The sequence below is a fragment of the Paenibacillus ehimensis NBRC 15659 genome (assembly GCF_004000785.1).
Taxonomy (GTDB): Bacteria; Bacillota; Bacilli; order Paenibacillales; family NBRC-103111; genus Paenibacillus_G; species Paenibacillus_G ehimensis.
Genome location: NZ_BILX01000005.1, coordinates 57,672 through 173,014, shown reverse-complemented (window position 1 = coordinate 173,014; position 115,343 = coordinate 57,672). Strand labels below are relative to the sequence as shown.

The window sequence follows — 115,343 nt, the reverse complement described above, 5'->3', positions numbered from 1 at the left end:
GGTTATGTCCTGCCGGTCTACCGGTTGCCGGGGGGAGTCTGTACGATCGGGGGCAACTAACATGGATGCGAAGAAAGCCGCCGGCGAGAAAGCGGCGGAGTACATCAGCGATGGGATGAGAATCGGTCTTGGAACCGGATCCACGGTATATTGGACCATCGTCAGGCTCGGCGAGCGGGTAAAGGAGGGGCTGCGGATCGAGGCTGTACCGACGTCCGTGCAGACCGAAAAGCTGGCGCAAGAGGCGGGTATACCGCTTCTTCCGATTGCCTCGCTGCAAGCTCCGTTGGATTTGACCGTAGACGGCGCGGACGAGGTCAGTCCGAAAGAGGAACTGATCAAGGGCGGGGGAGGAGCTTTGCTGCGGGAGAAAATGATAGCGTCGTTTTCGGCCCGGTTCATTGTTGTTGTCGACCATTCGAAATGTGTGCCCGTCCTAGGCCGGTTTCCGCTTCCCGTTGAAGTGGTGCCGTTCGGGTGGGAGATTACAAGCAAGCAGCTGGGGCAAATGGGCTGCGAGCCGGTTCTGCGGATGAGGGGCGGGGCTCCCTTCGTGACGGATAACGGCAATTTCGTGATAGACTGCCGGTTCGGATCGATTCCGAATCCTGGCGAATTGAGCGTGGAACTGAACAAGCTGCCCGGAGTCGTGGAGAACGGCCTGTTCGTTCATATGGCGGATTTGATCGTCATTGGGCATTCCGACGGGACGGTTCGAACGAAGTCCACATCCTGATTTTTGCGATGAGGGTTGACACGGATCATGAAATGATATATCTTTAATTTAAGATAATTAAATCGAAGATATCTTCGAGGAGGAGTTCGAGGTGTATAAGCGATAGCTGGACGGTGGAACGATTGAGAAGGGCAGAGAGAGCGGCTTGCTTGGAATGAAGGCGAGAACGCGAGAAGGATGATAAGGTTTTAAAGCAAGTGAAGCCTTGAGGGTGACGCCGAAATGCCGTGAAGCTATTCGGCCGCGGGATGGCAAGGAAGTGGTGCAGCTATGTTTACGGTCTGTCAAATATCTTAAAATTAAGAATAACAAATTAAAAATAATGGAGGATGAGGTTTATGTTGGCATTAGGTTTGTTGTTGATTCGGTTAGTGGTGGGGCTGTTGTTTATCGGGCACGGAGCGCAGAAGCTGTTCGGCTGGTTCGGCGGCTACGGTCCGAAGGGGACCGGCGGGTGGATGGAGTCGGTCGGCATCAAGCCGGGCGTCGTCATGGCGGTATTGGCCGGGGTGATGGAATTGCTCGGAGGCGTTCTTTTTGCAGCCGGTCTGCTGACCCCGCTGGCGGCGGCGCTGATTGCCGCGGCCATGCTCGGCGCGATCGTGAAGGTGCACGGACCGAACGGCCTGTGGTCTACCGCCAACGGGTACGAATACCCGCTCGTGCTGTTGGTTATCGCTATCGGCGTGGCTTTGACGGGCGCCGGCGCTTATTCGTTGGATGCGCTTCTTAAATAATTTGGCACGGATCATGAGATGACTAAGGATAGAGGAGGATTTCCCATGACATTACAAACATCCGGTATTCATCATATTACGGCTTTTGCAAGCGATCCGCAGGGCAATGTCGATTTTTACGCAGGCATTCTGGGGCTGCGTCTGGTGAAGAAAACGATCAATTTCGACGCTCCCGAGGTATACCATCTGTACTTCGGCAACGAAGCGGGAAGCCCGGGAACGATCGTGACGTTCTTCCCTTGGCCGAACTCGCGCAAAGGCCGGGTCGGCGGCGGTCAAGTCGGCATAACGACGTATGCCGTCCCTGCAGGCGCTCTCGGGTATTGGGAGGACCGTCTCGCAAGCTTCGGCATTGCGGTGACCAAGGCAAGCCGCTTCTCGGAGACGTCCCTGCAATTCCAGGACAATGAAGGGCTGCGTCTGGAACTGGTCGAACGAGAGGAAGGTCCGAACAGCGGATGGGCGTTCGGCGGGATTCCGGCCGACAAGGCGATCAAGGGCTTCGGAGGCGCCGTGCTATTCAGCACCGACCCGAACAAAACGATGGACGCGCTGGTGCATCTGCTCGGCTTGGAGAAAGTCGCGGAAGACGCCGAGTATGCCCGCTTCCGGTCCACCGGGGAGCTCGGCAACGTGATTGATGTGCCGCTCGCGGCGGTGAGCCGGGGCAGCGAAGGCGCGGGAACCGTTCATCATATCGCCTGGCGCGCGGCGGATTACGAGCAGCATGCCGGGTGGCAGGGCGAAGTGCAAAGCTACGGCTACCGCCCGACCTCCATCATTGACCGCCAATATTTCAACGCGCTCTATTTCCGCGAGGCGGGAGGCATCCTGTTCGAGATCGCGACCGATCCGCCGGGCTTCACCCGTGACGAACCGGCCGAAACGCTGGGCGAGAAGCTAATGCTGCCCGCGTGGTATGAGCCCCATCGCGCCGCGATCGAGGCGAATCTGCTGCCGATTGAAGTGAGAGCATTGGAGGGGAAACGCACATGAAGCATATCTTCGAAAAGGGAAGCCGCGAAGAGGCGCCGACCTTGGTGCTCTTCCATGGGACGGGGGGAACGGAGCGGGACCTGCTTCCGCTGGCAAAGCGCATAGCGCCGGACTCCTCCGTACTCAGCCTTCGGGGCAATGTGCTGGAAAACGGCATGTCCCGCTTCTTCCGCCGGCTCGCCGAAGGCGTGTTCGACGAAGAGGACCTTGTCTTCCGCACGCAGGAAGTCAGCGAGTTTTTGGATCAAGCCGCAAAGCAGTACGGATTCGACCGCAGCCGCCTCGTCGGGGTAGGCTATTCCAACGGAGCCAACATCGCGGGCAGTCTGCTGTTTCATTACCGGGATGCCCTGCAAGGCGCGATTCTTCACCATCCCATGGTTCCGCGAAGAGGCATCGTGCTCCCGGAGCTGTCCGGTCTCCCGGTCTTCATCGGAGCGGGGACGAACGATCCAATCTGTTCGGCCCGCGAAACCGAAGAGCTGGAGGGACTGCTTCGCGGGGCGGGAGCTTCGGTGACGGTCCATTGGGAGCGGTACGGCCATCAGCTTACGCCGATGGAAGCCGATGCGGCCGCAGCTTGGTTCCAAGAGCATTTCGGGTTGTAACTCGTCATCGACGGGACAAAACGCCGGCAGGAAAGGTTTTGCATAAAGCAGACGGGCCTTGGGCCGTTCGGAAGCAGGGATGAACCTTGTTATACGACGGCCGGAGGCCCTTTTTTCATGTACATCTCGATCCTTTACACAGCCGCGGAAGAAAAGACTTGCGGGAACGGAGGAAGTCATGTAATATTGGTATATACCATTAAAACGCTTACACAATTTTGGACTTAGGGGGGATACGGATGAGAAAAATAGCTGTATTGACAAGCGGCGGGGACGCTCCGGGCATGAATGTCGCCATCCGGGCCGTTGTTCGGGAGGGCATCCGTCTAGGCTGCGAGGTATGCGGGGTATACGGAGGCTACGAGGGGCTGATCGAGGGGAAAATCAGAAGGCTGTCGGAGCGCGATGTGGGAGGAATTATTCATCGCGGCGGAACGATGCTGCAGACCAGCCGGTCGGAAAGGTTCCGGACCGCGGAAGGCAGAGCCCAAGCGGTCAGGCAGCTCCAAGCTTCCGGGATCGAAGGGGTCGTCGTGATCGGCGGGAACGGGTCCTTCGAGGGAGCCAAGAAGCTGGAGGCGGAAGGCGTCGCTACCGTCTGCATCCCGGGAACGATCGACAACGACATGCCGGGAACGGAGATGACCCTGGGCTTCGATACGGCCGTCAATACCGTGGTGGAAGCGGCCGACCGGATCCGGGACACCTCGTTCTCTCATGACCGGATCGGCCTGATCGAGGTGATGGGACGCCACAGCGGCAGCATCGCCCTATGGGCCGGGGTCGCCTGCGGCGCGGAATATGTGATCGTGCCGGAGATCGAATTTAGAATCGAGGATCTGATCCGGAAATTGCAGGCTTCGATCCGGGACGGCAAGCGGCACAGCATCATTCTTTCGGCGGAGGGCGTCGGATCGGGCGCGGATATTGCAAGCCGCATCAAAGCGATGGCGGGCTACGACGTCCGGACCACCGTGCTCGGCCACCTTCAACGAGGCGGAAGTCCGACGGCGGCGGACAGGGTGCTGGGAAGCCGCTGGGGCGTGGAGGCCGTTCATCTGCTAACCCGCGGCGAGCGGGGCAGGCTGCTTGGCATCGTAAATAATAGAATCGTGGCGCACCGGTACGACGACCCGATTCGACAAGAGAATCAAAGCGACATATCACTGGCGACGATCCTGCAAAATTTATCGATCTGAACAGGACGAAAAAACGGTTGGTTTGCTTCCTATCGGCCTCTTGGCTGCAAGAGAGCTGAAGCTTCAAATAAATGGTATATACCATATAACGAAAAGGCGGGAGTGAATGCTATGAACAAAACAATTAGCTTGGCCACGACGGTAACCCTGTGCTTGGCGCTGACGATGACGGCTTGCTCCAACTCCAACTCCGATGAAGGCGGCGGCAAGGCGGCCGGCGACGGCAAACAAATTACGCTCAAGGTGCTCCGGTCCTGGCCGCAGCCCGTTTACAGCGGCTATTTCGATGAAGTGATCAAGGAATACGAGCAAAGCCATCCGAACATCAAGATTCAGGCGGAGGCCATTTATGACGAGACGTTGAAGGATAAAATGAAGGTCATTCTGGGAGGCAGCGACGTACCGGATATTTTCTTCTCCTGGGGCAGTGAATATGCCCAAAAATATATTCGGGCCGGTGTGGTCAAGGATGTAAGCTCCTATCTGGAGAACGATCCGGCATGGAAAAACAGCTTCATTCCTTCGGCGTTGAAGTCTTATCAATATGAAGGGAAGACCTACGGGATTCCGCTGCGTCTATTAGGCAAGTTTTTCGTGTACAATAAAGAAATTTTCGCCAAGCATCAATTGCAGGAGCCTAAAACGTACGACGAGTTCATGAAATTATGCGAGACCCTGAAAAACGCGGGCGTAACGCCAATCGCCTACGGCCAGCAAGATATCTGGGCATCGATTCATTACGAGACGGCCTTCAATCTCATGATGGTTAATCCGGAAGTCCGCGCGAAGGATTACAATTACAAGACCGGCGAGTGGACGAATCCCGGCTATGTCGATGCGCTTAAAAAATTCAAGGAGCTGCAAGACAAAGGCTACTTTAACTCGAACGTCAATACGACCCCGGCCGATATGGCGCTCCAATCGTTCCTGGCCGGCAAAAGCGCGATGTACTACTCCTACTCCGAAGAATTCCCGCAAATGGTCGAGGCGATGGGGGATAACTGGGACGTGTTCCCGATGCCGCCGATGGAAGGGGAGGACGGCGATCTGAAGTCCATTGTCGGAGGAGCGGACGGCTTCGTCGTCTCGTCCGAGTCCAAGCATCCGGACGAAGCCATCGATTTCCTGAAATTTTTGACCAGCAAGGCGAATGCGGAAAAAATGGTGAAGATGAACACATGGCAAAGCTCCGTCATCGGCGCGGTCAACAAAGAAACTTCGTTCCCGCAAAACGTTAAAGCCATGCAGCTCCTGTTGGATCGCGGGGTGAACGAATGGCTCGACGTGCAAATTAACTCCAAGCTGGTCGACGAATACTGGACCTCTGCCGCTCCGCTGATGGAAGGCTTCAAGTCGCCTGAGGACATCATGAAGGAAGTCCAGCAGGTCGCCAAGGAAGTCAAAGAGCTTAAATAACCGGAGTCCCCGTCAAGGGGGGCCGAATCGGCAGCCCCTTGATTTTCCCGAAAGGAGAAAAGGCACATGAATGTTTTCCGGAATCGCAGGCTGGCAAGCTTGTACGCCTTACCGGCTTTGGTGTTTGTAAGCGTTTTTGTTCTCGCTCCGTTAGCCTTGAATCTATACTATAGCCTGTTCAGCTTCAATGCCTTTTCCCCGAATAAGACCTATATCGGCTTCGATAACTTTAAAAGGTTGTTCGCCGATCCCGTATTTTACACGGCGATCCGCAACAATACGCTGTATGCCGTCATTTCTTTTGTGTTTCAGGTCGGCGCGGCCCTCGTGATTGCCGCCATCCTGGAGCATAAGCTGTTTCAGAAGATGCAGCCTTTTTTCCGCACCGTATTTTTTATTCCTTCCGTGATCTCGTTCGTGGTGATCGGCTTGCTGTGGCAGTTTATCTATAACCCGGATACGGGCATCATCAACCTGGGCTTAAAGGCACTGGGTCTGCATTCCTTGGCGCAGCCTTGGCTGGGAGACAGCAATCTGGCCATTTATGCGGCGATCTGGGTGTCCCAATGGCAGTATATCGGCTATAACGTGATGCTGTTCTTGATCGCGATGCATAATATCCCGAAGGATTTCTACGAAGCCGCCGATCTGGACGGGGCGGGTCCCGTCCGGAGCTTTTTCGCCGTGACGCTCCCTAGCGTCAAAGAGATGATTCTGGTCGCGTCGATGATCACGGTGCTGGGCGCATACAAGCTGTTCGACGAAATTTACATTTTGACCTCGGGCGGTCCCGGCCGCTCTACGGAGGTCCTGGGCACCATGCTGTACCGCGCGGCCTTCCGGAACGATGAAATGGGCTATGCCGCTTCGATTGCGACGGTCGTCTTCGTGATTACGATGCTCCTGTCCCTATGTCAAATCAAACTATCCGGTACGGCCAAAGACGACTAGGAGGCGAAAGGAACGTGCACAGAACAATAAAAAGCCGTATTTTCTTCTGGTTGCTGCTCGCCTTTTTTGTCCTGTACGCCTTAAGCGTGATATATCCGATTCTGTGGATGATGATGAACGGCTTCAAGAACAATCAGGAGTTTTTTGCCAACAGCTGGATTTTGCCGAAGCAGTGGAAATTCAGCAACTTCCAAGTCGCCTGGGAGTCGGGGGTGGGACGGTATTTTTTCAACAGCGTCTTCGTTACCACGGTGTCCGTCCTGCTGGCCGTGCTGATCAGCACGCTGGCTGCTTACGCGATCTCCCGGTTTCAGTTTAAAGGGAGGCACGTCATCTTTTTGATTATATTAAGCGGACTGATGATGGCTCCCCAAGCAAGCATCGTCTCTTTATATCAAATCTTAAAATTGTTTCATCTGTACAACACGTATTGGGGGCTCATTATTCCATATGCGGCTTTTCAGATTCCTTTCTCCGTCTTCTTGATCCGCTCTTACTTCTTATCGATCCCGCGGGATGTGGAGGAGGCGACCTTTCTGGACGGCGGGAATTCGTGGAAGCTTCTGTGGAGCGTCATTATTCCGATGAGCCGGCCGATTATCATCTCTGCGGCTTTGCTTGCGACGATCGTCATCTGGAATGAATTTATGTTCGCGATCACGTTCCTCGAAAACGGCAACCAATGGACGATTCCGGTCGGCATCCTGAACCTGAAAGGCAGACTGACCGCCGGCTTCGGCATGCAGTTAGCCGCGTTATCGATGGCGGCGCTGCCTATGATTATTGTCTTTATCCTGTTCCAACGGCAATTCGTCCGCGGATTGTCGGCAGGAAGCGTAAAGGGGTGATCGGGCGTGGGAACCGTGACGATGTCTCAAATTGCGCCGATGAATATTCACTATGTGCTGTATCCGCTGGATTACTTTCTCGATAAGCTGGTTTCGCTGGAGCTGCAGGCCGTCGAATTATGGGGCGGCTCGCCGCACGTGCCGATTGAAGACTTGAAGCTGTCCGATGTGAGCCGCCTCCGGCGCGGAATCGAAGCCCGCGGGCTTGCGATCGCTTGCTTCACGCCGGAAACGTGCGTCTATCCGATCAACCTTGCGGCCGAAGACGAGGCTTTGCGCCGGCGCAGCATAGCCTACGCGCTCAAAAGCTTGGATATCGCGTCCGAGCTCGGCACCGGTCTGATGCAAATCGTGGCGGGGAGAGGGTATTACGATAAACCGACGGACGACGCCTGGAAAAGGTCCAGAGACGCTATCGAGCTCATCGCCAGAAAAGCGGAGACGCTTGGGATCCGCCTGACGATGGAGCCGCTGCTGTACCACGAGTCGAACCTCGTTCATAATCTGCACACCGCCCAACGGATGATGCAAGAGATCGGATCGCCGCATTTGGGCTGCAATGTGGATACGGTGCCGATGGTCGTCGCGGGGGACTCGCTGGAAGCTTATTTTACCGAATTGGGGGAACGCGTGAACCATATCCACTTGTGCGACGGCAGTCCGCAGGGGCACGTGCCGCTCGGGTCGGGAAACCTGCCGCTCGCCTCGTTCTTGAAGGAGCTGGGCGAACGGGGATATCAAGGGTACATCGGCCTGGAGACGTGCGGAGCCAAGCATTACTTGGAGCCCGACCGGCATTTGGAGCAATCGATTGACACGATCCGAAGGGCGTTGGGCCTGCAGGGGCCGGAAGGGAGGAAGCCCTGATGGGAACGATTCCGCTGACGCGGTTCGCAGGAATGAACGAGCATTTTCTGCTGTATTCGCTGGATTATTTTCTGGACGCCATGCTCGAGCTCGGATTGGAGCATATCGAGCTGTGGGGAGGATCGCCTCATCTGTATGTGGAGGATGTAACGCTGCGCCAGGTCGGCGGCATTCGAAGAGAAATCGAGCGGAGAGGCTTGAACCTCGTCTGCTTCACGCCCGAGCAGTGCGTGTACCCGGTCAATATCGCCGCCAGGGAGAAGGACATTCGCGACCGCAGTCTCCGCTACTTTACGAAAGCGCTGGATGCCGCGGCGGAGCTTGGGTCGGACCTCTTCCAGATCGTGCCCGGATGGGGATACCGCAACGAGCCGGTCGGAGAGGCGTGGGAGCGCTCGCGCGACTCGCTGCAGCAGCTCTCCCGCAAGGCGGAGGAGCTGGGGATGACGATGGTGCTGGAGCAGCTGGAGCCTTTCGAATCCAATCTGGTGACGAACACGGAGACGCAGGCCCGAATGCTGCGGGAGGTCGGCTCCGACCGGCTGAAGGCGATTGTCGATACCTGTCCGATGCATGCCGCGGGCGAATCGTTCGACGACTGCTTTCAAGTGCTGGGGAACGATCTGCGCCATATCCATTTTATCGATAGCGATCATCTGACTTGGGGGGACGGTCAGCTTCCCCTGCGCGCTTATTTGAATCAGCTCTCGAAGCACGGCTACCAAGGGTACCTGACCCTCGAAATCTGTGCGGAACGGTACCTGCTTGATCCGATCGGGCCTTTAAAAAAGGGGCTGCAGGCGATTCGCGAGGCGCTTGGATAATGAAAACCAATCGTGGAAAAATTCACACACCGGGAGGCAAATCCACATGTTCAATTTCGACAGAGACCGTTATAAGCGAATCCAGGGCGGCGCCGTCGCTTGCCGGGAACCAATCAATCAAGCCATCGAGGAGATCACCGCGCGCGGCTTTACGAACTTGTTTCTGATCGGTTCGGGAGGCGCGGGAATCTTGATGTCGCCCGCCGAATACGTGCTTCGGACTCACTCGACGCTTCCGGTGTATCGGGAAATTGCCGCCGAGTTCGTGACGATGGATCATAAGCATTTGAACGAGCGGTCGCTTGTCGTTCTGGCTTCCTTGTCCGGCACGACCCAGGAAACCGTCGAAGCGGCACAATATTGCAAGGACCGGGGAGCAGTGACAATCAGCTTTACAGGCAAAGCCGGGACTCCGTTAGCCGGGCTGACCGATTACAGCATCGTCAATTTCGCCGAGGACGATACGTCCTGCGAATCTTTTTTCATCCAATTTTATTTGTTGGCTTTCCGGATTATGTATAATAGAGGGGAGTTTCCCGATTATGACCGCTTGGTCGCGGAGTGGGAGCGGCTTCCCGAAGCGCTGCTTGACGTGAAGGAACGAACGGAGGAGCGTGCGAAAGCTTTTGCCGAGCGTTACCGGAACGAAGACTATCATATGATGGTCGGCTCCGGGAACACCTGGGGCGAGGCGTATTACTACGCCATGTGTATTCTGGAGGAAATGCAGTGGATCAAAACAAGACCGGTCCATGCCTCCGATTTCTTTCATGGAGCGCTCGAATTGATCGAGAAGGACATGAGTCTGATCCTGCTCAAAGGCGAGGATGAGACCCGTCCGCTGATGGATCGGGTGGAGCGTTTTGCCAAGAGCTATACGGACGAGCTGACCGTATTCGATACGGCGGACTACGAGCTGGCGGGCATATCGCTAGCCTACCGGAAATATGTGTCGCCGATCGTCGCGGCGGCCTTGCTCGAACGCGTAAGCTGTCATCTGGAACATGTCCGCAACCACCCTTTAACGACCAGAAGGTATTACAGGCGCGTTCAATATTGAGGGTACAACAGACCCGGCAGGAGTGAGCGACTATTATTAAAGCGATTGTATTTGATTTCGACGGTTTAATCGTAGATACGGAATCCGCATGGTTCGACTGCTATGCCGAGGTGCTTGGCGGGCACGGCATTCCCTTTCCAACAGAACTATTCGCGGCTTGCGTCGGCTCTCACGGTGGCCAGATCGAGGCCTATATCCGGCAAATGGCCGAAGGGCGGACGGATATCTCCGAAGTGAGGAAGGCAGCGGCCCAGCTTCATGCCGAGAAGATGGCGACGGTCGCGCTGCGCGACGGGGTCGCGGAATATATCGAAGCGGCGCAGCGGTTGGGGCTGAAGGTGGGGCTGGCTTCCAGCTCGGATCGGGCGTGGGTGGAATCGTTTCTGCGCAGATTCGGCTTGCTTGATTCGTTCGAGGTCATCAAGACCAAAGACGACGTCGCGAACGTGAAGCCGGACCCCGAGCTGTATCTCAAGGCGGTCCAAGCGCTGGGAATCGAGGCGCATGAAGCTCTGGCCTTCGAGGATTCCGCCAACGGAGCCGCCGCCGCGAAAGCGGCCGGGTTATGGTGCGTCATCGTACCGAATCCGGTTACCGAGGGTCTGGCCTTCGGCAGCGTGGACGGCCGTCTTCGTTCCATGACCGACCGGCCATTGAAGGACATCATCGAGGAATTGCAGGCTGCTCCGCTTCCTTGACCGTATTTATGGTCATCTGCTATGCTGGAATTGGCCGTCATTTTTTACGGTAATTCGCTAATCGAGCGCGTGACAGGGGTTCAATATGAATAAAGCAGGAGACCATATCCCGTTTTACCAACAAATTAAAAATTTGTTCATTCAAGAAATCGAAAGCGGGAAATGGAAGCAAGGCGACAAGCTTCCTTCGGAGCGTGAGTTGGCCGCGCAGTATCAGATCAGCCGGATGACCGCCCGTCATGCGATTTCCATTTTGGAGCGGGAGGGCTTCGTGGAACGGGTTGTCGGATCGGGCACGTTCGTGACGAACCGGCGGATTCAATTGGATTTCGTCGAATTCACCAGCTTCTCCAAAAATATATTGAGCAAAGGTCTCCGTCCTTCGACGAATACGATCTACAAACGCAAGGAGCCGGCCAACGGCTTCGTGGCCAAGATGCTCGGGATATCCGAAGAAGAGGAGATCTGGTCGATCAAACGGGTCCGCTATGCCGACGAAATTCCCGTCTCCATCGAGCTTTCGTATATTCCTTACGCTTACTGCCCGGGAATCGAAGCGCACATGAATTTCGAAGACATCTCCTTGTACCAGGTGCTGGAGGAGCATTACGGGATCAAGCTCGTCCGCGCGGACCAGACGATGCGGATCTCCCTTAGCGACGAAGCGGAAAGCAAGCTGCTGCGCATCGGCAACGACAGCCCGTGCATTCTGGTCGAGGCACAGGCTTTCGATAAGAACGACAAATTGATCGAGTTCTCGCAGGCGCTGACTCGCGGGGACATCGTCCGGTTCTTTTCGAAGCTGAACGTGAAAAACAACTAATTTTTTTATCAACAATGGTATATACCAAAAATGGAGGCAAGCCATGAACGTACTGGGCTTAGGCGATAACGTCGTCGATAAATACGTATATAAAAGCATGATGTACCCGGGCGGCAACGCGGTGAATTTCAGCGTGTACGCCAAACAATTGGGGGCGCAGGCGGCGTATCTCGGTATTTTCGGCACCGATGAGGAAGGCCGTCATGTGCATCGGGTGTTGAATGAGCTTGGCGTCGATACGTCCCGCTGCCGTTCGGCGGAGGGCGAGAACGGCTGCTCGCTTATCGAATTGATCGACGGAGACCGGGTGATGGTCGGATGGAACAAAGGCGGCGTCCAGCAGGAGCATCCGCTCGTATTCGATGCGTCGGACTATTCTTACATGAAGCAGTTTCAATGGATTCATACCAGCATCTACAGCGGCATCGAGTCTCAGCTGCCGGAGCTTCGGACGCTAGGCGTCCCCTTGTCCTTCGACTGCTCCGACGAATGGGACGACGACTACTTAAAACGGGTATGTCCGCAGGTCGATCTTTGCTTGCTTTCGTGCGGCGCGATGGAGGAGGACGCCGTCCGGGAGAAGCTGGCGTTCGTCGCCTCGGCGTATGGCTGCACGGGGGTTTTGGGTACGATGGGCAGCCGGGGCGCCCTGCTTTATTACAACGGCGCGTTTTATTTGCAAAAGCCTCATTTCGTGCAGCCGGTGGACACGCTCGGAGCGGGCGATTCGTTCTTTACCGCCTTTGTGCTCGCGCTGTTGACGGAAGGGGAATGGAACAAAGCCCCGGAGGCGTCCGTCCGGAAGGCGCTCGATGCGGGCGCGGCGTTTGCGGCGAAAACCTGCTTGGTCGAAGGAGCTTTCGGCTATGGGAGGCCCTACTAAAAAGCGGACGCAGTTCTGATGGAATGGTATATATCATAATGACGGGAGGAACGGCTATGGCTCATCTTCGGTTCGCGCAGATCGCAGGGATGAACCTGCATTACCGGATGTATTCGTTGGACTATTTCTTCGATTCGATGGACAAGCACGGGGTATCCCAGATCGAGCTGTGGGGAGGCTCGCCGCATCTGTATTCGGACACGGCGACGGACGTGCAGGTGAAGCGGATCCGCCAAGAGCTGAACCGCCGGCGGCTCGGTCTTGTCTGTTATACGCCCGAGCAGATCATGTATCCGTTCAATATCGCGGCCAAAGACGAAACGGCCCGCCGCGCCGGCATCGCTTATTTCGGCAAGAATATCGAGATCGCCTCGGCTCTCGAAGCGAAGTTCATGCTGATCACCTCGGGCTGGGGCTATTATAACGAGCCGCGGGAAGAAGCTTGGAAGCGGTCGTGTGAGGCGCTTCGGGTTCTTGCGGACCAAGCGGAGCGTCAGGGGGTTACGCTGCTGCTGGAGGTATTGCAGCCGATGGAATCGAATCTGGTGACCGATCTCGCTTCGCTGCGTCGTATGCTCAACGAGGTCGGCTCCGGTGCGATGACCGGTCTGATCGATACGGTAGCGATGGCGGTCGCCGGGGAAACGATCGGCGATTACGTCCAAGCGCTGGGCGGCGTTCCGCACGTGCATTTGATCGACGGGACGCCTTCGGGCCATCTCGCGTGGGGGGACGGCAATTTGCCGGTGGAAGCCTACCTCAAGCAGCTGGCCGAGCATCGCTACGCAGGGTATTTGACCTTGGAGCTGGCGGATTCGGCCTATTTGACGGACCCGGATGCCGCCTTCGGCCGGTCGGTCGATAAGCTTCGCCCGCTGCTCTCGCCTTAGTCTTGCAAGGGAGTTCTGGGCGGGGCTGTCTGGTTGTATATGCCTTTCCTTTGAGAAGCCAAGAGCATAAATTCAACAAAAAACGGTTCTTGCCGCATAAATGCGAACAAGAGCCGTTCTCTGTATTACAATCATGGTTTCTTGATAGCATCTAAAATAGCAACAAAAAAGGTCGTAAGAACAGAGTATAATAAAGATTTCGCATAAGCTTGGTTCAGAGAAAATGTTGTATGTTAGTACACAGTTGGCTATGAAAAAAAGAAAGTATTTCAGGAGGATATCCACGTATTTTAGCCGTCCTTTTTAAACGATGAAATAATTAATGCTCCCAAAAACCAAAAAACACCGCCTACGAGACCGGCTCCAATTGAAACGTCTTTTTCCATGAAATAATGCATGACCGTCCAAAAAACCGTAAACGAGAGCCCCCCCGCTGCAGCTTTAAGGATTTTTTGCTTAGTCAAAATACCACATCCTTCATGTTTAATTAAATATTATAACAAACCATCCACAATATAGCATTAATATATTTAAAACAAAGAAAACCGTTCTAAACATCCGAACGGTTTTCTTTGTTAATTAGCGAGGGTTTTTCAAACCATACCGCGCAAGAATATCATCCGGAACCCTTACACCTGTCTGACCATACCATGTATCAATAGGAGTCGAGAAACTTCCATCGTTGTAATGGGTGACCGACTCTACGTACTCGTAATAGTTGTAGTATGTATTAAAGCTAATGCCTACTCTCACTTTAACGTAAACTGTATTTCTAATACCCAATTTGTTGTTGATCCAAGTGGCACCGACACTTGTTGCCCCGCCTCCTGCTACCTGCCATCCTAAAGCTGAAGGCAATACCAAGCCTGAAATCAGGGTACCCAGACTACCATAAATAGCGCTATAGTCATAAGAATTATCATATACCTTTCTTGTCTCGTTCATTAAAGTAAAGCTTCCTCCATCCGTTTCATCCGAGAACGGCTTTATCTTTCCGGAAGGAGCTGCTACAGTGCTAGGAAGATGCGAAAAGCCTGTTAGGCTTGTAACTCCTGCTACAGCTAAAGTCAATAGAGCTGGAACAAATTTTTTCTTCAACACTCTATAAACCTCCTAATATTTGTTTATAACTGGAATATATTACATATATTAATATAACATAAAACTCTTCAAATTCAATAATAAACCAATATATGGTTCTATTGTCCTATGTTGTTCACTCGATAAAAAGAACATTCACTCGCGTAAAATTTAGAGCGTTTGCATTGACAAGAATTGAAAAACAAGCTAGTATTTTATTATTGGTATATACCAATGCGGATGGGGTGAAGTCATATCGTGTCGCACCTCAGTCAAAGTGGTATATACCATTTGGTTCGACAATCGTGTATAGCAAACCTTTAATCAGGAGGAATGAGTCACATGTTAAACTTTGATCGTCAGCGGTTCATCGGCATTACGAAAGGGGCCATCGGTCTCCGAAGCCAGATCGAGCAAGCGGTGGATGAAATTACGAAAAAACAGATCGACAACGTCTTTCTGATCGGCAGCGGCGGCACGATCGCCATTAAATATCCGTTCGAATATATCATCAAAACGCATTCCAGTATTCCCGTTTATGCGGAAATCGCCGCAGAGCTGCTGGTAGAGGGCCACAAGCAGCTGACGGACAAGTCGCTTGTCATCACCTCCTCCTTGTCGGGAACGACGCAGGAAACCGTCGATGCCGCCAAATTTTGCAGAGAGAAGGGCGCGACGGTGATCGGAATCGTCGGCGATGCGACGACGCCGTTGGCGCAAGCGAGCGATTACGTATTCGCCAACGCTGCGGCCAACGATACGCTGGTCGAGTCGTTCCACCTGCAGCTGCTGCTGATCGTACTGAAGTTCCTGAACAACCGGGGAGAATTCGACAAATACGCTTTATTCGCCGATCAATTGGCAACGGTTCCCGAATCGCTTGTGGCGATCAAAGAGAAGGAAGACGCAAGAGCGGAAGCCTTCGCGAAAAAATATAAGGACGAGAAGTATCATATGCTCGTCGGCTCTGGCAACCTGTGGGGCTGGACGTATCTGTATGCCATGTGCGTGCTGGAAGAGATGCAGTGGATTCACGCGAAATCCATCCATGCCGCGGAGTTTTTCCACGGCACGATCGAATTGGTCGAAAAAGATATGAGCATTATACTCTTTAAAGGAGAAGACGCCACTCGTCCGTTGATGGAGCGGGTCGAACGGTTCGTCACCCAATACTCGGATGAAGTCACGATCTTCGACGCGAAGGACTATGCGTTGGATGGCATCCATCCGGAATTCCGCGAGTTTCTGTCGACCGTAACGATTGCAACGGTGATGGAGCGCGTCAGCGCCCATCTTGAAGTGCAGCGGAACCATCCGCTGACGACCCGCCGTTATTACCGCGTCGTCAAGTATTAAGAAGACGAAGAGTGGAGTGAAGCTCCGGCTTCATTCCTTTCTTTCTTGCAACGGATATCCTTAATAACGGGAGTATGGCGATGAAAAACAAGAATACGTACATCTACGCCGGAATACTGGCCACGTTTGTCGCCGTTGCTTTCGGAGCTCCGACGAACCCGGGAACGTACGGGGCCTGGTCCCTGATTCCGCCGGTCGTCATGTTTGCCTTCATTCTGCTGACCCAGAAAGTGCTCGAAGGGTTTGTGTGGGGAGGCTTGCTGGCGGTCTTTATGAAATATAAATGGAGCTTCCTGCTTACTTATAACGAAAAGCTGCTGAAGCAGGTAACGACCGAAGGGAACCTGTGGCTGATCCTGGTCCTGCTGACCATCGGCAGCATCGTGGCGATTCTGGACAAAAGCGGCCTTTCCCGGCAATTCGGTCTATGGGCCGGAAGCAAGGCCAAGAGCGGCAAAATGGCTTTGGTCATCAATTACTTGATGGGCTTCTTTCTATCGTTCGATCTTTACCTGAGCTCATCGACCGTCGGCACCTGCATGACGCCGGTGAATGACAAATACAAGACGCCGAGAGAAAAAACGGCGTACGTTACGCTCTCCACCGCCATTACGTTGACTCATTTGTATCCGATCGGTACGGGCGCGATCTTTATCGCGGGGTTATTGGTGACCAACGGATACGCGGCGGAAGGGGAAGGTATCCAAGCGTTTACCGGTCTGGTGCCGCTGTTGTTTTTCCCACTGGCCTTTTTATTGGTCACGCTTCTGAATGTGATAGGGGTTCTGCCCGATATCGGCTCGATGAAACAAGCTTACGCCAAACGCGATGACGCCGAATTGAAAGCGGCTTCGCACACGACAGAGCACGAACCGGAACAAGCGGAGGGCCAAACGGCCGCAGAGCAGGCTTCCGACAGGAGCCAAGGCGATTCCGCCGGCAAACCGTCTCCTCATCTCATTTATTTTTTCCTTCCCATTGTTATTTTTATCGTATCAACGATTTATTTCAAGTCGAACACTCAATTGGGAGCGTTTATTACGATTCTCGCTACCGGCGTCATTTACGTAGCCAGAGGAATCTTTACCGCTGAGACGTATATTGCAACCGTATTGGACGGGATGAAAAATATGCTGGAGCTCGCCGTAATTATGGCTACGGCTTTCGTGCTGGCGGACTCCATTACCGATATCGGCTTTACCAATTATGTTGTCGGAATTGTATCCGTTTTCGTCATTCCGAAATGGCTGCCGTTTATCATTTTCCTGGTATTCTCGGCTACGGAATTTTTGGTTACGTTGAACTGGAGCCTGTACATTATGGCGATTCCCGTCCTTCTGCAATTATCGGCCTCCGTAGGGGCCAACACGCCTTTAACCTTGGCGGCCTTGCTGTCGGCCGGCATTTGGGGCGCCTCCACATGCATTACGTCCGATATCGGGCTGCTGACGGCGTATTCCACGAAAACGACGGTGTACCGGCATTTTAAAACAAAGCTGCCCTATTCCCTGATGGCCTTTGTTCTTTCTGCAATCGCTTACTTGATCGGCGGTTTATTTTTCTGAGAAAGGCGGAATAACGCTATGTCCACCAGCAACGCTTTATTTACCGGGATTCCGGGGATTTTTGTACCCGTCCGGGATTTGAACCGGTCCGCAGCCTGGTACAGTACGGTATTGGGGCTGCAAGAATTCCAGCGCAGCGACATCACGGTCGAGTTTAAGGTCGGTGAGGGCGGGCCGGTATTGGTGCTGTTCCAAGCGGAGCATGACGTTCCCGTGCGCTTTCCGGGCAACCGGCATATCGACGGCAACTTTTTTATTTTCAAAACGCCCGATGCGGAGGCCGCTCACCGTCTGCTGACCGATCACGGCGTCCCCGTTACCGATATTTTGCTCTACGAGGGCGTGCAGAAATATTTCTTCTTCGAAGATCCGGACGGCAACCGTCTGTCTGTAGAGGATTAATATGGAACTAATGGTATATACCATAACAGCGAAAGGAATGAAGCTTCGGCTTTGTTCCTTTCTTCCCATTTTATTAGGAACGGCTTTTTCGAAAATCGAACGGGAGGTTCTTGTCATATTCGGCGCGGGTGCTATACTTGGTTTTTAGACTTGATTTAGAGAGACATTCATCGAGGAATAGGGGACATGGCGGAAATGGCTTACAAAATCGTATTTTTTGATATCGACGGAACATTGGTCAACGAGAACAAGGAGGTTCCCCTGGATACGGTTGAAGCCGTCCGGGCGCTCAAGGCGAACGGGGTGGAGCCGGTCATCGCCACGGGGCGTGCCCCCTATTTTATTAAACCGTTAGCAGAACAATTGGGGATCGAATCGTTCGTTTGCTTGAACGGCGCTTATGCCGTGTACCGGGGGAAGCCCGTCTACAAACGGGTCATTGCGAAGGAAAGCATCGAGGCTTTGGTTAACGTCGCGGCCGGGCACGGACACTCGCTCGTCTTTGAAGGGGAGCATGCGTATTGCAGCGATCGGGCGGAGCATCCTTTTGTGACGGAAGCGGTCTTGTCTTTGAAAGTCGAGCTTCCCGGACATGACCCGGAGTTTTGGAAAGCGAATGACATCTTCCAGATGTTTCTCCACTGCGAAAGCCATGAGGAACACTTGTATCAAGGGGTTTTGCCGGGGCTCAAGCTGATTCGCTGGCATCCCAAAGCGATGGACGTGCTTCCGGCCGGCGGGTCGAAGGCGCAAGGGATCGCGGCGATGCTGGAGCGGCTCGGAATCACCCCAGCCGAGGCGGTAGCGTTCGGCGACGGGTTGAACGACAAGGAGATGCTGGAATTCGTAGGTCTGGGCATTGCGATGGGGAACTCGCATCAGGAGCTGCTTCCTTATGCCGACTATGTCACCAGTCATGTGGATGAAGGCGGTATCCGCAACGGATTGGCGAAAGCCGGATTGATCGCTTAAAAGAAGGACGTGTGTGGGCGCCATTTTATGGTACAATGGCTTGGAGAATGCGTTATGTTCGACGGGTTCGGGGAGCTTGTTGCGATGGTTCCGTTCGAGGTGTTGAAACGGGGCATCGAAGCGGGAGCAGGGTTCCAATTGCGGCCGCCGTCGAACACCGGATGGAGTACGAGCGGCGAGGCGTCGTGTGGAGGGCCTGGTTGCCGGTCAAGGAATGGGAAAAGAGCGCCGACGCCTTGAAACTGATTTCCAAGACGCCCGCGCCCGCGTTTAATCCTCTGCGCCATATGAGCTTCGTTAGCCGCAGCAGGGTGCTGCCGGGGCTTCTTTAGGTTTGGCTTCCTTAGTGAGAAAGCGACAGCATTTCTTTCATATCGTCTTGAGCGTTGCCGATCAGCTTCAGTCCGAACGTGTCGACAAGCACGTTCATGACGCCCGGATTGATGAATTCCGGCGGCTTCGGGCCGATGCGGATATCTTTGATGCCGAGGCTGAACAGGCCGAGAAGGATCGCGACCGCCTTTTGCTCGAACCAGGAGAGCACGATGCTGACCGGCAGGTCGTTCACGCTGCATCCGAAGGCGTCGGCGAGCGCCAGGGCGATTTTGACCGTGGAGCCGGAGTTGTTGCACTGGCCCAAATCGATATAGCGCGGGATGCCCGTATCGGCCACGGTGCCGTAATCCACGTCGTTGAAGCGGAATTTGCCGCAGGATGTGGTCAGGATCACGGTATCGTTAGGCAGCGAGGTGGCGAGCTCGCGGTAATATTCGCCGCCGCTTCCCGGGGCGTCGCAGCCGGCGATGACGAAGAAGCGTTTGATTTTGCCCGCTTTGACCGCTTGAATGATCTCCGGGGCCAGGCCGATCACGGTCTCGTGATGGTAGCCGGTGATCAGCGTCTGATCCGATTCGATGTGGGCTTCCGGCAGCGACAAGGCTTTTTCGATCAGCGGGGTGAAATCGTCGTTGACGATTTTTGTAACCCCTTCCAGACCCGCGATATCATAGGAGAAGAACCGGTCGGCGTAGGTGCCCTTGATCGGCATGACACAGTTCGTGGTCGCCAGGATGGCGCCCGGGAACTTCTCGAACAGGCGGCGCTGGTCGTACCAGGCTTTACCGATGTTGCCCTTCAAGTGCGAATACTGCTTCAGCTTCGGATAGCCGTGGGCAGGGAGCATCTCGGAGTGCGTGTAAATGTTGATCCCTTTTCCCTCGGTCTGCTTGAGCAGCTCCTCCAAAGCGTACAGGTTATGCCCGGTCACGACGATGGCATGCCCTTCGATGCTGTTCTGCGGCACGGCCACGGGCTGCGGGATGCCGAAGTGGGTCGTATGCGCCCGGTCCAGCACATCCATGATCCGGACGGCCGCCGAGCCGACCTTCATGGCCATGTCGATATGCTCCTGCAGGTTGAAGTTGGAGTTCGTCAGCGTCATGTACAACGCCTCGTGCGTAATCCGGTCGACCTCCGGGTCGGAGTAACCAAGCTGTCTTGCATGCGTGGCATAGGCGGCAATGCCTTTCAAAGCGAAAATCATCGTATCCTGCAAGCTTGCAATCGTTTCATCTTTGCCGCATACGCCGATCACCTTACAGCCGCCTGTCGGGGTCTGTTCACATTGATAACAGAACATCGCGAATCCCTCCGTTACGTTTGATTTGCTATGTAAAAAGCGTAACACGAGGAAGCGCGGCAAAGTGTGATTGGAAGCACATCAATCGTGGCAAAGTCGCAACATCCGAGTCCGCCGCGGGCGGCAACCTTCATTACTTATTGACGTAAAGGAGCGTACGAGCGTGTTTGGCATTCATCATTATTTCTTGTTTGTAGTCGCAGGAATCTTGCTTATCATGACCCCGGGCTCGGATACGATGTACATCATTGCCAGAAGCGTGGCGCAGGGCAGAAGAGCGGGCATTTGGTCCACCATGGGGATTGCGGCGGGTACGCTTATCCACACGCTGCTCGCGGCGCTGGGGTTATCTTTTCTTTTGGCGAAATCGCTATTGCTGTTTACGGTCATCAAAATGATCGGGGTCGCCTATCTGATCTATCTCGGGATTACGATGATTTTGTCGAAGTCCTCCGCCATTGTACCGGACTCCGGATCGGTGGAGCTGATGAGCACGCGCAAAATTTTTGTCCAGGGCATGATTACAAATGTAACGAATCCGAAGGTCGCGTTGTTCTTTATCGCCTTCCTTCCCCAGTTTGTGGACAATCAGGTTCATAGTCCGGTGCCGTTCGCGATTCTTGGCGCGACGTTTATTTTCATCGGCATGCTGTGGAGCAGTCTCCTTTCTTATCTCGCAGCGTTCGCGACGGGAAAGCTAAGGAAGAACCCCAAGATCGGCCTGTGGCTGAACCGGATCACCGGCGGCGTGTTCATCCTGATGGGAGCCAACCTGTTCCGCGCCAAAATCTCCAACTGACCGCATAACGCAAATGTCCATCAAGAATAAAGGATGACTAAAATCAACGCTTGATTTTCACCAACCAACAAAAAGATCGTCTCCGGCCGCAAGGGTTGGCGGAAGACGATCTTTTTCATGGTTAGGGAAAGCGCGATTTTTCGTGCATTGTGGATAAAGTGGATAATATGTGCATAAGTTTGTGCATAACTATTGAAAGGGCCATCAAATAATTCGCGTTATCAACAGCACTTTTAGGGTGTCAATTGGACTAGCTTCTGACGTCGAGCAGCACCTTCCCCGTGCTTTGGCGGCTTTCCACCCATTCGTGGGCTTTGGCGGCTTCGGCCAATGGAAAGCGTGCGCCGATTTTGATCGTCAAACGGCCGTCGGCCAAGTACGGCAGCACCCGCTCGGCGACTCCGCGCAGCAGGTGGGGGCGTTTGCTCCGGGTTGTGCCCAAGCTGAATCCGAGGACGGAGCGGCAGCTCGCATGCAGGTCCGAGGTCTTGATGTTCCCCGCCGGACCGCCCGAATTGCCGAAATGGACCAGACGGCCGTAGGGAGCCAGGCAGAGCAGGCTTTGCTCCGTCACGGTACCCGCTATCGAGTCCAGAACGACGTTGACGCCTTCCCCATTCGTCAGGTCGTTGACCTTCGCGGCAAAATCCCCCTGTGCATATGAGAGCACATGATCCGCGCCCGCCTCCAAAGCGATGCCCGCCTTGCTCTCGCTGCCGACGGTTCCGATCACTTTTCCCGCACCCAGGAGCTTCGCCAGCTGGATGGCCGTCGTGCCGACGCCGCCCGCCGCCGCGTGGATCAGGACGGTCTCGCCCGGCTCCAGTCTGGCAATGTCCGCGAGCAGCTTATACGAAAGGAACGAAACGATCGGACAGGCGGCCGCCGTATCGAAGCTAAGGCTGTCCGGGATAGCGAACGTCAGATTTTCGTCCGCCGCGATATATTCGGCATAAGAGCCATGGTGAGGAAAAGCGATGACGCGCTGTCCAACCTGCAGCCGCCGGACCTCGGACCCGACTTGCTCGATCGTTCCCGCAGCATCCAGTCCCGGAATGAACGGAAGGGTCCCGCCCTTTTTCCCGTATCTCGACTTGATATCGGCGAAGTTGACGCTGGTCGTCTCCACGCGGATCAACACTTGGTTCGGGCCGATGACCGGCATATCGACGTCCGTGTAGCTCATGTGCTCCGGACCGCCGAATTGCGTTACCTGAATGGCTTTCATGGGTTGCTTCCTCCTCTGTGAGCAGATGACAAGGAAGACTTCGCCGGACCGCCGGGAAATTCCTTTATTGGGTGAGGCGAAGGCGATCGGCCGCTACTCCAGAAAATGATCGATAAAGCGGCGGGCGGTTTTGGACAAATAACGGTTATTCAGCCACAGAATGCCGACGTCGGATTGAAAATCGGCATCGGACAGCGGAAGCGTCCGGATCGACGGGAGAGGGAACGCCGTCATGACCGACTTGGGCAGCACCGTCGCCCCGAGGCCGGCCGCGACCATAGCGATGATGACCGCGACGCTGGAGCACTCGCAGATGATGCGCGGCTCGAAGCCGTGACGGCGGCACTCGGTAACCACACGGTCGTGCATGCCGGTCGTCCGGTCCGTTTTGAGCGTCAGAAACGGGAAGTCCGCCAGCTCCTGCATGCGGATCGTCTCCTGTGCCGGGTCCGGCAGCCACTTGCCGGGGATGACGACGACGAACGGATCGGAGGGCAGCGGCCGTACCGCATATGACTGCGACTCGGAGGAAGCCTCGAAAGGGAGCCGGGCGACGATCAGCTCAATGCTGCGCTTCTCCAATTGCTCGCCGAGGAGGAAATGATCGCCCTCCCAGATCCGAAAAGTCACCTCCGGGTACTTCTCCCGGAACGTCTCGATGCGCTGGGGCAGAAGCGAGATGCACGAGACGACCGCGCCGATGGACAGCACGCCTTGGACGCTCTCGTCCAGCTCCTTCACTTCCTGCATCGACTCGTTGAACTGATGCAGCAGGCTTTCCGCCTTCTGCCGCAGCAGCTCCCCGGCGTGCGTCAGCCGCAGCCGTTTGCCGTCCCGGTCGAACAAGGTCACCCCGAGCTCCTCCTCCATCAGCTTGAGCTGCCGGCTGAGCGGGGGCTGCTCCATGTTCAGCGCCTTGGCCGCGCGCGTTATTTGCCCTTCCTTCACAATGGCCAAAAAGTATCTCAGCTGACGCAAGTCCATCCCGGGCCGCTCCCTTCATTCATACCTTATAGGTATCGTTCTCCAATAAAACAGATATTTTCAATATATCGGAAGAACTGATACCATTCAACTAATACGATAAGAATAACCTTTAAAAAGAGGAGATGCGAAGAATGGCTCTTACGATCGAAGTGGAGCTGACTCAGGCCCCAAAACAAAAGCCCGATGTCAGCCGAATCGGATTTGGAACCGTATTCACGGACCACATGTTTATGCTGGATTATGAGGAAGGCCGCGGATGGCATTCTCCCCGTGTCGTGCCGTACCAGTCGATCAGCCTGGACCCGGCGGCGAAAGTGTTTCATTACGGTCAGACGGTATTCGAAGGGCTGAAAGCGTATCGTACGGAGGACGGCCGCATTCTGGTGTTCCGTCCGGATCAAAACTTCAAGCGCTTGAACCATTCGAACGACCGGATGAGCATTCCGCATCTGGACGAGGAGCTGGCGCTGGAAGGTCTGAAGAAGCTGGTCCAAACGGACCGGGACTGGGTACCGAGCGTTGAAGGCACCTCGCTGTATATTCGTCCGTTCGTCATTGCGACAGAACCCGTACTGGGCGTAGCCGCTTCGAAACGGTATATTTTCATGATCATCATGTCGCCGGTCGGAGCGTACTATGCCGAAGGCATCCGCCCGGTCAAAATCCATGTCGAGTCGGAATTCGTCCGCGCCGTCCCTGGCGGAACCGGCAGCGCGAAGACAGCCGGGAACTACGCCGCAAGTCTCAAGGCGCAGGAGGAAGCCGCGCTGGAAGGGTATTCGCAGGTGCTGTGGCTCGACGGCGTGCATAAGAAGTACGTGGAAGAAGTCGGGAGCATGAACGTCTTTTTCAAGGTAGGCGGGAAGGTCATCACTCCGGCGCTGAACGGCAGCATTCTGAAAGGGATCACCCGGGATTCGATGATTCAATTGCTGCAAAGCTGGGGCGTTCCGGTCGAAGAGCGTCCGGTCAGCATCGAGGAGCTGTACGAAGCGCACCGGGCAGGCACGCTCGAAGAGGCGTTCGGTACGGGCACGGCAGCGGTCATCTCCCCGATCGGCGAGCTGAACTGGCGCGGCGAGAAGCTGGTCATCAACGGCGGCGAAACCGGCGAGCTGTCCGCGAAGCTGTACGAGACGCTCACCGGCATCCAGAGCGGGAAGCTCGAAGATAAGCTCGGCTGGATGGTGCAGGTGTAATTTCGGAACGGCTTGAACTGGTCATGGTTCATTTCTCATCGGCGGCATAAAGCCTTTCTCTGAATTTCGTGTATAATATAAAGGTTCGGAATAAAGGTTCGGCGGTTGAGAAAGGATGATACCATGTTCACCATTACCGGTTACAGCGTAGAGCTGGTGAAAGACCCATTCGGCATTTTGTCCGGCAAACGGTACGAGTTTCTGCTGGATATCGAAGTTGAAGAGGATGACGAGCTGTACTCCGAGCAGGGGTTATATGTCCGGGTCATTTACGGCGTGGAAGAAAACCAGGCTGGCATCGTGAAGCACGAAATTTTCGAGCGGACGACGGAGCAGTTGCTTGATTTTGAATTGGAAGACGACGAACTGGAAGTGGTCAAAGCTTTCTGTCAGGAGCATGTCGGGGAATCGGAGTAAGAAATGCAGGGAAAAAAGCGCGCGGCGTAATAACGTCGGCGTTTTTTTTGCGTGACGGTTTCATTCCCGTTGATCCAGTAATTTACAGATGGGACCCGCCGCTTACATCGATCAATTGACCGGTTATCCACCGGCTGTCCGAAGAGGCAAGGAAGGCGGCAACATCCGCCACATCTTCGGGCTCCCCCCACCTGTTAAAAGTGGAAAGACCGGCGGCATATTTCCGTCCATGGGGATCCTGCAGCGTCCGGGAATTCATCTCGGTATTAATAATGCCGGGCTGGATCGCGTTCACCGTAATGTTGCGGCTGCCCAGATGACGGGCCAAGGCGAGTGTGAGGGTATCGACCGCGCCCTTCGATAGGCTATAAGTGAACACGGTAGGAGAGGCCACACGGGTAACAAACGACGAGAGATTGATAACCCGGCCTCCGTCGATCAGACGCGGCAAAGCTTGCTGGATCACAAAAAGCGGCGCTTTCACATTGATGTTCATCACTTCGTCGAACGAGGCTTCCGTCGTCTCTTCAATGGTCAGAATCTGTCCGATTCCGGCGTTATTCACAAGAATATCAAACCGATGGTCGCCCGTGCGTGTCCGAAGGGCTTCATCCAATCTCGTATATAAATCATGAATGCCGTTAAGCGTAGTCAACTCGGCGCCGATCGCAAACGCGGTACCCCCGCTTTGTTCAATCTGATGAACGACATCCTCCGCTTCCTTTTGGCTTTTGCCATAGTGTACCGCGACCAATGCGCCTTCCTGTGCCAGACGCAATGCGATGCCGCGGCCGATTCCCCGGCTCGCACCCGTGACCAAAGCGATTTTGCCTGTCAACTTCTTCATGTCTTCATCTCCTTGTTTGTCTGGAATTCATGATTAGTTATAACATAAGGCGGTATTTGAAATGTTGCTCTGTCATTCGGACTTGGCGTTCCGTCATCTGCGGGGCTGTTTTGGACTTGATGAAAAATTAAGAGTACTAGACGAAAATAAGCCTTTTCACATTGGATTCGGTAAGCTAATATATCTGTAAAAGACAACCAAAAACGACGAACGAAAGATCCGCCTATGAGTCGTTCGTAACCTTAAGAGGAGTGTCCGCCCATGTACCCAAAGTATCAAAAACGTAACACCGCAGCTTTTACCGCAGCTTCTTACTTCGCGCTGGCCGCAGGTATATTCTTATATTGTCTCGGCATCTACAATGCGGATTGGGAATTAAACGTAAAAGGGTACTACCTGTTATGCATGTTCTTAATCATTATCACCAGTATCGCGACCCAAAAGGTCGTCAGGGACAATGCGGAGGACAAGGAGCTAAGAAACGAAAACCCAAAGCACCGCATGCGCAACACTCCCGCTTTTACAGGAATGGCGGTCGCAGGGTTGGTCATCGGATTCGCAATGTTTTTCATCGGTTTGTTTAACGCACCGTTCGAATTGAATGTCAAAGGCTACTACATTGCCGTTATGCTGCTGATCTCTTATAGTGCGATCGGAGTACAAAAAGTAACCCGCGATAACGCTGAAGATAAAGAGATTTTGGATAACCAAAATCTGAATGGATAATTGAATTGCTGTATGTTTAAACCCGTCTGTACATAGGCGGGTTTTTCCAATTTTCGCACAAGGTTAAGCCGGCGGCGGCTTCCCGGGTTTGGGTCACGAAACATGAATCCTTTGGCATTTCCCATCTGAGATGAAAAAATGATAATATGGAATATAGTTCCAAATCATAAGGGGCGAAGGAGGCTGAATGAATCGTGGCACGTATTTTATTTATGAATGGCGGGGCGGAAGGCCATGTGAACCCGACGGTAAGCGTCGTGCAGGAGCTGGTTCAGCGAGGAAACGAGGTTGTTTATTTCACGACGGAGTATTTCCGGGAGCGCTTGGAGAAGGTAGGAGCCGAGGTGCGGGCCTACGATTTTTTCCGTTTCTTCGACGGGTTTTTGAGGCATGACATACACCCGCTCGGCCGAGTCAACGGTATGCTGGAAGGGGCGGATGCTCTTGTTCCTTATGTCCTGGAAGAGGCCAAAGCCAAACCGTTCGATTACATCATACACGACACCATGTTCGGGGGCGGGCGGCTGATGGCTCATTTGCTCCAGCTGCCGGCGATCAACTCCAGCTCGTCTTTTGCGCTGACGGAAGCGCATTTTAAGCATTTTATGGACCATCTGGCTGACGAAGCACCTTCCATCCCGATTGAGCAGGCGCAAGCGGACTTCGACCGGTTGACGGCCAAGCTCCGGCGCGACTACGGCTACGTCGTCCAATCGCCGTATGAGGCGTTCTTCAACCCTGCGCCGCTGACGATCGTCTATACCTCCCGATTGTTCCAGCCCAATGGGGACGATTTTGACGATAGCTACAAATTTGTCGGACCTTCCGTGTCCGCACGTCTGCAGGCTGAGCCCGAGATGCCTGAGCTCGCGGGGAAATCCGTCATTTACATTTCGCTGGGCACGGCGTTCAACAAGGACGATAACTTTTACCGAAATTGCTTCAAAGCGTTCGGCGGTTCCGGCCATACGATCGTAATGTCGGTCGGTCGGGAGACCGAGATCGAGTCGCTCGGCGCCATCCCGGACAATTTTATCGTCCGTCCTTATGTTCCGCAGCTTGAAGTGCTTCAGCATGCCCGTTTATTCGTTACCCACGGGGGCATGAACAGCACGAACGAAGGTTTGTCGCATGGACTGCCGCTGGTGCTGGTCCCGCAGGGGGCCGATCAACCGAGGGTAGCCGGACGAGTCGCCGAGCTCGGAGCGGGCGTCGCGCTTGAGAAAACGGAGCTGACAGTCGAGCTGCTGCGCGATACGGTGAACCGGGTGCTCGAGACGCCTTCCTACCGCGAAGCGGCAGCCCGGATCGGCGAATCGCTGCGTTCAGCAGGCGGCGCCCGGCAAGCGGCGGACGAGATTATCAAGTATGTCTCGCGGGTAAAAGTGGGGTAAGACGTTGGAAGAAAGGGTTACTGCACTCATGCGAAAAGGAGCTTTTCCGTTGTCGTCGGGAAGCTCTTTTTTTACTTTTCCATTACCGTTCCCAGCGGTGAAGGCTCCTTTTAGGATACGGATGAACTCGATTTTCTTATACGGCTAACCTTCTAAACAGCATTGTTTGCGAATCTTGCCCTATACCGTCCTGTTTTGAATTACTGCTCCGATAAAAAATAGACAAATTTCGACAAAAATTGCTTATCCATTTGGTTCCTGGATCATGGATAATTAAGCATTCCGGCCCCTTTCCGAAGAAAGGCCAATCGAAGACAATAATTGTTGTCGTTTTCATACTACGTTTGCACACCCAGGAGGTCATCACGTGAAGAAAAAATTAGTCGTTTCCCTGGTTCTTATCATCTGCCTGCTTGTCCCTATGACAGTATGGGCCGCCAGCACGCAAGTTACGGCGAACTTGGCGTCGCATCTGACATTGCTGGTGAAGGGCCGGGCCATTGATACATCAGCGGACACCCCGCTCATCTACAACGAAAAAACTTACGTGCCGCTGCGTGTTCTCAGCGAAGCGCTCGGCTACGAAGTGAAATGGAACGGCGAAAACAGCACGATCGAATTCGAGCTTCCGAAAGAATCTTACCCGCTTATCCGCAACGAAGAAGTAGATTTGATCTCGGTCGCACCGAATTATGAACTCATTAGCCAATGGGATCAAGAATACCTGGCTGGCATCGAAGTGGATGTAGCCTATACGGTGAAAAAAGATCTGACCCGCGAGCCTGTCGTCGTGCTGGAAATGTTGAGTAAAGATCACGTTGTCATTGCCAGCGGGACTCAATTGCTGAATACCAAGAAGGGCACACACAAGGCGAAGGTGTCTACCTCTAAAATAAGACTTCCTTATGGCCCGGAGGCGGACGTGAAGAAGACGTTCGCCCAAGATTACTACTACCGCGTCTCCATCAAGTAACCTATAAGCTTTAACCGCACAATCCGTATTGTGCCATTCGATACGAAAACCCCTGCACGTCAAAGCATGGCAGCATGCCATAGCTTCGATAGGCAGGGGTTAACTTTTTTTCGAGGTTACAAGGTTGCTAGCGTATTACCGCAGCCTCCGTACGCGTTCTTTGCGCAGCAAATAGACGAAATAGGGTGCGCCGATGATCGCGGTCATGATGCCGACCGGCACTTCCCGCGGAATGACGATAATGCGGCCGAGGCAATCGCCGAGCAGCATCAGATCGGCTCCGATAAGCGCGGCGAGCGGAATGAGCCACTGGTGCCGGCCGCCGACGAGGCTGCGGGCCATATGCGGCGCGATCAGGCCGACGAACCCGATGGCCCCGACCGCCGAGACGGAGATCCCGGCGAGAGCGACCGCCAACAGCAAGAGCCAGAAGCGCTGACGAACGACGTTCAAGCCGAGGGAAGCGCTCGTTTCATCCCCCAATTGAAACACATTCAGCTTCGCGAAGCTCCCCCAGGCGAGCGGCAGGAGCACGGCGATCCAAGGCAGGAGGGAAAATACTTCCCGCCAGCCCCGGCTCCACAGGCTGCCCGACATCCACAGCAGCGCCATGTTGACGTTGGTCGGGTGAGTCACGATCAAGTACTGGATGCCGGCCTGAAAGACGGCGCCGACGGCTACACCGACCAGAGCCAGAGAAGCGGTACTTAACGTCAATCTGCGGCTCAGCAGTGTGAGGATCACAAAGGCCCCCAGCGCTCCGGCGAAAGCCGCCGCTGGAATGACGTACCCCGGCGATTGGGGAAACAGGAAGATGACCGCCGCCGCCGACAATCCGGCTCCTTTCGTAATCCCGATCACGTCGGGACTGGCGAGCGGATTGCGGACCAGGCTTTGGAGGATGACGCCGCTGACCGCAAGCCCGAAGCCTGCCAGAATGCCGACGATCACCCGCGGCAGCCGAACCTCATGAACGATAAAATAAAACGGGCCATTGGCGGACAGCAAGCTCGGTCCGATATCCCGCACGGGGACGGAGACGGCTCCGACCGTGATGGATACCACGGCTAACAGGAGCATGATCAGCAATGCGACGCCAAGAGCGATGCCTTTTCTCATCGATAGGTCCCTCCTTTGCGCCGGGCCAAATACACGAAGAACGGACCGCCGATCACCGCCGTGACAATGCCTACGGGGGATTCGAACGGAAACGCGATCATGCGGCTGAGCAAGTCGGCATAGACGAGCAGCGAGCCGCCAAGCAGCGCGGTGAGCGGTACCAGAACGCCCAGACGGCTGCCGGCCAAGGCGCGGGCGATGTGGGGAACGATCAGGCAGACGAACCCGATCGGCCCGCATACCGCGACCGCCGATCCGGCCATGAGCAGGACGAGCAGCACGGCGATGCCTCGGACGACCGCGACCCGTTGACCCAAACCCGTCGCGACCTCATCGTCGATCAGCAGCAGGCGGAAGGAAGGGAGCATGACGCCGAGCAGCAGCAGGCTGCCGAGGAAGAAGGGCAGGATCATGCGTAACTCCGGCCATCCCGCTTGATTCACCGACCCGACGAGCCAGAAGATCATGCTCTCCGTCGAATACTGATTCAGGATAATGAGACCTTCCGTCAGGGACGCGAGCAGGAAATGAACCGTAATCCCCGCCAAAGCCAAGCGGACATACTGCTTGTGCTCGTTGCCGGTCAACGACCAGACCAGCAGCGCCCCGGCCGCCGCCCCCGCAAAAGCGAACAGCATCGAGCCGAAAATCGACAGCTCCGCGATGGCCAGCAAACCGAACACGACGGCCAAGGACGCCCCGGCGTTAATGCCGAACACATGCGGAGACGCCAGCGGGTTTTTCGTGGCAAGCTGGGTCAGCAGCCCGGCCAACGCCAGCAGCATGCCTATGAGGCATGCCGTAAGCGTGCGGGGCAAGCGCAGCGTTTGGATATAGAGATGGTTTTTGTCCTGGGCTTGATAGGTCAGCGCTTCATAAAGCGTGCGCCACGAGATCTGAGCCTGTCCCCATTTCAAGCTGAACAACAATCCTACAATCAAGATGAGAACCGAAGTGGAAAAAAGGAAGAGCAGAAACCGGGTCCGGCTCTGCTGCTTCATCGATTGGACAATGCGATCCATTCAGGTTATTCTCCCAATTGCTTCACGATATCTTCCGCAATTTTCTCCGATCCGAGCATGCCGCGGGACAGCGACCAGTCGCGCCGTTCCACCGTAAACACTTTGTTGCCCGCGACGGCGTCGATTTTTTTCCATAACGGGTTGCTTTCCCATTGATTCACGATCGTCACTTTATCCGTAGGCATCAGGAACAGCGCTTGCGGGTTCGTTTCGACAAGCTGCTCCAAGGTCAGCTGCGGATAAGCGGCGTCGTTCTTAACGGGATCGGTGAAGCCCAGCATTTTCACAATGGAGCCGGTGTAAGAGTGGTCCGAGTGGGCGAAGAAGCCTTTCGGGTTCACGACAGCCGGGAGCACGGTCAAAGAGGCGCGGCTGATTTGTTTCTTGGCCTGCTCCATTTTCGCCTGATGCTCCTGCAGGCGCTTTTTCCCTTCCGCTTCCTTGCCGACTGCTTTGGCGGCGATCATGTAGTTTTTCAGCATTTGGTCGTAATCGGGTTGAAAATCGTTCAGCACGAGAATCGGCGCAATGGCTTTCAGTTGGGTCAGCGCATTTTTGTGCTTGTTAATATCGACGATAATCAGGTCGGGCTTCAGCGAGCTGATCAATTCGATATTCGGCTCGTAGCGGGACCCGACGGAGGTATATTGCTTCAGCTGGCTTTTGACGGAGTCCATGAACAGCTCGGGCGCACCGTCGTCGGCAATCCCGACCGGCTGCACGCCAAGCGTCACCAGCATATCGGTGAAGCTGAAATCCATCGTCACGACGCGCTCGGGCTTCTTCGGCAGGGTGACGGTTCCGGTCGCGTCCTCCACGGTGATCTTCCCGTCTTGGGGAGCGGAAGATGGTCCGCCGGCTTGGCCCGGTTGGGCTTGATTCGAAGCCGGTTGGCCGCAAGCGGCAAGCGCGAGCACGAAGACGAGCAGCAAGGTGGTGCGGAGTGTGCGGTTGATCCAAAGATGCATGTTGCTATCCCCCATGATAATGATAATTATTCTCACTTATTGTAGTCGCATCTTCGTTCTTAGGCCATGTCCAATTTTATGATGAAGCATGTTATATTTTTAGATTTCTGACCGGTTTCGTTGAAAGGCCGTCGGGGAACAGCCCACTTCCTGCTTGAAAATACGGCTGAAATGAAAATAGTCCGCGAAGCCGACCCGCTGCGCGATTTCTTTGGCGGGCAGACGGGTTTGCAGAAACATCTGCTGCGCCTTCCGGATGCGGAGACGGCGCAAATAGTGGGTCATTGTCGTTCCGGTATGCTTTTTGAACAGCACCGTGTAATGTCCTTCGCTCATTCCGGCCCGCTGGGCGAGCATCGGGAGGGTAAGCTTCAGCATATAGTGCTCGTTGATATAGGAGAGGGATTCCTTGATGGCGAGGTCGGATGACGGCTCCTCTTGTCTCATGTGCGTTTCGTACAGAAAGATAAACAAGATCCGCTCCAGAATGAGACGCTTTCTGAACCGCTGCACGGCTTCCTCGTCTTCGGAGTCGGTGCGGATCTCCTCGGCGGTGCGGATGAGCTCGTCCAGCATGTATTTGATCTTCACTTCGCTGTGCGTGCGAAGCGTGCCGTGCAGCGTCCAAGCGCTGTTCTCCGGGTATACGCGGTAGGTGACCACGGCGTACTCGGCCTCCTTTGTCTTCGGCACCTGGAGGTCGAAAGGGCCGTGCGCCGGATGGCAGGCGAAGCCCTGCGTGACGACGACCGGCTCCTGGCCTTGGGCTGATAAAGTAACGTGCCCGCAGAGGACAATGATGACCAGGTGGATGTCCGGACCGCAATCGATGAGCCGGGAAGCCGTGCCGGATTCGACGGTCTCGAATACCGGAATCATTGCGGTAAGTTGTTGAAAATGCATAAAGGCGCAGCCCTTCTTCCCGTCAAAGTTTCTGTTGCAAAAACCGCCGTCAGCGGACGCTGATCCCGGGTTCCGGGTCATTGGCTACCATTGATATTGACATATTTATACGCGGAGATACAAGAGGGGGAGGATGGAAAGCGGAGCAGCTGGCGGGCGTTCGGAGAGCGGGCAGCGAGAAGGGTTCCGGGAAGGCAATGGCCGTGCGCAAAGAGAATTTATCCGTCAGCTCGCCGGGAATGCGGTTATCTGCTGGATTGGTCTAGGGTAGACAAGACTTGCGTGACGCGAGCTTCCATTCGCTCCAAGGTGGATACGCAGGACCTCTCCGAAGTTCTATGGAAATGCTTGGACAAGATGAGCTAACGGTTAGTCCGGCAAAAACTTATTGAACTGGGTTACAGCGATCGTCATTGCCGGCGGATACAGATGTTAGCCATCGACCGGTTAGCAATGCTTGGCCTTATCGTCCTGAAAGAATAAGACATGTCCGTTCTGCTGTGGCCGTTCATGGCCGATCTAAGGCCGAAAATTTGCAGAAAGGCGTGGCGTGATGATAGTGAACCAAAGATGGATACGTGCAGAAGAGTCGCCGCAGGCGGCTCTTTTTTGTGCCGGGCGATCATTCATACATAAGATGGCAGGGGAGGCGCCAGAGTGGATGATGCTTATACAGAAGAGCAATTTAACCTATGGATATGTATCGTTACAAGCTTCAAAGCCGGATTTTCATGGCTTCACTATGCGAAATTTCAATACGGGTATATCAAAAAGAGATTGCCAAACGACAAGAAGTTACATGGCATGCGACAATTTTTGCACCAGATAATGCCGTTTTTCTGCGGGTTAATACCAAATACACTCAAATAATAACAACAAAGGTATGATATGCATGAAACATAAATTATAGGAGGTTTATGATTATGAAAGTAAAAAATCTTGTTGTGGCTTCCGTATTAGCTATCCCTCTATTATTAGGCTTTCAAGGAGCAGCCACCCAAGCGGCAGCGCAGTCAAATAATGTCGTCCAGAAAAAAATCCCCACCGATCCGTATACTATAAAAGTTGGCAAGACAAAGGAATTGTACTCGGCAAAAGGTTACGATTATGATATTGCCGCAACTGACCCGGAAGCTAGTGCTTGTGCTTCGATCTCTAAGAAGAACGGCAAGTTTTATATTACAGGTGAAGAAGAAGGGACAGCTTTGATGGTTCAGCTAAAGGATGGAAAAACAGTTAAATATTATAACGTTACTTGTGAATAATAATTTAAGGAAAGATTTAAGCACTCCAACCGGGGTGCTTTTTCATTTTGTACGGAAAACCAACTCAACACAACGGGGGATCGAGATGGACATCAGGACGATACCGATAGAACTGATCCACCCTGCCGCATACAACCCGCGCTGCCGGAGGATAAGCTCGGGAATTTCGAGAACGCGAGCTGGATATGGCCGAATTCGACGAGGATCGCTTTAGCTGCAAATGCCCGCGCTGCGGCTTGTTCGATTCTGCAGGTGGGGATGCACCGTGAGACCCGAATGGGATTGGAGCCTTAAAGATCTTGCCTTGGTACCAAAGAATGGCTGAAAGATGTTTAGCTGCTTCTCCTGCGGTGGCGGCTCTGCCATGGGATACAAACTGGCAGGGTACATTATGCTTGGAATGTGGAGGTTGATCCCCAATTATTGAATCGGGTTAAAAATTAGTACGGTGAAGCAATCGAAAATATGCGAATGTTATAAGGATAGGCCGCCATGCTTTGGTTGGTCTTTTTTCCATTTGTCTCAAAGGGAACAGGAAGAAGATTACGCAGCAAAGTTGTTCATTAATATGGTTTATATTCAATATTAGGTATATATAGCAAATAAATTCCAAGCGTGCTACAATGAAATCGAACATCGGAGAACATGGAGGTAATGAAGACAGGGAGGATGAGGAATGAACGCCACGGCTTCAGGAACGTTTCCGCTGACGCAAGCGCAGAAGCGGATCTGGTTCATGCAAAAGATGCATCCCGATTCCGGTTTCATGAACTTTGGTTTGTCCGTTAAATTTTTGACGCGCGTATCTCCCGAGTTGTTGAAGAAAGCCATCGCCCAATTCATTTTGGAAAACGACTCCATCCGGCTCTCAATCACCACCTCAGTTTCGGACGATCCCGGCATGCCCCGACAGTATATCAGCCCCGAGGATCCTCCTGATATTCCGCTGCTTGATTTCCGCAACGAGCAGGCGCCGGACCAGGCCGCACGCCTTTGGATCGACGCCGCAACCAGACAGCCTTACCCGCTTGAAGCTTCCCGGCTCTATGATTTTGCTCTCCTCAGCCTTTCCGAAACCGAACTATGGTTGTACCTCAAATGCCATCATATCCTTGGAGACGGTACCGCCCTCGTACAGGCCGGGGCCGACATCGTTGACCTGTATTTGTGCTTAGCCCGGGGGCAGGCACGGGATGTTCAAAAGAAGCCTTCCTATCTCGAAGCGATCGACCGGGAGCGCGCGTATCTGGAATCGGACCGTTATGCGCAGGACCGCCAATATTGGGACGAAAAGTTCCGGACGCTGCCGGAACCGGTATCTTTGGCCCGGCTCGGGAATCCGACGGGAGGCATGGAAAGCGGCCGCTACGGGCTTGCGATCGAAGGCAGCAGGAGGGAGCGCATCGATGTCTTCTGCCGGGAGTCGGGCGTCACGCCTTCGGTTTTCTTTCTTGCCGTTTTCTACGCCTATTTGTATTGGATGACGGGCCAAAAAGATATTGTCCTCGCCAGTATAACCGGGAATCGGACGAGCCCCCGGGACAAACACACCTTCGGCATGTTCGCGGGTACGGCTGCTCTGCGCTACGAAGTCGATCCGCAGCATGCTTTTACATCTCATTGCCAAGCCCTTGCCAAAGAATATAGGCGCATGCTGCGCCACCAAAAATACCCCTACAACCAACTCGTGGCCCGAACAAGAGAGCGTCATCCGAACGCTGGGCCGCTGTATCATATCGGGACGGAGTTTCAAGTGATGCATTTCCGCAAGGACGACGAGATCCGCGTGGCAAGTGAAATTCATTTCAGCGGCTCGATCGCGGATGAGTTGCTTTTTCACGTTAAGGATCATATGGATTCGGGCGCGTACCGGCTGGATTTCGAATACCAGCGGGCGCTGTTCGGCGAAGACGAAATCGCGGCGCATGGCGAGCGGTATATGAAGCTGCTGGACGATGCGCTGTCCCGTCCGGAACGCACTGTGGCAGACCTGCGTCTTCTATCGGAGACCGAGGCCAGGCGGGTTTTGACCGATTTCAATCGGACGGAGCGGGACTTTGGACCACAGCTCACGTTTGCCGAGCTATTCGCCGGGCAGGTCCGGCGGACGCCCGACGCGGTCGCCATCGAATTCAGGGAAGAACGCTTGACGTATCGCGAGCTGGAACAATGGACGCGCCGGCTGGCGCACGGCTTGCGGAACAGAGGCGTGGCGGCGGAAACCATCGTCGCGGTGATGCTGCCCAAGGGACCGGAGCTTATCGCTGCGATGATCGCGGTTCTCCGCGCGGGCGGAGCGTACTTGCCGGTCGACCCGGATTACCCGGCGGAACGGATCGCTTATATGCTGAACGATTCGCAGGCTCAATTCCTTATGACGAAAGGGGAGATTGGACAAGCCATCACGGGCGGGATAGGTAAGGTCATTCCTGTCGAGCCGAAGGAAGCGCAGGGAGGTGCGGTTGAAGAGCTTCAAGATATTTACTGGCCTTTCCCCGGGGAGGGCGATCTCGCTTATATCATCTATACCTCCGGCTCCACCGGGCAGCCGAAGGGCGTCATGATCGAGCACCGGGGACTCGGCAACCTCATTCATGTGATGAAGGAGAGGCTGGAACTGTCCGGCCGTTCGAGGATCTTGCAGTTTTCGTCGTCCAGCTTCGACGCTTCCGTGGCGGAAATTTTCCCCGTGCTGTGCAGCGGGGGGACGCTGGTGGCCGACACCCGCGAGGCGATGCTGCCGGGCAAGCCGCTGGTCGAGTTGATCGGCCAAAAAGCCGTCAATGTGCTCATGCTACCGGCCTCCGTACTCGCGATGCTGTCAGAAGTCCCGAACAGCGCCGGCGCCTTGCGGACATTGGAGACGGTGATCTCGGGGGGCGAGCCTTGTCCTTCCGAAGTCGCTGCCGCGTGGAGCGTCAAGCGGCGCTTTATCAACGCCTACGGCCCGACGGAAGCGACGGTATGGGCAACCGACAGCACGTTCGACGGCGGCAGGCTGCCGCCGGATATCGGCCGGCCCATTGCCAATACGAAGGTATATGTGCTGGACGAGAACCGGAAGCCGGTTCCTGTCGGCGTCACCGGCGAAATGTATATCGGTGGAACGGGACTGGCCCGCGGGTATTGGAACCGTCCCGGGCTGACGGCTGAGCGGTTTGTCGAGGTGGAGCTTGGCCTGCCTGAGGCGGGAGCCGTCCGCTTGTACCGAACGGGAGACTTGGCCCGCTATTTGCCGGACGGAAGTCTCGAATATATCGGGCGGGCCGACCATCAGGTGAAAATTCGCGGCCACCGTATCGAGCTGGGTGAGATCGAAGCCGTGCTCGGCCTGCACCCGGGAGTCCGGCAAGCCGTGGTGGTCGTTCATGACGACGGAAGCGGCCGGCGGCTGGTTGCTTTCGCGGTCCCGGCTGCGGGCGGGACGGACAAGCCGCAGACAATGGAATTACGCGCTTATTTGCAGGAGCGGCTTCCCGCGTTTATGGTGCCGCATTTCATCCGCGTGGTCGACCGGCTGCCGCTGACGCCGAGCGGCAAAGCGGACCGGGCGGCTCTAAGCAAGCTCGGCCTCGAAGAGCCGGCCGCCATGGAAAGCGCGGCTCCGCTCAATCAAGCGGAAGAGGTGCTGGCGCGGATCTGGAAGGAGGCGCTCGGCTTGTCGCGGGTGGGCGTCCGGGATCACTTTTTCGACTTGGGCGGAGACTCCTTCCGGCTGCTGCGCGTTCATCAGCGCGTCAGGGAAGAGCTGGACGATTCTGTGACCGTTGTCGACCTGTTCCGGTTCCCTACGATTCGTGCGCTAGCCAGTCACCTGAACCGGAGCCGGGGAGCAGCAGGGGAGGATGTGCCCGGAAACGGAAGCGACAGCAGAAGCACAAGCACTCACCGTACGGCGTTCCAGCGGAAGGAAGAAATGGAAAGGCAGAAGCGGCTTAGAATGCAGAGGAGGTAAAAATTATATGGAAGCGATTACAAGAGGCGGGGAACTGCGGGGAATTGCGATTATCGGGATGGCGGGGCGGTTTCCGGGAGCCGGCGATTTGGAGCAGTTTTGGACCAATCTGCGAGACGGGCAGGAATCGATTACCTCCTTCAAGGAGCCGGAGAAGAACCGGGTCCATGCCGCGGGAATTCTGGAGGAAGCGGCCGACTTCGATGCCGTCTTCTTCGGGATGACGCCGCGGGAAGCGGAAATGACGGACCCGCAGCACCGGTTGTTTCTGGAATGCGCCTACGAAGCCTTGGAATCGGCAGGGTATCCTCCGACGAGGTGCCCCGAGCGGGTCGGAGTCTATGCGGGAAGCGGCCACTCGGATTATCTCCAGCATGTGCTCAGCCATGACGAGCTTGCGGAATCGTTCGGACCGTTCCAGATCGGCATCGGCAACCACCCGGACTTTCTCGCCACCCGCGTCTCGTACAAATTCAACCTGAGCGGCCCGAGCGTCGCGGTGCAAACGGCCTGCTCCAGCTCTTTGGTGGCGGTCCACATGGCGTGTCAGGCGCTGCTCACGTATGAGTGCGATATGGCGATAGCCGGCGGCGTGTCGGTCAAAGCGGACCAAAAGGCCGGCTTCGACTATCAGGAAGGGGGCATTCTGTCGCCGGACGGGCGCTGCCGCGCGTTCGACGCCAAGTCCCAAGGGACGGCGGTCGGGAACGGGGCCGGCGCCGTCCTGCTGAAGCGGCTGGAGGAAGCCGTGTCGGACGGGGATACGATTCTGGCCGTGATCCGCGGTTCGGCGGTCAATAACGACGGGGCGCAGAAGGTCGGGTATACCGCCCCGAGCGTGGCGAGGCAAGCCGAGGTCGTCAGGGAAGCGCTGGCCGTCTCGGAGATCGACCCGGCCACGATGACCTATATCGAGGCTCACGGCACCGGCACCGCGCTGGGCGACCCCGTCGAAGTGGCCGCCTTGACGGAGGCGTACCGCGAGGCTGCGGGCCGAAAGCAATACTGCGCCATCGGATCGGTCAAAACGAACATCGGCCATCTCGACAGCGCCGCCGGCATTGCCGGACTGATCAAAACGGTGCTGTGCCTGCAAAATAAAATGCTGCCGCCGAGTTTGCATTATACGGAGCCGAATCCGAAAATCGATTTTGCGAACAGTCCTTTCTATGTGAACGACCGGCTCAGGGAGTGGAAGACGGACGGGCATCCCCGCCGGGCCGGGGTAAGCTCGTTCGGCATAGGCGGCACGAATGCGCATGTCGTGCTGGAGGAAGCGCCCTTGGCGGAAACGGCACGGCATCCGGAGGAAGGGGACGCATTCGCCGATGCGGAGACAGGTACCGGGCCGGGTACGGAGAGGGGAACCACAGGCTGGAACGTTATCGTCTTGTCTGCCAAAACGGATACGGCCCTGCGCCGGAAAACGGAGCGGTTGATCGGCTATTTGCAAGCGAATCGGGACGTTTCTTTATCCGATGTGGCTTATACGCTTGCCGCAGGCAGAGAAACATTCGCTAGGCGGCTCGCGGTGGTCGGCCTCGATTCCATGACGGTCGCGGACGGGTTAAAAGCGAAGCTTGCGGACCTGCCGCCGTCCGGCCGGGGGGCTCAAGAGCCCGCGGGAGGCGGCGAACCGGCGCCGGGCGTGACCTTTATGTTTACCGGACAAGGGGCGCAGCACATCTATATGGGCGCCGAGCTGTACGAATCCGCGCCCGTCTATCGCGAGCAGGCGGACCGGTGCGCCGAACGGCTGCAGCCCCTTCTCGGCCTGGATCTGCGGAATGTGCTGTATCCGCCTCCGTCCCAAGCGGAGGAAGCGGCTTCCCTGCTGCGCCAAACCGCTCTGACGCAGCCTGCGCTGTTCGTCCTCGAATATGCTCTGGCCAAGCAGCTGGAGGCTTGGGGCGTTCGTCCGCAGGCGATGATCGGCCACAGCATCGGCGAGTATGTGGCCGCTTGCTTGGCGGGAGTTATGGCCGTAGACGATGCGCTGACTGCCGTTGCCGCACGCGGAAGTCTGATGCAGGAGATGGACCGGGGGGCGATGCTGGCGACCGCGCTGTCCGAAGCGGAAGTGCGGGAGCTGCTGGCCGCGGTGTCCCCGGAGCTGTCCGTGGCTGCCGTGAACGGTCCGATATCCTGCGTGGTGTCGGGGCCCTTCGAGGCGATCGAACGGCTGGAGCAGGCGCTCGGCCGCAGGAACGCCGTATCGAAGCGGCTCGCGACCTCGCACGCTTATCATTCGGCGATGATGGAGCCGATGCTCGAACGGTTCGCCGGGGTCATGCGGGGGATCGCGCTGCATGCGCCGCAGCTTCCTTACGTCTCGAATGTGACGGGAACGTGGATTACGGCCGGGCAAGCGACGGACCCGATGTATTGGGTCCGGCATTTGCGGGACACCGTCCGCTTCGCAGACGGAATCAGGCTGTTAGCGGAAACGGGGCGGGCGGCTTTTCTGGAGATCGGTCCGGGGCAGTCTTTGACTTCGCTGGCCCGGCAGCAAGTCGCCCGGAGCGCGACGTCCGGAGCGCTGGCGGTCAACACGCTGCCTCCGGCGGCTGCGGGCAAATCCGCGTATGCCAGCGTCCTTCAGGCGCTGGGCGAGTTGTGGTCCGCCGGCGCGGACATCGATTGCGCCGCATGGCATGAAGGCAAGACGTGCCGCCGCGTGCCTTTGCCGACGTATCCGTTCGAGCGCTACCGCTACTATTTGGAGAAGAAGGTTCGCGCCGTCCCCGCCGATGCGGGTGTAGCTGGGGGACAGGAGCGCCGGGCGGACATGGCCGACTGGTTCTACGCTCCGGTATGGAAACAAACGTTTCTGCCTCCGCAGCCCCCGGGCTCCGGGGCCGAAGTGCCGCACAAACGGACGTATCTGCTGTTCCACGACCGGCATGGCCTGGGTGAAGCTTTAAGCGAGAGCTTGAAAAGGAAGGGGCACGATGTCGTCGCCGTGCTCGAAGGCAGCGGATTCCGGCAGGTGGAGGAGGACGTGTTTACAGTCCATCCCGCACAAGGCCGGTCCTATGAGGAGCTGCTGCATGCTTTGGCGGCACAGCAGCGCTTCCCGGATGCCGTTCTTCACCTCTGGAACGTCGTCGAGCCGGAGTCGGAGGGGGAGGCCGTCCCTGTCTCCATTGCACAGCGTTACGCCCGGGCGCAGCAGCTTGGGCTCTACAGCCTGATGCATTTGGCCCAAGCGATCGGCATGCAGGTGACGGCGAAGCCGACGGAGCTGATCGCGCTGACCGGCAGCCTGCAATGGGTCGCCCACGAGCAGGTGCGCAGCCCGGAGCGGGCGACCTTGCTCGGGGCGCTGCGGATCATTCCGCAAGAGTACGCGCAGATTCGGACACGCGCCATCGACGTGAGCCTGGCCGATCTCGCTTCGGCTTCCTTCGGGCGGTTGACCCGGCAGCTGCTTCAGGAGATCGAGCATGGGGGAGAGGAGTTTATCGTGGCGTACCGGGGGATGCAGCGCTTCACGCAAATTTACGAAGCGGTCAAGCTGCCGGAAGCCGGTCCTGCGGACGCCGCTTTCCGCGACGGAGGCGTGTATCTGGTGACGGGAGCCACGAGCGAAATCGGCTTGCAGCTGTGCGAGGAAATCGCCCGGACGGCGAAGGTCTCCTTCGTGCTGATCGGGGATGTGTCGTTCCCGGACGCCGACGAGTGGGAGCATTACTTGCGGCATAACGGGGATTCTGGCGATACGTTTAGGATCATCAAGCGCATTCGCGCGCTGGAGCAAAACGGAACGCCTCTGTTCTACGCCAGCGCGGATCTGACCGATGAAGCCGGGCTGCGGGACATTGTGCGGCAAGCGGAGCGGCGGTTCGGCGCGATTCACGGCGTGCTGTTCGCCCAAGAGCCGTACGGCTCGGGCTTGATCCAGTTGGGCGACCGGGGGCGGTCCGAACGGGTCATTGCGCCTCAGGTGCTCGGGCTGCTCGCCTTGGAATCGCTGCTTCGTTCCCATCCGCTGGAGCTGATGATCGTGTTCTCGCGCACGATCTCGTTCACCGGCGGTGTCGGACTGATGGATCAGTGCGCATCCCATCATTTTGTCGACGCGTTTGCCAGATGGCATGCGGCCGCCGGAGGCCGGACCGTCTCCGTGAATTGGGGCATGTGGCAGGATGACGTCTGGGTCCGGAAGCAGACGCAGCTCCCGGCGGACGTCAAGGAGCATATGCTGCAGATGCAGGCGAAATTCGGCATAACCGGAGCGGAAGGGCTGGAGGCGATCCGGCGCATCGCGGCCAGCGGTCTCTCCCAAGCCGTCGTGTCTACGCAAAGCATTCACGATGCGGCGGGCAGCGGCTGGGTGCATACCGCAGGCCACACTGCCTCAGATAGCCGAAATAGCCGGGCAGATGCGGTTTATCCAGACGGTGAACCGTCTCAAGAACCGCCGCAAACCGAGGCGGAGCACAAGATCGCGGCCATCTGGGAGACGCTGTTCGGGATTCCGGGCATCGGCAGACGGCAAAGCTTCTTTGATCTGGGCGGCAATTCGCTGCTCTCGATCCAGCTTGTCGCCCGGCTGCGCCAAGCGTTTCACGGCGACATTCCGATGGATGTCATTTTCCAGTCGCCGACCATTGCCGAGCTGGCCGAATCGATTGCGCAGACGCAGGTCAAGCCGGAGGAGCTGGACGAAATCGAACGCTTGCTCAGCGAAATCGAGAATATGCCGCAAGACGAACTGATGCAGCTACTAAGCCGCGAGGGGTAAGGAGATGGAGAAAATGAGCGGCATTCACGAGCGGCTCGCGGCGCTGTCGCCCGAGCAGCGGGCGCTGCTGGAGCGGCGCCTCAAGCAGCAGGGGCTCGCGGCGCCGGATACGGCAAGCGGCGCGAAGCCCGGGCAGGGACAGGCTGCGGCGGAAGCGGCTTTTGTCCCGAAGCGCAGGCGCAGTGGGGCGGCCATGGATTTCAGCCTGTTTTTCTTCTCCGGCGACGGCTCGACCACGGACCGCCATAAATACGGTCTGCTGATGGAATGCGCGGCGTTTGCGGACCGGCACGGGTTTAAGGCGGTGTGGACGCCGGAGCGGCATTTCGAGGAGTTCGGCGGGCTGTACCCGAATCCGTCGGTGCTCAGCGCGGCCCTGGCGGCGGTCACCGAGCGGGTCGAGCTGCGAGCGGGAAGCGTGGTGCTCCCGCTGCACCACCCGGTCCGGTTCGTGGAGGAATGGTCGGTCGTGGACAACCTATCGGGCGGCCGCGTGTCGGTCGCTTTTGCCACAGGCTGGCATCCCGCCGATTTTATCCTCGCGCCGGTGCAGCACCCGGACTATTATGTTCACCGCAAGGAAGAGCTGTTCAAGTCCGTCGAGCAGGTTCGGACTCTATGGAGCGGGGAGGCGGTTCCTTTTACGGACGCCAGCGGGGCGGTGCACCGAATCAAGACGCTGCCCCGGCCGATCCAAAGCGAGCTGAACCTGTGGATCGCCACGAACGGCAACGAGGAGACGTACCGTCAAGCCGCCGGGATCGGGGCAGGCATCCTGACCGGCATTCTCGGGAACGGCTTTGCCGAGCTGGAGGGCAAGATCGAGCGGTACCGCGAAGCGCTGCTCCGGCATGGCTACGACCCGCAGACGAAGAAGGTCGCGGTCATGCTCCATACCTGCCTCGGCGAGAACGACGAAGCGGTCCGGGCGAAGGTGGAGCGGCCGCTGAAAGAATACCTCAAGACCTTCTTAAGCCAGCAAAGGCGTATTCTCGAAGACTACGATGGCATGACCGACGCGGACTTCGAGGCGATCGTGTCCCGCGCCTTCGACAAGTACTACCGCGAAAGCTCCCTGCTCGGAACGTCCGAGAAATGCGCGAAGCTGGTGGAGACGCTCCGCGACATCGGCGTCGGGGAGATTGCCTGCCTGATCGATTTTGGCGTGGACCGGGAGACGGTGATGGAAAGCTTGACATTGCTATCCGAATTGCAGCGGAAATTCGCCTATGACAAGGAGCTGATCTCATGAAGAACCTGACCGACCGTATCCAATCGCTGACGCCGGAGCAGCGGGCGCTGTTCGAAAAGCGGCTCAAGCAAAAAAACTTGAATGCGCAGCAACTAAGCCCGAATCCGGCAGCCGCAGCGATCCCCCGGCGGAACCATACGGGCCCGAGCCCGCTCTCCTTCGATCAGGAGCGGCTCTGGTTCTTTAACCGGATGCACCCGGAATCGCATGCGTACAACGTGTACGGGGCCGCCCGTTTGAGAGGAAAGCTGCATCATGGGGCGCTGGAGTACGGCATCAACGAAATCGTCAAACGCCACGAGGCTTGGCGGACCGTTTTCGGACGCGTCGATCCCGTGCAGATCGTGCTGCCCGAGCTCCGCGTCAGCGTCCCCGTCGTGGACCTGCGGGATATCCCCGGGGAAGAGCGGGAAGCCGTCGCCCAGAAGCTGATGCGCGAAGAGGTCCAGCAATTGTTCGATCTGGAAAAAGGGCCGCTCATCCGCTTTAAGCTGTTTACGCTGTCGGATACGGAATCGACGCTCGTCTTGACCATTCATCACATTGTCATCGACCGGCTCACCTTCTCGATCTTCTTCGAGGAGCTGATGGCGCATTACAAGGCGGCGCTCGCAGGCGTCCCCGCTGAACTCCCTGAGCTGCCGATCCAGTACGCGGATTATGCCGAATGGCAGCGGAATTACTTGCAGGGCGAGACCCGGGAGAAGCTGCTCGCCTTCTGGAAGGAGCAGCTGAAGGATTGCGAGTACGTCCTCGACATTCATACGGACTTCCCCCGGCCGCCGGCGATCACTTACCGGGGAGCGCGCGTTTTCCTCCGGTCGTCGAAGGAGATTTTGGACGGGCTGAAAGCGATTGCCAAACGGGAAAACGCTTCGGCCTTCATGATCGTGATGGCGGCGTTCAAGGCGCTGCTCTACCGGTATACCGGGCAGGCCGACATTCTGGTCGGGACTCCGCTTGCCAACCGCAACCGGATTGAGATGGAAAAAGTGATGGGATATTTCCTGACCATGGGCACGCTGCGTTCGCGCATGTCGGAGGAGATGAGCTTTATCGACCTGCTGCGGCAGGTGCGCGACACCGCCAGGGAGGTCTACAAGCATCAGGAGCTGCCGGTCGGTCTGCTGCTGGACGAACTCAGGGTTCCGATCGATCCGAGCCGCAACCCGCTGGTGCAGGCGGTATTCGTGTATGTGGACGTGACGGAGGAAAAGTTCGCGCTCCCCGGGCTGGAAGCGGATATCGAGATGATCGACGGGGAGACGGCCAAGTATGACGTCACCATCGGCTTGACCGAAACGGAAGACGGGCTGGATGGCTTTCTCGAATATTCCCCGGATCTGTTCCGCCGGGAGACGTTCGAGCGCATGAGCCGGCATTGGGAAGCCCTGCTGGACAGTATCGTGCGCAATCCGCATCAATCCCTTCACGAGCTGGCGATGCTGTCGGATGAAGAACGGCAACAGCTCATTGACGAATGGAACGAGACGGCGCAGCCGTTCCCGGACGATGCATGCATTCATCATCTGTTCGAGAGACAGGCCGAGCTTACGCCGGATGATCCGGCCGTCGTGTATGGCGGCCAGTCGATGACGTACCGGGAGCTGAACCGGCGCGCCAATCAGGTCGCCCATGCTTTGCGGAAGCGGGGAGTCGGCAGGGAAACGGCTGTCGGCTTGATGATGGAGCGCTCGTTCGAAACGGTTGTGGGCCTGCTCGGCATTCTGAAAGCGGGGGGCGCGTACGTCGCCATCGATCCGGCTTATCCGGCCGAGCGGGTTCGCACGATGATCGAGGATTCGGGAATCGAAGTCCTGCTGACCCAGCCTAAGCTGGCGGACGCGGATTCGATCCCGGCGGTGCAGCACAGACTCGCGCTTGACGGTACGTGGCAATCGGTTGCGGAGGAGAGCGCGGACAATCCGCGCGTCGAAGCGGACGCGCGCGATCTGGCTTACGTGATGTATACGTCGGGATCGACGGGCAAGCCGAACGCGGTCGCGATCGAGCACCGCAGCGTGTGCAATGCGATCGAAGAGGGCATCGGGCTGTTCGGCTTGTCCAGAGGCAGCCGGATGCTGCAATATGCGTCGACGACGTTCGATGCGTCGGTCTTGGAGATTTTTGCGACGCTCGCCTCGGGCGCGGCGCTCTGCCTCGTCAGCCCGGAAGCGACGGCGGGAGGCGAGGCGCTGCACCGGTTTCTGGAGGAGCAGCGGATGACGGCGATGGTGCTGACGCCGTCCGTCTTGTCCACGCTCACCCCGGCCCGGCTGCCCGATTCGCTGCGTACCGTTGGAATGGGCGGGGAAGCATGCTCGCTCGACATTCAAGCGTGGCTATCGGATTCCAGACGTTTGCTGAATCTGTACGGCCCGACGGAGGCGACGATTTTCGCAACGGCTCACGAATTCGAGGCGGACAGTCTATCCGCTTGCATCGGGCGTCCTGTCGCCAATACGCAAGTTTATATTTTGGACGAGAGCTTGCAGCCCGTGCCGGTCGGCGTGCGCGGGGAAATGTATATCAGCGGGGCGGGGCTGGCCCGGGGCTACCGCAACAATCCGGAGCTGACCGCCGAGCGGTTCGTGGACCATCCGTTCCGGCCCGGCGAGGTCATGTACCGGACGGGCGATTACGGCTGCCGGCTGCCGGACGGAAGCATCGAGTACCTCGGGCGGCGCGACGATCAAGTGAAGCTGAACGGCATCCGGATCGAGACCGGAGAGATCGAAGCCGCGCTGACCGGACATCCGGCGGTCAAAGAAGCCGCTGTTCTGGTCCGGCAGGTCGCGTCTGCATCCGCACCCGCGAAAGTCCTCTGCGCCTATTACGTCGCGGATCGGGAATTGGATGCCGCAGAGCTGCGTGCGCTGCTGTTGAACCGGCTGCCCGCTTACATGATTCCGGCTCATTACGTGAGGCTGGACGCTTTCCCGCTGACGTCCAGCGGCAAGCTGGACCGGAAGCGGCTCCCGGAGCCAACGGCGGCCGGCGGCCCGGCAGCGGAGTTCGTCCCACCGGAAGGCGAGCTGGAAGAGCTGATGGCTTCCGTATGGCAGGAGGTGCTGGGAGGAGAAGCGATTGGGCGCGAAGACAACTTTTTCCATCTAGGTGGCGATTCCATCAAGGCGATCCAGATCGCATCGCGATTGTACCGCAGAGGCTGGGACCTTGAGATGAAGAAGATCTTTTTGACCCCAGTGCTGAAGGAGCTTTGCCTCGATCTCAAGCCCGCCGACGGGCAGATGCAGATCTCACAGGACGCCGTGGAAGGAGCGATTGCGGATACGCCGATTGTCCGGTGGTTTTTTGACCGCGACTTCGCTTCTTCGGCCCATTGGAATTTGGCGGTCATGCTGCACGCGGAGAGCGCTTTGGACGAAACCGCCTTGAAGCGGACGCTGGAAAAACTGGCCGAGCATCATGACGTTCTGCGGTCCGTGGTGAGGGACGAAGGGGGCCGCAAGCTGCTGTATAACCGGGGACCGGCGGACCAGCCGCTGATCGGTTTCGAGGTCGTGGCTCTGGACGGCGGCGATTCGATGGAATCAGCCGTTCAGGCGCACGCCAACCGGCTGCACGAGAGCATCGACCTGGCGAACGGTCCGCTGATGAAGACCGTTTTGTTCCGGACGCCGCAGGGCGATCATTTGCTGCTCGTCACTCACCACTTGGTGATGGATTGGGTGTCGTGGCGAATTGTGCTGGAAGATTTGGAAGCGGCTTACGAGCAGGCGCTGACCAACGAGGAGGACATCGTCATGCCGCCCAAAACGCATTCGTTCCAAGCCTGGGCGGAAGCTGTGCAGCAGTACGCCCGAAGCGGCGAAGTACTGCGCGAGGCCGATTATTGGGCGGCGGTTGAGAGTAAGCCGTGCGTGCCCGTGCCAAGGGACTTCGAGGCGATGGGCAATCTGACGAAGGACGAAGCCCAAGCGATGTTCACACTGCCGCCCGAAGAAACGGAGCGGCTGCTGAAGCAGGTTCACCGCGCTTACAATACGGAAATCAACGATATTTTGCTGACCGCCTTGGGCCTCACGTTGAAGGAATGGATGAACACGAACCGGATCGTGATTCATCTGGAAGGCCACGGCCGGGAGAACGTCGTCAAGAACATGAACATCACCCGTACGGTCGGCTGGTTTACTTCGCAGTTTCCGGTCGTTCTGCCGATGGAGCATACGGACGATTTGGGTTACCAGATCAAATCGGTCAAGGAGCATTTGCGTCAGCTGCCGAATCACGGGATCGGCTACGGCCTGTTGAAATATATCACGCCCCGGGAAAGCGTACCGGGCTTGACGTTCACGCAGCAACCGGACATCTGCTTCAATTACCTCGGACAGATCGATACCGATCTGCGTAAGCGGTGGTTCGGTCCGTCGCCGTGGCCGGTCGGCCGTCTGACAAGCCCGGAAGCCGAGCGAACGGCTTCGCTTTTCATTACGGGCTATGTGCAGGACCGGCGTCTTCACGTCACGATAGACTACAACCGCACGCATCACCGTCACGAGACGATCGAAGCTTTGCTGGACAAGCTCCAAAACCGCCTGCTGGACCTCATCCGCCACTGCGGGGAGCAAAACGCCGCCGAAGCCACGCCCAGCGACCTGGGCTATAACCGGCTGACACTGCAAGAGCTGGATCAGCTCTACGATCTGGTCGATACGATCGAGTAGCCTTTCCGGCTGCGGCGCTACAGGAGGAACTGCCCATGAATTCCAAGGACAAGATCAAAAAAATCTACCCGCTGGCTCCTTCGCAAGAAGGGATGTATTATCTCTGGCTCTCGGATAAGGAGTCCCGGCACTCTTTTGTACAGATCGAGGCGGTGCTGCGGGGAGAGCTCGACGTCTCCCGGCTGGAGCAAAGCATGGATTCCCTCGTGAAGCGCTACGATATTCTGAGAACGGTATTCGTTCACGACAATTTGCCGCGTCCGCTGCAGGTGGTGATGAAGGAGCGGAAATTCCGCCTGCATTTCGAGGACGTGTCGGAGCTGGCGAAGGAACGGCAGGAGGCGCATCTGCGCCAATGGAAGCAGGATAACAAGGCGCGGGGCTTCGACCTCAGTAAAGATCTTCTCGTCCGAATGGCCGTGTTCCGGACAGGTCCGCAGGAGTACCGCTGGATCTGGTGTAACCACCATATTATTTTGGACGGCTGGTCGTTCTCCCGGGTGTTCCAGGAGCTGCTGGACAATTACCGCCTGCTGCAAGACAAGCGGGAGCCCGTGACCGTGGAATCGTCCCCTTACAGCCATTACCAGGAATGGCTGGAGAGACAGGATAAGAAAGCGGGAATTGCTTATTGGCAAAAGACGTTGGCCGGGTTGGAGCGGTCCCGGGGCGGTTTTCCTGTCATCGCGCAGGCCCATTCTTCCGCTTCGGACCCTTCGAGCAAGCCAGCGGTCAAGCCTGTGGTTATGAGCGTCAACGCGGAGCTGGGCCAAGCGCGGATGGACCGGCTTCAGCAGCTCGCCAGAGCCTGTCAGGCGACGATCAATTCGGTGTTTCAGGCGGCATGGGCGATCGTGCTGCGGCAGTACATGCAGAGCGATGACGTCGTATTCGGCTCCATCGTGTCGGGAAGGCCCGCCGAGGTGAAGGGGATCGAGGAGATGGTGGGACTTTTTCTCAATACGATCCCCGTTCGTATCCGGCTGTCCCCCGGACAGCCTTTTGCGGAATGCCTCAAGCAGGTGCAGCGGCAAGCGTTGGAGTCGAAGGCATACGATTTTGTCCCCTTGCAGGAGATGAATCAGGCGACCGATGTGAAGCATCGTCAACTGGATCATCTGATGATCTTCGAAAATTTCCCCTTCGACCGGAGGTACGTGGACAATGTCGAGTCGAAGGACGGCTTAGGCTTCGAGTTCGCGGATATTCGTGCCGAAGAGGAGACGGAGCATTTTAATATCTACGTCTACCCGCAGGATGCCGCCATGAAGTTTAACTTCAACGCGTCGCTGTATGAGCCGTGGCTGATGGAGCAGCTCAAGGACCAATTCATCGGCGTGCTGGATCAGATCATGGCGGACGAAACGGTGCCTGTCGACCGGATCGAGGTGCTGACGGCGGGGGATAAGCGGAAGCTGCTGGGAGGCTTTTTCCAGTCGGTCCGGTACGAGCAGGCGGATCGGACGCTTCATGCCTGCTTCGCGGATCAGGTCCGCAAAACGCCGGATCACCCGGCCTTGATCTGCGGCACTCGCACGCTGACGTACCGCGAACTGCACGAGCGTTCCAATCAACTGGCCCATGTGCTGCGGCGCAGAGGAGTGCAGCCTGACGACCGTATCGGCCTGCACGCGGAACGTTCCGTGGAGATGATCGCAGGCATGCTGGGCATCCTGAAGGCGGGCGCGGCCTTCGTCCCGATCCCGCCGGACTATCCGGCCGACCGGCAAGCCTATATGATCGCCGACAGCGGCATGAAGCTGCTGCTGACGACCTCGCCGCTAGAGGAGATTCCTTTTTCCGGGGAATGCCTCGATCTCAGGGACCCGGAGCTTAACCGCGCCGACCGGGAGGAGTTGTTGTCGCTTTCGGGCAGCCGCCATTTGGCCTACGTCATCTACACCTCCGGGACGACTGGCAAGCCGAAAGGCGTCCTGATCGAGCACCGGGGAGCGGTCAATACGGTTCTGGCCCGCCGGGCGGAATATCCGTTCGACGGGACGGCCCGGGTGCTTCAATTGTACTCGTACGCGTTCGACGCCTTCCTGTCCTGCCTGTTTACTCCGCTGCTATCGGGCTCGACGGTGGTGCTGGCCACGGATGAGGAAGCGCGGAATCCGCTGGCGCTCCGCTATCATATTCGCGACCGGCAGGTGACGCATCTCGACTGCGTGCCCAGCGTGTATACGGCGCTGGTCGAATGTCTCGGCGAGGAGGATGCCCGTTCCCTGCGCGTGGTGACGTTGGGCGGGGAGCGGCTGCCCGCCAAGCTGGTGAAGCGGAGCAGGGAGCAGTTCCCGCATATCGAGCTGGTGGACGAATACGGTCCGACGGAGAATAGCATCGTGACGACGCTGGAGCGGAACGTCGTGCCGGAGCGGCCTTTATCTATCGGGAAGCCGCTGCCGAACACCCGCGTTTATGTATTGAACGACGACCGAGGTTTGGTCCCGGTTGGCGTGACGGGCGAGCTGTGGATCGCGGGCAGGGGGCTGGCGAGAGGCTATCTGAATCTCCCGGAGCGGACGGCCGCGTCGTTCACGGCCGATCCGTTCTATCCCGGGGAGCGCATGTACCGTTCCGGTGACCTGGCCCGCTGGCTGCCGGACGGGCGGCTGGAATATATGGGCAGAAAAGACGAGCAGGTCAAAATCCGGGGCTACCGCATCGAGCTCGGAGAGATCGAAAGCGTGCTTCGGAGCCACGAGCGGCTGAGTGAAGCAGCGGTGACGGCTTGGGACGGGGCGAGCGGCGACACCATGCTGTGCGCCTATTACGTTTGTGCCGCTCCTGTCTCTGTGGAAGAGGTTAAGGCATTTGCCGCGGCACGGCTGCCCGCTTTCATGGTGCCGTCCCACTATACGGAGCTCAGCGAGATGCCGCTATCGTCCAACGGCAAAATCGACCGCCGGGCGCTGCCCCAGCCCGACGTGACGGCTCGTGAAACGGCGGAGGCGGGGGTGCAGGCCATCCCGAGTAATCCGTGGGAGCATCGGCTGGCGGCCGCGTGCAGGGAGATTTTGGAGAGGCCGGAGATCGGCGTCACGGACGATTTCTTCGAAGCGGGCGGCAGCTCGCTCCATGCGATGCTACTCGTGTCGCGGGTCCAGCACGACTACCGGGCAGAGCTTCCGCTGCACGTCATTCTGGAATCGTCCACGATCCGGGGCATGGCCGCCTTCTTGATGGATAACAGCAAGGCGGAGCCTCAGCCTATCGTACGCTTGAATAAAAAGGAGCGGCGCAAAACGCTCTTCTGCTTCCCGCCGATGGGTGGTCTCGGGATCGCGTATTATGAGTTCGCTAAGCAGATGGACGACTGCACGATCTATGCGCTGGATTATATCGATCATCCCGACCGGATGGAGCGCTATGTGAAGCTGATCTCTGCTGTGCAGAGGGAAGGTGATTATACGTTCTTGGGCTACTCCGCCGGAGGGAATCTGGCGTTCGAGGTGACCAAAGCGATGGAGGCGGCCGGGTACCGCGTGTCCGATGTGATCATGCTGGACGCTTATCGTAAGACCGAGCCGGAGCCTGTGACCGACGAAGAGCTGCAAGCGATGTGGGAGAGGTATATTGCTACCCCCGTGATTCGAGAGTTCTATAAAAATTTTCGCATCAACGAACAAGATCTGGATCGCTTGAAGCAATATTCGTTCTATATTTATTTGCTGGATAATATCGGCACGGTCCATGCGGACCTGCATGTCGTTCATTCCACGCAGCCGGAGGACGAGCTTCGTCATCCGGCGAAGGATGAAGCCGATCAACAGTACCGGAATTGGCAAGGGGCCACTTCGGGTCGGGTGACGTATTATCAGGGCGTCGGGGGACATGAACGGATGCTGGACCCCGAGCATATGCAAGCGAATGTGGAGATTATCAAGGGTATTCTGGGATCGGCGGTTGTGCGGTAGAGGCAGGGTTGAAGGCTCGCATCGGGGGTTCGTTCCCGGTGCGGGTTTTCTTTTTTGCGGGTCGCGGGCTACATGAGCCCGTTTTCCCGCAGGCTGAACAGGTGGATGTTTTATAGAACCTCCTCATTCCTTAATTATAATGGGGAAGTAAAGTTTTGTTTGTTTAAGGCTGGCTATATATATTTTTAATTTTTAGTAATTCTTCTAAGGACGGATCCCAAGCAACTAGTTTTGGATTTAAGGGAATGGTCTTAGCGCCAACTTTTAATGCCGGTTTGATCATCCAGCGTGTATTGTAAGGACCTTTGACATCGAATCTAATTGTATGTTCCATTTTTGGTTTTAGGGTTATTTGACTAAAAGTATTCAAAAGTTGATATCCGGAAGGCAAAAGAATGTCGTCTATGACCAAATTTTCATTGGAATCGTTTATAAGGTTTGCCTCATATTGAGTTTGAACGGTATTCTGAAATGGCGTGATAAATAAAGGAAGCCAGCTTGTTGTCCGAACCGTAGTAATAGCTTCGGCTTCTGGGAATATCATTCCATGAAAATTGCCTAGGAGAATTTCATGTTTTTTGTCTTTTTCGGTGAACTCGACTTGAAGTTTTTCATCGGCTAAATTTCCAGGTTGGTCAAAAAAAACATTTAGAAGCATGGAGTAATTCGTGAAATCCTTTTTCTCCTCTTTTTTCAATACTTGATAGGAATCTAGTTTGATTTTATTCGAATTTATTTTTACATTGTAAGTAGATAAATTTCTTTTTTGAAAATCGTAAAACGGAATTTCAATTAGAATTTTCTCATTTGTTTTAGCCACGATGCTATAATTCCATTCATTCAAAAAAAGTAGCTCTTTTGGATATTTGGATTTTTTCTCATTTTCTGCTCTAAATAAAAAAAACAATACTGCGAGAACGGCTATAATCAAAACAATGATCGATTTAATCAGAATAGAAGCTCTCTTAGTAATAACAATCACTCCTTTTTAAGCTAAAACGTAGGGGTTAATTACAAAAATATAGATTACATAGTCCACCTATGTAATCTATATTTTCACTTAGTTTCACGTATTCATAATTCTGGCTTAATTAAGCTCGACAACCCTATAGTCCCAACCTATCCACTGTTTTCCCGTGGCCATCACTTGTTCGGTAAGACGTCCTTGAAACCCATTAGAAGCATTATAAACCCAGTATTCTTGGTTAAAATCTTTTACTGTAAATTTATCTCTAACATCAATCTGCAACGCTTGATTGTCATATTTATATACGGCTGTGTAATTTGTCGTGGAGGTAGATGTTTTACTGATTGTTATGCCAATGTTGGGTTCTATTTTAGGAATAGGTATCTTTAAGGTCCCATTGTAAGTATCGCTCCACGCTAGACTCTTGGAGCAAGATAAAGAATATCCAATATTCCCTCTTCCGGAAGTACAATAATTAAAAGGGCCGTACATTTGATATGGGTCACTCACATAGCCAATTTTCCATTCTGACCAACCAATTGGTTCTAAAGGTTTTGGTTCTGTCTTTTCTGGTTCAGCAGAAACAATAGCTGATGAGAGAAGCGTGGCTGCTAAGGTTGCAGTTAGTGCAAACGAACATTTTTTCAAACTGAAGTGTTTTTTTCTTGGAGAATTAAATTCTTTAGAGTCCATTGTTACTCTCCTCCCTAAAATTGGATTTTGGTTAATGTGCGGTTTCTAAAGTTTGTTAAACCATATACTACCAATTAAAGTATAAAATGTCGATAGGGAAAAGTTACCTATTTTTGAGAAATTTCTAAGACTAATAAAATTGATATTTTGGGATTTCATGTTTTTTGACTACATGAGCCCGTTTTTCCGTAGGCCAAACTGTTTCCCGCCCGCGACGATAATATGGTCCAGCAGCTCGATGCCGAGGATTTCTCCGGCGTTTTTTACCCGTTCTGTCAGCTCCACATCTTCCTTAGACGGCGTCGTGTCCCCGCTCGGATGGGCATGGGCCAGAATAATGCTTGCGCTATTGCTCAATATGGCGGATTTGAATACTTCCCTCGGCGTGACGAGTGCCGCATCGAGGGTTCCGATGGGGACGACTTCGAGCGCGGTTATTGTGTTTCTGATGCTTAAGCAGATGAGCAAGCAGTATTCGCGGTCGACGTCGCTTAAGTACTCGGTCACGAGCTTATACGCATCCTCGGGGCAACGGATCTTGTCGGTTTATAGGGGTATGTCGATTCGCGAACCATTCGTAAGCTGATCACGTTGAGCCGTTTCATCGCGCTTGACCTTGAGTGGTTATGGTGGGTAAATTCATTTCTCTAGGCAACCTTTCCAACGAAAATGTAGTTAGCTGTTGTATTCTATAAAAAGAATTAAGGCGACTGATCCGTTATTGCTCGTAATTACGTCAAGTATGTTAAAGTCTAGCTGGCGCTTATTTCAATGAGTTTGTGACCAAGGCTGTGGTTATGAAGGCCTTCTTTATCGCTATTTCCCTACGCATTAATAAGTCACCCTAGATGTGGTATAATTGGGAGAGAAAAAGACTGCACATTTCCAATTATACTCGTATTTACGAGAAAGTAAATATATTTTTCGTATTTACGAGTTAATTGCTATAAAAGGGTGTACCTATGGAAAAATTCGTGTCCTCAAAAGAAATTGTCGAACGTATTGAATATTTGATTGAAGCCAACAGCATTCCTAAGAGTGATTTTCTGAAGGAAATGGGAATCAGTTCGGGCAACATGGGGGATTGGAAAAGTGAACGGTCCACACCCAATATCCACAAGCTCGTTAGAGTCGCGGAGTATTTTAAAGTCAGCTTGGATTGGCTGGTTACTGGTAAAGACCGACTAGCGAAAGAGGGCGACTTGTTGGGAGAAAAGCTCCAATCGGTCGGCTCGATTCATGAGCTTTCGGAGGATGAAAAGGCGTTTATCCGCGAGTATATTGAATTTACTGCTTATCGGAAGGAAGGTAAAAGATAGTCCAACTCCTTAGGGGTTGGGCTTATTATATCTTTCAAGACTATCTTGGCGGAAGTTTAATCAAAATAGGTATCAACAGACCGTAAGTAAAAGCATCTTTATACTGCTAGAAATCCATGGTTATGTCATGTGTAAGATTTACATGTGCGCTAAGAGAGGAAAAGCACACACTAAGTGCTAAGTGTATCATAAATTAGGTGAAATGAATTAAAATTTCCAAGCTGATTGAGAGGATTTGGTTAAATCATACCGAATTAGTAGAACAATATTGTAGAAAAAGAAGGTACTCTATAAATGGAATTCTCGTTGGTTGCAGATGCTAGATTAGGAGAATCGAAAATACTATTTGATCAAGGCAAATACCATGCATCGATTTATTTAGTCGGTTATGTCTTAGAAATTAAACTCAAGGAATTACAATATAAGAAATACGGTAATTTCACACAAATCCATGGTCTCCGAGAATTGTTTCAGAAAAATGGCATTAATTCTACATTCTATAAATCTGAAAAATGGGAATCCTTATTTGTAGATGCTTGGGATGTTGAAATGAGATACAGGGAAGATGACTTCCTAGATTTTGGAGAAGAGGATATTCAAAAAATATATTTCGGAGCCTGTAGATTGATAGGGAAAATTAAAAGGAAGTTGGTGTGATTCTAATATGCGGGGAAACTACGACTTAAATTCAATAAAAGCCAAACTTCAAGAAAAGTTTAATAAAGCTGAAATAGTGGTTCAACCGAACTCAAGAAGAGGTTTGAACATAAAAATTGTTTCCAATGAATTTATTGGGTTGAGCCCATTGAATCGTAAAAAGAAATTAATTTCGATTATATCAGAAAATGATATTGAATATTATGAATTACTTACTTATGAAGAAAATAATTTATATGGTGTGGACTTAATCGACTTAATCAATGAGGAAATACCTTTCTGGTCGAACGTAGTATCATTAAGTAAGAAAGAAGAACTTAATTTTGTAAGTGAAGAGGATGATATACCGGAAGCGCCGGTAATTATTACTTTTTATTCTATTAAGGGTGGTGTCGGTAGAACAACAGCATTAGCATATACTACCTCTTTATTGGAAAAACGCGGATATCGAGTTGTTACTATCGATATGGACTTAGAAGCACCTGGCTTACCTGAAGTTATTGGTATTAATAATACAAATCTAAAGAAAAATGGATTAGTAGAACTCCTTCATGATCTTAGTAATGATGTAGATGTAGACATAAGAGACTACATGTTGCGAACTGAGGATAAAGAAATATATTGTCTACCTGCCGGAATTGTTGGCAAAGAATATATTCATCAACTGAGTGAGTTGAATTTCCAACAATATTATAGACTTGAAAATAATCCATTGCACAAAGTGTTCGCACTCATTAAAGATACACTTAATCCTGATGTAATCTTAGTTGATTCAAGGACAGGATTTTCTGAAATAAGTGGCCCGTTACTTTTTAATTTATCAGACATGGCGATAATAACCTTTTTCCCACACCCCCAATCAAAAGCAGCCTTTCAATTACTTACAGAAGGTATAATTGCTTCAAAAAATAATAGGGGATATACACCCGAAATGAGATTTCTAATTAGTCCAGTTCCTGCTAGCGATGAGAATGAGAAGTATCGTAGAAAAGGAATAGAATGGATTCAAGAGGTCGGGGATATAATTCGATCTAATATAATAGATGACAATGAAGGAGAAGCTTTTAAGCCAGAAGAGATAACCTCTTTAATAAAATATAATGAGGAGATTGCTTATTCCGATAAAACATTGAATAAGGATGCTATTTTAGAACGCTACTCTGCCATTTCGGACTGGATTGAAAAATTGTTACCGCCAAAGTTTGCTGAAAATAATGTTTTAGCGCAAATCGACCGACCAACAAAAGAATCAATACTAGAAAGCATGAGGATATCTACTGGACAAGCAGAAGAACAAGACAATATAGAAGAAACATTCATAAAAACAAGGGATTACTATAAATTATTAGAACCAAATACAGTTTTAGTGGTTGGTAGGAAGGGAACAGGTAAAACCGCATTATTCAGAATGCTTAGAGAGAAGAAGGATTCAAATGCTCTTAATATCATGTCTCCCTCTAAACTGTATACTGATACACTTTATCTCGATAAAAACGGATTTGAATATTTCGAGAAAGTTTTAAATGAAAGACAATTATCTTGGTCTCAATTCTGGAGTGTTTATATTCTTCTGAGAATACACTTTGATAAACCCGATATTTGTAATGGTGCATTAAAGGATAGCTTGGAGGCGTTGAGACTTAGCCCGTCAAATAGTAAGTTGGTTGAAATGTTGGAAACTTTAATATTAGATCCCAAAAGCTCATTTAAGATTCTAGATGAATTAAGATTAATACTAGACAATAATTCTGAAGGAAACACGTATTTATTATTTGACGGACTTGATACTGGATTTGGCTCTAGACCCGAGGATTTACGAAGAAGAAACCAAGCAATTACTGGATTGTTTGAGTTATGGCACGACTGGGATGGTAGGTTTAAAAATATTAAATTTAAAATATTTCTACGTAAAGATATCTGGGATAAAATAATTTTCCAAAACCAGTCCCATATTTGGGGAAGAGATATTCATTTGTCTTGGGATCAAGTAAATTTTATCAAGACATTAGCTAAGCAAGTTTTAAGAAGTGAGCAATTCACTACCTACTTAAAATCGATTTGGAAGGCATTCCCACAAGGTCCGATAGAAGAGTGGGACTCAGAAGAAGTATGGGCTTTATTAAACATTCTGGTAGGCGAAAGAATGAAAGGTGGCAACACGACTTATACGAGGAATTGGATTTGGAATCGCTTATCAGATGCTAATCAAGCCCATAGCCCTCGATATTTATTTCAACTCGTTAACGTGGCAATAAAATTGGAAATTGATGAAACGAAAGTTGACAAAAACATTTATTTAAGATCTTTAGTTAGACCAAGAATGCTATCAAGTGCTTTACCAGAGGTTTCAACAGAAGCTGTAAGAGCGCTGAGAGAAGAATATCCAGAATTGACCGACTTTATGGCTTTTTTGAAAGGAAAAACTTCACCAATTGTAGAGCAAGAAATCGAGGTTTTTAAGGAAGAAATTGAAACATCAAATGATGCGGGATTACTAAGTAGATATACCAAAGACGAGAGTCAAGTTAGATATGCTGTACCTGACCTCTATCTTAAAGGACTTGGCATGACACGTAAAGGGCAAGCCTAATAGTGATACTGGATTTTCGTTTGATGTTTGATTGATTGACAAATAGACCTCCTACTACTTTTTGTAGTACTGGAGGTCTATTTGTTCGTATTTGGAATAGCCACTTGTAATGGTTATTTTGCTTTTTTGAAAACACAGAACCACTTTAGTGGCATGCGTTATTCTTGAAATATGAGCTTCTAATTTCTTCCCTTCAACGCCAATATTTCAGACTCAGGCAGTCCCGAGGCTTTAGCAATAATGGAAATTTCCACACCATGTGCCAGAAGTTCTTTAGCCATTTCAAGAGCTTTCTTTCGCTCGCCGCGGGCTTCTCCTTCGGCCAATGCTCCTTCGATCATGGAAGCTTCGTCATGAAGGAACTTTTGTCTATCCTCATACAATCGGCGGGCTTCTGCATCCTGACTAAGAAACTCCAATGTATCCATGGCTTTCTTCAATACAGGTTCATTCATCGTCAGCACCTCCCAATTGGATTTATCGGCACCCTTCAGAAATAGCAACCAGTTCACCGGTCCACCGCTTTCTACGGGAATGGCATGGTCGTCTAGTTTTGGCAACTCTAGTAACTGTAATTCAATATTATCCACTAGCGAAATGCCACTGCGCTCTTCTCGAAGATGGAATGCATTACGATATTGCTGGTTGGACTGGAACGAATAATTGAGAATGTTGATAGCAACACATTTTTTCAGCATCTTGCAGGATTGCCCCTCTTGCAATTGCCCACTATATAGCTTACTCCAATAAAACAACGTTCGTTTCTCGGTATCGTACTTATTGAACAACTGCATTTCTACATTGATCAGTTCGCCTTCTGTCGTTTTGCCGCGAATATCCAGAATGGACTGCTTATCCCGGGGGCATCTTTTTCGGTGTAGGGATTAAGCAGAACAATTTCCGTCAGCGGCGGCGGCACACTGTAGCCGAGGATGAATTGATTTTCAGTGCCAATCTGCACATTGTAACCCGGCTTGAACTGACCGTTTCGCATGTGATCCTCTTTCATCCGCATGAACGTGGCGTCTTTGTCGGTTTTACTGTAACTGTTACGATTCCCTAAAATTTCTTCGTGTCTTTCATACTTTTGAAGGCGGGGGGAGCAGGTCGTTTCGAAGGGTGAAAACTGCTTTCTTCGGAGCGAAACCGGTTAATGGTCCGAAAGTCTGGATGTTGTCTGCCCGCGATTCACATAAACATGATGTTCTCGCGGACGGCCTTAGTGATTTGGCGGGAGAGTAAATGCACTGCGTGTTAGGCATAAATGATAATTTTGGTGAGCATTTTCGGATGATAACTATCTCGCCCGCCTCCGGGGTAAGCTGCATCGAAGATGGCGTCGTCGAGCCAATTCCGGCGGCATTCACAACGCGAACGAGGTGATTTTGGGGATGTCCTCCTCTAAGTCCATTGGCAAGCAAAATTGACCCATGGTATATTGAATGTACAAAGAAATCGTCTCCTTTTGTAATGGTTGAATGGTACCTCCATTTTAACAAGGAACGGTTTCTTTTTGCATTCTTTGATACAAAAAAGGGTGTCCCTCAGCCATTTTCATGGGTTTGGGGACACCCTCTTGGTTATTAGAAATCTCGAGAGAACTCAATTGCTTTTGGAACTTTAGCGTACACTTTTTGCTGACTGGTATAGGAGGTATCATACATATAGCTGTCCCCATTATATACATGATAAACATCGGTTTTGTTGACAATCGTTGATCCTAAGTCATATTGAATAGCACCGTAGTAATCACGATGGTTAGGAACAGATTCCGGAGCCGTGTATACTTTTGTTGTTGAATATGTGTATTTGAACGAGCCACTTGCCTCACTTGTCCATGCGATATTAATGACTTTTTGAAGTTCAAAATCAACACTAGATTGGATTTTGAGGTTGGCACTAACCTCAACCGTTTTTGCAATTGTATTAGTACCACCTCTAGGAACACTGCACAAGAATGTATCTTGTTCCCTTGGACCTACATTGAAATTACCGTCTTCAACGGTTTTATACGGCACTGAGTAGGTCGAATATGCATATCTCTCTGTTATATTCCCTTGTGGAGTAATCCTGTCTGAGTCTTTCTTTGCTAATGCCTCATCAATAAATCTTACGGTAGCGTTATCTTGACCTTGGGGTTTGCCTACAACAACCGGTGCAGCTGAGCTTGCAACTTGCGAGCTTATCACAGCTTTCTTTTCGAAAATTGGATGAGCAGCAACAGGTGAAACAGCGAGTGTTAGAACTGCTAAAGAAGTGGCGATAACGGCAGGAATACGCTTAGGAGTCAAGTAGATTACCTCCCTAAAGGAATAATATGGTACAATTAACATAATATCATAAATGACTTAAAAATTTCATAAAATTTTCCTTAGGAGGAATATTATGGTTAATAAAGGTCTTGTATGGAATTTGATTATTTTGTTTTCTATTTTAGCCAGTACGATTATTATTACGGTTAAATTACAAGATAAACCTTACTTTACGGGAAGAAATCTGACTTCTGAAACCGGAACGCAATTGTTAACTCAAGAAGAACTTGTACAATACCTACATGTGACGAATGAAGACATCGAAAAAATAATATCGGAAGACAAATTATCAAGAAAACAAACGGGGCTTAGGGATGCTTATCAGTTCTTACCCTATATTGAACTAAAGGGCAAAAGATTATTTCTAAAGAGCGAGGTTGATAAATGGTTAGAATATCTGTCCAAAAACAGGCCCTCCTAACACTTTGATGGGCATCACACGAAAATTAACGGTTCTTCCAGCAGCTCCCCCCAATGCGAAAAGGATCGAGGCAGCCGATGCGATTTCCAATCGCCAGTATGCCGGCAGTTGCCCTAGGCCTTTTTTCGCCATACGCAGTTACCCTAGCTACATGGAAACTTGGCCCCTCCCGTGACCGGACTTACACTGGCTAGAAGATGTACTTCCGGGCGCGCCAACAAGCAGACTAAAACCATCATCATCAATCATGAGCTCGGATTCCTTGTAGCGATATGATAGGTTATGTATATGATATTTTGCACGGAGTGTAGTAAAGGTATAATTTCCTTAATGCTCTTTACGGTTGTTTCGTGGATTGATTCGTTGGGAAGTCATTTTTAGTTTGGCGATGCGAAGCACCATATACTGACTGGATTTATGTCCTCGCTTAACGAAGCCATTATATACACAACAAAAAGGACACAACTCGTTTCAACGGGCTGTGTCCTTCTTTCTTTTCGATCAAACCATGGATTTTTGCTGCGCGTGCATAAAAAGACGTAAGTCACGCCCTCGAATCGTTGTCATAATATAGTCCCAGATGGTAAGCTCGCATCAGGAGATTCTCAAAAATTTCCGGCCTTGAGTCCAAGGTGTCATATAGTATCTCGACCTGGCTATTAGAGATTCCGCAGTAACTTGCGATTCCGATGTTCAGATGTTGGGAGAGCATCTTATCGTATTGTCGCTTCTCGAAGAGTTCTTTCGGAGCCGCTGCCAGACCCAGCCACAGTACTTTTTTATGATGCAATTTATTGGAGCCGTACGCAAAACCATTATTCCATACCCGGTCGATATACCCCTTGAGCATAGCAGGCAGATTGAACCACCAGATCGGGAAAATATAGGCGAGAGCATCGTACTTCTTCATTCGCTCCATTTCGGCCTCAACCTCAGGCGAATAGATCTTGCGATCGGATGACCAATCGGGTTCATCCGCTTCCCACAACACGGGATTAAAGCCGCTGCGATGCAGATCCAGCATCTCCGTTTCGTGGCCCGCATCAGCGAGTCCCTGCAGAAACCTGTCTGCAACAGAAAAGGTTAAGGAACTCACCCTGGGGTGCGATACAACAGTCAAGACTTTCATCGACTTCACCTTCCATCTCTCAACTTTTTAATCCCAATGAGATATGATGAAATTATCTATTATACTGTGAAAAAAGGGAAGAACGCACTTTTATGTGCTATAAGCACCAAATGGTGATATAGGCACCGAAAAGTAACTATACCCAAGAACCGGCGAGAGGATGGTGATCCCATGGAAAGACAGGCAACACGGACGTTTAACATCCCTGCGGAAGCGACATTGGAGGTTTTAGGGGGGAAATGGAAGCTGCTGATTTTATGCCATTTAAACTGCGGCCCCGGGCCGAAGAGAACGAGCGAATTAAAAAGGTCCATTCCCGAGATTACGCAAAAAATGTTGACTCAGCAGCTTCGGGAGCTGGAGGAAGACGGCATCATCATGAGAACGGTATATAATCAAGTGCCGCCGAAAGTGGTCTATGAACTGAGTGAATTAGGAATCTCGTTGAAGTCTATATTGGACCAATTGAGCGAGTGGGGCGAGCAATATATCCGTCAACGTGAATGGAAGTCCAACTGCCCGGAACGCTCCCAAAATGCTTAAAATGGCGCGGGAGGTAGGGAAACCGTGAAAAGACATGGAGGCCTAAATAGATGAACAACCTTGCTGATTTAGTAGACGCGATTATCAATGAACCTATGCTAAGTGACAAAACGTATACCTATTTAATTTTAGGCACGGAGAATTCGTATACAAGCGGCTACTTTGCCATTTCAGAAAACGAAGTTTCCTATGATGGTCACATCACTGTTGCTCTTTTTGATAAGTATAGGAACGAAATTAAGGAACTCATGCTGGGAAAAGGCATTCTTTGCATCAAAGTCGACGCTGGCAAATTAGTTGAGTATGGCCTTGTGAACGATACGAATCCTGAGCTTTTTGATACGGATGCCTTTGAGTTAATCATTTACCAGAGATATGGTTTGGAACCAGAGGAAGAGGAAAGAAAAGAAATCTTACAGCAATCGTTGAAGGCGGAGAAAATTAAGAATACCTTAGTATTCGCGTGTTATATGAATGACATGGAAAAAATTAAAGAGCTGGTCCCCCACGCGAGCAAATCCGACTTAGACAAAGTTCTTAAATATAGCGGCACTTCCTTGCAGTTTTGCAGTAAACACGATAATTTGGAGGCATTTAGACTAGTGGCCGAGAAGGGGGCAAACGTGGGAAAACGTTCTCTGGCTCAAACCCCTCTGGAAATTGCTTTTAAACATTCCAGCGATATTGTGAATTATATTCGTCTAGAATTTCCGGAGGTTTATCAAAAAGAGGTGAATAAGAAGGGCTTCGGGATTGCTCTTCATTGTAAAGACGAAGCTCTGCTGGAAGATATTTTAAGGTTGGGCTGTGATGTGAACCAAGAAAGGAAGCCATTCCCTCCTCTACATAGCTTTGCGGATTTCAACAACATTGTGGGGATTAAATTTCTGCTCGATCACGGAGCTGATCTTGAAGGTAGAAATGATTGTAAACAAACCGCCTTGCATCGAGCGATTAGGAGAGAAAACGTTGCCGCGATTGAAATGCTATTAGAATATGGCGCGGACATTCATGCTGCAGATCGAGACGGGAAGACAGCTGTGGATTTAGCCAAAGCATGTATAAACAAAGCCATTCTTCATATGATGGGTTAACATGTTGTGAAGGAGCTGCCGCGGCAGGCTCCTTTCGCATTTTTCGCCGATAGACTCGTTAAGCAGATTACAGATAGATCCTTCGGGCTTCCTCGTCGAAGAATTCGACTACATTCTCATACTCTCTAATATCTATACGGTTCTGCCTCATAATCTTCTGAATAAAGATGGCATCCGTAAAGATTTTATTGACGATCGTTTCGCAACATGACGGAGTGCCTTTAAAGTAACCCACCAAATTATTGATTTCGTCAAACTTGAAATAAAGGATATAACAAACATAATTCTGAAGCAGGGTACGGAAACAATGCTCGCGATAAGGGGTAGAGCGGTGGTCAGAGAGAAAGTCTCTCATCATCCCGAATACCATTGTTTTATTCTCGTAGTAACGATGGATTAAATAATCAACGTCGTTGATCAGCCGTAATACATCGTCTAATCCTTCTTCCGGAGGCATGACCAGCTTGGGCGATTTCCCCTCTATCGATCTTAACAGCTCCATCGTGAGATGTTTGCAGGCAGCTATTTCATGCGGAGCGATGAATAATGTATCTCGATACTTGTCGAGATGCTCGCTGTAATAATCGTGGTATACCGTAAAATAATGCTCCATATGGATATTGGTTTTCGTATGAACCAGATCTTGCCCGCGGAATGAAAAGGAGTAGAGGGTCTCCTCATTGACCGGGTGAGTATAAAGATAAAAAAAGAAGAAAAAGTCTCGTAATTGCTGCCTCTGTTCATCATTCAATCTGGCGGCATCCTTCAATTGAGTTAACTGAAAAAAACAATAGTTTTTCATGAAATCATTCATTGCATTGTACGGATTGAGCTTGACGATGTACATCGTCTTGTTGATCGTAAACAACAAATAATAGAGGATCAGTTCGTCATAGACATCCAGATGTTCAAAAAAATCCGAGAGCACAGGCTTCCAGTCCGGGCTTACGGTGTAATTCGGATCTTTCGGCTGTAATTCATCCGCCCACTCGATAAACGGCTCATTCTCGCGGCCGACAAAGAATAATTCTGCGCTATCGTCTTCACAAAGGCCGTATTCAAAGCAGTCCGTTGGAACGGACGGTAATCCCCTGTTGAATTTTAGATTCAGATATTCGTTATATAGCAATTGAAGCTTCATCGGTCATTTCCTCGTTCCTATAGGATTCAACTCGTCTTAACGTATGGGCTGGGAGATTTCTGGCTCCCCACTTTGGAAGCATTCGACATCTGAGCTGGGCATTCCTCCCCGGCCATGGATCGACGAGCGTGCGAGGCGAAAATCGTCCCGATGAGCTGAACCGGTGCACAAATGACGGCTAACTTTCCACGATCGAACTTTACAATTATGCTTGCACCTTACGTAACGTAAGGTTTTATAATGAAGCTACTAGCACAAAGCCGGCGCCAAAGAGTGGAGATGATGAATGAAGAGCTATTGGAAGATCGGAGACCTCGCCAATCTGACGGGGCTTACCGTACGAACCTTGCGTTTTTATGATCAAATCGGGTTGTTCTCTCCGTCGGGACATACGGAATCCGGCCACAGGCTGTACAATGAATCGGACCTGTCGCGTTTGCACCAGATTTTATCGCTTAAGGAGCTGGGGCTGTCTCTCGAGGAGATTAAATCGGTTGTAACCGGCGGGCAAATCAGTCCGCTGGAGATCGTCAACTTGCAGATCGGCCGGATCAAAGAGCAGATCAAGCTGCAGCAGAAGCTATTGGAGCAGCTCGAACATGTATCCAAGCTGATGCAGGGCAAGGCGCAGTTAACGGTGGAAGATTTCACGAGCCTTCTGCAAGCGATGAAGATGTCATTTGAGAAGCTGGTTCTGGAGCGGCAAACGAGTTGGGAGCGAAACCTGGATCTGTTGGGGGACTTTCTTGCCGAGGAGAGAGGAACACCGAAACCTAAGGAGGAAGAAAATCAATGAATAAACGATTTGTTAAGCATGCGACCTTCGTCGTCGAGCGGACTTATCCGGCTTCACCGGAGCGGGTTTACCAAGCCTGGGCTGACCCGGTGGCCAAAGCGAAATGGTTTTCGAAGCCGGAGATCTTCGACTTTCGGGTTGGCGGGCGAGAATACAGCAGCGGCGGGCCGCCGGAAGGGCCGATCTTTACGTTCGACGCCAGTTACCAGGAGATTGTTCCGGAGCAGCGTATTGTCTATACGTACACCTTGGATTCCGGCAGCACACGCGTCTCCGTCTCGAATACAACGGTCGAGCTGATCAAGCTGGAGGGCGGCACGAAGCTCATTTTTACGGAGCAAGGGGCATACTTTGACGGACACGATACGCCGGAAATACGGGAGCACGGTACCCATCTCATGCTGGATGCGCTCGGCAAGGTCTTTGAAGAGGGGAATGATCATGACCATGGGGAAAAATGAACTTATTTCCACACGCGAGTTCGATGTACCGCGGGAGCTTGTATTCCGGGCTTGGACAACCCCTGATTTGCTCGCTCGTTGGTGGGGGCCGCATGGCTTCACGAATACATTTCACGAGTGCGATATCAGGCCAGGCGGCGCGTGGCGATTCACCATGCATGGACCGGATGGTACGGATTACCCGAACCATAACGTCTTTGTTGAGATCGTGCCGTTTGAGCGGATCGTGCTTGACCATCTATCCGGTCACGAATTTCGGGTAATGGGTACTTTCGAGAACCTGGAAGGCCGTACCAAAGTTACTTTCCGTCAGCTTTTCAAGCTAACCGAGGAATTCGAACAAGTCAAGGCATTCTGTATGGAAGCTAATGAACAGAATCTAGACCGGTTAGGCAGGGTGCTGGAAGAAATGACCTCCTAGCTATGCGGGAAGAATTAAAAATATCGCCGTTCACACGCTCTGTCGGGGTTGGACGGCGATATTTTTATACTCTTTCACTCAGCGCCGCTGACTGTTTAACACGACTCTCCTCTTGTTTATTCGCCACATAACTATGCAAAATCATGCCCAGAACAACGACAATCATCCCGCACCAAGATAACGGAGAAGGCAGAGGGATCGACAAAAACAGCAGCTCCCCGGCTAAGGCGAACAGGACTTCCATCGACTGTGTTGCTTCGACCGAGGCCAACTTCCGCATATTTCCCCGCACCATATCCGTTGCTTTGAAGAAGAGGACCGTAGCCACGACGCCGGAGAAAAGGGCGACCAGCAACGCTTGAAAGCTCTGCTCCTTGCTCGGCAAGCCTACGGTAGACAAGCCATACAACGAAAGGACCAGCCAGAAAGGCAGACTGGCAATCGTCATTCCCAATACTCTCTGAAACGTATCCAACCGCCCTTCGCAGAGCTCCATCATTTTCCGGTTGCCCAAAGGATAGGCAAACGAAGCGATCAGCACAGGGATCACTCCAAGCAATAGACTTTCCAAGGGAAGGCTTTTGGCATGTTCGACCTGCATCAGAATAATCCCCAGCAGGATGAGGAGCGACATGATCAGACCTTTTACGGGAATTTTCCCCCGGGTCTGCATAGGTCCTTTGCCGGTAGAGATCGTCTCCCAAAATAACGGCGCAAGTAAAGTGCCTGAAATAATCGTTATTTGCCATGTGCCGGCAATCAGCCAGCCTGGGGAATAAGCGGCTGCAAAGCATAAGGGAGCATAGAATAACCCGAATCCCACCGTACCCCACCATAGCCACATTCCGGGTTGTTTTCGCATTTCCGTGAAGAGCGGACGCAGGTTTTTTCTAGCCAGTACCACGCCCAAGAGAAGCGGAACCATGAAGAGATACCGCAGCGAAGCGCTCCAAATCCAGCTCCCGCCGGACAGCTCCATCGAGGCATTGAGAACAAAAGTAAAAGCAAAAAAGAAGGCCGAACAAATACCGATCAAAATGGGCTTCAACTGGACTCACCTCGGTTCCGGGGATTGGGTTAGCAGCTCGCCGAGACTTAGCCAGTTTTCTTCGACAAGCCGGACAACCTTTTCATACTCCCCATTTCGGCAAGCGGCAATGATGTGATTGTGCTGCTCCACGGAATGTAACCCTTTGAGGGTATTAAATTGGGAAACCTCCAAGCGCTGAATTTTGGGGATGCTGCGTTCCAGCGCCAGTACGATCTCAGGGTTCCCGGCCGCGTCCAAGAACACCTTGTGAAAATGCGTATCCGCCTCGATAGCCTGAATCACGTCGCCTTGTTCAATTGCAAGCTGCAAAGCGTTATTGCTCGCTTCTAACGTTTGAAGATCCGTTTCCTTCAAAATAGGACATGCGAGCCTTGCCGCTAAAGCGTGTAAAACAGCGACGACCGTAAACGCGTGCTTCGCCTCCGTTACATTTAATGGCGCTACGTAAGTGGATGATCCCGGGAGGGATTGGACCAAGCCTTCATCTTCGAGCCTTTTGAGCGCTTCCCTCACCGGCGTGCGGCTAATGCCGAATTTCTCCGCCAATTCCTTGTCGCTCAAGCGTTCTTCGGGATGCAGTTCCAAGGTGATAATCCATTTTTTTAAGGTTTGATAGACTTCGTCTCTAAACGACAGACGTTGAATGGGTTTAATGATATCTTTTCTCATAAAACCAATATATCGGATATTGGATTTTGGGGCAAATGGTTTTTATTTATCAGTAAAACTAATAAAAGCTATAAAATCATTTTAGTTGATCCGTTTACCCGGCTATGATAGGTTGAAGATAAGATAAAATTAATTATATAAGAATACTAGGAATTATTTTCATCCTATGCGAGGTGCATATTGTTGATATTACAGGTGATGAACAGTCCTTTTAATCAAGAGCAGGTGGAGCTTCTCAACCGCCTGCTGCCTACGCTGACGGAGGTGCAGAAGATTTGGCTGAGCGGTTATTTGACGGCTCTGCACAAAACCGAAGCTCAGGCAGCGGCTCCGGCCGTGAGCCAACCGCCGGTCATCTCCAAGGAGGTCACGGTGCTGTTCGGCTCCCAGACCGGGAACAGCCAGAAGCTGGCCAAGAAGCTGAGCGAAAAGCTGAAGGAGCAGGGCTTCCAGCCAACGCTTTCCTCCATGAGCGATTTCAAGCCGAATACGTTAAAGAAGGTTGAAAATCTGCTCATTCTGGTAAGCACGCACGGGGAAGGCGAACCGCCGGATAATGCGCTGTCTTTCTATGAATTTCTGCACAGCAAGAGAGCGCCGCAATTGGAAGGCTTGCGGTTTTCCGTATTGGCTTTGGGGGACACTTCGTATGAATTTTTCTGCCAAACGGGCAAGGACTTTGACAAGCGTCTGGAGGAGCTCGGAGGCAAACGGCTTACCGCACGTGTCGACTGCGATGTGGATTTCGAAGATTCTGCCGCGGAGTGGATGGATCGTGTCCTGGCCTCTCTGAATGAGGCCGCGGCGGCCCCGACCTTGGCAAGCAGCGGCGGCGGTGCAGCCGTCCGGAGCGAGACGCAGCAGACGGAATATTCGAGGTCGAACCCGTTTCAAGCCGCGGTGCTCGAAAATTTGAATCTGAACGGCCGCGGATCGGACCGGGAAACGCGTCACCTGGAGATTTCGCTGGAAGGGTCGAATCTCCAGTATGAGCCGGGCGACAGCTTGGGCGTCTATCCCAAGAATCATTCCAGACTTGTCGATGAACTGATCCAGGCGATGGATTGGAACCGGGAGGAGCTCGTTCCGGTCGACAAAAACGGAAATGAGCGTCCGTTGCTTGAGGCTTTGACGAGTCATTATGAAGTTACGGTTCTGACAAAGCCGCTTTTGGAACAGGCGGCAGCTCTTTTCCCGGGCAGCGGCCTGCAGGAGCTGCTTGCGCCGGGACGTGAGCAGGAGCTTAGAGCGTATATCAAAAACCGGGATTTATTGGATTTGGTGCGGGATCACCAGTTAAAGGGAGTATCGGGCAAGCAATTCGTATCGATTCTTCGCAAGCTACCGCCGCGTCTTTATTCGATTTCCAGCAGTCCGAAGGCGCACCCGGACGAGGTGCATCTCACGATCCGAAAGGTGCAATACGAAGCACACGGACGGGAGCGGTACGGGGTATGCTCGACCTATATCGCTGAGCATTTGGAGCCGGGCGATCCGCTGCCGGTATTTGTCCAGCATAACCCGAACTTCAAGCTTCCGCAAAATCCGGATACACCGATTATTATGATCGGACCCGGCACGGGCGTCGCTCCGTTCCGCGCCTTCCTGGGAGAACGGGAAGAAACCGGGGCACAGGGCAAAACGTGGCTGTTCTTTGGCGACCGCCATTTCTCCACGGATTTCCTGTATCAGGTCGAGTGGCAGCGTTGGCTGAAAGATGGCGTGCTGACCCGCATGGATGTCGCGTTTTCCCGCGATACGGATGAGAAGGTTTATGTGCAGCACCGAATTCTTGAGCACGGCAAGGAATTGTATCAATGGCTGGAGGAAGGAGCCAGCATCTACGTGTGCGGAGACGAAAAGCACATGGCGCATGACGTTCATGCCGCTCTCGCCACCATAATCGAGCGGGAGGGCGGACTTAGCTCCGAAGCCGCTGCGGAGTATTTGGCACGATTGCAACAGGACAAACGTTATCAGCGAGATGTCTACTGAGTTTAGGCTCAAAGATAACGAGAGGGGATAGGGACATGAGCGAAAACAATTTACTTTCGGCGAACAGTGCGCCTCACAGCGATGTAGAGGAGATCAAGAAGCGAAGCGATTACCTGCGGGGATCGCTCGCAGAAACGCTCCATGACAGAATCACGGGCTCCATTCCCGAGGATGATAACCGCTTGATGAAATTTCACGGAAGCTATATGCAGGATGACCGGGATCTTCGCAACGAGCGGAATAAGCAGAAGCTGGAGCCGGCCTATCAGTTCATGGTGCGCGTGAGGGCTGCCGGTGGGGTCGTTACGCCGGAGCAATGGCTGATGATGGACCGGATCGCGCAGCAATATGCGAACGGAACGATTCGTCTCACGACCCGTCAGTCGTTCCAGCTTCACGGCGTGATCAAGTGGAACATGAAACATGTCATCAAGGAAGTCAACGAAGCGCTGCTAAGCACGCTTGCGGCATGCGGGGACGTCAATCGTAACGTGATGTGTAATCCGAACCCGTACGTTTCCGAAATCCACGAGCAGGTGTACGAATGGGCCAAGAAAATAAGCCATCATCTTGATCCGCGAACCCGAGCTTATCACGAAATTTGGCTGGATGAAGAGAAGGTTGTCGACAGCCGCGACGGAGAAGAGCAAGAACCGATTTACGGACCCGTTTATTTGCCGCGCAAGTTCAAGATCGGCATTGCCGTGCCGCCTTCCAACGACGTCGATGTCTTCTCTCAGGATCTTGGCTTCATCGCGATTCATGAGAAAGGGCGGCTGCTGGGCTTTAACGTGGCTGTCGGCGGAGGCATGGGGATGACGCACGGCGATCCGCAAACGTATCCGCAGCTGGCACGGGTGATCGGTTTCGTCACACCGGAGCAGGTCGTCGACGTCGCCGAAAAAACGGTCACGATCCAAAGGGATTACGGAGACCGTTCGGTACGGAAGCATGCCCGGTTCAAGTACACGATTGACGACCGCGGGTTGGAATGGTTTATCAACGAGCTTCATGAGCGTTTGGGGTGGAAGCTGGAGGAAGCACGCCCGTATCATTTTGACCACAATGGAGACCGTTATGGCTGGGTGAAGGGAAGCAACGGCAAATGGCATTTCACCCTCTTTATTCAGAACGGCCGGGTGAAGGACGAGGACGATTACCCCTTGATGACCGGGTTGCGGGAAATAGCCAAGGTGCACAGCGGGGATTTCCGTCTGACGCCGAATCAGAACTTGATCATAGGCAATGTGTCCGCCCAGAAGAAGAAGAAAATCGAGGAGCTCATTAAGGAATACGGGCTGACCGACGGGATTCAATATTCCGCGCTGCGCAGAAACTCGATGGCCTGTGTTGCCTTGCCGACCTGTGGGTTGGCGATGGCCGAATCGGAGCGCTACTTGCCCACGCTGCTGGAGAAGATCGAATCGATCTTGGATGAAGCGGGATTGCGCGAAGAGGAGATTGTCATTCGGATGACCGGCTGTCCGAACGGATGCGCCCGGCCTGCGCTTGCGGAGCTTTCCTTTATCGGCAAGGCCCCGGGGAGATACAACATGTATTTGGGCGGCGGCTTCTCCGGCAACCGGCTGAATAAAATGTACCGTGAAAATATTGGAGAGACGCAAATTCTTGACGAGCTGCGCCCGATCTTGAACCGCTATGCGAAGGAACGCGAGGAAGGCGAGCATTTCGGCGACTTCGTGATTCGCGCCGGGTACGTGAAAGAAGTTCGTTCGGGACTGGATTTTCACGAGTAAGAGTAAAGCCATATTCATAGATGACAAGAGGGAGCTGTCCTTTAGGTAGATATTTCTGCTGGGGGACAGCTCTTCTTTATGGATTAGTCTTCGCATTGACATATCTGTATTTCTAGATATAATGAAATAATATACCCTGCTTATCGTCTGCAAACATGGCTAATTTCTATGCGTTGGAGGTTTTCCATGTATGTTGCTTTTTTTATTACATCTATAAAGTTAGATATCACGGTATATAAATACATGTCGTAAAAAATGGGATGCAAGGCAAAATAACAAAATGAATTGAGGAAGACAATATGTCTGCAAATAAGACGAACAAACGACTGAGCGATATCCCATTCTCCGTGCTCGATCTGTCTCCTATCGTCGCCGGGGGAAGTCCTGCCGAATCTTTTCGCAACACGCTGGACCTTGCCCGGCATGTGGAGAAGTGGGGCTACCACCGCTACTGGCTGGCGGAGCACCATAATATGCCTTTTGTCGCCAGCTCTGCCACTTCCGTTGTGATCGCTCATGTGGCGGCCGGTACATCAACGATCCGGGTGGGCTCGGGCGGGATCATGCTTCCTAACCATTCGCCTCTGGTGATCGCAGAGCAGTTCGGAACGCTTGAATCCCTGTTCCCGGGACGCATTGATCTGGGTCTCGGGCGCGCGCCCGGCACGGATCAGCGAACCGCATTCGCGCTGCGCCGCGACATCCGGAATGGAGGTCAGGATTTCCCCGACCAATTGGATGAGCTGCGGGCTTATTTCGACCCCTCGTTGGCCTCAGGCCCCATGCATGTGAGGGCAATCCCGGGAGAGGGACTAACGATTCCTATCTGGCTGCTCGGATCCAGCAGCTTCAGCGCACAACTGGCCGGTCAGCTCGGTCTGCCGTTTGCTTATGCCAGTCACTTTTCGCCCGCCAACACCGTGCCGGCGATGGAATTATATCGTCGTACCTTCCAGCCTTCGAAAATGCTTGAGAAGCCGTATGCGATGGTTGGCGTCAATGTCATTGCTGCGGATACGGATGAAGAAGCGAACCGCCTGGGAACGACATTGCAGCAGCAATTCCTAAACCTGATCCGGGGCCATGAAGCACCGCTGCCGCCGCCTGTGGACAGCATGGAGGGTCTATGGAGCGAGCACGAAAAACAAGCCTTGCAGCAGCAGCTTGGTTCCTCCATCTTCGGCAGTCCGGAAACGGTGAAAGAAAAGCTGCAAGCCTTCCTGGACGTTACCCAAGCGGACGAAATGATGGTCGTCGGCCATGTGTTCGATCACCAGGCGCGCCTGCGTTCTTACGAAATCGTCGCCGATATTATCAAATCGTAACCCATTGCACAATCCTAAAAAGGCTTCGCCAAATTTATCCTTTGTGAAGCCTTTTTAAGAGGGCAGTTACCTCTGCTGCTCAATCCCCGCGACCAAACCATTTGATTTCTCAAGGCCCTGCCGCTTCTCCCAAAGATGTTGCCCACGATGGAAGAATGGAAAGGCGACAAATGCCAAAAGCATGAGGATCGCGAATAGGACAGGACCTTGCCCGAAGCCTAATACGCTCAGTAAAATACCGCCAATCCAAGCGCTAACGCTCTGCCCGATAAATGCCAATCCGCTGGCGCCATAATAGGCCCCTCTCAAATGTTCCGGTGCAATTTCACCGATAAGCACATCTCCAATGACAAAACATAAGATTTCACCAGTCGTAAAAACCACCATCGATAAGGCAAGCATCAGGATATTTTCAAAAATTCCAAACCCGAACAGACCCAATCCGAATAACAAGCACCCGGCTTTTAATGCCGTTAATGAAGAGAAGCGCTTCATCAGCTTGGCAAGAGGATATTGCAATACCAATACGGAAAGCGTATTAATAACGAAAAGAAACGAATACGATTCTACCCGGTCATGACCAATAAATTGCGATAATGTGGTATCCAAGTGGGAATAGGCTCCTGCTACAAATACATTACCTAGAAGAAAATACAGGAATATTTTGTCGGTGAAAATAATTCGTGCCATTTGGTTCGTCGTGATCGATGCTGATTTCTCATGAAGCTTTTGCTTGAACGTGACCATGAAAAACACCAAAACCACGGCGTAAATAAAGAAAATCACAGCACTTGCGAAAAACGGCAAAAGCGATGAAGAACTGCCTGCGCCAAGCTTCAAGCCTACTAATGGGCCTATAGCTCCTCCCATATTGATGGCAAAATATCTCGCATTAAAGGCGTCGGCACGTTGTTCGGAAGGAGTTACGTCGGCCAACAGGGCTCTGGCGGTCGGTTCGAAAACGCTGCGGCAAAGACCGTTTATCGCACTCAATAAGAAGAAAGCCCAAATTTCGGTAGCAAAGGCAAAGCCTATTAAGACAAGACTCCATGCAGCCATCGAAGAAATCATAACTGGATATCTGCCCAAACGGTCCGATAATGCTCCTCCGACAAAACTGCTCATGGTTCCGGCCAATAAGCTTACGGCTAAAATGGCCCCAACAGTTGCCGGATCGATTCCCGAGACTTTTCCTAAATAAATACCCAGAAACGGCAGTGTCATGAAAAATCCTGTGCGAGACAGGAAGGTTCCGATAATGACTCCCCATGCTACCGGATGAAATCGGGGCATATTTAACCGCTTTTTAAAGATCATGTTCATCCTATTCATCACCCTCTGCTGTTTCGTCTTCCCTAACTTCAGTATAGCTATCAAAAAAGGGATAAAAAGAGTATGATTTCATTAAATCACTTCACCTTTTTTAGCAGGAAATGAGGTTTGATATGCTGACGGTACCGCATTTTTTAGAGCTTCGCCGATATTTTAACAACCATGAAGTGGGCAAGCCCTTCTCGGTTACGGTCGACAAACTTACCGGGATATGGTACTGTACACCCCGATACGCTAAACTGATTGTCCGTAAACTTTGCGAGCTGGGCTGGATTGAGTGGAAAGCCGGGCGGGGCCGCGGTCATACTTCCGTGTTGACATTACTCACGGATTCGGGCGAAATCCTCCTTCAGGAAGTTAAGCTTAGGATGGAACAGGGGAATGTAAAGGAAGCGATGGAACTGATGAACCGCTTCGGGGTGGCCGCTGTCAAAGAACAGTTTATGGACTGGCTGTCGGAAGGAATGGGTTTTTCTACACAGGCCGTCTCGAATAAGCTGCAGGATACGCTGCGTTTTCCTGTGTACCGTTCGATTTTAACGCTTGACCCCGGACTGATTTATTATGATTTCGATGCTCACATGGTAGGCCAGTTGTTCAATACGTTGGTCGAATACGATCAGGAAAGCCGGACCGTTACACCTTGCATCGCGCACTCCTGGGAAAGCAGCATCGATGCCAGAGAATGGACGTTCCATTTGAAAAAAGCGTCATGTTCCATCATGGTCGGGAACTGACTGCTCACGATGTCGTGTTTTCACTGGATCGGCTTCGCTTGAACCCTGAACGGTTTGAATCGAGCTGGATGTTTCAAGACATCGAGAAGATCGAGGCGATAGACCATAAAACTGTACGAATCCGCTTGAAAGAACCGAATTATTTGTTTTTGCGGTTTCTTTCTACCATTCCCGCAAGTATTGTTCCCGAAGAGATCGTACGGGCAGGCGAAGCGGAATTTGGGAAAAAACCGGTAGGAACAGGCCCTTTTCGAATGGTTCGTCTCAATGAGGGCATCTGTATTTTGGAGGCATTCCCGGCGCATTTTCAAGGCAGGCCGCACCTGGATCGCGTCGAGGTTCTCATTTTCCCCGAAATGGAAACCGGCCGCTTGAAGGAGCCTGACTGGACATCGGTCATGATTTCGCACGGGGATGCTTCCAAAGCGCAGCGGGATGCCTTAATAAAAGGGAGCAGCGAGTGGCTTGATATGGAAACGTTGTTCTGCTGCTGCAGTTTGCTTGTATTTAACCAGCGGAAGAGCGGTCCGCAAAACCATCCGAAATTCCGTCAAGCTCTTCACCACATCATCGATAGAGAACGGATGATTGCCGAGTTGGGGGGCGACCGGATTTTTCCCGCGCAGGGATTCCGCCCATACCGTCCGGTCTCCGGTAAGGAAGCGGACTCCAGAGCGAGTCACTCGGACATTTTGGCTCTGTTGAAGGCAAGCGACTATCAGGGGGAAGCGTTCCGTTTGCTTACAACCGAATATCACGAGGAAGACGCCGTTTGGATTCGGGAGCGCTGCGAGTCATTTGGAATCCATATGGAAATCGAAATTACAGATCCGTCCGAATTCGCGATACACCCTTCTTTGCCGCAGCATGACTGTCTATTGTTTGGGAACATCTTTAGCGATGACGAGGTAGGCGAATTGGAGATGTATCTGCAAAAAAATTACTTCTTGTGTGCGTTTGACGAGCCCATGGCGGAGGCTGTAAAAAATGCGACCGTATCTATTTTTCGCGAATCCGACGAGAAAGAACGCCAACACAAACTGGCGGATGTAGAAAACCTGATATGGCAGACCTATTCCGTCCTATACCTTGTCCAAAAGAAAAGCAATACTTCGTTTCATAAATCGGTTCGCGGAGTTACCATTAATGCTTCAGGCTGGCTTGATTTCCATAAGATTTGGTTTCATCCGCATGTTTCGTCTTGAGCGTGAGCGGGATAAAAGAATAAAAGCAGGCCGATCCTTCACGCTGTGTAAGCTGAGGAACGGCCTGCTTCTTTATTAGGCTTGCGCCTAGCTCTCGCTTTCCAGCGCCGCCAGCAGCCGGGCGTACATCGGCGTGAGCGCCCGCAGCGCGGCGGCCGCCGCGGCGTCGTCGCCGGTGACCAGCGGGTGCTGTATCGAGCCGATGAGCATCGCTTGCTCGGCTGCGATCCGCGAGGCTTCGGCGTATCCGACGCGCGCCAGGCAGGTCGCCGCATCCGCGGCGCGGCGAGCGCCGACCCGGACCGCGAAGTGAATCAAGTGGCTGCGCAGCTCTCTGTCACAGCCGCTCTCGATGAGCGTCGCGAGCCCTTCGGCGGCTTCGCCGTTGCCAAGGGTGCCCGGCGGCATGTTGTGACCGCCTTCCATCGATAGCCAGCGGATCGCGGCGGGGATTGACGCCCTGATGGCATCTGCCTCGGACACTTCCGCGAGCCGGGCGAAGCCGGTACGCATCGTGTACGGCTTGCCGTAGCTGAGCGTCTCGGCTCGCCAGGCTGTCATGAAGTCGCTCAGCGGCAGCGAAGCGTACGGGTAGCCCTGCGGATCGTGCATAAGCACGCGCTCGTCGTTCACGTCGAGGACGACGACGTAATGGTCGGCGCCGATCGGCCCAGTCATGCCCGGTTGATGCCGCAGATGCCCCATCTCTAGCGGACCGATCCACACCGGACCGTCCGACAGGGACGCCTTGAGGCGGGCGAGTGCCGCGTCGGCGTCGCCGCCTTTGGCAACCGTGGACGTCCAGCCCAGGGCGGTCAGCGCGTCGTCGAAGCCTGCCTCGGGGTCCCAGCCGTACGGATCGAAGAACGGCAGCGTGCCGCCGATCAGCTGCATCCCGAACGGGCTGCCGGTTGCGAACTCGATCACGGCCGGAGAGGGCGCGGCCGCGCCGAACATCATCGCAAAGGAATTCGCGTAGCAGTACGGGCCGGAGCCCGTGTAGGTAACGAGCGCAAGCGCCTTTTGATTAACCATCGTGAGATCCTTGCCTCCTTTGGATAGTTGCGGCCAATGCCGTCGCTTGACGGGCAGAGAGCTTAAGGCTTCACCGGGATGTACAAATCGATTTGGGTTTGTTCATCTTCCGGCCCGGCAAACCGTTCGTCGTATACTTCGAGGTCCATGCCTTGCGACGGCTCCAGACTGTGCAGGGGCAGCCACTTGCTGTAAATTAACTCCATTGTCTCTCCAAGGCGGCTCAGACTGCCGGTGTGTGTAAACACGGCATAGGTCTGTTCCGGCACCGTGAAGTTCATCATGCCGTTCGGCATGTGCTCTCCCGTCGTCTCATAGCCGGCAATATACGAGAAATCTCCGTTCGAACCGGGGATGCAGACGCCATACGAGACGTCCGGCTGTAATTTTCCCTGAATCTCATCCTCCCGCGGTACGAATCGGTCCCACAATTGGGGAATGCCGCCTTCGCTGCTTTTGTTGTTCCACTCCATCCCGACAACGGTAAAAGCAGCTTTCTTCACCAGCTTCGGTTCCATGTTCGTTCCTCCCGTAATGGAAATATAGTCGACCATGCGCTGAACCGCAGCCAGAAGCTTTTGTTGTCGCTCAATTTCGTCACGAATGCTGTCGGCGTGCTCCAAGAGGATCGGCTTCAACTTTTCGGCATCCCCCAGCGTCCCGTTGTTTCAGCTCGCGTATGATCTCGATGCCGAGCCCCATAGAGCGCAGAAACAAAATTCGGCGCAGCTCGTGCAGCTGCTCGGGCGAATAGAAGCGATATTGGTTTTCCTCGCCGACTTTAACGGGTGTGAACAAGCCGACGGCATCATAGTGTCTGAGCGTTTTGGCGGACACGTTAAAAATGCGCGCCAATTGCCCGACGGTAAGCATGGCGGATTCTCCTTTCGCATCGGTCTGATTCAATCCTACAAGATTGCCGCAGGGGAAAGGTCAAGATCTTTGTTCATATTGTCCGGAATGATAAAGGATACGGTAGTCCCTTCGTTCGGCTTGCTGCGAATAGACAAGCCTTGACCGTACAATTGGGTCAAGCGGCGATTCGTATTGGAAAGTCCGATTCCGCGTCTGCTTTTGGCCACCGGATTCAACAGCTGCTTGACCTTGTCCGGCTCCATACCCTTGCCGTCATCCGCGACTTCAACATGGATGAACCCGTCCCATACGAGTGATCCGGGCCATTCGTTAGCTGGCTGCTCCAATCTCCCGGAACCTGAATCGGGCGAAGTTCATCTTCCGCCAAAGCTGCGTCCCGGTGATAAGCTAATTTTCCGGGGTAGAACTGCCACTCGCCATCCAAGCAGATGGTCGGGGATTGATCCAAGTCCACACCGCGCAAATCGAGCACGCCATGGGCGGGTCGGGGGTGCTCCAAGGTGGGGGAAATTTCGGTCCAGGTCCAGCGCAGGCCGAGAAGAATGCCGAGAAATAATATAATGGTCGCTATATACTTAGGCGTGGTGTTATTTTTCATTCGCATCATACGAAGAAGTTCGACGGAACTGCGCTTATTCCTTTTTAATACGACCGATGAAGTGTGCCCTCAGTATCAGGAAATGTATAATAAAGGAGAGAATGATACGATGAAGGGGGTTGTTTTAGATGAAGGGCATAGGAATCGAACAATATGGCGATGTCAACGAATTGCGAACCATTGAATTGCCGACAAAGCAGCTTGGACCCGATGATTTGTTGGTTAGCATTCAGGCGAGCGGTGTGAATCCGGTAGATTGGAAGGTGCGGGAGGGTAAGCTGAAGCGAGACTTCGCGTTTGAGCTCCCTCTGATTTTGGGATGGGATGCGGCAGGAACAGTCATAGCTGCGGGAATCAACGTACAAGATTTCCGTGTCGGGGACAATGTGTTTTTCCGCCCGTTGTTCGATCGTTTCGGGACTTACGCAGATGAAATCACAGTTCCTGCCTCTATCGTATCGAAGATGCCCAAGGGGACATCATATATTGAAGCCGCATCTCTCCCGTTGGCCGGTCTCACGGCTCTGCAGGCGATCGAGGAGGTCGGACAGGTCGGGCCGGAAACCCGTGTCCTGATTTTGGCGGGCAGCGGAGGCGTCGGGTCCCTTGCCATCCAAATAGCGAAAGCGAGGGGCGCATATGTAGCGGCAACGACCAGCACGCGAAATGCTAAGTTTGTACGTGAATTGGGAGCGGATGAAGTGTTGACCTATGACACGGAGAACATCCATTCTTCGGTACAGTTTGACTTTTTGTTTGATACCATAGGCGGCTCCGCTTATGGAGATGCCCTGAATTGGATGAAGCCGGGCGGGGTCGTGGCTACGATTATCAGCAGCAGAGATGCCATACGTCCGGATGTTGCCGACGCTCTCGAACAAGACCTGCACCTTCGGACGGAATTTGTGTTTACCCGGCCGGAAGGGAAAAATGTGAATCGACTTCGTGAACTTGTGGAGGAAGGGAAAGTGAAGCCTCTCATCTCGGAAGTCTATCCGATGACCGTAGATGGAGTAAGGAAAGCCCATCTTTCCAGTCAGACCGGCCGGACGCGCGGCAAGATAGTATTAAGTCGAGAATTTTCCCAGTGACGATTGTGCTGATTTGCAGCGGTCGGCTAATCGGAACATACTGATCCTCTTCCCCGGCCATCGTATGCTTCTCGAAATTTTTAAACAAGCCAAACGGTGCCGGCTTCTTCAGAAGTCCGATCTGATTTCACAAGTTTACAGTTGCAAGAAACCGGCATCGCGTCCTCGAATAAAGGGCGCGATGCCGGCTTTTAAACTTAATGGCCAAACTCCTTATTGAACATTTTATCGTGAGCCGGATTCACGTCCGGGCCTACCGCGTTGATGCTCGTTACCATAATATGCTTCCCGTCTAGAGATCCGAAGGCTCTCGATTCAAATCCGTAAGTACCGCCGGCGTGCCCCCAATAGGACTGCCCGTCCGGTGTTTTTCCTTCATAAATCCCTAGTCCAAATTTACCTAAAGGCGAATCTACTGTTGTGGTCATCTGCTTCATCATCTCTTGATTTAGAAGCTTTCCGCCCAACAACGCACTAAAGAAGGTGGTCAAGTCTTTGACTGATGAAACCATATCTCCGGCTGCATTTGCCCATGATTGATTGATTTCTGTTAAATCATACAAACGACCCGATCTGTCCAGATTGTATCCTGTAGCATGGTTGCCCGGAATATCGTGACTACTTTCCATTACGAATGTCTCTGTCATCCCGAGCGGTTCGATGAACCGTTTCCGGATCTGCTCCGCGTACGTATCCCCGGTTGCCTTCTGAATAATTTGACCGGCCAGCACGGTATTGGTGTTGGAATAGTTCCAGCCCTCCCCTGGCGCATATACAGGCGGCTTTGCAAGTGCCAAGCCGATAAGCTCGTCAACGGTATAGTAACGGAATGGATTTTGAGGAATGGTAATATCTCGCATGTCATTATCTGTATAGGACGCAATCCCGCTAGTATGGTTCAATAACTGACGAATCGTTATTTTGTTGCCGTCATACCCATTGCCCTTTACGACTCCCGGCAGCCATTTTTCGACCGTATCGTCCAGATTCAATTGTTTCTCCTCAGCCAACTGCAATACAACGGCAGCGGTAAACGTCTTCGTGATGCTTCCAATACGGAATGAAAAATCCGGCTGCACCGGGCTTGGTACTTCGTAGCTGGCTGTACCTGTAGCGTAGGACCAGCGTTCCCCATCCTTGAGCCCGCCAGCGATGACACTTGGAACTCTTTTGATGGTTACGACCTCATCCATGACGCGTTTGACATCTTCCCGATGCTTGCTTTTCTTCTCCTTCTCCGTGAGTTCTTTTTTGGGTTCTATTGCGAATTCCGACGCTAAAATATCGTTGATATGCTTCTCTGCATCGCTCAACACATTGATGTTTATCGAGATGACATGTTGACCGTCTTCCGTTCCTCCTGCAAAGTTGGTAAATCCGGGAATACCTCCACCATGCCCCCATACGATGGTGCCGTCCGGCAGCTTTGTTCCGTGTAGGCCAAGTCCGTACCTTCCCAATGGGGAGTCGGCTGTGCTGGTCAGCATTTCCTTCTGCATCTCCGGTGTCAACAGCTTTCCGCCCAATAAGGCGCGGAAAAACGTCGTCATATCTTCTCCTGTCGAGATCATTTCCCCGGCAGCGTTAGTAAACGATGGATTAAGCACAGTAATATCTACTAATTTATCTCCAGTGTTCAGGTAGCCGCGGGCATTTTTTTTCGGAATATCCGTCGAGCTGCCGGGGAGGAACGTATCTTTAAGTTTAAGCGGTTCAATAATTCGTTTCTTAATCTGCTCGGCATAGGTTTCCCCGGTGACCTTCTGGATAATGAGCCCCATAATAACCGTATTCGTGTTCGAATATTGCCAACCCGTTACCGGCTTTAACCCCAAGCTGCGGGCAATTAACTGTTCGGCTGAATAACTTTCGCCCGGATTTGCGAGCAAATTCGTCTTGAATTCCGGAGTCAAGTAGTCCGGGATTCCGCTTGTATGATTCAATAATTGACGAATCTTAATGTTATTGCCGTCGAACCCATTGCCCTTTACGAGTCCCGGCAGCCATTTCTCCACCGTATCGTCGAGACTTAGCTTCTTCTCGCCGGCAAGCTGCAAGGCAACCGTAGCGACAAACGACTTCGATGTACTTCCGATACGGAAAGTGGAGTCGGCGTCCACCTTATGGTTCTTTTCGATATTCGCTTCGCCGGAAGCATAGGACCAGCTCGCATCCCCTTTCTTCACGGTAACGATAACACCTGGAATATTATCGGTATTGGCGGCTTTATCGATAGCTTGTTGGGTTGGCGTCTTAACCGCCGCTTGTGCTACGTGTACCGCGTGTGCCGCGTGTAGAGAGCCATAAGCAGGGAATACCAGCGTACCCGCCAATATGGCTGTTAATGTAAGTGCAGTCCCTTTTTGAAGGATGAATGATTTCATAACGTATCGCTCCTATTATTTTGGAATGTTGTGTTGCTTCACCCCCTAACCTTATCTCCGAGGTTGTTAAATGGGACAGTGACGAAACCGCCAAGCTTCTAAATGACGTCGCACTTGGCCTGTCACATTTACCGTATGACAAACTGTCAACTATCTCATGTGACGTGTTTGCTACGGCCAAATTCTAAACATTCCCTCCCCTCTGTCGCTTGACGAATCGGGAAGATATGGTGCATGATAGGTCTGAATTATCCAGAATTATTCTTACTTAATAAAAAAGCAAGCAGGTGTACATGATCCGTGTTATCCATACTAAGGAAATGGTTTTGGTATGATTGGGTGGTTTTTGCTATACGGACGTTTTGGCTGGCCATTATCGTCATCTCTGACTTCGTCAATCCGTCACTGATCATTGTACCGCTATGGATTGTATTGATGTTTGCTCTCTTGGTTTATGTCATTCCGCTAATCGTTCACTATCGGAAAAGAAGCTGGTATTTGGCAGTCGAAGTTCTGGCGGCCGGCTTCTTCCATCTTTATTTAGCGTATGCAGCGCCCAACTTGTTGTGGTCTTTCGTTTTGTTCGCGATGATGATCGGCTTGGCCAGCAGTCGGCGAACGTACGTGTGGACGGGTATCCCTTGCGGCGTCGTTTTTCCGGCTTTGAACGGCTGGTTCGCCGATCGTCCCCCATACGAGTCGATGTTTAGCTGCAGCTTTGGTTTCGCCATCGGCTTCGCGTTTAGTATATTAATTCAGTCCCATAAGCAGGCCCAAATCATTCAAGAGCAGAAGCAATTGCTGGAGCGGCACATTACACAAATCGAGGAGCTTACGCTGATGGAGGAGCGCAATCGGCTGTCACACGAGCTGCATGACACGATTGGCCATGCGCTGACCTCGCTGATCGTCGGCGTTGAATCACTCCGCTCATCCGTACCCGCTGGACAGATCGAACGGATCGATTCCCTTATCGGCATCGCACAGCGCAGTCTAAATGATATCCGAAATGATCTACACCAGCTCTCTCAAGGTTCGTTGAGTTATTCGTTAAGTGAATCACTGCTGCAATTAACCAAAGAGTTTATGAAGTCTACAGGGGTAACGGTCAACTTCCGTGTGATCGGCAACGAGGCTCTCGTGATGCAGAAAATGAACTTTTGTTTATATCGCTCCCTGCAAGAATCTCTCACCAACGCGGTTCGCCACGGTCAAGCGAGCGCGGTATCCGTTCAGCTGTATTTCGATAATCAGCAGCTCCGGTTACAAATCGAAGACAACGGCATCGGCACGGAATCCATCCGGTTCGGATTCGGTCTAAATGGGATAAAGGAGCGGCTTGAGCAACTTCACGGCACGCTGTCCGTGCATTCCCAGTTAGGGCAAGGAACCGTCGTCATATGTACTATTCCTTTACAGGCAGAGCCTCTGCATGGCAATATCCGCCTGCTGATTGTTGACGATCAAGCGATCATTGCCGACAGCTTGCAGCATATTTTAGGGCAGCATGCTGACTTTATCGTCGTCGGTACGGCCGGGGATGGGCACGAGGCATTGGAACATTGCGAGCGATCCCGGCCGGATATCGTGCTCATGGATATTCGGATGCAGGGGATGAACGGTCTTGAAGCCTTGCTTGAGATGAAACAACGCTGGCCTGACATGAAGGTTGTGCTCATGACGACATTTGAGGATTCCATACAGGCAGCAACCGCACTGGAGCACGGGGCGGAAGGCTATATGCTGAAGTCGATTCATCCGCGGGAGATGACGGAAGCCTTAAAGCTCATCTATAGCGGAGGAACGTGGATCGATCGGTCGATCGCCACACGAGTATTCGAAGAGATGAAGCGTCAACGTGAGCAGTTGGAGAAGTACAGCCCGCAGCAAGAAAGCTATCCGCACGGGCTGACCAAACGGGAGATGGAGATTTTACAGCATCTATCAAGCGGACTGCGCTACAAGTCCATCGCCGCCAAGCTGTTTTTATCGGAGGGGACGGTGCGCAACTATTGCTCGACTCTCTACTCGAAGCTTGGTGTCAGCAACCGTGAAGAAGCGGTTGAACTGGCACGGGTGGAGAGCATCGTATAATGGATCGGGATATACAAAAGAGCGGAAGCCGTCGCAATAGCGACGGCTCTGAGCTTGTTGAGAAAGTGGTCAGACGGGATTATAGAGGTAACGAAGGGGTGGGGTATCTACTTCCGACCGCTACTTCACCCCGCAAAGTGAAGTTGAATCAGGGAAGCTTAGTCCGAGTACTTTGCGGGGACCCCGGGTCCTCGGGAAATTTGATTGGAAGCCGCTTAATAGCGGACATTTCCCGAAGACAAAGGCGGCCGCTATCGCTTCTCCAGTAGATACCCCACCTCCGTATGTTTCTCTATTCTTGTCAAAACCACTTTATCAACAGCCTGAGCCGTCGCATTAGCGACGGCTCTTTTAATAGTACACCCGGAGATAGGCCAGCCTCTTGTGCAGGGGAGTCCGTGCTAGAACGGACTCATGCCGAGCGTGTTCAGTTTCTCGCCGGTAATATCGACGCCCATTTTGGTCGTAATGTCGCGATAATGACCGACCCGGCGGCCGATTCGATGATCCGTTTCGTCTTTATTGCCCTCCAGGCTGCCGTTGATGATCATGATCGTAATCCCGAAGCCCGGCGGGGTCAGCCCTTTGGCCGTTTCCTCCGCCGAAGGCGTGCAATTGCCGACCATGACATCGTGGGCCGACGGTTTCGGCGGCTGCGGTGTCATCCAGAACAGGATCGCGGTCATAAAGCCCAATTTCCCGTCGCTCGTGATGAGCTCCGGCTGCTGGAGCAGCGTGTTTTTATTGCCGTAGATAATGCCGCTGAACAAGCCGTAGTTATAGTTCCAGCTCAGTGGATCGGCCCTCGTCCATGATACGATTTGCCCGCAACCGGCGGATAATTGGCATGGGTCTGCACATAACCGATGTTGGTGCTGTTGATGTACGCCACTTCCTCGTTCCAGAACAGGCCCCAACGAAGCTCGCCGCCGGGAGCCATCGCCCAGCCTCCGCCCGTTTCATGCGCAATATTGGCAAGGAAGGCCGCCAGCTCGCGCTTGCGGTTCACGGCAGAGCCTTCTTTAAGAAACGAACCGAAATCAACGGTTTTGGAGACGATCGGAACCGTCAAGTTCCACGAAGCGTTGAAATCGGCATTTTGGTAGATGAGTGTTTCTGTCTTCGCCGCCTTGTCCAAGCGGAATATACGGTGGTTCCATGCCGCTCCCTGCCGGTATTCGAGCTTGTACTTGATATTCGCCACCTCGGATACGGCGGCAATCAGGTTGCTGTACGAATAATAGTCTCCTTGCCCCGGCTTGTAATACGGCTTGGAAGCGGCGAAGGTATGCCACTCCGGCGAATCGATGCGGATCGGGAACAGCGCCTCGTACTCGGCCTGCGGCAGCGCGCTCTGCACGGCGGCAACGGCATTGGCCGGCGAATACTGCGGATCGATGCCGCCCCAGATCGACGCAATCTGCGAATCGGTCAGAACGCGGCTTTGGCCGACGTTCAAATCGCCCAGCGACGTCTTTACTTTGAGGCTTGCGCTTGCCGTCGTGTTGTTGGCGCCATCCCTCGCTGCAACGGAATACGTATATTCGGTATCCTGCTGCAAGCCTGTGTCGGTGTAGGTCAATGTGGAGGCGTTGGTTGAGGAGCCGACCTTCGTCCCGTTGCGGTAAATATCGTAGCCGGCTACAGCGATGTGTCCGTAGCCGCAGTCCAAGTCAGCGTGATCGTGTCCGCGGTCTGCCCCGTCGATGCAAGATTCGTCGGCGCCGTCGGCGGGGTAGCATCGTCGCTGCCGCCTATGTCCGGCCCAACCAGCTGCCACGGCGAGCTTGACGGGTCGCCCGTGCCCGGCGTGTCGCCCTGCGTCCACCATTTGGCCCGGTATATATTGCCGTTGTAGCTGACCTCATTGCCGGACACGTACACTTGGGTGACGACCCAAGGCGAGGCGGCTAAGGCGGCTTGCTGCCTGGCATTGGCGGAAGCGATAGTTGTAACCGGTTCCAGAGGTGCGAGCGCCAACAGGGCGGACAGAGCGGCGACGCTTACTCGTACTGCCTTCTTGCGGGTGAGCTTAGGGTCCATAATTAACCTCCTATTGCGATTGGATTAATTTCACTTTCCAGTATAGTAAATCCAAAATCTATTATATATATAATTTACTATTTATCATAAAGATTCCCTTAAGCGTCTGGCTTCGTTGACAAGCACGATCACCCTTCACACTTCAAGCGACGATTTGATAGAATCAACATGTAGTTTGCTTTAGTAAATCTTGAATAGAGAGTTCATGGATTCACGCATAGTTGGCCTTCTTTGAAAAATTTTTTTGGGATGTGTCGATTTGGCAGAGATTCGTTCGTCGTGTAAGTAGAGGCCGAATTCGGAGCGCCTAACCTGGTCTCCGAGACAAAAAAAGGAGGAATCCCCATGAGATTCATGATGATTGTAAAGGCAACGAAAGACTCCGAGGCGGGTGTCATGCCGAGCCAGGAGCTTGTTGACGCCATGATGAAGTATAACGAGGAATTGGTGAAGGCCGGCGTGCTGCTAGCCGCCGAAGGACTTCACGCCAGCTCGAACGGGATTCGCATTTCGTACCCGGAGCCCGGCGGCAAGCCGAAGATCGTCGACGGCCCGTTCACCGAGTCGAAGGAGCTGATCGCCGGATTCACGCTCATCGAGGTGAAATCGAGGGAAGAGGCGATAGAGTGGGCGATGCGTATGCCGGACCCGCACGGCAAGGGCGAAGGGGTCATTGAGCTGCGCCAGGTGATCGAGACGACGGAGTTGACGCAGGACCCGGATAACCTGGCTTTGCATGCCATGATCCGGGAGCAAGGGAAGCCGGAGAAATCGTGAAGCCGTCCTCGATCCATCGTACGATCGATGCTATTTGGAGAATCGAATCGGCCAAAATCATCGCGGGCCTCGCACGAATCGTGCGGGATGTCGGGGTGGCTGAGGATCTCGCGCAGGATGCGCTTGTCGTTGCGCTTGAAAAGTGGCCGGAGACGGGAATACCGGACAACCCGGGCGCTTGGCTTATGACGACCGCGAAGCGCCGGGCGTTGGATTTGCTGCGCAGGACGCAATTGCTCGGACGCAAATACGAGCAGCTTGGCCGCGAGCTGGAGTCCCAGCACGAAGATGACTTCGATGCGGTTATGGACGGCGATGTCAGCGACGATCTGTTGCGCTTGATCTTCACGACCTGCCATCCGGTGCTTTCGTCCGAGGCGCGCGTGGCGCTTACGCTGCGGCTGCTGGGAGGGCTGACCACCGAGGAAATCGCGCGCGCGTTCTTCGTTCCGGAGGCAACCGTCGCCCAGCGGATCGTCCGGGCCAAGCGAACCCTCGCAGCCGCGCGCGTGCCCTTCGAGGTGCCTGAGAGAACCGAGCTTAAGGCCCGTCTCCAGTCGGTGTACGAGGTCCTTTATCTCATGTTCAACGAGGGCTATTCCGCCACTTCCGGGGAGAATTGGATCCGCCCGGTGCTCTGCGAGGAGGCGCTGCGTCTCGGACGCATTCTCGCGGAGATCGTCCCCGCGGAATCGGAGGCTCACGGGCTGGTCGCGCTTATGGAAATTCAGTCTTCGCGGCTGAAGACGCGGGTGAGCCCGACGGGAGAGCCGATCCTCCTCATGGATCAAAACCGGGCGCTGTGGGATCATCTCCTGATCCGCCGCGGTCTTGCCGCCTTGCAGCGCGCCGAACGGATCGGCGGGATGCTTGGCCCGTACGCGCTGCAAGCCTCGATTGCGGCGTGTCATGCGCGGGCCCGCACGCCGGAGGAGACCGACTGGGTGCGTATCGCAGCGCTGTATGAAGCGCTGTCGCAGGTAGCGCCGTCCCCTGTCGTCGAGCTGAACCGCGCCGTATCGCTCGCAATGGCGTTTGGCCCGGAGGTGGGCCTGGAGATCGTCGATGCGCTGGCCTCGGAACCGTCGTTGAAAGGCTACCACCTTCTGCCGAGCGTTCGCGGCGATTTCTTGTTCAAGCTGGGCCGGTTCAAGGAAGCCTGCGAGGAGTTCAAGCGTGCCGCATCGCTGACCAATAACGCACAAGAGCGGGCATTGCTTCTGGGGCGCGCCTCCGAGTGCGTCTCGGGCCCGGAGGAAGGCCATATATAGAGAGATGCGCCCTACGTTTAAAAAATATTTTACGACCATGTCGATTTCGTCGATTTCCGATCGTCGTATGAATAAAGGCCGGTTTTCAACATGCCATTTTGAATCCCGGTGTAACCAATAACTGGAAGGAAGTTGTTTATGAAAGCCAACCTAACCCCATTCATTTCTTCGCAGGATGCCAGATCGCAAGCCGAATTTTATTCGCATGCTCTTGGCGGAGAAATCCAATCCACGATCACTTTCGGCGAAATCCCCGGCACGCCGGAGGAAAATAAAGATAAAGTGATGTACATGGCGATGACGGTGGCCGGAGGGAATGACTTGTTCTTGTCCGACTCCTTCGGACCGGTAAGCACGGGCGGCGGAATCGCGTTCGCGCTATCGTTCGATGACGAAGCCGAAGCACGGGAAGCCTATGCCAATTTAGGAAAGGGCGGAACGGACAAATATCCGTTCGTTATGCAGCCTTGGGGCGCATATTACGGCGAGGTCGTCGACAAGTTCGGGATCACTTGGCAGATTGTGAAGCAGGGAAAATAAAGGAGGAACATATGATGAGTCAGGAAGTTATCGAATTTATAAACGCAATCAAGGAACCGTGGCAGGCGGAAATTTCCGCACGTCTTCGCGAAATGGTCCATCAAACGATACCGGACGTTCAAGAGCGTATCCAATACAAGAAGCCTCACTTTTTGAAAAACGGCAAGTACGCTGCGGTGATCTCGACGTCGAAGGATGCGGTCAGCTTTACGATTTTTAACCCCGGCGGAATTGAATTCCCCGAAGGTCCGTTCGACGGCCCTCCTGAGAGAAAAACGATCAAGCTGCGCAGCGGCCAAGCGGTGGATTACGATCAACTGGCGTCGCTGTTAAGTCAAGCTTCCGCTTCCTTGTAACTTTAGCTATGAAGGGGTGGGGAAAAGGGGATGTCCAGAGGGGACAGCCCCTTTGCTTTGCGGTTAGCGGACAGCCTAATGGGCCCCTTTATATTCCTTGAATATCGGATTATGGCCGCAAACCATAAGCCCCTGCCCCCAGTTCACGTGAACTTCTTCCGTCGGCAAATCCTCGGGATCGCGGTATTGGACCAGTATGTTTCTTCTCGGCCGTAAGCTTCGATTGATACCCGAACCGTGAATCGTCAGGTAATTGAAGAACAGAACATCCCCCGCACTTGCCGGGCAAGGCGTACCCGACGAGATCGGGTACTCTTGATGATCCAGATAGTGGGCTCCTACGTGCGGCATCGGGCCGTTTTTGTGCGTTCCGGGAATGACGCACAGACAGCCGTTTTCCATATCGGAATCGTCCAGGTGGATACTTGCCGCGATCATCGAATGCTTCGCATGCGGGAAATACGGATAATCCTGGTGCATCGGGAATGCCGCGCCTTTTTCCGGCGGCTTGACCAGCATCTTGGAATGGTGAACTTGCACATTCGGGCCAATCAATCGGGATAAGACGGCAGCCATGTTAGGATGGCACAGCGCCCGGGTAAATGCCGCATCATGATAATGTACATCGTGGAAGCCCTTTAATACGAGCTTCTTCAACTGCTCCGGGGGCAAATAATCCCCCTGCCACGTATCGCTTCGATCGAACTTCGATTGGGCCGCGCGGTCGATAATCGCATCCGTTGCGCTTCGCATCTCTTCTACTTCCGCGCTGTTGAATACACCTTTCACCAGCAAATAGCCGTTGTCACGATAAAAATCAACCTGCTCCTGGGTAATCATCCTGTCAGCCTCCCCCAAATTGATGGATCGCTATCCATGATGTTATTGTAGAGAGAAACCGACGGGTTGTATTTGATCAAATCAGTCAAGTCATTGCACATTTCGGACATCCATGCCAAGGGAGCGCCAGATTATGTTCGATCATCCGGATAAAATTCAAGCCTGTTTAAACGAAATCGTCCCGCGTCTTCAGGACTTATCCGCCTCCTTCACCATCCATTATTGGGGAATCGATCCCGCTCATTTCGATAACCCCGTTCATCAGCATTCCTTTTTTGAAATCTGCTATGTCCGGGAAGGAGAGGGAATGTATATGGACGGTGACGATCTCTTTCCCTTGCGCAAGGAAACGTTATTTTTATCGCGACCCGGCATCCGCCACCAGATTCGCAGTGAGAAAGGGATGTTTCTCCTGTACATCGCTTTCGAAGTCGACGAAGAGAACACGGACCCTGCCATTGTTCGGCACTTTCGGCAGCTTGCAGCTGCCGATCGTATTGTGATCTACGATGCATACGCCAATCCCACGGCACTAATCTGGACCGCGCTTCTGAAGCATTTGCAGGGGCCGATCCCCCTAACGGAGCATTATGTGAAGAGCGCCGCCCTGTCGCTGTTATTTTCTTTTTGTTCCGCCTTTCAAGCCGAAGCTCCGTCATCGGGTCTTGGCACTTCCGGTTACAGACCTGCCGCCTACGCGTTGAATCGGGCGATCCGATTCGTGAAAGACAACCTTTCGCATTCGATGACGTTGGCGGAAGTAGCCGCTTATCTTCATCTCTCCAGCCGCCATTTGTCCCGGTTGTTTCGGCAGGAGCTCGGAATGAGCTATATCGGATTCGTGCAGCAAGAAAAAATTCGCCGCGCCGTCGACTTATTGAAGCATACCGATTTATCCTTGATCGAAATTGCCGAGAAATCGGGATTTTCCAGCATTCATTACTTCACGAGATCATTTTCCCGGACAATGGGCATGCCCCCCGGAAAATACCGGGAGGCCATGCATGAAAAGAAAGCTTCGGAATGATGACAAGGGACCGTACCCTATTCGTTACACCAAGGTTGTACCGCCGTCCACCACCACGATCTGTCCGGTGGAATGTCTCTCGCGCATCAGGTACAGGAACGCCTCTGCTGCATCTTCGGGTTCGCCTATTCGGCCAAGCGGCAGGGATTTTCCGGCAGCCTCAAACATCGCGTTGCGCTCTGCTTCGGGAATGCCGCTCCACATCTCGGTGCGCATCAGCCCGAAGCGAACGGCGTTGACCCGAAGCGGGCTGAGCTCGACGGCGAGCGCTCTGGTCAGCGCCTCGACTGCGCCGCAGACGCTGCCTGCGACCGTGCAGCCCTTCTGCGGCCGGACGCCGGCCGTACCGGAAGCGAGCGTGATCGAGCCGCCCGGCCGGATGTTCGCGCTGCCGTATTTTGCGGCCATGAGCGCACCCCAGTAACGCAGGTCGAACATTTGACGCGCCGCGTTCGTGTCCACTTCGCCGAGATTGGCGAGCTGCAGCGGATCGCCGGCCGTGAACACCAGGTGATCGAATTCACCGATACGGCTGAAAAAGTCGCGTACCTGCGCCTCGTTCGGCAGATCGACCGCGTGCCCTTCGGCACCTTGGGGCAGACGCGAGACTGCCGCGTCCACTTTCTCTTTGCGGCTGGATACGACGACGACGGACGCCCCTTCCTGTGCTGCGGCTTCGGCTGTCGCAAATCCCATTCCGGACGTTCCTCCGAGGACGATGACACGTTTTCCTCTTAATGTGCTTCGACGTTCGTTTTGTTCCGGTTTTATCATAGGTTTTGATCTCCTTTGTTTTGGATTAGGGTAATGGTGCTGCCCGGGACTTGCCGAATAGCTGCTGGACCGCGTTCCTCCTTCACTGCGGCCGATGAGTCGATTATAATTAGTTTTATCACTGGCAAACAGGTTTGCATTTGTAGTACTATTCGGAATACTAGTCGTACGGATACTGCTATAAATTGTATCAGGATATGGAGTGGTATCATCGTGATGAATAACGAAAGAAGACGGAAAGAGCTGGCGGATTTCCTGCGGACTCGCCGCTTGCGTTTATCTCCGCAGGAATTGGGGCTGCAGGTGGACACCTCGCGCCGCCGCACGCCGGGGCTGAGACGGGAAGAGGTGGCGAGCTTATCCGGCATTTCCTTGCCGTGGTACACCGCGCTGGAGCAGGGTCGGGATATTCAAGTGTCGGAGCAAGTGCTGAAAAGCCTGGCGCGGACGTTGCGGCTGAGCCAGGACGAGCGTAACCATCTGCACGTCCTGGCGAACCATTCCGCCGTATCCAAAGGGATGGAGAATGAAACCCTGTCTCCTTCCCTTCAACAAATACTCGACAGGCTGGGAACTTATCCGGCGTATATCATCGACAAGCATTGGAACGTGCTTGCTTGGAACAAAATTACCAGTTCGCTTTGTGGAGATTTTAACCGGATGGCAGAGATCGAGCGCAATATTCTTTGGCGTGCCTTCACGATGGATCATGAAAAAAAACGTATTGTCAACTGGGAAAACGTCGCCACTTCGATGCTGGCGCATTTCCGCAGCCGTTACGCCATGAATATGAACGATTCGTGGTATCAGGAGTTGGTTTGCAGGCTATGGGACCGAAGCGAGGAGTTCAGGCTGTGGTGGGGACGCCATGAGGTTTCCGGAACCCTGGAAGGGGACAAAGTGGTCCGGCATCCCGAAGCGGGTCTGCTGGCGTTTCGTTACAATACGCTGCCCCTCTCGGAAAACAGCAGCTTCTTGATGCGGGTGTATACGCCGGCGGAGCCCGTCGAAACGGATCGGCGGCTGCAAAAGCTGTTGCACGAGTCTTGCTAAGTCGGCAGCCCGGCGCTTCATTCAAGCCTTGCTCCGTCCGACTCGTTATTCTATAATGAAAACAAAACGTGGAAATGGTGGGATACGTGCAGTGATGATGATGGCTGTGTTCCTGACAGAAGTGAACGGTTAAGTCTTAACCGAATACCATAAGCGCACCCGCGGCGCTCTGCATGATTTCGCAGGGCTGCTTTGCCATGTGTCCGCTTGTGTACTCCTGTTATGAACCCGATCATCACGTCTATGCACGAATCGTTGAACCAAGGCAGCCTTTTTGGCGTGTCTTGTTTCCGTATTCCGACGCATAGGAAGCCGTGGATGAACATGTTCATCCACGGCTTTTTTTGGTTTTCGCGCCAGACCCTGATACAACACTCATGCGAGAAAGGCGGAATGGAAATGCGTTCCTTCAAACCGGAAATGAATACGGAAGCGGCCCTCGGCTATTTGCGGCAAATCGAGGGGGAGGCTGTTGCCGATGTGACCCCGATTGACATGGGAGAGCTGAGCAAGGTGTACAGCTACACGAAGGATGGCAAGGAACGGGTTATTCATTTTAAGAACGACCCGGAGACGCTGAAGAAAGTTAAATTTATTTCGGATCAGTATGCCTCTTGCGGGGTGCCGATGCCCCGGATTCTCGCGGTCGGCACCTGCGGCAATGCCCATTATTCGATTGCGGAAAAAGCGGCGGGAACCCCGGTCATCTCCCAAGCCGGACCGGATATCCGCGGCGTTCTTCCCGATCTGGTCCGGCAATTTACCCGGTTGAATCAGATTGGAGTAGAGCCATTTTCAGGCTTCGGGTGGGTCCGGCCGTCGGGAGAAGCTTCGTTCGATACTTGGGCGGAATTTCTGGTTTCGTTATTCGATGAAGAGCAGGAAGGATTTTATCAGGGGTGGACGTCCCTTTTTGAAAGCAGCTTTCTGGAGAAGGATGTATTCGAACGGATCTATGCCGCGATGATGGAACGGATTGGCCATGCGCCCGAGGAACGCTACCTGGTGCATGGGGATTTCCACTTCGGAAATATGTTAGCCCGGGATCAGGCCATAACCGGAATTGTCGATTGGGAGATGGCGATGTACGGCGATTTCATGTTCGACTTGGCCGTTCTGCATTTGTGGGCCCCGAAAGCGCAATTTCCGCAGAGAGTCCGCGAGGTCTGGGCCGAAGAAGGGCGCTCTATCCCTTATTTCGAAGAAAGGTTGCTCGGGTACCAGCTCTTCAAAGGCTTGGACGGCTTGCGGTTTTACGCGAAGAAAGGAGACAAGCCTGCCTACGATTTCACGAAAAATCATCTGTTCGCTTTGCTGGAACAGGCCGAATAGCGATGGGCCAGGGCAGACTGCCGGGACCATAATTGGACAATGACGGCCCGGACCTTTATCAACCGGTTGCTGAAGAAAAACGCGATCGGGCTCGAGAAGGCCGGAAGGAGTTACCGATATTACCCGCCGGTCTCCGGACAGGAACGCGTCCGGGCGAAATTTGAGCGCCTCGCGCTCTCCAAGCCGCGGATTTGAACAATGTTTAATTCATTGCGAAAGAAATTGTGCAGGCGGCTGCCTTGCATAATTTCTTTTTTTATTGGCGCGGATTCGGTACAGCTCGTCTCAATCCAACGTTTTATTTCCATTATGACATCATATTTATCCCAAATATTTCATACCATGGAGGTAGAGTGCCGTTTCATCGCAAGTCCCTTTGTATGCTCAAAGGAGAGATTTCATGAGGTTCGAGTTCACGGAAGAGCAGGAAATGATCTGTGATGTGGTGCGCGATTTTGTCGCCAAGGAAGTGGAAACGAAGGCTGAACAGCTGGATGAAGCGGAAGCGTTAGACCGCGGACTGTTCGACCGGATGGCTGCGCTTGGCTTTACCGGCTTGCCTTGGCCCGAATCGGACGGCGGGGCCGGGGGAGGCTTCACAAGCTATGTCCTGCTGCTGGAGCAGCTGGCCGGAGGCAGCGCTTCGCTTGGGGCGGCGCTCTGGACGCATGTGCAGCTTGTGACCTGGCCGGTGTACAGGTTCGGGCGGAAGGGGATCGGAGCCAAGTATTTGCGGGCGCTGATTGAGGGCCGGCAGCTTGGGGCCGGGGCGCTTGCACCGTGGCCCGAAGGGCTGTCTTCGCCTGCCTTCGCGCTGACGGCGAAGCCGGACGGGGACGGGTATATTCTCGACGGGACGCAGGAATTCGTTTTCAATGGCAAAGAAGCCGATCTGTTTCTGGTTTACGCGAATGTGGAAGGCGAAGGGGAAACCGTACGAACCGCTGCCTTTCTCGTTGAACGGGGGATGGCCGGTTTGCAGGTACGACCCGTCACCCAAGCTCTTGGCCTTCGCTCCTCCGGCATGGCTCATCTGGCCTTCGATCGCTGTCGCCTTTCCGGGGGACAGCTGATCGGCAATGTCGGACAAGGGACCGATATCGCCAGGGAGACGTGGGCCAGCGCCCGGTACGGTTTGGCGGCACTGGCCGCCGGGATTGCGCAAGGCGCCTTGAAGGCGTCGCTGGCTTATGCCAAGGAGCGGACGCAGTTCGGCAAGCCGATTGCGCGGCATCAGGCGGTGGCGTTCATGCTGGCCGAGATGTGCGCGGCCGCCGAGGCTTCGAGCCTCCTTGCCCGTCAGGCCGCGTCGAATGAGGACAAGGGGCTGGCTTACGCCGGGCCGTCCGCCCGGGCGCTGGCTTTTGCGGCCGATGCCGCCATAGCTGCGACGACGAATGCGGTCCAGATCCTTGGAGGCTATGGCTATATGAAGGAGTACCGCGTCGAGCGGTACATGCGCGACGCCAAAGCGCTGCACATGCTCAAAGGCATGGGCGTATGGGGCGGAAGCGGATGACGTTCGAAGCCGGAAGGCGGAAAATTTTTTAGGATTACGCGGCTTTCTTGCGGAAAGCCCGGAAGGAGAAGCGATGAGAGAATCTGTGATTGTCGGGGGAGCCCGCACGGCATTCGGGAAATTCGGGGGCGCATTGAAAAGCAAGCAAGCTGTCGAGCTTGGCGGCATTGCCATCGAAGGAGCTTTGGACAAAGCAAAGGTGGCTCCCTCCGAGGTCGATGAGGTCATTATGGGTATGGTGCTGCAGGGCGGCGCCGGACAAATCCCGTCGCGTCAGGCGGCGCGGTTGGCCGGATTGGACTGGCGCGTGCAGACGGAGACGATCAACAAGGTATGCGCCTCCGGCATGCGCAGCATTACGTTGGCCGATCAAATCATCCGGGCAGGCGATGCCGAAACGATCGTAGCCGGCGGGATGGAAAGCATGAGCAACGCGCCGTACGCGGCGGTGGATGCGCGCTGGGGCTGCCGTCTTGGGGACAAGAAAGTGACGGACCTGATGTTGCGAGACGGATTGAACTGCGCTTTTGAGCATGTCCACATGGGAGAGTACGCCGAAAGAATCGTTGCCGAGAAAGGCATCAGCCGCCAGCTTCAGGACGAATGGGCGCTGCGAAGCCATAAACGTGCCATGGAGGCCATCCGGCAAGGGCTGTTCAAGGACGAGATCGTGCCCGTCGCTTGCGGGGCGGGCTCTTACGCGGATGTCGATACGGATGAAGCCCCGCGCGCCGATACGAGTGCGGAGAAGCTCGCCAAGCTGCCGTCCGCCTTTGTGCAGGGAGGTACCGTGACCGCAGGCAATGCTTCGGGCATTAGCGACGGCGCTGCCGCGCTGGTGGTCATGTCCGAGGAAAAAGCGGTCCGCGAGCGCTACTCGCCGCTTGCGTCCATTATCGGGCACACGACCGTTGCCGCCGAAGCGCCTTATTATACGATAACGCCCGGACTCGTCATTCAAAAGCTGCTGCAAAAGACCGGCAAATCCTTGCGGGAAATTGACTTGTTGGAAGTCAACGAAGCATTCGCGGCGGTCGTTCTTGCCAGCGGCAGCCTCGTCGGCTGGGACGAGGATAAGGTCAACGTCAACGGCGGGGCGATCGCGCTCGGGCATCCGATCGGGGCCAGCGGAGCAAGGATCGTTCTGACCTTGATTCATGCGCTGAGGCGGCGCGGGGGCGGGCTCGGAATCGCCGCCATTTGCAGCGGAGGCGGACAAGGGGATGCGATACTGCTTCGGGTGGACGAATAAAGGGGAGTTGACGCCTGATGGAGCTGTGCTTCACGGACGAACAGGAGCGCTTCCGGAGCAAGGTGAGCGAATATGCCGTTAGCCGGATCGCTCCGTCCGTCCCGGCTATGGAGGAAACCGATGCTTTTCCGCGTGCGCTCGTCAACGACATGGGCGGCTGGGGTCTTCTGGGGCTGCCGGTTCCCCGGGAATGGGGCGGAAGCGGCACGGATATGATTTCATATATGATCGCCATCGAGGAAATATCCAAAGTAAGCGCCACGGTTGGCGTTATTCTGTCCGTCCATACTTCGGTTGCGACCTTGCCTATTGTGTATTACGGGACGGAGGAGCAAAAAGCGAAATACCTTCCAAAGCTCGCCTCGGGGGAATGGCTCGGGGCGTTCGCCCTGACGGAGCCGCATGCCGGCTCCGATGCGGCCACGATCAGGACATCCGCCGTATGGGACGGCAAAGACTATATCCTGAACGGATCGAAAGTGTTCATTACGAACGCGGGCGAGGCGGACGTCTATATCGTTTTTGCCGTGACCGGTCCGGGGCAAGGGTCTTCCGGGGTTACCGCCTTTATTGTCGAGGGAGCTGCGCCCGGCTTCCGCGTCGGGAAGAAGGAAAAGAAGATGGGGCTTCGCGGCTCCAATACGTGCGAGCTGACCTTTGACCAGGTCCGCCTTCCGGCCGCACAGCGGCTGGGGCAGGAAGGACAGGGGTTCGCCATGGCCAAGTCGATTCTGGACGGGGGCCGCATCGGCATCGGCGCGCAGGCGCTCGGCATTGCCAGAGCCGCCTTGGAACAGACGGAGCGCTTCGTAAGGGAGCGGTATCCGAAAGAGCGGCAGCGTGCGGTAGAGCCCGTGCTGACGGAGCTGGCGGCCCGGGTCGATGCGGCAAGCCTGCTGGTGTACCGGGCTGCCTGGCTGCGGCAGAGCGGCAAGCCTTGTACGAAGGAAGCTTCCATGGCCAAAATGTTCGCCAGCGATACCGCCATGGCGGTCACGACGGAAGCGCTGCAGCTGCTTGGTGGGAGCGGATGGACGAACGAACAGCCGCTCGAACGATGGTTCCGCGATGCGAAAGTGACGCAAATTTACGAGGGGACCAACCAGATTCACCGGATCGTCATCTCCAACGAACTGCTGAAGCCCTAGACTGCTTCTGCCGAAAGCAGCGATTCAATAACCGATTCGATTTCAGATGGTTCCGTCGTAGTTTCGTATCTGGCGTGTATACGGCCGTTACGATCGATCAGAAACTTCGAGAAATTCCATTTGATGCCGTCGCCGGCGTAGATTTCCGGATACTTTTGCTGCAAAAAGTCCTGCATCCACTGACCGCCCGGAGTATGGGGATCGAAGCCTTGAAAGGGCGCTTGCTTCGTTAGATATTCGAATAATGGATGGGCAGACGGCCCCCTGACTTCTATTTTTTCAAATAACGGAAACGTCGCTCCAAAGCTGCTCTCGCAGTATTCCTTTACTTCCGAGCCGCTGCCCGGTTCTTTCTCGTTGAATTGGTTGCAAGGAAACGCGAGAATTTCGAACCCCTTATGACGGTAGCTTTCGTAAAGTTGTTGAAGTCCGGCGAATTGCCGGGCATAACCGCACCTGCTTGCCGTGTTGACAATAAGGAGAACCTTTCCACGGTAAATGGACAAATCAACGAGTTGGTCATCCAGTGAGTTCACTTTGAAACCGTAAACCGACATCGGATCGCTCCTCCTTTGATTTCGGGGTTTATGGTAACGAAATCCATCATATGGCGTTTTGTTTTATTGGTCCAATATATAATGAAAATAATTTTTATAGATAAAACCAATATGTCATTCCAACAAGATATTCCTCTCAACTTGAGCTGCCAGGATAGTGCCGTTAGTTGATTGCCGGCGATCCGTCTGATTTTATTGTGCTGGAACGGAAAAGGCCGCATGCTGCCCGAAACCAATCTTACGTTTCATGTTATGTGCTGAACGGACGGAGCGGACGGTTAGCTTCGTTTCGCCTATATGCTTCGATTTTTCGCTATGAGGAGAGATTTTCTTGGAAACTGCGCGTGTATATCGAACAAAGCACAAGGCCAGATTTGTTACCGCTTCCGCTTTGTTTGACGGTCATGACGTCTCGATTAACGTGATGCGCCGGATTTTGCAGGCCAGCGGAGCGGAGGTCATTCATCTGGGTCATAACCGATCCGTGGACGAGGTTGTGCAAGCGGCGATTCAGGAAGACGTGCAGGGCATCGCTATATCTTCCTACCAAGGCGGGCACGTCGAATATTTTCAATACGTCATCGATCTGTTGAAGGAGAGGGGCGCAAGCCATATCCGGGTATACGGGGGCGGGGGCGGCGTCATCATTCCTTCGGAAATGAAGCGGCTGCACGACTATGGCGTGGCCCGCATTTTTTCGCCGGAGGACGGAAGAAAGCTGGGGCTGCAGGGCATGATCAATGTCATGCTGGAGGAATGCGATTTTTCGACGGTTGCGGGCTACGTGCCCGATCTTGAGGAGCTGAAGCGGGGAAATCACCGCGCCATCGCGCAAAGCATTACGGCCGCCGAGAGCTTGAGCGGCGAGTCCGTTCCTTCCAGCCCGGAGCTTCATGCCGCGTTCGAGCAGATCAAGCAGGTGCCGTCCGACGCTCCGGTCGTCGGCATCACGGGTACGGGCGGCGCGGGAAAAAGCTCGCTTACGGACGAATTGGTCCGCCGTTTCCTGCGGCATTATCCCAACAAGAGCGTCGCCATCCTGTCCATCGATCCGACCAAGCAGCGGACGGGCGGCGCATTGCTGGGAGACCGCATCCGGATGAATGCGGTGCATTCGGACCGCGTCTATATGCGAAGTCTGGCGACGCGTAACTCGGGTAAGGAGCTGTCGCAGGCGATCCGCGAAGCGTTGGCGGTGGTCAAGGCGGCGGGCTTCGATTGGATTCTGGTGGAAACGAGCGGGATCGGGCAGGGGGACCACCAGATTACGGAAATCTCCGATATGACGCTGTATGTCATGACCAGCGAATTCGGGGCCCCTTCGCAGCTGGAAAAAATCGAGATGCTCGATTACGCTGATCTAATCGCGATCAACAAGTTTGAACGAAGAGGCTCGGAGGATGCGCTGCGCGAGGTCAAAAAGCAGGTGCAGCGAAGCCGCGGATGGTTCGAGCAGCCCTACGAAGCGATGCCGGTGTACGGGACGATCGCCAGCCAGTTTAACGACGCCGGAGTCAACAGGCTGTTTACCGCGCTCATCTCCGGGATGAACCGCAAAGGCGGCGGCGACTGGCCGGTTCCGGATTTCTCGACGGAGAAAAGCTTCAAAAAGCAGGTCATCATTCCCGGCGAACGGATCCGGTACTTGGGAGAGATCGTGCAGACGGTCCGCAGCTACAAAGCTTTCGTAGACAAGGAAGCGGAATTTGCGCGCGCCTGCTACCAAATCGAAGGAACGATGCAAGCGCTGAAGCGGGAGCACGCGCCGGAGGACAGCATCGCTACGCTGCAAGAGCTGAAAGAGAAGTACGAGCAGCGCCTGCATCCGGCGACCCGCACCCTCCTGGCCCGCTGGCCGGAGGTGCGCAGCCGTTATGCGGGCACGCAATTGGTCACCAAGGTCCGGGACAAAGAGATCGTCACCGAGCTGGCGACCACAAGCTTGTCCGGGCTGAGGATTCCCAAGGTATGCCTGCCTGGCTTCCACGATTGGGGCGATCTGGTGAACTGGCTGTACCGCGAGAATGTCCCGGGAACGTTCCCTTATACGGCAGGGGTGTTTTCTTTTAAACGGACGGAGGAGGACCCGAAGCGGCAATTCGCGGGCGAGGGAACCCCGGAGCGGACCAATCTCCGCTTCCATTACTTGTCGAAGAACGATCCGGCCAAGCGGCTCAGCACCGCGTTCGATTCGGTGACGCTGTACGGCGAGGACCCCGATTACCGGCCGGACATTTATGGCAAGATCGGGGAGAGCGGCGTCAGCATCTGCACCTTGGACGATATGAAGAAGCTGTACGCCGGCTTCGATTTGTGTCATCCGCTGACCTCGGTCTCGATGACGATCAACGGCCCGGCGGCGATCATTCTGGCCATGTTCATGAATACGGCGATCGACGGCCGGGTGGACAAATTCCGCCAGGAGCAGGGGAGGGAGCCTTCCGACGACGAAAAGCGGCAGCTCGCCAAGGAAGCGCTGAAGCAGGTTCGCGGAACCGTGCAGGCGGATATTTTGAAGGAGGATCAGGGGCAAAATACGTGCATCTTTTCCACCGAATTCGCGCTGCGGATGATGGGCGATATCCAGCAATATTTTATCGATCACGAAGTGCGGAACTACTACTCGGTCTCGATCTCCGGCTACCATATTGCGGAGGCCGGGGCGAATCCGATCTCGCAGCTCGCCTTCACCTTGGCGAACGGCTTCACGTATGTCGAATACTACTTGTCCCGGGGCATGCACATCGACGATTTCGCGCCGAATCTGTCGTTCTTTTTCAGCAACGGGCTCGATCCTGAGTATACCGTGATCGGCCGGGTGGCGCGCCGGATCTGGGCTACGGTGATGCGAGAGAAATACAAGGCGAACGAGCGCAGCCAGAAGCTGAAGTACCATGTCCAAACCTCGGGCCGGTCGCTGCATGCACAGGAAATCGATTTTAACGACATCCGCACGACCCTGCAGGCGTTGCTGGCGATCATGGACAACTGCAATTCGCTGCATACGAACTCCTACGACGAGGCGATCACGACGCCGACGGAGGAATCGGTGCGCCGGGCCATGGCCATTCAATTGATCATTACGAAAGAACTCGGACTCGCCAAAAGTGAAAATATGCTCCAGGGCTCCTTCGTGATCGAAGAGCTGACGGACCTGGTGGAGGAGGCCGTCTTGTCTGAGCTGGAGCGAATCAGCGACCGGGGCGGCGTGCTCGGGGCGATGGAATCGCAGTATCAGCGCGGGAAAATCCAGGATGAATCGCTGCTGTACGAAACGAAAAAGCACAACGGGGAGCTCCCGATCATCGGCGTGAACACCTTCCAGAACCCGAATCCGCCGACGGATGACCCGCCGATTCCGATGGCCCGCGCCACGACCGAGGAGAAGGAGCAGCAGATCGCCAATCTGCGCGCGTTTCAAGCGAAGCATCAAGACGAGGCCCCGGCCGCTTTGGCGAGGCTTCAGCAGGTGGCTTTGGACGGAGGCAACATTTTTGCCGAGCTGATGGATACCGTCAAGGTAGCCAGCTTGGGGCAAATTACGCATGCGCTTTATCGAGTGGGCGGGCAGTACCGCCGGAATATGTGATCGCTGCGGGGAACGGCAGAGACCGCAACCCGCGAGGCGAAGGGAAGCCATACGTTCAATCAAGGAGCGATACCTATGTCTATCGATTCGATTTCGCAGCATCGGCGGCTCGGGCTGACGGATGAGGATGTGCTGGAGATGTATACCTTCATGCTGCGGGCGAGGAAGGCGGACGAGCGCATTTATTTGATGCAGCGCGCGGGCAAGCTTGCCTTTCACATCTCCGGCATCGGCCAGGAGGCGGCGCAGGTGGCGGCTGCTTTTGCGCTCAGGAAGAGACACGACTACTTTCTGCCGTATTACCGTGACTACGCCTTCGTCTTGTCCGTCGGCATGACCCTGAAGGAGCTTATGCTCGGCGCGCTTCTCAGGGCGGAGGACCCGGGCGGCGGAGGAAGGCAGATGAACGGCCATTTCGGCGGGAAAAAGCATCATATCGTGACGATGTCCAGTCCGGTGTCCACCCAGATTCCGCATGCCGTCGGCATTGCCTTGGCCGCCCAAATGCGGAAGGAGGACCGCGTCGCGTTTGTGACCTTCGGCGAAGGGTCGAGCAATCAGGGTGATGTGCACGAAGGGTTCAATTTTGCCGGGTTGTTCCGGGCGCCGGTCATTTTCATGTGCGAAAACAATCAATACGCCATTTCCATCCCGGCTCATAAGCAGGTGGCCGGGCGGATCGTCGACCGTGCCGCAGGCTATGATTTTCCCGGATTCCGCGTCGACGGCAACGATGTGTTCGAGGTGTACCGCGTGGTCAAAGAAGCAAGGGAACGCGCCGTTCGCGGGGAGGGGCCGACATTGATCGAAGCGATGCTGTACCGCATATCTCCTCACTCCACGTCCGATGACGACATGCTGTACCGGACGAAGGAAGAGGTTGAATTTCATAAGCAGCAGGACGGCATTCTTCGTTTCCGCCGTTATTTGTTCGACTGCGGCCTGCTGGACGAGGAGAAAGACCGCGCCATTCACGACACCGTCAGGCAGGAAGTGAACGAAGCGGCAAAATATGCGGAGCAAGCGCCTTATCCCAAGCCGGAAGATACGCTCCTGCACGTCTATGCGGAGCGATAAGGAGGATAGTTGGACCGATGGCCATTATCACTTATTTGGAAGCCATCCGCTCGGCGATGTCGGAGGAAATGCAGCGGGATGAGCAGGTCTACGTGCTCGGGGAGGATGTCGGCAAAGGCGGTGTCCTGAATGCGACCAAGGGACTTCGCGACCGGTTCGGAGAGCAGCGGGTGCTCGATACGCCTTTGGCCGAATCGGCAATAGTCGGTGTCGGCATCGGCTCGGCCATGGTCGGCATGAGGCCGATTGCGGAGATGCAGTTCGCCGACTTTATTTTTCCCGCGACGAACCAGATCATCAGCGAGGCTGCCAAAATCCGTTACCGCTCGAATAACGACTGGAGCTGCCCGATCGTCATCCGCGCTCCCTACGGCGCTACGGGAGGCGGCGGCTTGTACCATTCGCACTGTCCCGAATCCGTCTTCTTCGGAACGCCCGGGCTCAAGCTGGTCGCGCCCTCGACGGCCTATGACGCCAAAGGCCTGCTGAAAGCGGCCGTGCGGGATGAGGACCCGGTCCTTTATTTCGAGCACAAGAAATGCTATCTGTCCGTTTCCGATGAAGTGCCCGAGGAAGATTACATCGTGCCGATCGGGAAGGCCGACGTGAAGCGGGAAGGAAGCCATATTACCGTAATCACCTACGGCATCACGGTGCATTATGCGCTCAAAGCCGCCGCCGAGCTTGAAGAGGAAGGTATCAGCACGCACATCCTCGATCTGCGGTCGCTGCAGCCGCTCGACAAGCCGGCCATTCTGGAAGCGGCGGCCCGGACAGGCAAAGTCCTCATTGTGCATGAGGATAACAAGACGGGGGGCGTCGGGGCGGAGGTATCCGCGATCATCGCCGAAGAGTTGCTGTATCAGCTGGATGCCCCCATTATGCGGCTGTGTCCTCCCGACGTTCCTGCCGTAGGGATGGCGCCGACGATGGAAAAGTTTTATCTGCTTAATCCGGATAAGGTGAAGGAAGCGATGCGGCGGCTGGCGGAAATGTAAATTTGCTTTCCCTTGAAAAGCTTGAGGAGGGGTCCCATGGCGAGCAAGGAGAAGGAGGGAACCGTCATTACGGTTCCTCATTTGGCGGAAAGTCTTGTTTCGGCGACGATCGGCAAATGGTTGAAGCGTCCGGGAGAATACGTCAAGGAATACGATCTGCTGTGCGAGCTGATGACCAACAAAGTAAACGTGGAAATGCCTTCCCCGGTGGAGGGGGAGTTGGTCGATATTCTGGTGGAGGAGGGACAAGAGGCCGATGTCGGCGCGCCCATCTGCATCATCCGGGAACCGCACCAGTCTGCGGTTGCGGAAGAACGGCCGGCAACCGCCGAGGCCTCCGCGCCTTCCGGGCAAGCCTCCGCCGGAGCTTCGGTTCGGGAGGCAGTCGGTTCTGGGGAGCAAAAGATCCGATATTCCCCGGCCGTTCTGCACTTGGCAAGCGAGTACCAGGTCGATCTGCGGCAGGTCAAGGGAACGGGCATGAACGGCAGAATTACGCGAATCGACGTGTTGAATTATGTGGAGGAGCGTCGTAAGGTCGAAGGGCAAAGCCGGCATGAAAGCCGGATACGGCAAGGAAACCCCGCTGGGGCCGAAAAACCCTCTCCCGCCGGGACTTCCGATGCGTCTGAAAAGCCCGCGCCTTCGTCCCCGGCCGCTTCCGGGAAGAGCCTGCCGGCGCCGCAGCTCAACGCGGACGGCCAAGCGGTCCCTGTGACGCCGATCCGGCGTACGATTGCCGCGCGCATGCAGCAGAGCGTGTCGGAAATTCCGCATGCTTGGATGATGATCGAAGCGGATGTCAGCGGTCTTGTTTCCTTGAGGCACAAGTGGAAGGAGGAGTTTTGGCGCAAAGAGGGCGTGAACTTGACGTACTTTCCTTTTGTTCTGAAGGCGGTGGCGGCCGCCATAAAACAAGTTCCGATGATGAATTCGGTCTGGTCGGAGGACCGAATCATCGTCAAGAAGGACATTCATCTTTCCGTCGCCATAGGCTCCGAGGATTCCGTGGTCACGCCGGTGATCAAGCACGCGGACCGCAAAAGCGTTGCCGGCCTGGCGCTGGAATTGGACGAATTGATTACGCGGTCGAGAAAAGGGAGGCTGACGCTGTCCGATTTGGAGGGCGGCACCTTTACGGTCAATAATACGGGGGCCTTCGGCACGGTTCTGACGTGTCCGATCATCAATTATCCGCAAGCGGCTCTGATGACGTTCGAATCCATTGTCCGCCGGCCCGTCGTTGTTGGCGAGATGATCGCGGTGAGATCCGTCGCGAATTTGTGTCTATCGCTCGACCATCGCATCCTGGACGGCATGATATGCGGTAAATTCATGCAGCAGGTCAAGCGGAATCTCGAAAGCTATGATAGGGAAAGCTTGCTGTATTGAATTACATAAATAATATATAATGGAAATATATTACTTAACTAAATTCCTGAAAATAAATAGAGTTGGAGGCGGAGCGCATGGCGATTCAGACGGTTATGGTCATTGGGGCCGGACAAATGGGCAGCGGCATTGCACAGGTCGCCGCAGCGGCAGGATTGAACGTCCTGCTGCACGATAATGCCGAGGCGTCCCTTCATCAAGGCATCTCCCGACTGACGAAAAGTCTTGGCCGGAGCGTGGAGAAAGGAAAGCTTGCCGAGGAACAAAAAACAAGCATTCTGGCGCGGATTGTCCCGTGCGCCCGGTTGGACCAAGCGGCTCAGGCCGATCTGGTCATTGAGGCGATTATTGAAAGCATGGAGCATAAAACGACGCTGTTCAAGCGCTTGGACGACCTTTGCCGGCCGCAGGCGATCCTCGCGACCAATACGTCCTCGCTCCCGATCACGGAGATCGCCGCCGTGACGGGGCGGCCTTCGCAGGTGATCGGCATGCACTTTATGAATCCGGTGCCGGTGATGCCGCTGGTCGAAATCATCCGCGGTCTGGAAACCTCCAACGAGGTATTCGGGCAAATCCGCGATTTGGCGGAGCGCATGGGGAAAACGCCCGTGGAGGTGAACGATTTTCCCGGCTTCGTATCGAACCGCGTCCTGATGCCGATGATCAACGAGGCGATCTATACCGTCTACGAAGGCGTGGCGGCGCCGGAGGCGGTAGACAAGGTGATGAAGCTGGGAATGAACCATCCGATGGGCCCGTTGGAGCTGGCCGATTTCATCGGGCTCGACACGTGCCTGTCCATTATGGAAATCCTTCACCATGGCTTCGGAGACAGCAAATACCGCCCGTGTCCCCTGCTGCGCAAATACGTCAAAGCCGGCCGGCTCGGCCGCAAAACGGGCAGAGGCTTTTATACCTACGATTCATCCTTGTAGCACGTTCCCTAAACCGCAGCTTTCTCTTATAATAGAGGCAGATAGCATACTTGACCAAGGAGAGGAAGCAGGAGATGAAGCTGCGGTTTGAAGGGGATTTAAACGTTTTATTACCGGGCATTCGCGAATTGTCGCAGGAGCTTCGGATGATCGAGGCGGAAGACGGTATCGTCGTCCGTGTCGAGCCGTCGGCCGGCGAGCTGGAAGTCGGCATGGAGCAGGGGAAGGCCTATATTCGCTACGGTCAAAAGCATCAGTTCTTTCGCGGGCTCGGGCTTCTTGTGCAGCACGGCCTCCATGGAGAGCCGTTTCACCTTCGGGAGAAGCAGCAGTTCGACACGATCGGGCCGATGTTCGATTTGTCCCGCAATGCGGTGCTGACGCTCGACAGCTTCAAATTCATGCTTCGCAAGATGGCTTTAATGGGATTAAACAGCGTCATGCTGTATTTGGAGGATACGTACGAGATTAGCAGCGAGCCTTATTTCGGCTACATGCGCGGCCGCTACACGCAAGCGGAGCTGAAAGAGATTGACGATTACGCCGACCAATTCGGCATCGAGGCGTTCCCGAGCATCCAGACCCTGGCGCATTTGGAAGAATTCCTGAAATGGGAGCCGGTGAAGCATTACAAGGATACGAAAGGCGCGCTTCTGGTCGGGGATGAGCGGACGGACAAGTTGGTCGAAAACATGATCGAGGCCGCCAGCGCTCCGTTCCGCAGCCGCAAAATCCACATCGGCATGGACGAGGCGGAAGAGCTCGGCCGCGGAAAATATATGGACCGCAACGGCTACACGAGCCGGTTCGAGATTATGATTGCGCATCTGGACAAAGTGCTGGACATGACGCGCCGCCGGGGCTTGAAGGCGATGATGTGGAGCGACATGTTCCTGAAGCTCGCTTCGCAGAACGGCAGCGATTATTATGACAAGGATACGCAAATTCCGGAGGAGATGGCTCGCCGCATTCCTAAAGATGTGGACATGGTATACTGGGATTATAACCACATGGAGCAGGAGGACTACGAGAACCTCATTGCCAAGCACCGTCCGCTCGGCTGCAACTTGGTATTTGCCGGCGCCGTCTGGGTATTTAACACGTTCGGGGTCAATTACGGCTTATCGCTGAACGCCTCCGACGCCGCGCTGCAGGTGTGCAAAAGAGAAGGCATCCGCGAGGTTTATGCGACCATGTGGGGCGACGATGGCATGGAGAGTAATCCTTTTGCGGCTTTGCTCGGCATGCAGCTCTATGCGGAGCACGCGTATTCGGAAGCGAAGCCGGATCCGGCGAAGCTCGCGGAGCGGGTCAAGTTCTGCACCGGCATCGAGGCCGGCGCCTTCCTGACGTTCAAGGATTTGGACGAGGTGCCCGGCTCCGAGCCGAACAACCGGATGCAGAGCAATCCTTCCAAGTTTTTGCTGTACCAGGACGTGCTGCTCGGGCTGTTCGACAAGCAAATCGAAGGACTGGAGCTGTCCGCGCATTATGCGAAGGTGGAGCAGGACATCCGCAGCCGGCGCGTCAAGGAGGCCGAGCTGGATTATTTGTTCGAGGTGCCGGAGAAGCTGTGCGGCGTGCTGAAGCGGAAAAGCGAGATCGGCATCGTGCTGAAACGGGCGTACGACGCCAAGGATACGGGGACGCTGAGACGCATCGCGACGGAGGTGCTGCCGGAGATTGCGGAAGCGGTACGGGAACTGCGGGCCGCGCATCGCGCCCAATGGCTGCGGATGTTCAAGCCGTTCGGCTGGGAAGTCATCGACATCCGCTACGGCGGAGTCGTCAACCGGCTGGATACGGCTTCGTTAAGACTGCTCGACTATGTGGAGGGCCGGATCGAACGGATCGAAGAGCTGGAGCAGGAGCGGCTCGTGTACAGCTCGTCCAACCGGTTCAACAACCGCGGCGTCGGCTGGTGCAGCTACTATTACCGGATGGCGTCGCCGAATGTCTTTTTCCATGTGATGAATCCTTTTTAAACGAAATGAAGCCAGCGAAGCGCTCGCTGCTGCAGCGGGGCTTCCCTTTTTTTTCTTGCTGCTTGTTAAAAATCGCGCAGCTTATCGAAAGTATCGAACAGCTTATCTGCGTCCACCTCGATGCCTGCGGCAGACAACGTCTCCTGTGCTCCGCTTAACAGATCCTCCAGCACCGTATAAATTTCCTCGCGCTCCACCGTTTCGATAAAGCCGCTGCGGCGGTCCATTTGGTTGAACGCTTTGGTGTAGTCGGACACTAACGCGTCCAGCGCGGACTCCGCCTCGGCTGCCGTTAGGCCGCCGCTCCGGATTTGCTCCGGTAATGCCGACATGCCCGCCAGCGTTTTTTTGTATTGATTCATCGCTTTCTTGGCTTGGGCCGCCGTGATATGCTCTCGCCCGTCCCAGTCGCGGAAAGGGTTATTGAGATTTTCGGCCAGCCATTCGGGCTTGCGCGGCTTGGTGATCGACAGGTCCAGACCTTTGGGAACTTCTTTCTTGTATTTGTCCTTAATCGCTTTGGCGGCATCGGCGGGCAAGCTGGTCATCCACAACCAAGTAAGGTCGGGCAGCCGGTCCGGACCGGGAAATGCTTCGCCGGAGAAGCCGAACATATCGTAGGTGCTGAATATTGTAAGGTTCGTTAATTGTTCGAGCTGCTGAAGATTAACGACGTTGCCGGGCTTGCCCCATAGACGCAGCTCCTTCAAATGAGGGTAGCTCCGCACGATGAGCTCCAGGTCCAGCTCCTTCGCCCCTGTTACATGCAATCCGGCCAAACGTTCGAGACCGCATACCGGCGGCGCATTGTCCGTAAAGGCGGCCGTCAGCCATTGTCCGCCGTTCTCGGCATGGATTTTCAGCTTGGACGATGGCGTGCCCGTTAATGAAAGAAAGGTTACTTCTTTATTTAAATACAGCTCCTCCAACCCATCCGCCTGGAGGATCAGGCGCTCCAAGCTGCTGCTTCGGAGGTCGATCGACGTGCAGCCGTGGTTCTCCAGTTGCAGCTCGTAAATAAACGGATTGCCGTTTACAAACGGCAGCAGCGACTCGTAGGGGCGGTCGGCGGCGATGCGCGTCAGGCAGGGAAACTGCTCCAGGACGGACAAGTCGGAGAACTGCCGAAGGGCGACGTGATTGACTGCGCTGGTCGAGCGGGCCAACTGCACGTCGCCCACGACGACAACCGGCGTATTGTCCTTTGCCGCTTCCTTGAACGAGCGGCGCCGCGCTTCGGGAATGCTCTGCCACTTCAATTGGTTGACTATACTTCTGCCTATATGCCAATTGGCTGTATAGCTGTTTGTTTCTTCCGTGATAAGCGGAGGCCGGTTTCCTGCGAAAATGTAATGTTTGGGAACCTGCGCTGTGACATACGAATGATCAAGCCGGTTATTCCAGAAGTAATAATCGCAGTATAACGGTTTCATCTTGTCGAGCTCTTCTTCCGTGGGCAGCTTGTCCCCGGTCCAGTCGAGCTCCAGCACGGCGGCCAGCGGCTTAGTCTTTTCCTCGATTCGGGTCACCTGACACGCGGCATAGCGCTGCAACTGCTCGACGAATACGCAATATATATCTCCGGTATTCGGCTTCAATCCAATCATCCTTTCCCTTGGGGCGAGCTTCTCTAACCTTATTTATCGGTAGTAGACCTACGGCAATTCAGGCATACAAGAAAAAACGCCAACCTTCGGAGGCTGGCGTTTCCCTTCAATGTCCGATGACCCCGGAATGATGCAGCTGCTTGGAATATTTGCTCAAAAAGGACGTAAGCGCCGGCTTGAACATATATCCTATGACCAAAAAAGCGAAGAAAAATCCGACCAGCGTCCAGACGTCTCTCATCAGCGTCGGGTAGCTTACCCCGGCGAGCGCTTCCCGCAGCCCGCTGATCGCATAGGTAAATGGAAGCATGGAATGAATCGTTTGAAAGAAAGCCGGTGTCACCTGAATCGGGAACGTGCCTCCCGAGCCGGCGAGCTGAAGCACCAGCAGGACAACGCCGATCGATTTGCCGATATTGTTAAAGAGCGTAACCAGCGTGTACACGATCATGGAAAATACAACACAGTAAAAGAGCGTGAGTCCGACGAATAACACGGCTTCCTGAATGTGGATTTTCAGCAAAAAGATGTCCCCAAGCGCCACGATAAGTCCCTGCAGCACGGATAAGGTAGCAAACAAAAGATATTTGCCCAAGTACTCTTCATGCGAGGTAAAGCTGAAATCCGCCGGTTGGAACTTGACGGTGAGCAGAGACGTGAGCAGCAGACAACCGACCCACAAGCACAGCGTTGTATAAAAAGGCGTCATCCCCGCTCCGTAGTTGGCGATCGGAAATAACGGGTGCGTGCTCATCGTTACCGGAAGAGCAAGGAAGTTGGTGTCTGCAATGCCCCGGTTTTGCAGCAGCTTGATCATGTCCTTGACATCAACCGTGTTGTCGATTTTTTGGAAGACCGCCGCCAGGTCGCTCAGGCGCTGCTGAAGATCCGGCACACGCTCTTTGAAATTCCGGATATCGTCCACCGCCACTTTGCCCCCGGATGACATGCTGGTCATCAAATCCTTCGCTGCGGCCAAATCGTCCTGCGTGTTGCCAAGAATCGCATTCACATCGGCGAGAAGGATCGAGCCTTTTTGCAGATAAGATTCCGTTTTCGGAAACAGGGTTTGGTCGAGCGCAAGCGATACTTTGCCGATATCTCCCGCAATCGCAAAGTTCATCCGGGCCAGATCCGGCAGCAGTTTCTCCAGGTTTTGGTTGTTTGCGATATTTTTCCGGAGATCGGCCGTCTTGCCTTTCCACTCCTCCAGCCTTTGGGCCAGACGTTTCAAGTCTTTGCTGAGCTGAAACGAACCTTTGGCGGAGGATTGGGCCAACGAATTGGCATTTTTAAGAATCCTGTTGATCATGTCGCTAATCGTTTCGATGTTTCGCGACAGATTGCTGTCCAAATCGGCCTTTTTATAGGCCAGCGTCGTACTTAAATTTCGGGTAAACGAGCTGATGTCGGAAGACAGCTGCCGCATTTTTTCCAGATTGTCGCGCAGGCGGGCAAATGTCCGGATATTCAAGGCTTCGTCGATCGGAGCAAGCAGCTCGTTGACGGCATTCTGGAATTTGGTGATCTTATCCAAAACCCGGTCGTTGATCGGCTGCAGCTTACTTAAAATATTCTCTACGGCATTAACATCCTTGATCTTCGCTTTTAAATCTAACAGAAGCACCCGGAACTGGTTCAGTTCGATTGCAATGTCGCTCGCCATCGCAAGGGTCTCTTCGGGCACCGTTACGCCGGCTTTTTCAAGCTGCTCCGAAGTATCCTTCACCCGCTCTTGCAGCTGATCGAGATCTGTAACGGCATTGTCGAGCTGGGTGAGCACCTCCGGTTTATACACCGTCAGTTGGTTGTTCACGTCCTCGGTCGTCTCGGTTAATTTATTGAAAATGGTCTGAAGCAGATACAGGTTCTCTTGCAAATCCGGCGCGATTTCTTTCAAGTCGTCGCTGGTTTTGTACATATCCTTGCTTAATCCGTCGTTCAGCTCGATCAGTTTGCCGAGCGTATCCTGAACCGCAGGAACATGATCTGCCGTCTTATCCAGCTGGGTAAAGCCGTTCTCCGCCCGGTTCAGCATCTCATCCAGATTTTGGTTCAGCTTCGGCATATTTTCGTTCAGGGTGTAGAGCAAATTTTTGTATTTTTCGATTTCGGGATACTTCTGATCCAACTCGGCTCCGGCTTGATTCAGCTTTTCGAATACTTTTGTCGTCACCGTCTCGACAAAGGAGGTGCTGATCTCCCGCTGGATCGTCGAGGCGCCCGCATCCGTCATTTTCGCGGCGATGGCATTCTCCTTTTCGTTCACATAATATTCCAATTCGGGCTTAACCGGCTGGTCGCTGAGCATCGTGCTCATTTTCAGCGAAAAATCGTCGGGAATCACAATGGTGGCGTACACCTCGCCATGTTCCGCCTTGGCTATGCCCTCGTCCTTCGTATTATAGAAGGTCCAGCCGAGCTTCTCGTTCTGCTGCAGCGAGTGAACGATTTCGTCCCCGATGTTGAAGGTAACCCCTCGCAGCGTGCCTCCCTTGTCGTTATTGACGACCCCGACCTTGATGCCCTTCGTGTTGGCGTAGGGGTCCCAGGAAGCATAAATGTTAATCCAGGCGTAAAGCGATGGCAACAGAATGAGTCCGCAGACCACCGTCAGGGTGACCCAATTCGTAACAATACGCCGGATATCGTGAGTATATATGCGCAGTACCGTCCGTAGAGAAACTTTTCGCATCGTTATCTGTACCTTTCATCGTGCCGGGAGAACAAAACTCCCTATATTTTTAAGTATAGTATAGTATTATACAACATTCCGGGTGCATTTGAAGCGATATCGTAGGGAGAATCTCCGTGCCGTCAATATTTGTTCCATTTTTTGGGGCGAGAAATAGCAAAAACGCCAGCCCGCAAGGCTGGCGTTCGTATCCGAAGATGGCTTACATCGGCTTCAGGGCGTGGATCTCTTCTTCCGATAATCCGGTCGCCTTGATGATCAATTGAATGTCCAGGCCCATCGACAGCATGTTTTTGGCAACTTCAATTTTTCCATGTAATATTCCTTGGGTTTTTCCTTCCGTCCGCGCTCCTTCAATCATCGAGGCTTCGTCGTGCAAATATTTTTGCCTTGCTTCGTACAGCCTGCGGGCTTCGGCGTCCTGACTCAGGAATTCGAGCGTCGTCATCGCTTTCTTCAATGTCGGTTCGTTCATGGCCAGCACCTCCCAGTTGGATTTATCTACGCCTTTCAGGAACAACAGCCAGTTGACCAAGCCGCCTTCCACCGGAACGGCGCGATCGTCAAGCTTCGGCAGCTCGATGAAATGCACCTCAAGGTCGTCGATGAGGGGAATCAGCGTATGATCCTCCCGCAGGTGAAAGACGCTGTGGTAACGGTCGTTGGGCAGGAAAGAAAAATTCAAAATGTTGATCGTGACGCACTTCTTCAAGGCTTTGTAGGTTTGCCCCTCTTGAAGCTGGCTGGAGTAACGTTTCCCCCAATAGTACAAGGTGCGCTTTTCGTTATCATATTTGTTGAACAGCTGCATCTCGACATTAATCAGCTTGCCCTCGGCGGTTTTGGCCCAGATGTCAAAGATGGATTGCTTATCGTATGGAGCGTCTTTCTCGGTGTAAGGATTGAGCAGCACGATCTCGG

96 protein-coding genes and 4 pseudogenes (1 of these 100 only partly in view) are annotated in these 115,343 nt (G+C 53.8%); 66 read left to right on the top strand and 34 right to left on the bottom strand.

The window, feature by feature from the left end:
• Positions 1 to 61 precede the first annotated feature (61 nt).
• The 15 genes from rpiA to PEH01S_RS04910 all read left to right on the top strand — a co-directional run bounded on the left by rpiA (position 62) and on the right by PEH01S_RS04910 (position 13,536).
• On the top strand, positions 62 to 736 hold the full coding sequence (gene rpiA / locus PEH01S_RS04980) for a ribose-5-phosphate isomerase RpiA (RefSeq protein WP_127484156.1): 675 nt from the start codon (positions 62 to 64) through the stop codon (positions 734 to 736).
• A gap of 338 nt (positions 737 to 1,074) precedes the next feature.
• Positions 1,075 to 1,473, top strand: coding sequence for a DoxX family protein (locus PEH01S_RS04975; protein ID WP_127484155.1), 399 nt, complete (start codon positions 1,075 to 1,077; stop codon positions 1,471 to 1,473).
• Positions 1,474 to 1,518: 45 nt separating this feature from the next.
• Positions 1,519 to 2,469 carry a ring-cleaving dioxygenase gene (locus PEH01S_RS04970; protein WP_025844803.1) on the top strand — a complete coding sequence of 317 codons (951 nt, stop codon included), beginning with the start codon at positions 1,519 to 1,521 and terminating at the stop codon, positions 2,467 to 2,469.
• A complete protein-coding gene (locus PEH01S_RS04965; protein ID WP_127484154.1) occupies positions 2,466 to 3,077 on the top strand; it encodes an alpha/beta hydrolase in 612 nt (203 codons plus the stop codon). Before PEH01S_RS04970 ends, PEH01S_RS04965 begins: the two co-directional genes overlap by 4 nt.
• 239 nt (positions 3,078 to 3,316) lie before the next feature.
• Positions 3,317 to 4,276, top strand: a complete 960-nt coding sequence (pfkA, locus tag PEH01S_RS04960) for a 6-phosphofructokinase (RefSeq protein ID WP_127484153.1) — start codon at positions 3,317 to 3,319, stop codon at positions 4,274 to 4,276.
• Between the two features lie 111 nt (positions 4,277 to 4,387).
• Entirely contained in the window at positions 4,388 to 5,692 is a 1,305-nt protein-coding gene (locus PEH01S_RS04955; RefSeq protein WP_127484152.1) for an ABC transporter substrate-binding protein, read from the top strand.
• A 66-nt stretch (positions 5,693 to 5,758) separates the two neighbouring features.
• Entirely contained in the window at positions 5,759 to 6,643 is an 885-nt protein-coding gene (locus PEH01S_RS04950) for a carbohydrate ABC transporter permease (RefSeq protein ID WP_025844795.1), read from the top strand.
• Positions 6,644 to 6,657: 14 nt separating this feature from the next.
• A complete protein-coding gene (locus tag PEH01S_RS04945) occupies positions 6,658 to 7,491 on the top strand; it encodes a carbohydrate ABC transporter permease (RefSeq protein WP_051570128.1) in 834 nt (277 codons plus the stop codon).
• A 6-nt stretch (positions 7,492 to 7,497) separates the two neighbouring features.
• Complete coding sequence (locus PEH01S_RS04940) at positions 7,498 to 8,358, top strand: sugar phosphate isomerase/epimerase family protein (protein WP_025844791.1); 861 nt, start codon at positions 7,498 to 7,500, stop codon at positions 8,356 to 8,358.
• Positions 8,358 to 9,182 carry a sugar phosphate isomerase/epimerase family protein gene (locus PEH01S_RS04935; protein ID WP_127484151.1) on the top strand — a complete coding sequence of 275 codons (825 nt, stop codon included), beginning with the start codon at positions 8,358 to 8,360 and terminating at the stop codon, positions 9,180 to 9,182. Before PEH01S_RS04940 ends, PEH01S_RS04935 begins: the two co-directional genes overlap by 1 nt.
• A 46-nt stretch (positions 9,183 to 9,228) precedes the next feature.
• A complete protein-coding gene (locus PEH01S_RS04930) occupies positions 9,229 to 10,242 on the top strand; it encodes an SIS domain-containing protein (RefSeq protein WP_127484150.1) in 1,014 nt (337 codons plus the stop codon).
• A gap of 32 nt (positions 10,243 to 10,274) precedes the next feature.
• Entirely contained in the window at positions 10,275 to 10,940 is a 666-nt protein-coding gene (locus PEH01S_RS04925; protein WP_127484149.1) for an HAD family hydrolase, read from the top strand.
• Between the two features lie 85 nt (positions 10,941 to 11,025).
• Positions 11,026 to 11,763 (top strand): GntR family transcriptional regulator, encoded by a 738-nt coding sequence (locus tag PEH01S_RS04920; RefSeq protein WP_025844784.1) that lies wholly within the window; start codon positions 11,026 to 11,028, stop codon positions 11,761 to 11,763.
• Positions 11,764 to 11,806: 43 nt separating this feature from the next.
• On the top strand, positions 11,807 to 12,646 hold the full coding sequence (locus tag PEH01S_RS04915; protein ID WP_127484148.1) for a PfkB family carbohydrate kinase: 840 nt from the start codon (positions 11,807 to 11,809) through the stop codon (positions 12,644 to 12,646).
• Positions 12,647 to 12,702: 56 nt separating this feature from the next.
• Positions 12,703 to 13,536, top strand: a complete 834-nt coding sequence (locus tag PEH01S_RS04910; protein WP_164827678.1) for a sugar phosphate isomerase/epimerase family protein — start codon at positions 12,703 to 12,705, stop codon at positions 13,534 to 13,536.
• Between the two features lie 290 nt (positions 13,537 to 13,826).
• Here PEH01S_RS04910 and PEH01S_RS34460 read toward each other — a convergent pair whose 3' ends face one another.
• A complete protein-coding gene (locus tag PEH01S_RS34460; RefSeq protein WP_164827676.1) occupies positions 13,827 to 14,000 on the bottom strand; it encodes a hypothetical protein in 174 nt (57 codons plus the stop codon).
• Between the two features lie 115 nt (positions 14,001 to 14,115).
• Positions 14,116 to 14,637, bottom strand: a complete 522-nt coding sequence (locus tag PEH01S_RS04905) for a hypothetical protein (RefSeq protein WP_127484146.1) — start codon at positions 14,635 to 14,637, stop codon at positions 14,116 to 14,118.
• A 321-nt stretch (positions 14,638 to 14,958) separates the two neighbouring features.
• Between PEH01S_RS04905 and PEH01S_RS04900 the strand changes: the two genes are divergently transcribed.
• The 5 genes from PEH01S_RS04900 (at position 14,959) to PEH01S_RS35770 (ending at position 19,243) form a co-directional block, all read left to right on the top strand.
• Positions 14,959 to 15,972, top strand: coding sequence for an SIS domain-containing protein (locus tag PEH01S_RS04900; protein ID WP_025844778.1), 1,014 nt, complete (start codon positions 14,959 to 14,961; stop codon positions 15,970 to 15,972).
• Positions 15,973 to 16,052: 80 nt separating this feature from the next.
• Positions 16,053 to 17,537: a Na+/H+ antiporter NhaC family protein gene (locus PEH01S_RS04895; protein ID WP_025844776.1), complete on the top strand. Its 1,485-nt coding sequence runs from the start codon at positions 16,053 to 16,055 to the stop codon at positions 17,535 to 17,537.
• Between the two features lie 18 nt (positions 17,538 to 17,555).
• Positions 17,556 to 17,939 (top strand): VOC family protein, encoded by a 384-nt coding sequence (locus tag PEH01S_RS04890; RefSeq protein ID WP_025844774.1) that lies wholly within the window; start codon positions 17,556 to 17,558, stop codon positions 17,937 to 17,939.
• Positions 17,940 to 18,134: 195 nt separating this feature from the next.
• Positions 18,135 to 18,911 carry a Cof-type HAD-IIB family hydrolase gene (locus PEH01S_RS04885; RefSeq protein WP_025844772.1) on the top strand — a complete coding sequence of 259 codons (777 nt, stop codon included), beginning with the start codon at positions 18,135 to 18,137 and terminating at the stop codon, positions 18,909 to 18,911.
• 200 nt (positions 18,912 to 19,111) lie between these two features.
• Positions 19,112 to 19,243 (top strand): hypothetical protein, encoded by a 132-nt coding sequence (locus tag PEH01S_RS35770; protein WP_275452126.1) that lies wholly within the window; start codon positions 19,112 to 19,114, stop codon positions 19,241 to 19,243.
• A gap of 11 nt (positions 19,244 to 19,254) precedes the next feature.
• On the opposite strand, the gene hcp is transcribed toward PEH01S_RS35770, so the two are convergent.
• Entirely contained in the window at positions 19,255 to 20,550 is a 1,296-nt protein-coding gene (gene hcp, locus PEH01S_RS04875; RefSeq protein ID WP_025844769.1) for a hydroxylamine reductase, read from the bottom strand.
• 163 nt (positions 20,551 to 20,713) lie between these two features.
• Between hcp and PEH01S_RS04870 the strand changes: the two genes are divergently transcribed.
• On the top strand, positions 20,714 to 21,349 hold the full coding sequence (locus tag PEH01S_RS04870; RefSeq protein ID WP_127484145.1) for a LysE family translocator: 636 nt from the start codon (positions 20,714 to 20,716) through the stop codon (positions 21,347 to 21,349).
• 250 nt (positions 21,350 to 21,599) lie between these two features.
• Here PEH01S_RS04870 and PEH01S_RS04865 read toward each other — a convergent pair whose 3' ends face one another.
• Complete coding sequence (locus PEH01S_RS04865; protein WP_025844765.1) at positions 21,600 to 22,577, bottom strand: quinone oxidoreductase family protein; 978 nt, start codon at positions 22,575 to 22,577, stop codon at positions 21,600 to 21,602.
• A 93-nt stretch (positions 22,578 to 22,670) separates the two neighbouring features.
• On the bottom strand, positions 22,671 to 23,561 hold the full coding sequence (locus tag PEH01S_RS04860) for a LysR family transcriptional regulator (protein WP_036712264.1): 891 nt from the start codon (positions 23,559 to 23,561) through the stop codon (positions 22,671 to 22,673).
• 134 nt (positions 23,562 to 23,695) lie between these two features.
• Here PEH01S_RS04860 and PEH01S_RS04855 point away from each other — a divergent pair, with 134 nt between their 5' ends.
• Together PEH01S_RS04855 and PEH01S_RS04850 are read left to right on the top strand one after the other, a co-directional pair.
• Positions 23,696 to 24,763, top strand: a complete 1,068-nt coding sequence (locus PEH01S_RS04855) for a branched-chain amino acid aminotransferase (protein WP_127484144.1) — start codon at positions 23,696 to 23,698, stop codon at positions 24,761 to 24,763.
• 123 nt (positions 24,764 to 24,886) lie between these two features.
• Complete coding sequence (locus tag PEH01S_RS04850) at positions 24,887 to 25,180, top strand: DUF6509 family protein (protein WP_127484143.1); 294 nt, start codon at positions 24,887 to 24,889, stop codon at positions 25,178 to 25,180.
• Between the two features lie 82 nt (positions 25,181 to 25,262).
• On the opposite strand, the gene PEH01S_RS04845 is transcribed toward PEH01S_RS04850, so the two are convergent.
• Positions 25,263 to 26,027, bottom strand: coding sequence for an SDR family oxidoreductase (locus PEH01S_RS04845; protein WP_127484142.1), 765 nt, complete (start codon positions 26,025 to 26,027; stop codon positions 25,263 to 25,265).
• Between the two features lie 261 nt (positions 26,028 to 26,288).
• Here PEH01S_RS04845 and PEH01S_RS04840 point away from each other — a divergent pair, with 261 nt between their 5' ends.
• From PEH01S_RS04840 to PEH01S_RS04830, 3 genes are all read left to right on the top strand, one after another.
• On the top strand, positions 26,289 to 26,753 hold the full coding sequence (locus PEH01S_RS04840) for a YiaA/YiaB family inner membrane protein (RefSeq protein ID WP_025844744.1): 465 nt from the start codon (positions 26,289 to 26,291) through the stop codon (positions 26,751 to 26,753).
• 194 nt (positions 26,754 to 26,947) lie between these two features.
• Positions 26,948 to 28,147 carry a macrolide family glycosyltransferase gene (locus PEH01S_RS04835; protein WP_025844742.1) on the top strand — a complete coding sequence of 400 codons (1,200 nt, stop codon included), beginning with the start codon at positions 26,948 to 26,950 and terminating at the stop codon, positions 28,145 to 28,147.
• 367 nt (positions 28,148 to 28,514) lie between these two features.
• The gene (locus PEH01S_RS04830; protein WP_127484141.1) at positions 28,515 to 29,120 is read left to right on the top strand and encodes a stalk domain-containing protein; all 606 of its coding nucleotides are present in this window, start codon (positions 28,515 to 28,517) and stop codon (positions 29,118 to 29,120) included.
• A gap of 135 nt (positions 29,121 to 29,255) precedes the next feature.
• On the opposite strand, the gene PEH01S_RS04825 is transcribed toward PEH01S_RS04830, so the two are convergent.
• The 4 genes from PEH01S_RS04825 to PEH01S_RS04810 all read right to left on the bottom strand — a co-directional run bounded on the left by PEH01S_RS04825 (position 29,256) and on the right by PEH01S_RS04810 (position 33,132).
• Positions 29,256 to 30,239: a FecCD family ABC transporter permease gene (locus tag PEH01S_RS04825; protein ID WP_127484140.1), complete on the bottom strand. Its 984-nt coding sequence runs from the start codon at positions 30,237 to 30,239 to the stop codon at positions 29,256 to 29,258.
• Positions 30,236 to 31,261, bottom strand: coding sequence for a FecCD family ABC transporter permease (locus PEH01S_RS04820; RefSeq protein WP_127484139.1), 1,026 nt, complete (start codon positions 31,259 to 31,261; stop codon positions 30,236 to 30,238). The genes PEH01S_RS04825 and PEH01S_RS04820 overlap by 4 nt, the downstream gene beginning before the upstream one ends.
• A gap of 5 nt (positions 31,262 to 31,266) precedes the next feature.
• The gene (locus PEH01S_RS04815; RefSeq protein ID WP_127484138.1) at positions 31,267 to 32,229 is read right to left on the bottom strand and encodes an ABC transporter substrate-binding protein; all 963 of its coding nucleotides are present in this window, start codon (positions 32,227 to 32,229) and stop codon (positions 31,267 to 31,269) included.
• Between the two features lie 99 nt (positions 32,230 to 32,328).
• Complete coding sequence (locus PEH01S_RS04810; protein ID WP_127484137.1) at positions 32,329 to 33,132, bottom strand: helix-turn-helix domain-containing protein; 804 nt, start codon at positions 33,130 to 33,132, stop codon at positions 32,329 to 32,331.
• A gap of 923 nt (positions 33,133 to 34,055) precedes the next feature.
• Here PEH01S_RS04810 and PEH01S_RS04805 point away from each other — a divergent pair.
• The 6 genes from PEH01S_RS04805 to PEH01S_RS04780 all read left to right on the top strand — a co-directional run bounded on the left by PEH01S_RS04805 (position 34,056) and on the right by PEH01S_RS04780 (position 52,959).
• Entirely contained in the window at positions 34,056 to 34,397 is a 342-nt protein-coding gene (locus tag PEH01S_RS04805) for a hypothetical protein (protein ID WP_025844728.1), read from the top strand.
• Between the two features lie 676 nt (positions 34,398 to 35,073).
• Positions 35,074 to 38,352 carry a non-ribosomal peptide synthetase gene (locus PEH01S_RS04800; protein WP_127484136.1) on the top strand — a complete coding sequence of 1,093 codons (3,279 nt, stop codon included), beginning with the start codon at positions 35,074 to 35,076 and terminating at the stop codon, positions 38,350 to 38,352.
• Between the two features lie 7 nt (positions 38,353 to 38,359).
• Positions 38,360 to 43,099: a type I polyketide synthase gene (locus tag PEH01S_RS04795; protein ID WP_127484135.1), complete on the top strand. Its 4,740-nt coding sequence runs from the start codon at positions 38,360 to 38,362 to the stop codon at positions 43,097 to 43,099.
• 13 nt (positions 43,100 to 43,112) lie between these two features.
• A complete protein-coding gene (locus PEH01S_RS04790; protein ID WP_127484134.1) occupies positions 43,113 to 44,351 on the top strand; it encodes a MupA/Atu3671 family FMN-dependent luciferase-like monooxygenase in 1,239 nt (412 codons plus the stop codon).
• Positions 44,348 to 49,039 (top strand): non-ribosomal peptide synthetase, encoded by a 4,692-nt coding sequence (locus PEH01S_RS04785; protein WP_127484133.1) that lies wholly within the window; start codon positions 44,348 to 44,350, stop codon positions 49,037 to 49,039. The genes PEH01S_RS04790 and PEH01S_RS04785 overlap by 4 nt, the downstream gene beginning before the upstream one ends.
• A 35-nt stretch (positions 49,040 to 49,074) precedes the next feature.
• Positions 49,075 to 52,959, top strand: a complete 3,885-nt coding sequence (locus PEH01S_RS04780) for a non-ribosomal peptide synthetase (RefSeq protein ID WP_127484132.1) — start codon at positions 49,075 to 49,077, stop codon at positions 52,957 to 52,959.
• Between the two features lie 163 nt (positions 52,960 to 53,122).
• Here the strand turns inward: PEH01S_RS04780 and PEH01S_RS04775 are convergent, their stop codons facing one another.
• The 3 genes from PEH01S_RS04775 to PEH01S_RS04765 form a co-directional block, all read right to left on the bottom strand.
• Positions 53,123 to 53,803 carry a hypothetical protein gene (locus tag PEH01S_RS04775; RefSeq protein WP_127484131.1) on the bottom strand — a complete coding sequence of 227 codons (681 nt, stop codon included), beginning with the start codon at positions 53,801 to 53,803 and terminating at the stop codon, positions 53,123 to 53,125.
• A gap of 243 nt (positions 53,804 to 54,046) precedes the next feature.
• The gene (locus PEH01S_RS04770) at positions 54,047 to 54,619 is read right to left on the bottom strand and encodes a hypothetical protein (protein ID WP_127484130.1); all 573 of its coding nucleotides are present in this window, start codon (positions 54,617 to 54,619) and stop codon (positions 54,047 to 54,049) included.
• Positions 54,620 to 54,787: 168 nt separating this feature from the next.
• Complete coding sequence (locus PEH01S_RS04765; RefSeq protein ID WP_246062794.1) at positions 54,788 to 55,126, bottom strand: JAB domain-containing protein; 339 nt, start codon at positions 55,124 to 55,126, stop codon at positions 54,788 to 54,790.
• Between the two features lie 455 nt (positions 55,127 to 55,581).
• Between PEH01S_RS04765 and PEH01S_RS04760 the strand changes: the two genes are divergently transcribed.
• From PEH01S_RS04760 to PEH01S_RS04750, 3 genes are all read left to right on the top strand, one after another.
• Positions 55,582 to 55,938 (top strand): helix-turn-helix domain-containing protein, encoded by a 357-nt coding sequence (locus PEH01S_RS04760; RefSeq protein WP_127484129.1) that lies wholly within the window; start codon positions 55,582 to 55,584, stop codon positions 55,936 to 55,938.
• 294 nt (positions 55,939 to 56,232) lie between these two features.
• Complete coding sequence (locus PEH01S_RS04755; RefSeq protein WP_127484128.1) at positions 56,233 to 56,595, top strand: HEPN domain-containing protein; 363 nt, start codon at positions 56,233 to 56,235, stop codon at positions 56,593 to 56,595.
• A gap of 7 nt (positions 56,596 to 56,602) precedes the next feature.
• Complete coding sequence (locus PEH01S_RS04750) at positions 56,603 to 59,185, top strand: P-loop ATPase, Sll1717 family (RefSeq protein WP_127484127.1); 2,583 nt, start codon at positions 56,603 to 56,605, stop codon at positions 59,183 to 59,185.
• A 179-nt stretch (positions 59,186 to 59,364) separates the two neighbouring features.
• Here the strand turns inward: PEH01S_RS04750 and PEH01S_RS35110 are convergent.
• The 3 genes and pseudogenes from PEH01S_RS35110 to PEH01S_RS04735 all read right to left on the bottom strand — a co-directional run.
• Positions 59,365 to 60,098 (bottom strand): annotated as a pseudogene (locus tag PEH01S_RS35110) (Rpn family recombination-promoting nuclease/putative transposase); the annotation flags it as partial.
• Between the two features lie 26 nt (positions 60,099 to 60,124).
• Positions 60,125 to 60,284 (bottom strand): annotated as a pseudogene (locus PEH01S_RS35325) (IS1182 family transposase); the annotation flags it as partial.
• Positions 60,285 to 60,768: 484 nt separating this feature from the next.
• Complete coding sequence (locus PEH01S_RS04735; protein WP_127484126.1) at positions 60,769 to 61,476, bottom strand: hypothetical protein; 708 nt, start codon at positions 61,474 to 61,476, stop codon at positions 60,769 to 60,771.
• A 94-nt stretch (positions 61,477 to 61,570) separates the two neighbouring features.
• Between PEH01S_RS04735 and PEH01S_RS04730 the strand changes: the two genes are divergently transcribed.
• Positions 61,571 to 61,918 carry a hypothetical protein gene (locus PEH01S_RS04730; RefSeq protein WP_127484125.1) on the top strand — a complete coding sequence of 116 codons (348 nt, stop codon included), beginning with the start codon at positions 61,571 to 61,573 and terminating at the stop codon, positions 61,916 to 61,918.
• A 544-nt stretch (positions 61,919 to 62,462) separates the two neighbouring features.
• Here the strand turns inward: PEH01S_RS04730 and PEH01S_RS04725 are convergent.
• On the bottom strand, positions 62,463 to 63,047 hold the full coding sequence (locus PEH01S_RS04725; protein ID WP_127484124.1) for an NAD(P)H oxidoreductase: 585 nt from the start codon (positions 63,045 to 63,047) through the stop codon (positions 62,463 to 62,465).
• Positions 63,048 to 63,218: 171 nt separating this feature from the next.
• Here PEH01S_RS04725 and PEH01S_RS04720 point away from each other — a divergent pair, with 171 nt between their 5' ends.
• Both PEH01S_RS04720 and PEH01S_RS04715 read left to right on the top strand, forming a co-directional pair.
• A complete protein-coding gene (locus PEH01S_RS04720; protein ID WP_127484123.1) occupies positions 63,219 to 63,590 on the top strand; it encodes a winged helix-turn-helix transcriptional regulator in 372 nt (123 codons plus the stop codon).
• A gap of 50 nt (positions 63,591 to 63,640) precedes the next feature.
• A complete protein-coding gene (locus PEH01S_RS04715; protein WP_127484122.1) occupies positions 63,641 to 64,684 on the top strand; it encodes an ankyrin repeat domain-containing protein in 1,044 nt (347 codons plus the stop codon).
• 67 nt (positions 64,685 to 64,751) lie between these two features.
• Here PEH01S_RS04715 and PEH01S_RS04710 read toward each other — a convergent pair whose 3' ends face one another.
• Entirely contained in the window at positions 64,752 to 65,825 is a 1,074-nt protein-coding gene (locus PEH01S_RS04710; RefSeq protein ID WP_127484121.1) for a hypothetical protein, read from the bottom strand.
• A 286-nt stretch (positions 65,826 to 66,111) separates the two neighbouring features.
• Here PEH01S_RS04710 and PEH01S_RS04705 point away from each other — a divergent pair, with 286 nt between their 5' ends.
• From PEH01S_RS04705 to PEH01S_RS04695, 3 genes are read left to right on the top strand one after another with little or no spacing between them, the layout of a single operon-like run.
• A complete protein-coding gene (locus tag PEH01S_RS04705) occupies positions 66,112 to 66,621 on the top strand; it encodes a MerR family transcriptional regulator (RefSeq protein ID WP_127484120.1) in 510 nt (169 codons plus the stop codon).
• Positions 66,618 to 67,082 (top strand): SRPBCC family protein, encoded by a 465-nt coding sequence (locus PEH01S_RS04700; RefSeq protein ID WP_127484119.1) that lies wholly within the window; start codon positions 66,618 to 66,620, stop codon positions 67,080 to 67,082. Before PEH01S_RS04705 ends, PEH01S_RS04700 begins: the two co-directional genes overlap by 4 nt.
• Positions 67,063 to 67,503: an SRPBCC family protein gene (locus tag PEH01S_RS04695; protein ID WP_127484118.1), complete on the top strand. Its 441-nt coding sequence runs from the start codon at positions 67,063 to 67,065 to the stop codon at positions 67,501 to 67,503. The genes PEH01S_RS04700 and PEH01S_RS04695 overlap by 20 nt, the downstream gene beginning before the upstream one ends.
• 64 nt (positions 67,504 to 67,567) lie before the next feature.
• Here PEH01S_RS04695 and PEH01S_RS04690 read toward each other — a convergent pair whose 3' ends face one another.
• Together PEH01S_RS04690 and PEH01S_RS04685 are read right to left on the bottom strand one after the other, a co-directional pair.
• Complete coding sequence (locus PEH01S_RS04690) at positions 67,568 to 68,551, bottom strand: DMT family transporter (protein ID WP_127484117.1); 984 nt, start codon at positions 68,549 to 68,551, stop codon at positions 67,568 to 67,570.
• A gap of 6 nt (positions 68,552 to 68,557) precedes the next feature.
• The gene (locus PEH01S_RS04685) at positions 68,558 to 69,223 is read right to left on the bottom strand and encodes a GntR family transcriptional regulator (protein ID WP_127484116.1); all 666 of its coding nucleotides are present in this window, start codon (positions 69,221 to 69,223) and stop codon (positions 68,558 to 68,560) included.
• 183 nt (positions 69,224 to 69,406) lie between these two features.
• On the opposite strand from PEH01S_RS04685, the gene PEH01S_RS04680 reads away from it, so the two are divergent.
• From PEH01S_RS04680 to PEH01S_RS04670, 3 genes are all read left to right on the top strand, one after another.
• Positions 69,407 to 71,218 carry an assimilatory sulfite reductase (NADPH) flavoprotein subunit gene (locus PEH01S_RS04680; RefSeq protein WP_025845822.1) on the top strand — a complete coding sequence of 604 codons (1,812 nt, stop codon included), beginning with the start codon at positions 69,407 to 69,409 and terminating at the stop codon, positions 71,216 to 71,218.
• Between the two features lie 35 nt (positions 71,219 to 71,253).
• On the top strand, positions 71,254 to 72,975 hold the full coding sequence (cysI, locus tag PEH01S_RS04675; RefSeq protein ID WP_025845820.1) for an assimilatory sulfite reductase (NADPH) hemoprotein subunit: 1,722 nt from the start codon (positions 71,254 to 71,256) through the stop codon (positions 72,973 to 72,975).
• Positions 72,976 to 73,274: 299 nt separating this feature from the next.
• Positions 73,275 to 74,300: an LLM class flavin-dependent oxidoreductase gene (locus tag PEH01S_RS04670; protein ID WP_025845818.1), complete on the top strand. Its 1,026-nt coding sequence runs from the start codon at positions 73,275 to 73,277 to the stop codon at positions 74,298 to 74,300.
• Positions 74,301 to 74,366: 66 nt separating this feature from the next.
• On the opposite strand, the gene PEH01S_RS04665 is transcribed toward PEH01S_RS04670, so the two are convergent.
• Positions 74,367 to 75,623: an MDR family MFS transporter gene (locus tag PEH01S_RS04665; protein WP_127484115.1), complete on the bottom strand. Its 1,257-nt coding sequence runs from the start codon at positions 75,621 to 75,623 to the stop codon at positions 74,367 to 74,369.
• Between the two features lie 110 nt (positions 75,624 to 75,733).
• Between PEH01S_RS04665 and PEH01S_RS35320 the strand changes: the two are divergent.
• The 3 genes and pseudogenes from PEH01S_RS35320 to PEH01S_RS04660 all read left to right on the top strand — a co-directional run.
• Positions 75,734 to 75,982, top strand: a pseudogene (locus PEH01S_RS35320) (SgrR family transcriptional regulator); the annotation flags it as partial.
• Between the two features lie 18 nt (positions 75,983 to 76,000).
• Positions 76,001 to 76,369 (top strand): hypothetical protein, encoded by a 369-nt coding sequence (locus tag PEH01S_RS35315; RefSeq protein WP_246062795.1) that lies wholly within the window; start codon positions 76,001 to 76,003, stop codon positions 76,367 to 76,369.
• Entirely contained in the window at positions 76,318 to 77,574 is a 1,257-nt protein-coding gene (locus PEH01S_RS04660) for an ABC transporter substrate-binding protein (RefSeq protein ID WP_246062793.1), read from the top strand. The genes PEH01S_RS35315 and PEH01S_RS04660 overlap by 52 nt, the downstream gene beginning before the upstream one ends.
• An 87-nt stretch (positions 77,575 to 77,661) precedes the next feature.
• Here the strand turns inward: PEH01S_RS04660 and PEH01S_RS04655 are convergent, their stop codons facing one another.
• From PEH01S_RS04655 to PEH01S_RS04640, 4 genes are all read right to left on the bottom strand, one after another.
• The gene (locus PEH01S_RS04655; RefSeq protein ID WP_025845817.1) at positions 77,662 to 78,609 is read right to left on the bottom strand and encodes a hypothetical protein; all 948 of its coding nucleotides are present in this window, start codon (positions 78,607 to 78,609) and stop codon (positions 77,662 to 77,664) included.
• Positions 78,610 to 78,671: 62 nt separating this feature from the next.
• Positions 78,672 to 79,247, bottom strand: coding sequence for a GyrI-like domain-containing protein (locus tag PEH01S_RS04650; RefSeq protein ID WP_127484114.1), 576 nt, complete (start codon positions 79,245 to 79,247; stop codon positions 78,672 to 78,674).
• Positions 79,207 to 79,482 carry a MerR family transcriptional regulator gene (locus PEH01S_RS04645; RefSeq protein WP_127484113.1) on the bottom strand — a complete coding sequence of 92 codons (276 nt, stop codon included), beginning with the start codon at positions 79,480 to 79,482 and terminating at the stop codon, positions 79,207 to 79,209. The genes PEH01S_RS04650 and PEH01S_RS04645 overlap by 41 nt, the downstream gene beginning before the upstream one ends.
• A 35-nt stretch (positions 79,483 to 79,517) precedes the next feature.
• Positions 79,518 to 79,811 (bottom strand): sensor histidine kinase, encoded by a 294-nt coding sequence (locus tag PEH01S_RS04640; RefSeq protein ID WP_246062791.1) that lies wholly within the window; start codon positions 79,809 to 79,811, stop codon positions 79,518 to 79,520.
• A 400-nt stretch (positions 79,812 to 80,211) separates the two neighbouring features.
• Here PEH01S_RS04640 and PEH01S_RS04635 point away from each other — a divergent pair, with 400 nt between their 5' ends.
• A complete protein-coding gene (locus PEH01S_RS04635; RefSeq protein WP_127484112.1) occupies positions 80,212 to 81,174 on the top strand; it encodes an NADP-dependent oxidoreductase in 963 nt (320 codons plus the stop codon).
• A gap of 197 nt (positions 81,175 to 81,371) precedes the next feature.
• On the opposite strand, the gene PEH01S_RS04630 is transcribed toward PEH01S_RS04635, so the two are convergent.
• Positions 81,372 to 83,558 (bottom strand): serine hydrolase domain-containing protein, encoded by a 2,187-nt coding sequence (locus PEH01S_RS04630; protein WP_025845811.1) that lies wholly within the window; start codon positions 83,556 to 83,558, stop codon positions 81,372 to 81,374.
• Between the two features lie 300 nt (positions 83,559 to 83,858).
• On the opposite strand from PEH01S_RS04630, the gene PEH01S_RS04625 reads away from it, so the two are divergent.
• Positions 83,859 to 85,652: a helix-turn-helix transcriptional regulator gene (locus PEH01S_RS04625; protein ID WP_025845809.1), complete on the top strand. Its 1,794-nt coding sequence runs from the start codon at positions 83,859 to 83,861 to the stop codon at positions 85,650 to 85,652.
• Positions 85,653 to 86,053: 401 nt separating this feature from the next.
• On the opposite strand, the pseudogene PEH01S_RS35310 reads toward PEH01S_RS04625, so the two are convergent.
• Positions 86,054 to 86,661, bottom strand: a pseudogene (locus PEH01S_RS35310) (chitinase).
• 632 nt (positions 86,662 to 87,293) lie between these two features.
• On the bottom strand, positions 87,294 to 87,695 hold the full coding sequence (locus tag PEH01S_RS35305) for a carbohydrate-binding protein (RefSeq protein WP_127484111.1): 402 nt from the start codon (positions 87,693 to 87,695) through the stop codon (positions 87,294 to 87,296).
• Positions 87,696 to 88,040: 345 nt separating this feature from the next.
• On the opposite strand from PEH01S_RS35305, the gene PEH01S_RS04610 reads away from it, so the two are divergent.
• The 4 genes from PEH01S_RS04610 to PEH01S_RS04595 all read left to right on the top strand — a co-directional run bounded on the left by PEH01S_RS04610 (position 88,041) and on the right by PEH01S_RS04595 (position 90,639).
• The gene (locus PEH01S_RS04610) at positions 88,041 to 88,472 is read left to right on the top strand and encodes a YciI family protein (protein ID WP_127484110.1); all 432 of its coding nucleotides are present in this window, start codon (positions 88,041 to 88,043) and stop codon (positions 88,470 to 88,472) included.
• Positions 88,469 to 89,743: an RNA polymerase sigma factor gene (locus PEH01S_RS04605; protein ID WP_127484109.1), complete on the top strand. Its 1,275-nt coding sequence runs from the start codon at positions 88,469 to 88,471 to the stop codon at positions 89,741 to 89,743. The genes PEH01S_RS04610 and PEH01S_RS04605 overlap by 4 nt, the downstream gene beginning before the upstream one ends.
• A gap of 138 nt (positions 89,744 to 89,881) precedes the next feature.
• Complete coding sequence (locus PEH01S_RS04600; protein WP_127484108.1) at positions 89,882 to 90,283, top strand: VOC family protein; 402 nt, start codon at positions 89,882 to 89,884, stop codon at positions 90,281 to 90,283.
• 14 nt (positions 90,284 to 90,297) lie between these two features.
• Entirely contained in the window at positions 90,298 to 90,639 is a 342-nt protein-coding gene (locus tag PEH01S_RS04595; RefSeq protein ID WP_127484107.1) for a DUF1801 domain-containing protein, read from the top strand.
• A 75-nt stretch (positions 90,640 to 90,714) separates the two neighbouring features.
• Here PEH01S_RS04595 and PEH01S_RS04590 read toward each other — a convergent pair whose 3' ends face one another.
• Positions 90,715 to 91,479 (bottom strand): phytanoyl-CoA dioxygenase family protein, encoded by a 765-nt coding sequence (locus tag PEH01S_RS04590; protein ID WP_127484106.1) that lies wholly within the window; start codon positions 91,477 to 91,479, stop codon positions 90,715 to 90,717.
• 133 nt (positions 91,480 to 91,612) lie between these two features.
• On the opposite strand from PEH01S_RS04590, the gene PEH01S_RS04585 reads away from it, so the two are divergent.
• Positions 91,613 to 92,506 (top strand): AraC family transcriptional regulator, encoded by an 894-nt coding sequence (locus PEH01S_RS04585; protein ID WP_025848981.1) that lies wholly within the window; start codon positions 91,613 to 91,615, stop codon positions 92,504 to 92,506.
• A 24-nt stretch (positions 92,507 to 92,530) separates the two neighbouring features.
• On the opposite strand, the gene PEH01S_RS04580 is transcribed toward PEH01S_RS04585, so the two are convergent.
• Positions 92,531 to 93,280 carry an SDR family oxidoreductase gene (locus PEH01S_RS04580; protein WP_036713597.1) on the bottom strand — a complete coding sequence of 250 codons (750 nt, stop codon included), beginning with the start codon at positions 93,278 to 93,280 and terminating at the stop codon, positions 92,531 to 92,533.
• Positions 93,281 to 93,496: 216 nt separating this feature from the next.
• Here PEH01S_RS04580 and PEH01S_RS04575 point away from each other — a divergent pair, with 216 nt between their 5' ends.
• The 6 genes from PEH01S_RS04575 (at position 93,497) to PEH01S_RS04550 (ending at position 99,584) form a co-directional block, all read left to right on the top strand.
• A complete protein-coding gene (locus PEH01S_RS04575; RefSeq protein WP_127484175.1) occupies positions 93,497 to 94,333 on the top strand; it encodes a helix-turn-helix transcriptional regulator in 837 nt (278 codons plus the stop codon).
• A gap of 399 nt (positions 94,334 to 94,732) precedes the next feature.
• The gene (locus tag PEH01S_RS04570; RefSeq protein WP_127484105.1) at positions 94,733 to 95,665 is read left to right on the top strand and encodes a phosphotransferase family protein; all 933 of its coding nucleotides are present in this window, start codon (positions 94,733 to 94,735) and stop codon (positions 95,663 to 95,665) included.
• A 39-nt stretch (positions 95,666 to 95,704) separates the two neighbouring features.
• Positions 95,705 to 95,860 (top strand): BlaI/MecI/CopY family transcriptional regulator, encoded by a 156-nt coding sequence (locus tag PEH01S_RS04565; protein ID WP_084159551.1) that lies wholly within the window; start codon positions 95,705 to 95,707, stop codon positions 95,858 to 95,860.
• A 205-nt stretch (positions 95,861 to 96,065) separates the two neighbouring features.
• Positions 96,066 to 97,184, top strand: coding sequence for an acyl-CoA dehydrogenase family protein (locus PEH01S_RS04560; protein WP_127484104.1), 1,119 nt, complete (start codon positions 96,066 to 96,068; stop codon positions 97,182 to 97,184).
• A 73-nt stretch (positions 97,185 to 97,257) separates the two neighbouring features.
• A complete protein-coding gene (locus PEH01S_RS04555; RefSeq protein WP_025848987.1) occupies positions 97,258 to 98,436 on the top strand; it encodes an acetyl-CoA C-acetyltransferase in 1,179 nt (392 codons plus the stop codon).
• Between the two features lie 17 nt (positions 98,437 to 98,453).
• Positions 98,454 to 99,584: an acyl-CoA dehydrogenase family protein gene (locus PEH01S_RS04550; RefSeq protein WP_127484103.1), complete on the top strand. Its 1,131-nt coding sequence runs from the start codon at positions 98,454 to 98,456 to the stop codon at positions 99,582 to 99,584.
• Here the strand turns inward: PEH01S_RS04550 and PEH01S_RS04545 are convergent.
• Positions 99,581 to 100,141: a glutathione peroxidase gene (locus tag PEH01S_RS04545; protein ID WP_127484102.1), complete on the bottom strand. Its 561-nt coding sequence runs from the start codon at positions 100,139 to 100,141 to the stop codon at positions 99,581 to 99,583. The two genes, PEH01S_RS04550 and PEH01S_RS04545, sit on opposite strands and share 4 nt — an antisense overlap.
• A gap of 331 nt (positions 100,142 to 100,472) precedes the next feature.
• On the opposite strand from PEH01S_RS04545, the gene icmF reads away from it, so the two are divergent.
• The 6 genes from icmF to PEH01S_RS04515 all read left to right on the top strand — a co-directional run bounded on the left by icmF (position 100,473) and on the right by PEH01S_RS04515 (position 110,120).
• Positions 100,473 to 103,730, top strand: coding sequence for a fused isobutyryl-CoA mutase/GTPase IcmF (icmF, locus tag PEH01S_RS04540; RefSeq protein WP_127484101.1), 3,258 nt, complete (start codon positions 100,473 to 100,475; stop codon positions 103,728 to 103,730).
• Between the two features lie 75 nt (positions 103,731 to 103,805).
• Complete coding sequence (locus PEH01S_RS04535; protein ID WP_127484100.1) at positions 103,806 to 104,807, top strand: thiamine pyrophosphate-dependent dehydrogenase E1 component subunit alpha; 1,002 nt, start codon at positions 103,806 to 103,808, stop codon at positions 104,805 to 104,807.
• Positions 104,808 to 104,824: 17 nt separating this feature from the next.
• Entirely contained in the window at positions 104,825 to 105,805 is a 981-nt protein-coding gene (locus PEH01S_RS04530) for an alpha-ketoacid dehydrogenase subunit beta (protein ID WP_127484099.1), read from the top strand.
• Between the two features lie 36 nt (positions 105,806 to 105,841).
• Entirely contained in the window at positions 105,842 to 107,197 is a 1,356-nt protein-coding gene (locus PEH01S_RS04525) for a dihydrolipoamide acetyltransferase family protein (RefSeq protein ID WP_127484098.1), read from the top strand.
• 77 nt (positions 107,198 to 107,274) lie between these two features.
• Positions 107,275 to 108,135 (top strand): 3-hydroxybutyryl-CoA dehydrogenase, encoded by an 861-nt coding sequence (locus PEH01S_RS04520; protein WP_127484097.1) that lies wholly within the window; start codon positions 107,275 to 107,277, stop codon positions 108,133 to 108,135.
• A gap of 74 nt (positions 108,136 to 108,209) precedes the next feature.
• Positions 108,210 to 110,120 (top strand): beta-N-acetylhexosaminidase, encoded by a 1,911-nt coding sequence (locus PEH01S_RS04515; RefSeq protein ID WP_127484096.1) that lies wholly within the window; start codon positions 108,210 to 108,212, stop codon positions 110,118 to 110,120.
• Between the two features lie 65 nt (positions 110,121 to 110,185).
• Here PEH01S_RS04515 and PEH01S_RS04510 read toward each other — a convergent pair whose 3' ends face one another.
• From PEH01S_RS04510 to PEH01S_RS04500, 3 genes are all read right to left on the bottom strand, one after another.
• A complete protein-coding gene (locus tag PEH01S_RS04510; RefSeq protein ID WP_174807098.1) occupies positions 110,186 to 111,727 on the bottom strand; it encodes a hypothetical protein in 1,542 nt (513 codons plus the stop codon).
• A 106-nt stretch (positions 111,728 to 111,833) separates the two neighbouring features.
• Positions 111,834 to 114,422 (bottom strand): YhgE/Pip domain-containing protein, encoded by a 2,589-nt coding sequence (locus PEH01S_RS04505; protein WP_127484094.1) that lies wholly within the window; start codon positions 114,420 to 114,422, stop codon positions 111,834 to 111,836.
• Positions 114,423 to 114,624: 202 nt separating this feature from the next.
• A protein-coding gene (locus PEH01S_RS04500) for an Rpn family recombination-promoting nuclease/putative transposase (protein WP_127484093.1) crosses the window boundary here: on the bottom strand, positions 114,625 to 115,343 show its 3' portion. 127 nt of this gene lie beyond the right edge of the window; the window shows 719 of its 846 coding nt (coding positions 128-846); its start codon lies off the right edge, out of view; the stop codon is at positions 114,625 to 114,627.

Coding starts and splice junctions, on each gene's coding strand:
- PEH01S_RS04785 (WP_127484133.1), top strand. CDS start 44,348: ATGAAGAACCTGACCGACCGTATCCAATCGCTGACGCCGGAGCAGCGG.
- PEH01S_RS04705 (WP_127484120.1), top strand. CDS start 66,112: ATGAAGAGCTATTGGAAGATCGGAGACCTCGCCAATCTGACGGGGCTT.
- PEH01S_RS04595 (WP_127484107.1), top strand. CDS start 90,298: ATGAGTCAGGAAGTTATCGAATTTATAAACGCAATCAAGGAACCGTGG.
- PEH01S_RS35305 (WP_127484111.1), bottom strand. CDS start 87,695: ATGGACCCTAAGCTCACCCGCAAGAAGGCAGTACGAGTAAGCGTCGCC.
- PEH01S_RS04510 (WP_174807098.1), bottom strand. CDS start 111,727: ATGATTGGATTGAAGCCGAATACCGGAGATATATATTGCGTATTCGTC.
- PEH01S_RS04550 (WP_127484103.1), top strand. CDS start 98,454: ATGGAGCTGTGCTTCACGGACGAACAGGAGCGCTTCCGGAGCAAGGTG.
- PEH01S_RS04885 (WP_025844772.1), top strand. CDS start 18,135: ATGGCTTACAAAATCGTATTTTTTGATATCGACGGAACATTGGTCAAC.
- PEH01S_RS04755 (WP_127484128.1), top strand. CDS start 56,233: ATGGAATTCTCGTTGGTTGCAGATGCTAGATTAGGAGAATCGAAAATA.
- PEH01S_RS04805 (WP_025844728.1), top strand. CDS start 34,056: ATGAAAGTAAAAAATCTTGTTGTGGCTTCCGTATTAGCTATCCCTCTA.
- pfkA (WP_127484153.1), top strand. CDS start 3,317: ATGAGAAAAATAGCTGTATTGACAAGCGGCGGGGACGCTCCGGGCATG.
- PEH01S_RS04840 (WP_025844744.1), top strand. CDS start 26,289: ATGTACCCAAAGTATCAAAAACGTAACACCGCAGCTTTTACCGCAGCT.
- PEH01S_RS04670 (WP_025845818.1), top strand. CDS start 73,275: ATGTCTGCAAATAAGACGAACAAACGACTGAGCGATATCCCATTCTCC.
- PEH01S_RS04715 (WP_127484122.1), top strand. CDS start 63,641: ATGAACAACCTTGCTGATTTAGTAGACGCGATTATCAATGAACCTATG.
- PEH01S_RS04845 (WP_127484142.1), bottom strand. CDS start 26,027: ATGAAGAAGTTGACAGGCAAAATCGCTTTGGTCACGGGTGCGAGCCGG.
- PEH01S_RS04920 (WP_025844784.1), top strand. CDS start 11,026: ATGAATAAAGCAGGAGACCATATCCCGTTTTACCAACAAATTAAAAAT.
- PEH01S_RS04935 (WP_127484151.1), top strand. CDS start 8,358: ATGGGAACGATTCCGCTGACGCGGTTCGCAGGAATGAACGAGCATTTT.
- PEH01S_RS04890 (WP_025844774.1), top strand. CDS start 17,556: ATGTCCACCAGCAACGCTTTATTTACCGGGATTCCGGGGATTTTTGTA.
- PEH01S_RS04950 (WP_025844795.1), top strand. CDS start 5,759: ATGAATGTTTTCCGGAATCGCAGGCTGGCAAGCTTGTACGCCTTACCG.
- PEH01S_RS04955 (WP_127484152.1), top strand. CDS start 4,388: ATGAACAAAACAATTAGCTTGGCCACGACGGTAACCCTGTGCTTGGCG.
- PEH01S_RS04930 (WP_127484150.1), top strand. CDS start 9,229: ATGTTCAATTTCGACAGAGACCGTTATAAGCGAATCCAGGGCGGCGCC.
- PEH01S_RS04560 (WP_127484104.1), top strand. CDS start 96,066: ATGAGGTTCGAGTTCACGGAAGAGCAGGAAATGATCTGTGATGTGGTG.
- PEH01S_RS04770 (WP_127484130.1), bottom strand. CDS start 54,619: ATGGACTCTAAAGAATTTAATTCTCCAAGAAAAAAACACTTCAGTTTG.
- PEH01S_RS04975 (WP_127484155.1), top strand. CDS start 1,075: ATGTTGGCATTAGGTTTGTTGTTGATTCGGTTAGTGGTGGGGCTGTTG.
- PEH01S_RS35315 (WP_246062795.1), top strand. CDS start 76,001: ATGGAACAGGGGAATGTAAAGGAAGCGATGGAACTGATGAACCGCTTC.
- PEH01S_RS04585 (WP_025848981.1), top strand. CDS start 91,613: ATGTTCGATCATCCGGATAAAATTCAAGCCTGTTTAAACGAAATCGTC.
- PEH01S_RS04665 (WP_127484115.1), bottom strand. CDS start 75,623: ATGAACATGATCTTTAAAAAGCGGTTAAATATGCCCCGATTTCATCCG.
- rpiA (WP_127484156.1), top strand. CDS start 62: ATGGATGCGAAGAAAGCCGCCGGCGAGAAAGCGGCGGAGTACATCAGC.
- PEH01S_RS04730 (WP_127484125.1), top strand. CDS start 61,571: ATGGTTAATAAAGGTCTTGTATGGAATTTGATTATTTTGTTTTCTATT.
- PEH01S_RS04695 (WP_127484118.1), top strand. CDS start 67,063: ATGACCATGGGGAAAAATGAACTTATTTCCACACGCGAGTTCGATGTA.
- PEH01S_RS04725 (WP_127484124.1), bottom strand. CDS start 63,047: ATGAAAGTCTTGACTGTTGTATCGCACCCCAGGGTGAGTTCCTTAACC.
- PEH01S_RS04815 (WP_127484138.1), bottom strand. CDS start 32,229: ATGCATCTTTGGATCAACCGCACACTCCGCACCACCTTGCTGCTCGTC.
- PEH01S_RS04800 (WP_127484136.1), top strand. CDS start 35,074: ATGAACGCCACGGCTTCAGGAACGTTTCCGCTGACGCAAGCGCAGAAG.
- hcp (WP_025844769.1), bottom strand. CDS start 20,550: ATGTTCTGTTATCAATGTGAACAGACCCCGACAGGCGGCTGTAAGGTG.
- PEH01S_RS04720 (WP_127484123.1), top strand. CDS start 63,219: ATGGAAAGACAGGCAACACGGACGTTTAACATCCCTGCGGAAGCGACA.
- PEH01S_RS04580 (WP_036713597.1), bottom strand. CDS start 93,280: ATGATAAAACCGGAACAAAACGAACGTCGAAGCACATTAAGAGGAAAA.
- PEH01S_RS04780 (WP_127484132.1), top strand. CDS start 49,075: ATGAATTCCAAGGACAAGATCAAAAAAATCTACCCGCTGGCTCCTTCG.
- PEH01S_RS04505 (WP_127484094.1), bottom strand. CDS start 114,422: ATGCGAAAAGTTTCTCTACGGACGGTACTGCGCATATATACTCACGAT.
- PEH01S_RS04910 (WP_164827678.1), top strand. CDS start 12,703: ATGGCTCATCTTCGGTTCGCGCAGATCGCAGGGATGAACCTGCATTAC.
- PEH01S_RS04915 (WP_127484148.1), top strand. CDS start 11,807: ATGAACGTACTGGGCTTAGGCGATAACGTCGTCGATAAATACGTATAT.
- PEH01S_RS04760 (WP_127484129.1), top strand. CDS start 55,582: ATGGAAAAATTCGTGTCCTCAAAAGAAATTGTCGAACGTATTGAATAT.
- PEH01S_RS04570 (WP_127484105.1), top strand. CDS start 94,733: ATGCGTTCCTTCAAACCGGAAATGAATACGGAAGCGGCCCTCGGCTAT.
- cysI (WP_025845820.1), top strand. CDS start 71,254: ATGAGCGAAAACAATTTACTTTCGGCGAACAGTGCGCCTCACAGCGAT.
- PEH01S_RS04590 (WP_127484106.1), bottom strand. CDS start 91,479: ATGATTACCCAGGAGCAGGTTGATTTTTATCGTGACAACGGCTATTTG.
- PEH01S_RS04895 (WP_025844776.1), top strand. CDS start 16,053: ATGAAAAACAAGAATACGTACATCTACGCCGGAATACTGGCCACGTTT.
- PEH01S_RS04900 (WP_025844778.1), top strand. CDS start 14,959: ATGTTAAACTTTGATCGTCAGCGGTTCATCGGCATTACGAAAGGGGCC.
- PEH01S_RS04565 (WP_084159551.1), top strand. CDS start 95,705: ATGACGGCCCGGACCTTTATCAACCGGTTGCTGAAGAAAAACGCGATC.
- PEH01S_RS04555 (WP_025848987.1), top strand. CDS start 97,258: ATGAGAGAATCTGTGATTGTCGGGGGAGCCCGCACGGCATTCGGGAAA.
- PEH01S_RS04855 (WP_127484144.1), top strand. CDS start 23,696: ATGGCTCTTACGATCGAAGTGGAGCTGACTCAGGCCCCAAAACAAAAG.
- PEH01S_RS04575 (WP_127484175.1), top strand. CDS start 93,497: ATGAATAACGAAAGAAGACGGAAAGAGCTGGCGGATTTCCTGCGGACT.
- PEH01S_RS04545 (WP_127484102.1), bottom strand. CDS start 100,141: ATGTCGGTTTACGGTTTCAAAGTGAACTCACTGGATGACCAACTCGTT.
- PEH01S_RS04525 (WP_127484098.1), top strand. CDS start 105,842: ATGGCGAGCAAGGAGAAGGAGGGAACCGTCATTACGGTTCCTCATTTG.
- PEH01S_RS04635 (WP_127484112.1), top strand. CDS start 80,212: ATGAAGGGCATAGGAATCGAACAATATGGCGATGTCAACGAATTGCGA.
- PEH01S_RS04965 (WP_127484154.1), top strand. CDS start 2,466: ATGAAGCATATCTTCGAAAAGGGAAGCCGCGAAGAGGCGCCGACCTTG.
- PEH01S_RS04515 (WP_127484096.1), top strand. CDS start 108,210: ATGAAGCTGCGGTTTGAAGGGGATTTAAACGTTTTATTACCGGGCATT.
- PEH01S_RS04970 (WP_025844803.1), top strand. CDS start 1,519: ATGACATTACAAACATCCGGTATTCATCATATTACGGCTTTTGCAAGC.
- PEH01S_RS04860 (WP_036712264.1), bottom strand. CDS start 23,561: ATGGACTTGCGTCAGCTGAGATACTTTTTGGCCATTGTGAAGGAAGGG.
- PEH01S_RS04600 (WP_127484108.1), top strand. CDS start 89,882: ATGAAAGCCAACCTAACCCCATTCATTTCTTCGCAGGATGCCAGATCG.
- PEH01S_RS04530 (WP_127484099.1), top strand. CDS start 104,825: ATGGCCATTATCACTTATTTGGAAGCCATCCGCTCGGCGATGTCGGAG.
- PEH01S_RS04610 (WP_127484110.1), top strand. CDS start 88,041: ATGAGATTCATGATGATTGTAAAGGCAACGAAAGACTCCGAGGCGGGT.
- PEH01S_RS04700 (WP_127484119.1), top strand. CDS start 66,618: ATGAATAAACGATTTGTTAAGCATGCGACCTTCGTCGTCGAGCGGACT.
- PEH01S_RS04865 (WP_025844765.1), bottom strand. CDS start 22,577: ATGAAAGCCATTCAGGTAACGCAATTCGGCGGTCCGGAGCACATGAGC.
- PEH01S_RS04850 (WP_127484143.1), top strand. CDS start 24,887: ATGTTCACCATTACCGGTTACAGCGTAGAGCTGGTGAAAGACCCATTC.
- PEH01S_RS04825 (WP_127484140.1), bottom strand. CDS start 30,239: ATGAGAAAAGGCATCGCTCTTGGCGTCGCATTGCTGATCATGCTCCTG.
- PEH01S_RS04820 (WP_127484139.1), bottom strand. CDS start 31,261: ATGGATCGCATTGTCCAATCGATGAAGCAGCAGAGCCGGACCCGGTTT.
- PEH01S_RS04630 (WP_025845811.1), bottom strand. CDS start 83,558: ATGAAATCATTCATCCTTCAAAAAGGGACTGCACTTACATTAACAGCC.
- PEH01S_RS04750 (WP_127484127.1), top strand. CDS start 56,603: ATGCGGGGAAACTACGACTTAAATTCAATAAAAGCCAAACTTCAAGAA.
- PEH01S_RS04645 (WP_127484113.1), bottom strand. CDS start 79,482: ATGCTTACCGTCGGGCAATTGGCGCGCATTTTTAACGTGTCCGCCAAA.
- PEH01S_RS04655 (WP_025845817.1), bottom strand. CDS start 78,609: ATGGTTAATCAAAAGGCGCTTGCGCTCGTTACCTACACGGGCTCCGGC.
- PEH01S_RS04535 (WP_127484100.1), top strand. CDS start 103,806: ATGTCTATCGATTCGATTTCGCAGCATCGGCGGCTCGGGCTGACGGAT.
- PEH01S_RS04810 (WP_127484137.1), bottom strand. CDS start 33,132: ATGCATTTTCAACAACTTACCGCAATGATTCCGGTATTCGAGACCGTC.
- PEH01S_RS04685 (WP_127484116.1), bottom strand. CDS start 69,223: ATGAGAAAAGATATCATTAAACCCATTCAACGTCTGTCGTTTAGAGAC.
- PEH01S_RS04520 (WP_127484097.1), top strand. CDS start 107,275: ATGGCGATTCAGACGGTTATGGTCATTGGGGCCGGACAAATGGGCAGC.
- PEH01S_RS04660 (WP_246062793.1), top strand. CDS start 76,318: ATGGACGTTCCATTTGAAAAAAGCGTCATGTTCCATCATGGTCGGGAA.
- PEH01S_RS04795 (WP_127484135.1), top strand. CDS start 38,360: ATGGAAGCGATTACAAGAGGCGGGGAACTGCGGGGAATTGCGATTATC.
- PEH01S_RS04710 (WP_127484121.1), bottom strand. CDS start 65,825: ATGAAGCTTCAATTGCTATATAACGAATATCTGAATCTAAAATTCAAC.
- PEH01S_RS04790 (WP_127484134.1), top strand. CDS start 43,113: ATGAGCGGCATTCACGAGCGGCTCGCGGCGCTGTCGCCCGAGCAGCGG.